The 115,343-nt window shown below is 62.4% G+C and carries 84 protein-coding genes, 1 tRNA gene and 2 riboswitches (1 of these 87 only partly in view); of the genes, 53 read left to right on the top strand and 32 right to left on the bottom strand.

Annotated elements, in window-relative coordinates:
• On the top strand, positions 1–1,889 hold the 3' portion of the coding sequence (locus E4631_RS09370; RefSeq protein WP_133656099.1) for a TonB-dependent receptor. It extends 154 nt beyond the left edge of the window; 1,889 of the gene's 2,043 nt are visible here — the last part of the coding sequence; the start codon falls outside the window, past its left edge; it ends in the stop codon at positions 1,887–1,889.
• 59 nt (positions 1,890–1,948) lie between these two features.
• The gene (locus E4631_RS09365) at positions 1,949–3,019 is read left to right on the top strand and encodes a YncE family protein (protein ID WP_133656100.1); all 1,071 of its coding nucleotides are present in this window, start codon (positions 1,949–1,951) and stop codon (positions 3,017–3,019) included.
• 177 nt (positions 3,020–3,196) lie between these two features.
• Here E4631_RS09365 and E4631_RS09360 read toward each other — a convergent pair whose 3' ends face one another.
• Positions 3,197–3,466, bottom strand: a complete 270-nt coding sequence (locus E4631_RS09360; protein ID WP_133656101.1) for a hypothetical protein — start codon at positions 3,464–3,466, stop codon at positions 3,197–3,199.
• A gap of 164 nt (positions 3,467–3,630) precedes the next feature.
• On the opposite strand from E4631_RS09360, the gene E4631_RS09355 reads away from it, so the two are divergent.
• Together E4631_RS09355 and E4631_RS09350 are read left to right on the top strand one after the other, a co-directional pair.
• The gene (locus E4631_RS09355; protein ID WP_133656102.1) at positions 3,631–3,984 is read left to right on the top strand and encodes a hypothetical protein; all 354 of its coding nucleotides are present in this window, start codon (positions 3,631–3,633) and stop codon (positions 3,982–3,984) included.
• Positions 3,985–3,992: 8 nt separating this feature from the next.
• The gene (locus E4631_RS09350) at positions 3,993–4,565 is read left to right on the top strand and encodes an AraC family transcriptional regulator (RefSeq protein ID WP_133656103.1); all 573 of its coding nucleotides are present in this window, start codon (positions 3,993–3,995) and stop codon (positions 4,563–4,565) included.
• A gap of 95 nt (positions 4,566–4,660) precedes the next feature.
• Here the strand turns inward: E4631_RS09350 and E4631_RS09345 are convergent, their stop codons facing one another.
• Positions 4,661–4,996 carry a four-helix bundle copper-binding protein gene (locus E4631_RS09345; RefSeq protein ID WP_133656104.1) on the bottom strand — a complete coding sequence of 112 codons (336 nt, stop codon included), beginning with the start codon at positions 4,994–4,996 and terminating at the stop codon, positions 4,661–4,663.
• A 221-nt stretch (positions 4,997–5,217) separates the two neighbouring features.
• Between E4631_RS09345 and E4631_RS09340 the strand changes: the two genes are divergently transcribed.
• The 3 genes from E4631_RS09340 (at position 5,218) to E4631_RS09330 (ending at position 11,436) form a co-directional block, all read left to right on the top strand.
• On the top strand, positions 5,218–6,636 hold the full coding sequence (locus tag E4631_RS09340) for a hypothetical protein (RefSeq protein WP_133656105.1): 1,419 nt from the start codon (positions 5,218–5,220) through the stop codon (positions 6,634–6,636).
• A 107-nt stretch (positions 6,637–6,743) separates the two neighbouring features.
• Positions 6,744–9,077, top strand: coding sequence for a DPP IV N-terminal domain-containing protein (locus E4631_RS09335; protein ID WP_133656106.1), 2,334 nt, complete (start codon positions 6,744–6,746; stop codon positions 9,075–9,077).
• 82 nt (positions 9,078–9,159) lie between these two features.
• Complete coding sequence (locus E4631_RS09330; RefSeq protein ID WP_133656107.1) at positions 9,160–11,436, top strand: S41 family peptidase; 2,277 nt, start codon at positions 9,160–9,162, stop codon at positions 11,434–11,436.
• A gap of 18 nt (positions 11,437–11,454) precedes the next feature.
• Here E4631_RS09330 and E4631_RS09325 read toward each other — a convergent pair whose 3' ends face one another.
• From E4631_RS09325 to E4631_RS09315, 3 genes are all read right to left on the bottom strand, one after another.
• A complete protein-coding gene (locus E4631_RS09325; RefSeq protein WP_133656108.1) occupies positions 11,455–11,658 on the bottom strand; it encodes a hypothetical protein in 204 nt (67 codons plus the stop codon).
• Between the two features lie 66 nt (positions 11,659–11,724).
• Positions 11,725–12,525 carry a DUF1353 domain-containing protein gene (locus E4631_RS09320; protein WP_166647957.1) on the bottom strand — a complete coding sequence of 267 codons (801 nt, stop codon included), beginning with the start codon at positions 12,523–12,525 and terminating at the stop codon, positions 11,725–11,727.
• A 297-nt stretch (positions 12,526–12,822) separates the two neighbouring features.
• Positions 12,823–13,815: an aspartate-semialdehyde dehydrogenase gene (locus tag E4631_RS09315; RefSeq protein ID WP_133656110.1), complete on the bottom strand. Its 993-nt coding sequence runs from the start codon at positions 13,813–13,815 to the stop codon at positions 12,823–12,825.
• 114 nt (positions 13,816–13,929) lie between these two features.
• Between E4631_RS09315 and E4631_RS09310 the strand changes: the two genes are divergently transcribed.
• Positions 13,930–16,551, top strand: a complete 2,622-nt coding sequence (locus tag E4631_RS09310; protein WP_166647958.1) for a lamin tail domain-containing protein — start codon at positions 13,930–13,932, stop codon at positions 16,549–16,551.
• A gap of 52 nt (positions 16,552–16,603) precedes the next feature.
• Here E4631_RS09310 and E4631_RS09305 read toward each other — a convergent pair whose 3' ends face one another.
• Entirely contained in the window at positions 16,604–17,857 is a 1,254-nt protein-coding gene (locus E4631_RS09305; RefSeq protein WP_133656112.1) for an aspartyl protease family protein, read from the bottom strand.
• Positions 17,858–18,116: 259 nt separating this feature from the next.
• On the opposite strand from E4631_RS09305, the gene E4631_RS09300 reads away from it, so the two are divergent.
• Together E4631_RS09300 and E4631_RS09295 are read left to right on the top strand one after the other, a co-directional pair.
• Positions 18,117–19,751 carry a DUF1800 family protein gene (locus E4631_RS09300; protein ID WP_135318601.1) on the top strand — a complete coding sequence of 545 codons (1,635 nt, stop codon included), beginning with the start codon at positions 18,117–18,119 and terminating at the stop codon, positions 19,749–19,751.
• Between the two features lie 148 nt (positions 19,752–19,899).
• On the top strand, positions 19,900–21,126 hold the full coding sequence (locus E4631_RS09295; protein ID WP_133656114.1) for a DUF1501 domain-containing protein: 1,227 nt from the start codon (positions 19,900–19,902) through the stop codon (positions 21,124–21,126).
• 128 nt (positions 21,127–21,254) lie between these two features.
• On the opposite strand, the gene E4631_RS09290 is transcribed toward E4631_RS09295, so the two are convergent.
• Positions 21,255–22,091 (bottom strand): hypothetical protein, encoded by an 837-nt coding sequence (locus E4631_RS09290; protein WP_240734783.1) that lies wholly within the window; start codon positions 22,089–22,091, stop codon positions 21,255–21,257.
• A gap of 200 nt (positions 22,092–22,291) precedes the next feature.
• Here E4631_RS09290 and E4631_RS09285 point away from each other — a divergent pair, with 200 nt between their 5' ends.
• Complete coding sequence (locus tag E4631_RS09285) at positions 22,292–22,798, top strand: hypothetical protein (protein WP_133656115.1); 507 nt, start codon at positions 22,292–22,294, stop codon at positions 22,796–22,798.
• A gap of 74 nt (positions 22,799–22,872) precedes the next feature.
• On the opposite strand, the gene E4631_RS09280 is transcribed toward E4631_RS09285, so the two are convergent.
• Positions 22,873–23,634 (bottom strand): alpha/beta fold hydrolase, encoded by a 762-nt coding sequence (locus E4631_RS09280; protein WP_133656116.1) that lies wholly within the window; start codon positions 23,632–23,634, stop codon positions 22,873–22,875.
• A 142-nt stretch (positions 23,635–23,776) separates the two neighbouring features.
• Here E4631_RS09280 and E4631_RS09275 point away from each other — a divergent pair, with 142 nt between their 5' ends.
• From E4631_RS09275 to E4631_RS09250, 6 genes are all read left to right on the top strand, one after another.
• Positions 23,777–25,063, top strand: a complete 1,287-nt coding sequence (locus E4631_RS09275; protein WP_133656117.1) for a sorbosone dehydrogenase family protein — start codon at positions 23,777–23,779, stop codon at positions 25,061–25,063.
• On the top strand, positions 25,063–25,524 hold the full coding sequence (locus E4631_RS09270; protein WP_133656118.1) for a cytochrome c: 462 nt from the start codon (positions 25,063–25,065) through the stop codon (positions 25,522–25,524). Before E4631_RS09275 ends, E4631_RS09270 begins: the two co-directional genes overlap by 1 nt.
• Before the next feature lie 83 nt (positions 25,525–25,607).
• Positions 25,608–26,774, top strand: coding sequence for an AAA family ATPase (locus tag E4631_RS09265; protein ID WP_133656119.1), 1,167 nt, complete (start codon positions 25,608–25,610; stop codon positions 26,772–26,774).
• Positions 26,771–27,355, top strand: a complete 585-nt coding sequence (locus tag E4631_RS09260) for a hypothetical protein (protein ID WP_133656120.1) — start codon at positions 26,771–26,773, stop codon at positions 27,353–27,355. The genes E4631_RS09265 and E4631_RS09260 overlap by 4 nt, the downstream gene beginning before the upstream one ends.
• Before the next feature lie 64 nt (positions 27,356–27,419).
• Positions 27,420–28,301: a pirin family protein gene (locus E4631_RS09255; RefSeq protein WP_133656121.1), complete on the top strand. Its 882-nt coding sequence runs from the start codon at positions 27,420–27,422 to the stop codon at positions 28,299–28,301.
• Positions 28,302–28,539: 238 nt separating this feature from the next.
• On the top strand, positions 28,540–29,706 hold the full coding sequence (locus tag E4631_RS09250; RefSeq protein ID WP_133656122.1) for a Gfo/Idh/MocA family protein: 1,167 nt from the start codon (positions 28,540–28,542) through the stop codon (positions 29,704–29,706).
• 82 nt (positions 29,707–29,788) lie between these two features.
• On the opposite strand, the gene E4631_RS09245 is transcribed toward E4631_RS09250, so the two are convergent.
• From E4631_RS09245 to dxs, 4 genes are all read right to left on the bottom strand, one after another.
• Positions 29,789–30,355 carry a DUF4136 domain-containing protein gene (locus tag E4631_RS09245; protein WP_133656123.1) on the bottom strand — a complete coding sequence of 189 codons (567 nt, stop codon included), beginning with the start codon at positions 30,353–30,355 and terminating at the stop codon, positions 29,789–29,791.
• Between the two features lie 93 nt (positions 30,356–30,448).
• A complete protein-coding gene (locus tag E4631_RS09240) occupies positions 30,449–31,306 on the bottom strand; it encodes an aldo/keto reductase (protein WP_133656124.1) in 858 nt (285 codons plus the stop codon).
• 81 nt (positions 31,307–31,387) lie between these two features.
• Positions 31,388–32,299, bottom strand: a complete 912-nt coding sequence (locus tag E4631_RS09235; RefSeq protein WP_133656125.1) for a mechanosensitive ion channel family protein — start codon at positions 32,297–32,299, stop codon at positions 31,388–31,390.
• Positions 32,300–32,426: 127 nt separating this feature from the next.
• The gene (gene dxs / locus E4631_RS09230) at positions 32,427–34,373 is read right to left on the bottom strand and encodes a 1-deoxy-D-xylulose-5-phosphate synthase (protein WP_133656126.1); all 1,947 of its coding nucleotides are present in this window, start codon (positions 34,371–34,373) and stop codon (positions 32,427–32,429) included.
• A gap of 261 nt (positions 34,374–34,634) precedes the next feature.
• On the opposite strand from dxs, the gene E4631_RS09225 reads away from it, so the two are divergent.
• Together E4631_RS09225 and E4631_RS09220 are read left to right on the top strand one after the other, a co-directional pair.
• On the top strand, positions 34,635–37,673 hold the full coding sequence (locus E4631_RS09225; RefSeq protein WP_166647959.1) for a TonB-dependent receptor: 3,039 nt from the start codon (positions 34,635–34,637) through the stop codon (positions 37,671–37,673).
• Positions 37,674–37,815: 142 nt separating this feature from the next.
• Positions 37,816–38,892 (top strand): lysylphosphatidylglycerol synthase transmembrane domain-containing protein, encoded by a 1,077-nt coding sequence (locus tag E4631_RS09220; RefSeq protein ID WP_133656128.1) that lies wholly within the window; start codon positions 37,816–37,818, stop codon positions 38,890–38,892.
• A gap of 71 nt (positions 38,893–38,963) precedes the next feature.
• Here the strand turns inward: E4631_RS09220 and E4631_RS09215 are convergent, their stop codons facing one another.
• The 3 genes from E4631_RS09215 to E4631_RS09205 form a co-directional block, all read right to left on the bottom strand.
• Complete coding sequence (locus tag E4631_RS09215; protein ID WP_133656129.1) at positions 38,964–40,199, bottom strand: M1 family aminopeptidase; 1,236 nt, start codon at positions 40,197–40,199, stop codon at positions 38,964–38,966.
• A 169-nt stretch (positions 40,200–40,368) separates the two neighbouring features.
• Positions 40,369–42,963, bottom strand: coding sequence for an erythromycin esterase family protein (locus E4631_RS09210; RefSeq protein WP_166647960.1), 2,595 nt, complete (start codon positions 42,961–42,963; stop codon positions 40,369–40,371).
• Positions 42,964–43,119: 156 nt separating this feature from the next.
• Positions 43,120–43,536, bottom strand: a complete 417-nt coding sequence (locus E4631_RS09205; protein ID WP_133656131.1) for a hypothetical protein — start codon at positions 43,534–43,536, stop codon at positions 43,120–43,122.
• A 175-nt stretch (positions 43,537–43,711) separates the two neighbouring features.
• Between E4631_RS09205 and E4631_RS09200 the strand changes: the two genes are divergently transcribed.
• The 4 genes from E4631_RS09200 to metX all read left to right on the top strand — a co-directional run bounded on the left by E4631_RS09200 (position 43,712) and on the right by metX (position 47,970).
• Positions 43,712–43,999, top strand: a complete 288-nt coding sequence (locus E4631_RS09200) for a LysM peptidoglycan-binding domain-containing protein (RefSeq protein WP_133656132.1) — start codon at positions 43,712–43,714, stop codon at positions 43,997–43,999.
• A 225-nt stretch (positions 44,000–44,224) separates the two neighbouring features.
• Positions 44,225–44,342: riboswitch (SAM riboswitch) on the top strand.
• Positions 44,343–44,714: 372 nt separating this feature from the next.
• Positions 44,715–45,398 carry a peroxiredoxin-like family protein gene (locus E4631_RS09195; RefSeq protein ID WP_133656133.1) on the top strand — a complete coding sequence of 228 codons (684 nt, stop codon included), beginning with the start codon at positions 44,715–44,717 and terminating at the stop codon, positions 45,396–45,398.
• Between the two features lie 61 nt (positions 45,399–45,459).
• Positions 45,460–46,845: an O-acetylhomoserine aminocarboxypropyltransferase/cysteine synthase family protein gene (locus E4631_RS09190; protein WP_133656134.1), complete on the top strand. Its 1,386-nt coding sequence runs from the start codon at positions 45,460–45,462 to the stop codon at positions 46,843–46,845.
• Positions 46,846–46,938: 93 nt separating this feature from the next.
• Entirely contained in the window at positions 46,939–47,970 is a 1,032-nt protein-coding gene (metX, locus tag E4631_RS09185; protein ID WP_133656135.1) for a homoserine O-acetyltransferase, read from the top strand.
• Between the two features lie 81 nt (positions 47,971–48,051).
• Here the strand turns inward: metX and E4631_RS09180 are convergent, their stop codons facing one another.
• From E4631_RS09180 to E4631_RS09165, 4 genes are all read right to left on the bottom strand, one after another.
• Entirely contained in the window at positions 48,052–48,651 is a 600-nt protein-coding gene (locus E4631_RS09180; protein ID WP_133656136.1) for a hypothetical protein, read from the bottom strand.
• A gap of 1 nt (position 48,652) precedes the next feature.
• Positions 48,653–50,164, bottom strand: a complete 1,512-nt coding sequence (locus tag E4631_RS09175; protein ID WP_167797031.1) for a SusD/RagB family nutrient-binding outer membrane lipoprotein — start codon at positions 50,162–50,164, stop codon at positions 48,653–48,655.
• A 21-nt stretch (positions 50,165–50,185) separates the two neighbouring features.
• The gene (locus tag E4631_RS09170) at positions 50,186–53,329 is read right to left on the bottom strand and encodes a SusC/RagA family TonB-linked outer membrane protein (RefSeq protein ID WP_133656138.1); all 3,144 of its coding nucleotides are present in this window, start codon (positions 53,327–53,329) and stop codon (positions 50,186–50,188) included.
• Between the two features lie 667 nt (positions 53,330–53,996).
• The gene (locus tag E4631_RS09165; RefSeq protein ID WP_133656139.1) at positions 53,997–55,238 is read right to left on the bottom strand and encodes an alpha/beta hydrolase; all 1,242 of its coding nucleotides are present in this window, start codon (positions 55,236–55,238) and stop codon (positions 53,997–53,999) included.
• A gap of 144 nt (positions 55,239–55,382) precedes the next feature.
• Between E4631_RS09165 and E4631_RS09160 the strand changes: the two genes are divergently transcribed.
• Positions 55,383–56,285 carry an LD-carboxypeptidase gene (locus tag E4631_RS09160; protein WP_133656140.1) on the top strand — a complete coding sequence of 301 codons (903 nt, stop codon included), beginning with the start codon at positions 55,383–55,385 and terminating at the stop codon, positions 56,283–56,285.
• 13 nt (positions 56,286–56,298) lie between these two features.
• On the opposite strand, the gene E4631_RS09155 is transcribed toward E4631_RS09160, so the two are convergent.
• Positions 56,299–56,742 (bottom strand): hypothetical protein, encoded by a 444-nt coding sequence (locus E4631_RS09155; RefSeq protein ID WP_133656141.1) that lies wholly within the window; start codon positions 56,740–56,742, stop codon positions 56,299–56,301.
• 132 nt (positions 56,743–56,874) lie between these two features.
• Between E4631_RS09155 and E4631_RS09150 the strand changes: the two genes are divergently transcribed.
• A tRNA-Thr gene (locus E4631_RS09150) sits at positions 56,875–56,947 on the top strand.
• 179 nt (positions 56,948–57,126) lie between these two features.
• On the opposite strand, the gene E4631_RS09145 is transcribed toward E4631_RS09150, so the two are convergent.
• The 4 genes from E4631_RS09145 to E4631_RS09130 all read right to left on the bottom strand — a co-directional run bounded on the left by E4631_RS09145 (position 57,127) and on the right by E4631_RS09130 (position 62,099).
• On the bottom strand, positions 57,127–57,321 hold the full coding sequence (locus tag E4631_RS09145; protein WP_133656142.1) for a hypothetical protein: 195 nt from the start codon (positions 57,319–57,321) through the stop codon (positions 57,127–57,129).
• Between the two features lie 62 nt (positions 57,322–57,383).
• Positions 57,384–59,075 carry a DUF5723 family protein gene (locus E4631_RS09140; protein WP_133656143.1) on the bottom strand — a complete coding sequence of 564 codons (1,692 nt, stop codon included), beginning with the start codon at positions 59,073–59,075 and terminating at the stop codon, positions 57,384–57,386.
• Positions 59,076–59,329: 254 nt separating this feature from the next.
• Positions 59,330–59,992 (bottom strand): response regulator transcription factor, encoded by a 663-nt coding sequence (locus E4631_RS09135; RefSeq protein ID WP_166647961.1) that lies wholly within the window; start codon positions 59,990–59,992, stop codon positions 59,330–59,332.
• Positions 59,993–60,152: 160 nt separating this feature from the next.
• Positions 60,153–62,099, bottom strand: a complete 1,947-nt coding sequence (locus tag E4631_RS09130) for a 7TM diverse intracellular signaling domain-containing protein (RefSeq protein WP_133656145.1) — start codon at positions 62,097–62,099, stop codon at positions 60,153–60,155.
• A gap of 239 nt (positions 62,100–62,338) precedes the next feature.
• On the opposite strand from E4631_RS09130, the gene E4631_RS09125 reads away from it, so the two are divergent.
• The 6 genes from E4631_RS09125 to E4631_RS09100 all read left to right on the top strand — a co-directional run bounded on the left by E4631_RS09125 (position 62,339) and on the right by E4631_RS09100 (position 68,799).
• Entirely contained in the window at positions 62,339–63,259 is a 921-nt protein-coding gene (locus tag E4631_RS09125) for a cation diffusion facilitator family transporter (RefSeq protein WP_133656146.1), read from the top strand.
• A gap of 60 nt (positions 63,260–63,319) precedes the next feature.
• Positions 63,320–64,522 carry an amine oxidase gene (locus tag E4631_RS09120; protein WP_133656147.1) on the top strand — a complete coding sequence of 401 codons (1,203 nt, stop codon included), beginning with the start codon at positions 63,320–63,322 and terminating at the stop codon, positions 64,520–64,522.
• A 110-nt stretch (positions 64,523–64,632) separates the two neighbouring features.
• Positions 64,633–65,019 (top strand): hypothetical protein, encoded by a 387-nt coding sequence (locus tag E4631_RS09115; RefSeq protein WP_133656148.1) that lies wholly within the window; start codon positions 64,633–64,635, stop codon positions 65,017–65,019.
• 220 nt (positions 65,020–65,239) lie between these two features.
• Positions 65,240–65,731 (top strand): methylated-DNA--[protein]-cysteine S-methyltransferase, encoded by a 492-nt coding sequence (locus tag E4631_RS26760; RefSeq protein WP_133656149.1) that lies wholly within the window; start codon positions 65,240–65,242, stop codon positions 65,729–65,731.
• A 186-nt stretch (positions 65,732–65,917) separates the two neighbouring features.
• A complete protein-coding gene (locus tag E4631_RS09105) occupies positions 65,918–68,047 on the top strand; it encodes a prolyl oligopeptidase family protein (RefSeq protein ID WP_133656150.1) in 2,130 nt (709 codons plus the stop codon).
• An 89-nt stretch (positions 68,048–68,136) separates the two neighbouring features.
• A complete protein-coding gene (locus tag E4631_RS09100; RefSeq protein WP_135318600.1) occupies positions 68,137–68,799 on the top strand; it encodes a DUF6624 domain-containing protein in 663 nt (220 codons plus the stop codon).
• 39 nt (positions 68,800–68,838) lie between these two features.
• Here the strand turns inward: E4631_RS09100 and E4631_RS09095 are convergent, their stop codons facing one another.
• Positions 68,839–69,717 (bottom strand): alpha/beta hydrolase, encoded by an 879-nt coding sequence (locus E4631_RS09095; protein WP_133656152.1) that lies wholly within the window; start codon positions 69,715–69,717, stop codon positions 68,839–68,841.
• A 159-nt stretch (positions 69,718–69,876) separates the two neighbouring features.
• Between E4631_RS09095 and E4631_RS09090 the strand changes: the two genes are divergently transcribed.
• A complete protein-coding gene (locus tag E4631_RS09090) occupies positions 69,877–70,188 on the top strand; it encodes an ASCH/PUA domain-containing protein (RefSeq protein ID WP_166647962.1) in 312 nt (103 codons plus the stop codon).
• 126 nt (positions 70,189–70,314) lie between these two features.
• Entirely contained in the window at positions 70,315–71,055 is a 741-nt protein-coding gene (locus E4631_RS09085; protein WP_166647963.1) for a lipopolysaccharide assembly protein LapB, read from the top strand.
• 133 nt (positions 71,056–71,188) lie between these two features.
• Here E4631_RS09085 and metF read toward each other — a convergent pair whose 3' ends face one another.
• The 4 genes from metF to E4631_RS09065 form a co-directional block, all read right to left on the bottom strand.
• Positions 71,189–72,166 carry a methylenetetrahydrofolate reductase [NAD(P)H] gene (metF, locus tag E4631_RS09080; RefSeq protein WP_133656155.1) on the bottom strand — a complete coding sequence of 326 codons (978 nt, stop codon included), beginning with the start codon at positions 72,164–72,166 and terminating at the stop codon, positions 71,189–71,191.
• A 170-nt stretch (positions 72,167–72,336) separates the two neighbouring features.
• Positions 72,337–76,062 (bottom strand): methionine synthase, encoded by a 3,726-nt coding sequence (gene metH / locus E4631_RS09075; protein WP_240734801.1) that lies wholly within the window; start codon positions 76,060–76,062, stop codon positions 72,337–72,339.
• 183 nt (positions 76,063–76,245) lie between these two features.
• Positions 76,246–76,354: riboswitch (SAM riboswitch) on the bottom strand.
• A gap of 214 nt (positions 76,355–76,568) precedes the next feature.
• Positions 76,569–77,939, bottom strand: coding sequence for an SGNH/GDSL hydrolase family protein (locus E4631_RS09070; RefSeq protein ID WP_133656157.1), 1,371 nt, complete (start codon positions 77,937–77,939; stop codon positions 76,569–76,571).
• A 21-nt stretch (positions 77,940–77,960) separates the two neighbouring features.
• Positions 77,961–79,229, bottom strand: coding sequence for an OmpP1/FadL family transporter (locus tag E4631_RS09065; RefSeq protein WP_133656158.1), 1,269 nt, complete (start codon positions 79,227–79,229; stop codon positions 77,961–77,963).
• Positions 79,230–79,905: 676 nt separating this feature from the next.
• Between E4631_RS09065 and E4631_RS09055 the strand changes: the two genes are divergently transcribed.
• Positions 79,906–83,238, top strand: a complete 3,333-nt coding sequence (locus E4631_RS09055; RefSeq protein WP_133656160.1) for an LpqB family beta-propeller domain-containing protein — start codon at positions 79,906–79,908, stop codon at positions 83,236–83,238.
• 132 nt (positions 83,239–83,370) lie between these two features.
• Here the strand turns inward: E4631_RS09055 and E4631_RS09050 are convergent, their stop codons facing one another.
• Positions 83,371–84,213, bottom strand: a complete 843-nt coding sequence (locus E4631_RS09050; protein ID WP_133656161.1) for a DUF5694 domain-containing protein — start codon at positions 84,211–84,213, stop codon at positions 83,371–83,373.
• A gap of 253 nt (positions 84,214–84,466) precedes the next feature.
• Between E4631_RS09050 and E4631_RS09045 the strand changes: the two genes are divergently transcribed.
• The 7 genes from E4631_RS09045 (at position 84,467) to E4631_RS09015 (ending at position 94,585) form a co-directional block, all read left to right on the top strand.
• A complete protein-coding gene (locus tag E4631_RS09045) occupies positions 84,467–85,537 on the top strand; it encodes a sensor histidine kinase (RefSeq protein ID WP_133656162.1) in 1,071 nt (356 codons plus the stop codon).
• An 82-nt stretch (positions 85,538–85,619) separates the two neighbouring features.
• The gene (locus E4631_RS09040; protein WP_133656163.1) at positions 85,620–86,357 is read left to right on the top strand and encodes a LytTR family DNA-binding domain-containing protein; all 738 of its coding nucleotides are present in this window, start codon (positions 85,620–85,622) and stop codon (positions 86,355–86,357) included.
• Positions 86,358–86,456: 99 nt separating this feature from the next.
• Positions 86,457–88,109, top strand: a complete 1,653-nt coding sequence (locus E4631_RS09035; protein ID WP_133656164.1) for a TldD/PmbA family protein — start codon at positions 86,457–86,459, stop codon at positions 88,107–88,109.
• A gap of 203 nt (positions 88,110–88,312) precedes the next feature.
• Complete coding sequence (locus tag E4631_RS09030; RefSeq protein WP_133656165.1) at positions 88,313–89,965, top strand: TldD/PmbA family protein; 1,653 nt, start codon at positions 88,313–88,315, stop codon at positions 89,963–89,965.
• 99 nt (positions 89,966–90,064) lie between these two features.
• Positions 90,065–91,399: a TldD/PmbA family protein gene (locus E4631_RS09025; RefSeq protein WP_133656166.1), complete on the top strand. Its 1,335-nt coding sequence runs from the start codon at positions 90,065–90,067 to the stop codon at positions 91,397–91,399.
• A gap of 181 nt (positions 91,400–91,580) precedes the next feature.
• Positions 91,581–93,230, top strand: a complete 1,650-nt coding sequence (locus E4631_RS09020; RefSeq protein ID WP_133656167.1) for a TldD/PmbA family protein — start codon at positions 91,581–91,583, stop codon at positions 93,228–93,230.
• Positions 93,231–93,259: 29 nt separating this feature from the next.
• Complete coding sequence (locus E4631_RS09015) at positions 93,260–94,585, top strand: TldD/PmbA family protein (RefSeq protein ID WP_133656168.1); 1,326 nt, start codon at positions 93,260–93,262, stop codon at positions 94,583–94,585.
• A 148-nt stretch (positions 94,586–94,733) separates the two neighbouring features.
• On the opposite strand, the gene E4631_RS09010 is transcribed toward E4631_RS09015, so the two are convergent.
• Positions 94,734–95,360, bottom strand: a complete 627-nt coding sequence (locus E4631_RS09010; protein WP_133656169.1) for a porin family protein — start codon at positions 95,358–95,360, stop codon at positions 94,734–94,736.
• A 202-nt stretch (positions 95,361–95,562) separates the two neighbouring features.
• Here E4631_RS09010 and E4631_RS09005 point away from each other — a divergent pair, with 202 nt between their 5' ends.
• The 9 genes from E4631_RS09005 to E4631_RS08965 all read left to right on the top strand — a co-directional run bounded on the left by E4631_RS09005 (position 95,563) and on the right by E4631_RS08965 (position 107,947).
• Complete coding sequence (locus tag E4631_RS09005; RefSeq protein WP_133656170.1) at positions 95,563–96,183, top strand: DUF4159 domain-containing protein; 621 nt, start codon at positions 95,563–95,565, stop codon at positions 96,181–96,183.
• Between the two features lie 173 nt (positions 96,184–96,356).
• A complete protein-coding gene (locus E4631_RS09000) occupies positions 96,357–97,334 on the top strand; it encodes a MoxR family ATPase (protein ID WP_133656171.1) in 978 nt (325 codons plus the stop codon).
• Positions 97,335–97,410: 76 nt separating this feature from the next.
• A complete protein-coding gene (locus tag E4631_RS08995) occupies positions 97,411–98,286 on the top strand; it encodes a DUF58 domain-containing protein (RefSeq protein WP_133656172.1) in 876 nt (291 codons plus the stop codon).
• Between the two features lie 138 nt (positions 98,287–98,424).
• The gene (locus E4631_RS08990; RefSeq protein ID WP_133656173.1) at positions 98,425–99,990 is read left to right on the top strand and encodes a BatA domain-containing protein; all 1,566 of its coding nucleotides are present in this window, start codon (positions 98,425–98,427) and stop codon (positions 99,988–99,990) included.
• The gene (locus E4631_RS08985) at positions 99,990–102,275 is read left to right on the top strand and encodes a DUF4175 family protein (protein ID WP_133656174.1); all 2,286 of its coding nucleotides are present in this window, start codon (positions 99,990–99,992) and stop codon (positions 102,273–102,275) included. The genes E4631_RS08990 and E4631_RS08985 overlap by 1 nt, the downstream gene beginning before the upstream one ends.
• A gap of 93 nt (positions 102,276–102,368) precedes the next feature.
• On the top strand, positions 102,369–104,147 hold the full coding sequence (locus E4631_RS08980; protein ID WP_133656175.1) for a hypothetical protein: 1,779 nt from the start codon (positions 102,369–102,371) through the stop codon (positions 104,145–104,147).
• A 146-nt stretch (positions 104,148–104,293) separates the two neighbouring features.
• A complete protein-coding gene (locus E4631_RS08975) occupies positions 104,294–104,866 on the top strand; it encodes an RNA polymerase sigma factor (RefSeq protein WP_133656176.1) in 573 nt (190 codons plus the stop codon).
• A gap of 8 nt (positions 104,867–104,874) precedes the next feature.
• Positions 104,875–106,569 (top strand): hypothetical protein, encoded by a 1,695-nt coding sequence (locus E4631_RS08970; RefSeq protein WP_133656177.1) that lies wholly within the window; start codon positions 104,875–104,877, stop codon positions 106,567–106,569.
• A 154-nt stretch (positions 106,570–106,723) separates the two neighbouring features.
• Positions 106,724–107,947, top strand: coding sequence for a DUF4394 domain-containing protein (locus E4631_RS08965; protein ID WP_133656178.1), 1,224 nt, complete (start codon positions 106,724–106,726; stop codon positions 107,945–107,947).
• Positions 107,948–108,081: 134 nt separating this feature from the next.
• Here E4631_RS08965 and proS read toward each other — a convergent pair whose 3' ends face one another.
• Entirely contained in the window at positions 108,082–109,557 is a 1,476-nt protein-coding gene (gene proS / locus E4631_RS08960; protein ID WP_133656179.1) for a proline--tRNA ligase, read from the bottom strand.
• Positions 109,558–109,820: 263 nt separating this feature from the next.
• On the opposite strand from proS, the gene E4631_RS08955 reads away from it, so the two are divergent.
• The 3 genes from E4631_RS08955 to E4631_RS25890 form a co-directional block, all read left to right on the top strand.
• Entirely contained in the window at positions 109,821–111,206 is a 1,386-nt protein-coding gene (locus E4631_RS08955; protein ID WP_133656180.1) for a hypothetical protein, read from the top strand.
• Between the two features lie 90 nt (positions 111,207–111,296).
• The gene (locus E4631_RS08950; RefSeq protein ID WP_133656181.1) at positions 111,297–112,955 is read left to right on the top strand and encodes an OmpP1/FadL family transporter; all 1,659 of its coding nucleotides are present in this window, start codon (positions 111,297–111,299) and stop codon (positions 112,953–112,955) included.
• A gap of 1,278 nt (positions 112,956–114,233) precedes the next feature.
• Positions 114,234–115,343 (top strand): hypothetical protein (locus E4631_RS25890; RefSeq protein ID WP_205704220.1); only part of this gene is annotated, 1,110 nt, incomplete at its 3' end.

The following is a 115,343-nucleotide window of genomic DNA, read 5'->3' as shown; positions in this document are numbered from 1 at the left end:
CCACCCGCGCCCACCGGCTGCCCGAGGCGCAGGTGCGCGCCGTGCGGCCCGAGCGCTTTGCCGTGGGCAGCCGCCGACTGGAGGTCGACTCGGCGGTGCTGGCGCAGTACCGCGGCGGCACCGCCACCGACGTGCTCGGCGGCCGGCTGGGGCTGTATATCAAGAACTACGGGCCGGGGCAGCTGGCTACTATCTCGCTGCGGGGCACGGCGGCGCAGCACACGGCCGTGCTCTGGAACGGCCTGAATATCATGCTGCCCACGCTGGGCCAGAATGACTTGTCGCTGCTACCCATCAGTGGCAATACGCAGCTGGCGGTGCAGCTGGGGCCGGCCGCCGCGCTCTACGGCAGCGGGGCCGTGGGCGGGGCCATTGTGCTGCGCACCGAGCCCGACTGGCGGCCCGGCCTGCGCGGCAGCGTGCAGGCCGATGCCGGCAGCTTTGGCCTGCGGGGCGGCAACGTGGAGGCCCGCGCGGCGAGCGCCACCCTGGCCGTGCGGGTGGCCGCCAGCTACCGCCAGGCCCAAAACGACTACCCCTACCTGGTGCGCGAGCCCGCCGGCCTGGTGCGCTACACCATGCAAAACGCGGCCCTGCGCCACCAGTGGAGCTTCAGCCCTGACCTGGCGTGGCGGGTGGGCGCGGCCGGCGAGCTCACCGCCTCGGTGTGGCTGACCGACGCCGACCGCGAGATTCAGCAGGGCACCAGCGTGGCCGGCTCCAACGCCCGCGAAATTGACCAGAGCCGCCGCCTAGTGCTGGGCTACCGGCGCACCACCAGCGGCGGCGGGCAGTGGTCGGTGCGCGGGGCGTGGTTTGAGGACATTATCAATTACTCCGACCAGGGCGCCATCAGCAACTCGCGGGTGCGCACCACCCAGAGCCAGGCCGACTACACGGCCCCGCTGGGCCCGCGCGGCAGCCTGCGCCTGGGCCTGGAGGCCCAGCACTTCGCGGCCCTGGTGGATGGCTACGGCGACGAGCCAATTGCCGAAAACCGGGCCGCTGCCTTTGCCCTGCTGCGCTACGACCCGCGCCCTACCCTGCGCCTGTCGGCCAACCTGCGCCAGGCAGCGCTACCGGCCGGCCTGGCGCCCCTCACGCCCACCGTGGGCCTGGAGTGGGATGTATATCAGCCGCTTAATTCGGCCTCTGATTCCCTACCCCCCGCTCAGCGGCCGGGCCTCACGCTCAAGGCCAGCGCGGCGCGCACCTACCGCGCCCCTACTCTTAATGAGCGCTACTGGCGGCCCGGCGGCAACCCCGACCTGCTGGCCGAGGCCGGCGGCGGCTACGAAGTGGGCCTGCGCCATCGCCTGGGCTCGGCCGCGCACCTGGCCCTCGAAACGGAGCTGACCGCTTTTTCTCAGCTCGTGGATAACTGGGTGCAGTGGCTGCCGCTGGGCGCGGGCGGCGCCTACTCGCCGCGCAACCTGCGCCAGGTGCGCAGCCAGGGCCTGGAGGCCAGCTCGGCGCTGCGTCTGCGCCAGGGTCGCTACCGAGGGGCGGCGCGGATTAGCTACGCCTTCACCTCGACCCAAAAAACCCAGGGCATCGCCGCTGATACCGACCCCGTGGGCGTGCAGCTGGCCTACGTGCCGCTGCACCGCGCCACCTTTAGCACCGACCACGCGTGGCGCGGCTGGCTGGCCAGCACGGCGTTCACCTTCAGCAGCTTTGCCTACACCGATGCGTCGGCCAGCAGCTTTTTGCCGGCGGTGGGGCTGCTGGGGGCCACGCTGGGCCGCACCGTGCCCCTACCCCACCACACCGGCCTCACCCTGCTCGTGCAAAGCACCAACCTGCTCAACCGCCGCTACGACAGCTACCCGGCCCGGCCCGCGCCGCCGCGGGCGTTCAGCGTCAGCCTGCGCTTCGATTATCAGTGATTTTCAATTTTTTACTTCTTCTTTTTTCAGCTGATTGACCTCAGCATTTTTCTTTCCCTATGAAAAAATCTCTGCTTGCTCTATTGCTAGGCGCCACGGTGCTGGTGGGCTGCGACCCCAAAAACGAGGACGCCGGGCCGTCAGTGCCGGCTTCGCCGGGCGTTTATATCCTGAGCGAAGGCCAGTTTGGCAAGGGCGACGGCACCATAAGTGCCTTCGGCACCGCCAGCAAGGCGCTGCTGACGGATGCTTTCGGCACGATTAACAACGGCTCAGCGCTCGGCGATGTGATACAGGATATGGGCATTGCGGGCACCCAGGGCTACATCTGCGTCAATGCTTCCAATAAAGTGGAAGTCGTAAGCGTGCCCGATTTCAAGTCCCTGGCCACCATCCGCAACATCCGGCAGCCGCGCTATTTTGCCGCTACCTCGGCCACGCGGGGCTACGTCACGTCGTGGCGCGGGCCCTACACCAGCTACCAGCCCGGCAAGGTGATGGTGCTGAACCTGACCACCAACACCGTTATCGACAGCATCACGGTGGGCCGCAACCCCGAGCAGCTCATCGCGCTCAACGGCCTACTGTATGTACCTAACAGCTATGATAATACGGTATCTATCATTGATGCGGCTACCAATAAGGTAACGTCTACCGTCACTGTCAGCGATGGCCCGCGCAACGTGGTGGCCGACCAGGCCGGCAACATCTGGGCGCTGTGCTCGGGCTTCACGGTTTACAATACAGTGTCGCCGTACAATGTTATCAGCAGCACGCCGGGTGCCCTGGTGCGCTTTGCGGCGGCCAGCCCGGCCACGCAGCTCAAGCTGGCTTTTGCCGGGGGTAGCCCCAGCCAGCTGCGCATCAGCCCCGACAAAACCCAACTTTATTATGGCTTCAACGGGGCCGAGTATAAGATGAGCACGACGGCCACGGCGCTGCCCACTACCCCCTTCATCCGCCGCAACTTCAACGGCTTTGGCATCGACCCGCGCGACAATACGCTCTACGCGGCCGTTTCGACCGGCTACACCACCAACGGCCGCTTTCTGCGCTACCCGGCCGCTGGAGGAGCCGTTATCGACTCATTCACGGTGAAAGTAGGGCCCAACGGCTTCGTGTTCTACTAAATCGCAGATTAAGCAGATGGCGCTGATTTCGCAGATTCGAACGGCGCTAAAATGCTCTTCTTAAACATAAAAAGGCCTCCCTTTCTTCGCGAAAGGGAGGCCTTTTTAGTAATAATGTAGGGGCGTGCGCGCCGTTCGAATCTGCGAAATCAGCGCCATCTGCTTAATCTGCGATTATTAGTCGGCTACGCCGTCGTGGTTCTTATCGGCCGAGCGGGCAGCATTGTTGTAGAGCTGCTTGCCCGTGGGGTGGCGGGCGGTATCCTGGCTGAGGCCGGCGGTGAGCGAATCACCGTTGGTGGTGCCCTGGCGCGGCAGCGCATACTCTCCTTTGTACGAGCTTTGCTCTACGTTGACGGACCCCACCTTCGGGTGGTCGCTGCAGGCGCTAAGAACAAGAGGAAGGGCAAAAGCTAGCCCGAGCAAGCGGAAAGTGCGGGTAGTCATGGAAATAGAAAAAAATAGCGGCCGCCCCCGGCGAGGGCAGGCAGTGAGGAAAACTGGCCGCAAGGTACTACCGCCGCCCCCAGCGAGGCCAGGGCGGCACCCAAAAAACAAGGCCGGCCACCCGGCCGCGGCGCAGTTGCGGCGGCGGCGGTAAATTTGCCCCAATGGCTCGCCCTACCCCCCCTACCCGCTCGCAAAGCCTGCGCCGCCGCCTGGCCGCCTATAATTGGCGCCGGGTGGGTGTGCTGGCCACCATCAGCTTTGTGCTGAGTGCCAGCCTGGTACTCTATCTATTTGGCTTCGGCGACCGGTTTGTGGGGCGGCTGGCGGGCGCATTTTTCATAGGTTTTTGTTTGCTATCCGTTACTTTTCTGGCCGTTATTCCGTTTATTGGGTGGGCCAGCACCCATTGGTTTGGTAAAAGCTGGCTGGGAGCCCCCACGCCGGCCCCGGCTCGCCGGGCCAGCCAGCCAACCCGCCAGTCGGCGGGGCCCCGTCGTTCACCTATTTTACCTTAATTCTATCCGTGAAAACCAATCTGTTGCACATCAAAAATATGGTTTGCCCGCGTTGCGTCGAGGCGGTTCAGAACTTGCTGGTGAAGGCTGGCTATGAGCCTACCAGCGTTACCCTCGGTACGGCTCAGCTCGCGCCGGGCACGCCCGTTGACCCCCGCGTGGTGGCCCCGCTGCTGCGCGAAGCCGGCTTCGACGTGCTGCTCGACCGCGCTGAGCAGCTGACCGAACAAATAAAGGGCGTGCTGCAAGAGTACCTGGAGCACCTGCGCACCGCGCCGGCGCCCCTCACGACTTCGGCTTTCCTGGCCGACCGCTTTGCCACTACCTACTCGCACCTGAGCAAAGTGTTTTCGCGCACCGCCAACCTCACCATCGAAAAGTACCTCATTCGCATGAAGATAGAGCGCGTGAAGGAGCTGCTCAGCTATGGCGAGATGACGCTGGTGCAGATTGCCGACCAACTGCGCTACAGCTCGGGCCAGCACCTGAGCAACCAGTTTCGGCAGGTGACGGGCCGCTCGGTGAGCGAGTTTCGGCGCCTCATGCAGCCCGAGCGCCTTTCGCTCGACGCGCTGGGGTAACGGTAAGTGAGTAGTTGAGTACATGAGTAAGGGCCACTGAGACGCGGGATAAAATCCTGTTTCAGTGGCCCTTACTCATGTACTCAACTACTCACTTACTGCTGGTAGCTTTTGCAGGCGTCGATGCAGGCTTTGCAGGCCTCGGCGCACTGCTGGCAGTGGTCGTGCTTGTGCTGCGAGCACTCATCGTAGCACTTCTGGCAAATTTCTATGCACTCCTTCATAATGTGGGGCGCGTGGGACGAGTTGCGGGCGATGAAAGCAGCCGTGACGCGGCAGATGTCGGCGCAGTCGCGGTCGGTGCGAATGCAGCCCACCATCATCTGGATATTGTCTTCCGAAAGGCAGGCATCGGCGCAGTATTCGCAGGCAGCTATGCAGCGGGCCAGGGCATCGAGGACGTTGCGGTATTCAACGGGAGCATTTTTCATACGGAAAAGGAAATAGGGAGCCGCAGTGGTGGGCTGGTTCTTTATACGGGAGGGGGTAGGCGGAGTCGGTGTAAAGTGCGGGCGTACAGCATACAAAATGCGGGGATAAGCTGCTGCTGCCCGGAATTATGTGCGCCCGCCGGCCGAACCTTACCGGCCCGGCGCGTGACCTTCGGGGAGCCGGATGCGTTAGATGAGCAGTTCATTAACTACTTCCCTGCATGCGCAAGTCTACTCTGCTTCCCCTGCTAGCCGCCGCCTTGGCTGCTACCCCCGCCCTGGCACAGCACGACCACCACGCCATGCCGGGTATGGCCATGCCCGCCGATACGGCCCACCACGACCTGAGCGGCATGGAGATGGGTAGCATGGGCGATATACCCATGAGCCACGCCTACTCGCGCAACCTGCCGATGTCGCGCAACGGCTCGGGCACGGCCTGGCAGCCCGACCAGACCGATATGTACATGTGGATGCAGCACAAAGGCCCCTGGATGCTGATGTACCACGGCGCGGCCTTCGGGCGCTACACCAGCCAGAATTTCAACCATAATGGCGCGCGCGGCCACGCCAACGCCGTGGATGGCCCCAACTGGTTTATGACCATGGCTCAGCGCCGGGTGGGCGAGCGCGGCCTACTGAACCTGAGCCTGATGATGAGCCTCGATGCACTGACCGAAACGCGCGGCGGCTACCCGCTCTTATTTCAAACCGGGGAATCTTACAAAGGCCAGCCGCTCATCGATAAGCAGCACCCGCACGACCTGTTTTCGGGGCTGAGCGTGGGCTACACCTACGCTTTTTCGAAGGATGTGGACCTGACCGCCTACCTGGGCTACCCCGGCGAGCCGGCCGTGGGGCCCACGGCGTTTATGCACCGGCTCTCGGCCATGCCCAACCCCGACGCGCCGCTCTCGCACCACTGGACCGACGCCACGCACATCACCTTCGGCGTAGCCACGCTGGGGCTGCGCTACAAGCAGTTTAAGCTGGAAGGCAGCAACTTCACGGGCCGTGAGCCCGACCAGTACCGCTTCGACTTTGACCGGCCGCGCGCTGACTCGTGGGCCACGCGCCTCAACTGGAACCCGGGTCCTACCCTGGCGCTGCAAGTCAGCCACGCCTATATTAAAAGCCCCGAGGACCTGCACCCCGACGAAAACGTGCACCGCACCACGGCCTCGGTGCTGCACAGCCGCAGCTGGGGCCAGCGCCACTACATTGCGTCGTCGCTGGTGTGGGGCATGAACAAAACTGTCGGCAAAGGCCCCGAGCACGCCGTGCTGGCCGAAACCAACCTCACGCTGGGCCGGCCCACGTTTTACGGCCGCTACGAGTTCGTGCAGAAGGACAGCGAGGAGCTGAATTTCTACATTGTCGGTCCTAATGATGGGTATGTAGCCACTGTTTTCAACGTCAATGCCTTGACGCTGGGCGCTAGCTATCGCCTTACCACGCTGGGCGGCCCGCGCGGCCCCGAGTTGAGCGTAGGCGGCCAACTCACGGGCTACGTTATCCCGGAGACACTCCAGGGAAACCGCTACGCGCCGGGCTCTTATTATGGGCCGGGCTACGGCCGCCTACCCCTCTCGGCCTCGGTGTACGTGCGCCTGAACGCGCCGTGGATGAAGGCGATGTAACGCTTGGCAGGGGGGTAGGGAGCCACCTGGGCGCGGCCCCGTCGGGCATTTGGTAATACCTTGCGCTGATAAAACGCCGGCTAATTGGCTGGTTTCCTACCCCTCTTATGCACACGTATTTTCCGGGTTTCCTGGCGGTGGCGCTCCTCGTTTCGGGAGCCGCTGCGGCCCAACAGCCTGCCCTCACGGCCGCCGACTACGCCCGCGCCGAGCGCTTTATGGGCTACAACACGCAGGCGCTGGTGGATGGCAGTATCGGCCAGCCCCACTGGCTGGCCAACGACCGGCTGTGGTACCGGGTGCTGACGGCGCGGGGCAGCGAGTTTATTGTGGTGGACCCGGCCCGCAAAACCCGCACCGTGGCCTTTGACCAGGCCAAGCTGGCGGCGGCGCTTTCTGCGGCCAGCGGCACCACGTATGAGGCGGGCCGGCTGCCGTTTCGCGACCTCGATTTTTCGGATGATGCCAAGGGCTTTGCCTTCGCGGCCGGCGGCAAAAGCTGGAACTACGACATCGTGAGCGGGAAAGTGAGCCCCGGCGCCAAGCCCGCCGCCGCGCTCAACGCCAACGTCGACAACGAGATAGATTCGCCCGACGGCCGGCTGGCCGCCTTCATCAAAGACGACAACCTGTGGGTGCGCGACACCCAGACCAACCAGCTCACCCAGCTGACCACCGACGGGGCCAAGGACTACGGCTACGCCACCGATAACGCCGGCTGGACGCACAGCGACAAGCCCGTGCTGCGCTGGTCGCCCGACTCGCGCAAAATCGCCACCTTCCGGCAAGACCAGCGCCGGGTGGGCGATATGTACCTGGTAACCACCAATGTGGGCACGCCCCAGCTCAAAACCTGGAAATACCCGCTGGCCGGCGACAAGGAAATTGCCACCATCGAGCGAGTTATTGTGGAGGTGAACCCGGCCAAGGTGGTGCGCCTGCAAGTGCCCCCCGACCCACACCGCGCCTCGCTCTCGGACGATATTTCGAGCAGCGGCACCTTCGACGACGTGGACTGGAGCGCCGACGGCCGGCAGCTGGCCTTCGTATCAACTTCGCGCGACCACAAGCGGGAAAAAATGCGGGTGGCTGACGCCGCTACTGGTGCCGTGCGCGAGGTGATGGAAGAAACAGTGCCCACGCAGTACGAGTCGGGCCAGGGCGCCATCAACTGGCGCTATTTGCCCAAAACCAAAGAAGCTATCTGGTATTCGGAGCGCGATAACTGGGGCCACCTCTACCTCTACGACGCCACCACTGGCAAGGTCAAGCACCAAATTACCAGGGGCAACTTCGTGGTGACCAAGCTGCTGCACGTAGACGAGCAGAAGCGCCAACTCTACTTCCTGGCCGATGGCCGCGAGCTGAACAACCCCTACTTTACCCAGCTCTACCGCATCGGGCTCGATGGCAAGGGCCTGACCCTGCTCACGCCGGAGGCCGGCAACCACCAGGTGGCGCTGTCGCCCTCGGGCCGCTACTTCGTGGACACCTACTCGCAGCCCGACAAGCCCGGAGCCACCGTGCTGCGCGCCGCCGACGGCAAGCTGCTGGCCACGCTGGAGAAAACCGACATCTCGCGCCTCACCGCCACCGGCTGGAAGGCCCCTACCCCCATTACGGTGAAAGCTGCCGATGGGCAGACCGATTTGTATGGGCTGCTGTTTGCGCCCACCACGCTGGAACCCGGCAAGAAGTACCCGATTATCAACTATATCTACCCCGGCCCGCAGGGCGGCGGCGTGGGCAGCTGGTCGTTTTCGGCCGGCCGCAGCGACCACCAGGCGCTGGCCGAACTGGGCTTTGTGGTGGTGGTAATTGAGGGCAGTTGCAACCCGCTGCGCTCGAAAAGCTACCACGATGGCTGCTACGGCAACATGTACGAGAACACGCTCCCCGACCAGGTGGCCGGCATGAAGCAGCTGGCCCAGAAATACCCCTACATCGACCTGGCGCGGGCCGGCATCTGGGGGCACTCGGGCGGCGGCTACGCGGCGGCGGCGGCCATGTTCCGCTACCCCGATTTCTTCAAAGTGGGCATCTCGGAATCGGGCAACCACGAAAACCGCAACTACGAGGACGACTGGGCTGAGCGCTACATCGGCCTGCTGAAGCAGAACCCCGACGGCACCACCAACTACGACAACCAGGCCAACGCCACCTTCGCCAAAAACCTGACGGGCAAGCTGATGCTGGCCCACGGCCTGATGGACGACAACGTGCCGCCCTACAACACGATGCTCGTAGTGGAAGCCCTCACCCGCGCCAACAAGAGCTATGATTTGGTGGTATTTCCGAATGCCCAGCACGGCTACGGCGCCTACTCGCCCTACATGACGCGCCGCCGCTGGGACTACTTCGTGCAGAACCTGGCCGGCGCTACCCCCCCGCCTAACTACCAGATGCAGCCCCGCCCCGACCTGCGCAACGCGGTGCAGTAGGCAGCCGCCGCGGCCTGGCAACCATTGCGCCGGGAAGAGGCTCTATCCAAGTATCTTGGTACATCCTTTTCCTCGCAATGCTATGAAAACTTGCTGGCTGATTTTGGCCGCTTTGCTCGTGCGCACCCCGCTGGCCGGCTGGGCCCAGGCGCCTACCCCCCCACTCAACCTGAGCTTTGAGCAGGTAGACCACCGCACGCACCTGCCCGCGGGGTGGTGGACCAGCCTGAGCGGCCCTACCCCGCCGGATGCCGCCAGCGGCTACCTGGCCGCCGCCGATTCGCTGACGCACCACGACGGCCGCTACGCGCTGCGGGTGCAGTCGGTGGGCGCCACCCGGCCAGCGGATGCGTTTGGCGTGGCCACGATGCGGCTGCCCGTCACGTTTGGGGGCAAGTCGGTGAAGCTGACGGGCTTTCTCAAAACGGACCAGGTGCAGAACGGCTACGCGGGCCTGTGGCTGCGCGTGGACGGCGAGCAGGGTATGCTGGCCTTTGACAACATGCAGAAGCGCCCGGTGCGGGGCACTACCGACTGGCAGCAGTACACCATCACCCTACCCCTCGCCAACGAGGCTAAGACCCTTTACTTCGGCACCCTGCTGCCCGCTACCGGCACGCTGTGGCTCGACCAGCTGACGCTAACCGTGGATGGCCGGCCGGTTGACCAGGCGCCAGCTAAGCCGGTGGTGCACTACAAAGCCGAGCAGGACACGGCTTTTCGGCGCGGCTCGGGCCTGACCCTCAGCAACCTGAGCAAACAGCAAATCGACAACCTAGCGGTGCTGGGGCGGATGTGGGGCTTTGTGAAATACTACCACCCCGCCGTGGCCCGCGGCGACTATAACTTTGATGCCGAGCTGCTGCGCGTGCTGCCCCGCGTGCTCAGCAGCAAGACCGAGCAGGCCCGCAGCGCGGTGCTGAGCGCATGGCTTACCAGCCTGGGGCCGGTGCCCGCCTGCGCCACCTGCCGCGAGCCCGCGCCCGCCGCCATGCGCCTGCAGCCCGACCTGGCCTGGCTCAGCGATAAGGCGCAGCTGAGCCCCGACCTGCGCGCGCAGTTGGACTACCTGCGCCGCAACCGCAACCAGGGCCCGCACTACTACGTGCGCGCTGCGCCGGGCGTGGGCAACCCCATTTTTGAGCACGAGGAAGCCTACGCCGCCACGCCTACCCCCGATGCCGGCCTGCGCCTGCTGGCGCTGTTTCGGTATTGGAACATGATAGACTACTACTTCCCCTACCGCTACGCCATCGGCGAAGACTGGCAGCGGGTGCTGCCCGAGTTCATTCCGCAGTTTGTGGCCGCGGGCACGGCCGAGCAGTACCGGCTCACGGCGCTGGCCCTCATCGCCCGCGTGCACGACACCCACGCCAACATCTTTAATGACAAGATATTAACTACCTACTGGGGCACTTATTACGCGGCGCTGTGGCTGCGCTTTGTGGAGGGCCAGGCCGTGGTGGCGGGCTATTACGATGCTGCCCTGGGGGCCGCCACTACCCTTAAGCCCGGCGATGTGGTGGTGCGGGTAGATGGCCGGCCGGTGGCGGAGCTGGTGCAGGCCCGCCAGCCCATCACGCCCGCATCTAACGAGCCCACCCAGCTGCGCAACATTGCCCGCGACCTGCTGCGTGGCCCTACCCCGCAAGTGGCCCTGGTGGTGCGCCGCGCCGGCCGCGAGTTTGCCGTTACCATCGACCGCGTGCCCGCCAGCCAGCTCAACCTGGCCGTGAACTATGGCACCCCCGACCCCAAAGCCCCCGCCTGGCGCCTGCTGCCGGGCAACATCGGCTACCTGGCCCTCGGCACTATCCACAACGCCGACCTGGCCGACATTATGGCTAAGGCTCAGAAGACCAAGGGACTAGTCATTGACATCCGCAATTATCCTTCTGATTTCGTGGTTTTTACGTTGGCCAAGTACTTACTCAGCAAGCCGGCTGAGTTTGTGCGCTTCAGCCGACTACAGGCTACCTACCCAGGCTTTTTTGCGCAAACCCTGGCTATAAAAGTAACGGCCGACCCCGGCCCGGCTTACCCCGGCAAGGTTGTTATTTTAGTGGATGAGATAACCCAAAGCAACGCCGAATACACCACCATGGCCCTGCGCAGCGCTCCCCGCGCCACCGTATTAGGCAGCACCACGGCCGGGGCCGACGGCAACGTGTCGGCCATCGTGCTGCCCGGCAATATCAACACCCGCATCAGCGGCATCGGCATCTACTACCCCGACGGCCGCGAAACCCAGCGCGTCGGCATCGTGCCCGATGTGGAGGCTAAGCCCACCATTCAGGGCATTACCGACGGCCGCGACGAGGTACTCGAAAAAGCCGTGCAGCTGATTGAGGCCAGCTAGCGCCCTGGGGTAATCATTTCAAAATGAGCCCCTACCCCCCTCCTGGCCCGGCATCTCAGCCCACAGCAGCAACGCTTCGGACAGCGGATTAACGCTCAGGTCAACCAGCCGCACGCCGTAGCGCAGCTCATTGTTTTCCACGATTTCATGGCTGCCCAGGCTGATGACGCGGCGCAGGCGTTGAGCGTTGCGGCTGTCGCCCAGGGCCACGTAGTGCGTCATTGTTGCGAACAATTTTCCTCATTAGCCATCCTACACTTTCATAATATAAAATAGCATTCAGCATCTCTATTGCCCTGGTAGCACTAACACATTTCCCGTTTTTAATCTCTGGCTAGCTGCTACTAATATAGAGTCAAGTCGCGGTAAAGTCAACGAATCAGCTTTGGCATAATCTACTACTTCTTTAATTTGCTGTATTTTCAGGGTAGCCGATACATCATTTACATCTAGTCGCTTTATCTCAACCTTCTGCGCAGATATAACAACTTGAGATGCTTGCATTTTAGCCAGGTTAGCAACTGCGCTTGATGTATTCTCGCTTAGCGTACTTCCTCCTGCTCGTGACAATGCCGCAAGGTATTCGGGGCTTGTATTATCTAAATAAGTCCACCGCTTATTAAATAACCAGACGGCACTATACATAGCGGCAGCTTTTGCCTGAGGGGTTCCGCCAGCTAGGCAAGCATTGTAAAACATTCTATTCACTTTCTGCCAAGTGGCTTTGTGGTAGGAATTTCCGCTACTATTTGCCTTTCCACAATACGCATCATGAAGTAACGATGCACCACGCCACCGTTCGTCACGCCGGTCACCCACGAATGAAAGGCATATAGTTGGTATGGAAGCCCCATCTGTAATCGTGCCGACTGGTGCCGTCCACTTGTAACCATTTGGGTCGATGTAGGAGCACGACCTAAAAGAAACGTCGTCGCTCCCGTTTGTGGCCGCATGAACAGGCAGGGGCCAAGGATTGAAGGCGGTAGGAGGTAGTAATGTTGCGTTAGTACCCAAGATGGAAGGTATTTGCGACGGCCACCAATTAGTTGCGCAAATGTAAATTAATGCGCTAGATAACAGTGTTTTCATAGTAAACCAAGAGGTGATTAGAGTGCCATCAAATGTATTATTTACTTTAGGGCAATACATCCGTGTCAGCACTGATTTTCGGTTACTACAGTTTGCCAATTGTCACTAGTGCTGTGTCAGGGAAATTAGTTACCTGACAGCCAAACGATGGTCTTTGAGTGAGCCTTTACTGCTTGATTAGCAGAAAAACGGTCATGAAAAAGCATCAGCTAATAAGCTGATGCTTTTTAGGTTTAACGCTGAGCAAATCTTATAAGGCCAGAGTTGCAGCATGCAATAATAGAGGCGATATGGCCTCTACACCAAGCCTTTAGCCATCAGATACTCAGCAATCTGCACCGCATTCGTGGCGGCGCCTTTGCGCAGGTTGTCGGCTACTACCCACATGTTGAGGGTATTGGGCTGGGTGTCGTCGCGGCGCAGGCGGCCTACCAGCACGGCGTCGCGGCCGTGGCTGTCCTTGGGCATGGGGTAGCGATTGTTCTGCACATCGTCTACCAGCTCCACGCCGTCGGTTTTGCTGAGGATGTCGCGCACCTCGGCCAGGTCAAAATCGTGGGCAAACTCGATGTTCACCGACTCGGAGTGGCCGCCCATTACGGGCACGCGCACGCAGGTGGCCGTGACGCGGATGCTGTCGTCGCCCATGATTTTCTTGGTCTCGTTCACCATTTTCAGCTCCTCCTTGGTGTAGCCGTTGGGCTGAAACACGTCGATGTGGGGCAGCACGTTCAGGTCGATGGGGTGGGCGTAGGCGGGGTTGCTGGCCTGCTGGCCGGCGCGCTCCTCCATGAGCTGGTCTACGGCTTTTTTGCCGGTGCCGGTTACGCTCTGGTAGGTGCTGATGACGAGGCGCTTGGCCTGGTACTTTTTGTGCAAGTCGTTGAGAGCCACCACCAGCTGAATGGTCGAGCAGTTGGGGTTGGCGATGATTTTATCGTCTTTGGTGAGCACGTCGGCGTTCACTTCGGGCACCACCAGCTTCTTGGTAGCGTCCATGCGCCAGGCCGACGAGTTGTCAACCACCACGGTGCCCACTTCGGCAAACTTAGGCGCGAACTCCAGCGACACGCCGCCGCCGGCCGAGAAAATGGCGATGGCCGGGCGCGCCGCAATGGCGTCTTCCATGCTCACCACGGGGTAGTCTTTGCCTTGAAAATGAACCAGCTGGCCCACCGATTTGGCCGAGGCCACGGGCAATAACTCAGTAACCGGAAACTGGCGCTCGGCCAGCACTTTCAGCATTTCGGTGCCCACCAGCCCGGTGGCACCCACAACGGCAATCTTCATGAGGGTAGCAGTTAATCAGCTTGTTAGGCGAACGGCTTCGCGCCGGCCGCTAGTGGGCAAATGTCGGCAGAAATTCGTTACTTGGAAGTTAAACTACATTTCAGCTATTCATTAATGAAGCAGTTATACTTTTTAGTAATTGCGTTCTATCTTCTGCTACCCCTGGCCAGCCGCGCCCAGCTCGCCGAAACATTTGCCGACGGTAATTTCACCCAAAACCCGGCCTGGACCGGCGATGTGGGCAGCTTCGTAGTAAGCAAAGAGGTGCTGCAAAGCGCCGGCCCAGCCACCACAGGCACCCAGCTGCAGCTCGTGACGCCCTGCCAGGCTAGCACCGGCACCACCTGGGAATTTTGGGCTAATATCAAGCTGGCAACCTCGGCCAGCAACCTGGCCGACGTGTGGCTGCTGGCCTCGCAGCCCGACCTCAAAAGCCCCAGCACCAAAGGCTACTTCGTGCGCCTGGGCGGCACCGACGACGAGGTGAGCCTCTTCCGCAAAGACTCGGCCCGCAGCCCGGTACTGGTGATTGATGGACTGAATGGCACGCTCGCTTCCAGCACCAACAATCTTGTGCGGGTGCGCGTAACGCGCTCGCTGCAAGGCCAGTGGATGCTGGCGCGCGACCTCACGGGCGGCCGCAATTTCGTGGCTGAGGCCGCTACCCCCCTCGACAATACCCACCAGCGCGGCAGCGTGGTGGGCGTGTCGCTGCTCTACTCGTCGGCCAATAGCAAGAACTTTTACTTCGACGACTTTCTGGTCACCGACGCCACCGCGCCGCTATTGCTGCGCGCCACGGCCGTGGACAGCCGCACGCTCGACGTGGTGTTTAATGAAGCCGTGGGCGCCGCCTCGGCCACCGACCCCGGCCGCTACCGGCTGGCCACGGGGGTAGGGCCGGCCACGGCCACCGTGTCGGCCCTGAACCCGGCGGTGGTACGGCTCACGTTTGCGCAGGATTTTGCCAATGTCAACACGCTGGAAGTGCGGCAGTTGGCCGACCTCTACGGCAATGTGGCGGTGGGGCCGCTCACGGCGGCATTTGGCGGGGTGCCGGTGGCGCCGCAGGTGGGCGAGCTGCTCATCACGGAGATTATGGCCGATGAAACGCCGGTGGTGGGCCTGCCGGCGTCGGAATTTATCGAGATTTTCAATAACACCGCCACTAAAACGCTGAGCCTGCGCGGCGTGCGCCTGCTGAAGCCGGGCAGCACCACCACCGCCGTGCTGCCCGACACGGCCAAGCTGCTGCCCGGCCAGTACGCCGTGGTGTGCGGCAGCACCCGCGCGGCACAGTTTGCGGCCTACGGTAAGGTGTACGGCGTCAGCAACTTCCCCTCGCTCACCAACGCCGCCGACCAGCTGGTGCTGCGCGGGCGCAGCGGCGCTACCCTCTTCGAAGTAGCCTACGCCGACACCTGGTACCGCGACCTACGCAAGCGAGACGGCGGCTGGACCCTCGAAATGCGCGACCCCGCCAGCTACTGCGGCGCCGCCGACAACTGGCAGGCCAGCCAGGACCCCAGCGGCGGCACGCCCGGCCGCCGCAACAGCGTGGCTGGCCCTAATCCCGACCGCACGCCGCCCACCCTGCTGCGCGCCGTAGCCCTCACGCCCAGCACCATCCGGCTGTATTTTGGGGAGAAATTGGACAGCGCGGCAGTAGCCAGCCCGGCGCTGTACGCGCTGCGCAGCAGCACCGGCCCTACCCCCACCGTGAGCCGCGCCGCGCCCGCAGCCCCCGATTTTCGAGTTGTGGACCTGACGGTGAGCCCGGCGCTGCTGCCCAGCCAGCCGCTGACCGTGACCGTGGCCCGCGCCACCGATTGCGCGGGCAATGCCAGCGGCGCGCTGGCCGCGGCCGGCGTGGCCCTGCCCGAAGCTGCCCAGCCCGGCGACGTGGTAATGAACGAGGTGCTGTTCAACCACACTTCGGGCGGCGTGTATTTCGTGGAAATCCTCAACCGCTCGCCACGCTACGTGAATCTGCAGGGCTATCAGCTAGGTATTCAGAAGGCTGGTGGCGGCGGCACGGCCGTGGTCAGCCCCGGCGCGCCCTACGTACTGGCACCCGGCCAGCTGGTGGCCCTGACTTCGGATGCGGGCACGTTGCAGGCGCAGTACCCCACCAGCAGCGACCCGGCGGCGCTGCTGGCCATGGCCAGCTTTCCGGCCCTGGATAATAGTGCCGGCTCGGTGTACCTCTACAGCTCAACCAGCACGGAGCTAGACCATTACGACTATAATAAAAGCCAGCAGTTGCCACTGCTGAGCACGCAGGCGGGAGTATCGCTGGAGCGAATTCGGGCACAGGGACCGAGCGCGGCCAGCAACTTCCACTCGGCGGCGGGCGCGGTGGGCTACGCCACGCCCGGCCGGCCCAACTCGCAGGAACAGGATGCAGTGGGCAACGGCCAGGAGCTGAGCATGGTGCCCGAGCTATTTACCCCCGACGACGATGGCCAGCAGGACTTTACGACCCTCAACTACCAACTCGACCAGCCTGGCTACGTGGGCTCCGTGACGGTATACGACGCCCTGGGCCAGCTCACGCGCCGCCTGCTGCGCAACGAGAGCCTGCCCACCACCGGCTTCGTGCAGTGGGATGGCCTCGACGAGCATGGCCGCAAGGCCGCCGTGGGCTACTATATTGTGCACGTGGAGCTGTTTCGGCCCAGCGGCGGCGAGCGCCGCGAGTACCGGAAAACAGTGGTGGTGGGCGCCCGGCTGTAGCAGAATAAAAGCGTTTGTCATGGCGAGCGCAGCGCTCGCCATGACAAACGCTTTACCACTCCCTGAATTCCAGTTGCTTATTGACGTAGTCGATGGTAGTGCGGTACTGGATAAGCAGGGGATAGCCCACCAAACCCTGCAAGTGGGCGCGGCGCGGGTTTTGGTTGAGGTGGGAGATATCGGCAAATACCGTTTCCTGGTGGCGAAACACCAAGGGACCGCCGGCCAGGCGCACGGCGCGCAGCTCGCCGCTGGCCACGGTGCGGCTGGCGGCATCGGCCCCGCTCACGCGGCTGGTAGCGGGCTGGCGCAGCTGCGGCGCCAGGGTAGCCGCATACTGCTGGTCGAGCAGGTTGGTTTGGGCACCGCAGTCCACGGCTACCTCGAAGGTCTGGCCGGCCACCGTGAGCGCCACCACGGGCAGGTGGCCGCTGAGCGTGAAGGGCACGCGCAGGAGCGGCGCAGGCGCGGCGGGCGCATCGGCGGCGGGCTGGCGCAGCAGCACCCGCCCGCCGCGGTAGTCGAGGGTAAGGGCATACTGGCTGAACACGTTGTAGCCGATGATACCCAGCAGCGGCGCGGCCCCCAGCCGGCCTTCGAGGCTGGCCAGGTCAAGGGTAGGCACTTCTTTATTGGTAAAGCTGATACCCTGCCAATTGAAGCTTTGGGTGAGGTGGTACGACGCGCCGGCCAGGCGCCCATTCACGCCCTGCCCACTGCTCGCGGCCGGCGGCGCTTCGGTGGCCGGGGCCGGAAACTCGCGCTGATTAAGCACCAGCGCCGGCGCGCCCGAATCGAGCAGAAACGCGCCGCGCCGGCCATCTACTTCGGCTTCGACCAGGATGAGGCCGTGCGCCAGCCGCATAGGAGCATCTGCGCTGGGCGGCGTAGTAAGGTCTTGCGGGCCAAGGGTATTACCCAGCTTCCGGACGCCGGGCGGCGCCAGGTTCAATTCGGCAAACTGGCCGGCGAGCGTCAGCACGAAGTCGCACGCCTGCTCGGCCCCGTGCTGGGCGATGGCGCATACGTAGCGCGTGTTGGCCCCGGCCGGCTCTTGGCGCACCACGCGCAAGCCCTCGACCGGCCCAAACTGCGGCACGAGTTGCGCCAGTATCCGCGCCGTGTAGGCCGGTGGCAGGCTACCCACGCGGGTTTCGGAGGTAAGGTAGGGTCGCACGGGTGCTACGGAGCCGCTATCGAGGGCTACTACCAGCTGGTCGAGAGCCGGGATGCCAGTGGCCGACTGCGCCTGGGTGGCTCCAGCGGCGGCCAGAAATAACAACACGATAGCTAAAAAACGACGCATAAGAATAACTGTAAAAGCATTGCCCTGGCCAGGTATCCACGCACACCTAGCGCGGTTTCAGGGTCAGTGGCTAGTAGCGCGAACTTTGTAGTTCGCGTCCCCGCACGGTTTGGTTGGCTTTAACGGCGCGGAGACGCGAATTACAAAGTTCGCGCTACTACCCGGCCTACAAACTGCCCTCGCAACCGCGTTAAAATAGTTGAAGGTCAACTGATACCTGCTGTAACGCGGCCATTGCGCCACTGCGCATTAAACCCCCGTGCCTTTTCGTCATCCAACGGCCATGAACGCACAGCAGCTCCAGCATTTGTATTGGCGGGCCGGCTTTGGGCCACGCCCGCAGGATGTGGCCGCCAACCTCAGCCCCAGCAAGGTCTTGCGCCAGCTTCTGCACGAGGCCCGCGCCTACGAGCCCATTCCCAGCTCTTCGCTGGCTGCTTTCCAAGACCCTATGGGGGCGGTGATGGCCGTGCCGGCCGGGGCGCCTACCCCCCCGCCGGGCGGCATGGCGGCGGGGCCGGCCGCCGCGCCGCCCGCGCCCGCCAGCTCGGCCCAGCCGGGCACTGCTAATCCGGCCGGCCCTACCCCCCCCTTGGCAGCCGTAGACGCGCTACGGCCGCGCTCCATGCTGGCCACCCGCCGCCAGGGCTTGCCACAGCTGCGCCGTGCCGACCTCACACCCGAGCAGCGCAAAATGCAGAATATGGGCATTCGGGACGCTTTTATTGGCATGAGCACGGCTTGGATGGCTAAAATGACCACCTCGCCCGGCCAGCTGCGCGAGAAGGTAGCGCTGTTTTGGCACGGGCACTTTGCCTGCCGCACGCGCCGGCCCGACGACTCGCTGGCGCTGCTCAACACCATTCGGGAGCACGCACTGGGCAAGTTTCCCGACCTGCTGCTGGCCGTGAGCCAAGAACCGGCCATGCTACAATTTCTGAATAACCAGCAAAACCGCAAGGAGCACCCCAACGAAAACTTCGCCCGCGAGGTGATGGAATTGTTCACGCTGGGCCGCGGCAACTACACCGAAACCGACGTGAAGGAAGCCGCCCGCGCCTTCACTGGGTGGGGCTACGATGGGCAGAGCCGCTTCGTATTTAAGGAGCGCCAGCACGATGCAGGTAGCAAAACCTTGCTGGGCCAGACCGGTAATTTTGGCGGGGCCGACGCGCTGCGCATCATTATGCAACAACCGGCGGCGAGTACGTTTTTGGTGACGAAGCTGTACCGCTTCTTCGTGAACGACGTGCCCGACCCGGCCCACATCGCGCCGCTGGCCGTGGCTTTCCGCCAGAGCGGTTACGACGTGAGCGACCTGCTGGAGCGCCTGTTTTCGGCCGACTGGTTCTACGCCCCGGCCAATATGGGCAGCCTCATCAAGTCGCCGGTGGCGCTGGTGGCGGGCCTGCGCCGCACGCTCAACCTGAAGGTAGACAACGACAAGCAGCTGCTGGGCTACCAGAAAGCGCTGGGCCAGACGCTGTTCATGCCGCCCAACGTGGCCGGCTGGCCGGGGGGTAGGGCCTGGATAGACTCGTCGTCGCTGCTGCTGCGCTTGCAGCTGCCGAGCATCTTGTTCAGAAACGCCGAGTTTGCGCTGCGCCTCAAAGACGACGAAAACGACATCACGCCCCAGACCACGGGTAAGGAGCGGCTGGTGAAGAATACCGAAACCACGCACCTGCCGCTGGGACCTATTCAGCAACTGCTGGGCGCCGCGCCGCCCGCGCAGCAACCGCAGCTGCTGGCTGGTTTTCTGCTGCAAAGCCCTTTGCGCCCCGAAAACCTGGCCCTGGTGCAGCAAGCCGCCGCCAAGGCCGCTACCCCCGAAGAGCGGCTAAAAAACACGCTGGTGAGCCTGTTGAGCTTGCCGGAATATCAGCTGGCGTAAAGACAGCTTAGCGCTTAGCCACGCCAGTTGTCCTTGCGAGCGCAGCGCGGCAATCGCCCCAGAACAAGTCGTTTGGGTATCGTTCGGGTGCGATTGCCGCGCTGCGCTCGCAAGGACAACCGTTTTAAAAACTATAATATCTTATCCTATGCAACGCCGCCAATTCATTCAGTCCTCCGCCCTGGCCAGCACCCTGTTGCTGGTGCCCAAGTTTTTGCACGCCCTCGACCGGCCCGAAAACCAGCTGGCGGCCCGCCTGCGCGACGCGCCCGGTGGGGCGGCCAAGCGCCTGATAGTGGTGCAGCTGGGCGGCGGCAACGACGGCCTCAATACCCTCGTGCCGTATCGCAACGACTTGTATTACAAGGCCCGGCCCACGCTGGCGCTCCGGGCGGCCGATGGCCTCCTACCCCTCGGCGATGAGCTGGCCCTACACCCGGCAATGAAGGGGCTGAAAGGCTTGTATGACCAGGGCCAAGTGGCGATTTGCAACGCCGTGGGTTACCCCAACCCCGACCGCTCGCACTTCCGCTCGATGGATATCTGGCAGACCGGTTCGGGCTCGGAGCAGCTGCTGAGCACCGGCTGGCTGGGCCGCTACCTCGACAGTACTTGCGCCGGCGGCGCCCCCGCCTACCAGGCCCTCGAAATCGACGACACGCTGAGCCTGGCCCTGAAAGGTGCCCAGCGCAATGGCCTGGCCCTCAAGAATCCCGGCAAGTTTCACCAGCTCACCCAGAGCCGCTACCTCAACGCCTTGAGCCAAGAGAAGTGGGTAGGGCCGGCCGGCTCGGAGCTGGACTACCTGTATAAGACGCTGGCCGAAACGGCGTCGTCGGCTGACTATCTCTACGAGAAATCGAAAATCTACACCAGCGCGGGCGCTTACCCGAACACCGACTTTGGGCACAACCTAAAAACCACCGCCGAGCTGATTACCTCGGGCGTCGAGTCGCGGGTGTACTACCTGGCCCTCAGTGGTTTCGATACCCATGTGCGGCAGCACGAGCAGCAGGGCCGCCTGCTCGGTGAGCTTTCGAATGGCCTCGCCGCGCTGGCCGCCGACCTGCAACAACACAACGAGTGGAACAACACGCTGGTGATGGTTTTCAGCGAGTTTGGCCGGCGCGTGGGCCAGAATGCCAGCAATGGCACCGACCACGGCACCGCCAACAACGTGTTCCTACTCAGCGGCGCGCTGCGCAAGCCCGGCCTGCTCAACCAGCCCGCCAGCCTCGCCGACCTCGACCAGGGCGACCTGCGCTACCAGCTCGACTTCCGCAGCCTCTACGCCAGCATCCTCACCGATTGGCTCGGGGCCGACGGCCAACTCGTGCTCGGGCCGGGGGTAGAGAAGCTAGCGGGATTGGTTTAGTCACGCCATTTGTCATTGCGAGCGCAACGAAGTGAAGCGCAGCAATCGCCCCGGAACGACTCTTTTGGGTATCGTTCTGGGGCGATTGCCGCGCTTCACTTCGTTGCGCTCGCAATGACAAACGAGTTTTACAACGGCACCATAAACCCGAACCCGTACAGCCACTGGGCCGAGCCGAACTGGTGCGTAACGCGGCCCAGGCGGTCGGCGCCGATGTAGCTGTTGGTGTAGCGGGCGTAGGCGCCCTGGAAGTCGGAGCTTAGGAAGAAGTACTTATACAGCTCCAGGCGCAGGCCGCCGCTGGCCCCGGCCACCCAGCCTTCGTAGTGAAACGGCCCCTCGGCGTGGCTGGTGAAGATGGACGAGATGGTGTATGAAATCATGGGCCCGCCACCCACCTTGCCGATGGCGCTGAGCGTGACGTGGCGGCCGGCGCGCAGCTGCCAGCGCTTCACCAAGTTGGCCATCAGGTAGTTGTTGCCGTTGGTGTGCTGCAAGTGCACGAAGTCGGGCGTTACCAGGGTGTCGCGGTCGAACTTGTAGCCCCGAATCTGGCCCGATACGCGCATGGTCTGGAAGTCATCGACCACGTACTTGAGGTGGTTCCAGCTAACCTCGATGCCCAGGTCGTGCTTGTCGTGGAACATGTAGCCCACCGTGAGGTCATACTGCGGCACGGTCAGGTTGTCCAGCTTCCAGAAGTCGCTCATGCTGGGGTGGTCGTGGGCTACCGCATCGTGAAAGGTGAAGTCGTAGTCATCCGACTTATCGTTCTTAAACCGAATATCCGATTTGGTGTACCAGTCGCGGTTATAGCTCCAGTTGAGGTACACGGCACCGTGGTCGCGGGGGGTAATCGGCACACCGGCTAGGGTAGTTGTGGGGGTAGTAACCGGCGGTGCCACCTGCGCCCGACTCACGCTAGCTAGACCCAATAGGCCCGCCAGCAATAAATAGTTCTTCATTATAAAATATAAAATCCCTACCCCCTTCAGGCTACGGGACTACGAAAATACTGCCCAGGTGACAATGCAGCCGAACTTCATCAAAAAGATAGGATAACAGGCTTTTTCTTTTCACAATTAGTTCATAGTTTTGCCTGTTCAATCTAAACTCATAAATATTTGAAATTTTAAACAACTTCTTTCTTTTTTACCTTTTTCTGATGAAAGCACTTTTACCTTCTTTTCTGGCAGCTAGCGGCCTGCTACTCAGCTCCTGCGCTTCCATTGTCAGCCACAGCAGCTGGCCCGTGGCCATTGCCAGCTCGCCCATCGGGGCCACCGTGAGCATTGTCAATAGCCACGGCCAGGAGGTGTTTACGGGCGTGACGCCCATTAATACCAGCCTCAAATCGGGGGCGGGCTTTTTTGCGGGCGAGCACTACACGGTCAATTTCTCGATGCCCGGCTACGACACCAAAACGGCGGCGCTCGGCACCAGCGTTAACGGCTGGTATTTCGGCAACATTCTCTTCGGCGGCATCATTGGGCTGCTCATCGTAGACCCCGCCACCGGCGCCATGTATCGCCTCGACCAGCAAGCCATGCAAGCCACCCTCACCCAATCGCGGGCAATGGTAGTACCCGAAGCTAACCCAAACAGCCTGCAAGTAGTCTCCATCGACCAGGTGCCCGAGAACCTGCGCGACAAGCTGGTGCTGGTGAAGTAAGCAGCAGCACGATTCACTAACTCACTGCATTTAACCACAAAAGGCCGGGCATGCCCGGCCTTTTTACGTACTGGTTACCCCCCAAAAACCGCGCTGGCCAGCGCCAGCACGGCCCGGCGCGTGGGCTCGGGCTGCTCCAGGTACGCCTGGTGGCCGCTGCCCTCCAGGAACAGCGCCGCGCCAAGGGGGGGTAGGGCGGCCTGGGCCACTGAGTCGGCCAGGGGCACGGCCACGTCGTGCTTGCCCGCCACCAGCAGTACCGGGAAGGGCGCGGCGCGCAGCACGGTGGTACGGTCGGGGCGGGCGGCCATGGCGCGCAGGGCACCCGCGATAGTGGCCTCGGGGGTGGCCCGGCCAATGTCTTCGAGCAGGGCCAGGGCCTCGGGCAGGCGGTCGCGGTTGGCGGGAGCAAAGAGCGGGCGCACGAAGCTGCCCATGAATTTTTCGAGGCCGTGGCGCTCGACAAAGCTGATGTTTTTTTCGCGGTTCTGGCGCTTCTCGTCGGTGTCGGGATAGGCCGTGGAGTTGAGGAGCACCAGGCCGGCCACGCGGTCGGGGTAGCGCTCGGCCAGGGCCAGGGCCACGTAGCCGCCCATGCTGTGGCCTACCACCAGCACGGGGCCGGCGCAGCCCTTTTGGTCGAGGTAGCTTACTACGAAGCGGGCCTGGGCCTCCATCGAAAAGTCGGGCGCGGCGGCGCGGTTGGTGCCGTGGCCCAGCAGGTTGGGCATGAGCAGGCGGTAGCCGGCCGGGAAGGGCCGGGTAAATTCCGTCCAGACCTCGCGGCTTTCGGCAAAGCCGTGGACGAAAAGAATGGTGGGGGTAGTTACTGACATAGCAGCAGCGAAGGACAACGCGCAAAAGTAGCGCCCTACCCCCCTCGGCCCAGCCAACGCTGCAACCTTCAGCCGACATTAGCAGTTGGGGAATTAGCTTGCTTTTAGCTTATTTCGCCTCGTCATTTTCCTATTTCCCTGTATGCTCTCCTTTTCTCCTCGCTTATTACTCGCCGTGCCCGCCCTGGCGGGTAGTCTGGCGCTAGTTGCCAGCCACCCCACCAGCGTGCGCGTCGCGCCCGACCCCAACAATGCCGGCCTCAAGCTACCCGCTGGCTTTGGCGCGCTGGTAGCCGCCGAAACCGGTGGCAAAGCCCGCCACATCGCCGTTACGCCCCAGGGCGTTATCTACGTAAAGCTCAACAAAGTAAAAGACGGCAAGGGCATTCTGGAGCTGCACAGCCAGCCCAACGGTAAGGCCACCATGACGGGCGGCTTTGGTGACTATGGCGGCACGGGCATGTACGAGAAAAACGGCTACCTCTACGCCTCCTCCGACCACGCGGTGTACCGCTACAAGCTCGACGGCAAGGGTGAAGTAACCGCCCCCACCAAACCCGAGCTGCTGGTGCGCGGCCTCAAAGTGGGCAGCCAGCACGAGTCAAAATCCATCGTGCTCGACAACGCCGACAACCTCTACGTGAACATCGGCGCCTACGCCAACGCCTGCCAGGAGCAGGACCGCACCCGCGGCAGCAAGGGCATCCCCAATTGCCCCATTCTGGACTCGGCGGGCGGCATCTGGCAGTTTAAGGCCAACCAGCTCAACCAGCGCTACCCCGACGGCACGCGCTACGCCACCGGCCTGCGCAACGTGGTGGGCCTCGACTGGAACCCCCAAGACAATCAGCTCTTTGTGATGCAACACGGCCGCGACCAGCTGCACGACAACTGGCCCGAGCTTTACGGCGAAAAGGAGTCGGCCGCGTTGCCCGCCGAGTGCCTGTACGCGCTCACCAAAGGCTCGAACGCCGGCTGGCCCTACATCTACTACGACCAGCAGAAGAAGGAGCTGATGAAAGGCCCCGAGTACGGCGGCGATGGCAAAACGCCTTCCACCGCCGACTACCTCAAGCCCGCCGCCGCCTACCCCGGCCACATGGCCCCCGATGGCCTGCTCTTCTACACTGGCACCATGTTCCCGGCCAAGTACCGCAACGGCGCCTTCATCGCCTTCCACGGCTCCTGGAACCGCGCTCCCGAGCCCCAGGCTGGTTATTTCGTGGTATTCCAGCCCTTTAAGAATGGCAAGCCTGATGGCCAGTGGGAGGTATTTGCCGACAACTTCGCTGGCTCGGCCGCCAAGGCCGCCAGTGGCCGCGCCGACCACCGCCCCTGCGGCCTCGCACAGGGCCCCGACGGCTCGCTCTACGTGAGCGACGACCAGAAGGGCACCATCTACCGCATCGTATATAACGCTAAGAAATAATGACTGTTAAGCAAGCTCTTTTGACCTTGGCGCTGGCCGGCGGCGCGCTGTCGCTGCACGCGCAGCACCGCCCTACCCCCGCCGCCAAGGCCAAAGCCCCCACCAAAGCCGACCCGGCCATGGCCGCGTCCATCACCCGCGGCGCGGTGGTGTATAAGAACGTGTGCATCACCTGCCACATGGCCGACGGTGGCGGCGTGCCCAACATGAACCCGCCGCTCATCAAAACCGAGTACGTACTCGGCGACAAGGCCCGCCTAGCCCACATCGTGCTGGCCGGCCTCGCCGAGCCCATCGAAATCGACGGCAACGACTACAAGCAGCACATGCCCGCCCAGAACTACCTAACCGACCAGCAGGTAGCCGATGTGCTCACCTACGTGCGTAATAAATTTGGCAACAAAGCCAGCGCCGTGCAGGTAGCCGAGGTAAAAGCCGTGCGCGCCACTTTACCCAAGTAATTGTCGCTCAATGCTTACGCGCGGCGGCTCCGGCAACGGGGCCGCCGCGTTGTAGTTTTATCCAAATTCTATTTCCCTACCCCATGAACGAGCAGCTGATTGTCAAGAACTTCGGACCCATTAAAGACGCTACGGTGGACTTTAAGCGGGTGACGGTTTTTATTGGGCCGACGGGTGGGGGTAAGAGTACGCTGGCGAAGCTGGCGGCGATTTCTAGAGATAAGGAATTGATGCATCCTGACCCTCTGTATATTTCAACGAGAAAGGAAAAGTTTACACACTACAACATACTATCTCACCTATCTGATGAATCTACTTTCAATTGGGTAACAGTCAAAAGTATAATTAATTATGGCAAAGGCGATTATGAATTGGAGTTAGATGAAAAATCTACTGAATACTTAGAAAAGCAAATTTCTACAATTTCTGATTTATTAAATTCAAAGTCTAAAAATAAATTGCATAATCTCTTATCTGCTAGTGAGTTACTAAAAAATTATGAAGAAAGTTTCAACCAAATAGTAGCTCCAACAACTCCAGTATATGTTCCTTCGGAAAGAATATTTGTTGCAGCGATAAATACTGCTTGGCCTGGTCTGATGAGTGAAAACATCGGATTACCAAAAACCCTAACGGCCTTTGCAAACCTTTATTTTCAGGCTCGTGAATCCATAGAATTTCTGCGAATACCCTTTTTAGGGATTGATTTTTTTCGCTTAAACCAACAAGACCTTATTGTCCTAGCAAATCAACTCCCGCTAAAAATTGCGGAAACCGCCAGCGGCGTTCAATCTGTCACCCCGTTGTTAGTGTTGCTAGAGCACCTGAGCCGCAACACCGAGCAGGCACAAAGCTTCATTATAGAAGAGCCGGAGCTGAACCTCTACCCCACCGCCCAGCAAGGGCTGCTGAACTGGCTGGTGGAGAAATGCACGAAGGGCGATAACGATCTGACCATCACCACACACAGTCCCTACATTCTCTCGCATCTCAACCTGCTGCTTTACGCTTACCAGGTGGCTGAGAAGCACCCCGACCGTAAAGAGGCTGTGGCGGCCATCGTGCCTGAAGCTAGCTGGATTAACCCCAAGGAATTTGCCTGCTACCAAGTGGAGAATGGCGGCGTGCAATCGCTGGTCGATGCTGAATTAGGATTGATTGACAATAATGAGCTGGACGGGCTTTCGGGCGATGCCGCCGATGCGTTTGATAATCTTATCCGCCTGTCGAAAGGATTTGCTATCAAATGATAGAGCGTATTCACGCGGCTTACCCGCCGAAGGAACAGGCGGTTTGCATTACGACACTTTTCCATCCGGTTTTTCACGTTTACGACCCACTGTCTTTAGCTGGCGACGAGGCAACTGAACGGCTGCCTTCTACTTATCGCCTGGGACCGGATAAGGAAGACCGCGAGCTGACCGTGCAAAACGAAACTGGCCAACCCGTTCACTTGGTGGCTATTGATTGTTGCTTGTTTACCTCCGACGACCCTAGTCGCTGCGACTGCGCGCTGGTACAGGACGCAACTATCCACTTTGTGGAATTTAAGCACGGTAATTACCGGCGTCGCACTGACCGCATTAAAGATTGTATTCCGCAGCTGGCCAATTCCATCAACGACTTTTACGCTAATGGTATCTTGGCAGCGCGCCAAGCGGTACTCGCCATTGCCTGCGTTGGGTTCACAGAGGAATTTCCACCGCGCACCGCTTCTTTGGAAGCCCATCAAGCACGCCTCAACCTACTGGTATCAGTTGATGTGTTAGTGGAGTTACGCGTAACGGATACTACACTTTTCGCCCCCTCAGCGGCAGCCGAGGCACAGTAACCCATAACCTTTTACCCCGCCCCGGCTTATAAAGACTGTACCTACACCGTTTCTATTCTCAGCGATGGCCACTCCCGAATTTCGCCGCGTTTTTCAGGTTATTGATGGCAACAAGAAGGCCGTGGGCGACGGCTTCGACGTGACCAGCCCCATGCCGGGGCCGCGTATCCGGCAATTGAGCCCCTACCTGCTCATCGACCACATCGGGCCAATGCAGATTGCGCCCACCGATACACCGCTGGGCTCGCCGCCGCACCCACACCGCGGCTTCGAAACCGTGACGGTGGTGTATGATGGCCACCTGGCCCACCGCGACACGGCCGGCCACGACGGCACCATCGGCCCCGGCGATGTGCAGTGGATGACCGCCGGCGCCGGCCTGCGCCACGCCGAAATGTATGACCGCGACTTTGCCCGGCGCGGCGGCACCCTGGAGCTATTGCAGCTCTGGGTGAATATGCCCAAGGCCGACAAGCTGGTGCCGCCCAAGTACCAGGAGCTGCGCGCCGCCGCCATCCCGAGCGTGCCGGTAGCGGGCGGCGGGGGTAGCATCCGCGTCATTGCGGGCAGCTACGGCGGGGCCACGGGGCCAGCCGACACGTTTTCGCCCCTCACCCTGCTCGATGTGAAGCTGACTAAGGGGGCTGATTTTGTGCTGTCCCTACCCCCTGCCTACAACGTGGGCCTCTACGTAGTGCGCGGCGAAGTGCTGGTGAACGGCGACCGGCCGGCCCGCACGCAGCAGCTCGTGGTGCTGGGCTGGAACTCGGCCGACGTGCAACTCACGGCTTCTGCCGACAGCCTCGTGCTTGTGCTGGCCGGCGCGCCCATTGAGGAGCCGCTGGCTACCTACGGGCCGTTTGTGATGAACACGAACGAGGAGTTGATGGCCGCCATCGCCGACTTTGAGAGCGGCAATATGGGCAAGTTTCCGGAGGACGAGTAGACTGTTTTTTCAGACTCAAACAAGAAAGAACGTCATGCTCATCTGGCGTCCGCTTGTCGAAGCATCTCTACCACGCCAGTAGGTTACTATTTCTAGCGGCGTGGTAGAGATGCTTCGACAAGCGGACGCCAGATGAGCATGACGTTCTTTCTTGTTTATCAGAACACCCCCAACCAAGCCCGGCGCAACCCACCGACCCCAACACCGGTATGCCCACCCTACCCTTTTCCTTTTCCTCATGACTGACTTGCTGACCCCTACCCCCTCTTCCCGGCGCGACTTCCTGCGCACGCTCTCGCTCGGTGCGGGGGCCACGCTGGCCGGCACCGCAGCGCTGGGCGCCCCTCTCGATTGGCTGGCGCCCGAGCGCAAGCTGGGCGTGGCGCTGGTGGGCCTGGGCAACTACAGCACCGGCCAGCTGGCGCCGGCCCTGCAGCAAACCAAGTACTGCCAGCTGGCGGGGGTAGTAACCGGCTCGCCCGAAAAAGCTGTGAAGTGGCAGCAGCAATACGGCATCGCGGCCAAGAACTGCTACGACTACAAGACTTTTGACCGGATGATGGACAACCCGGCCATCGATATTGTGTACGTGGTGCTGCCCAATGCCCTGCACGCCGAGTACGTGGTGCGGGCGGCGCAGGCGGGCAAGCACGTCATTTGCGAAAAGCCGATGGCGACCTCGGTGGCCGATGCCAAGCATATGATTGCGGCGATGGAGAAGGCTGGCAAGAAACTCAGTATCGGCTACCGACTGCACTTCGAGCCGCACAACCAGGAGATGATGCGCCTGGGCCAGTCGCAGGCCTACGGCAAAATCAACCACTTGGCGGCCGACAACGGCTTCAAGTTTGGCAGCGGCGGCACACCCTGGCGCGTGAACAAGAAGCTCAGCGGCGGCGGGCCACTCATGGATATGGGCATTTATTGCCTGCAGGGCTGCCTCTATACCAAGGGCCAGGTACCGGTGTCGGTCACGGCCAAGTTCGCGCCTAATTCCAACCCGGCGCTGTTCAAGGACGTGGAGGCGGGTATCAGCTGGCAGCTACGCTTTGCTGATGGTACGGTGGCCGACTGCCGCACCAGCTACACCGAAAACATGAGCCGCCTGCGTGCCGACGCTGCCCAGGGTTGGTTTGAGCTGGAGCCGGCCTTTGGCTACGGCGGCCTGGCGGGCAAAACCAGCAAAAACGACGGCAAGCTCAACCTGCCCAATATCAACCAGCAAGCCACCCAGATGGACGACTTCGCCCAGTGCGTGCTACTCAACAAGCCCACCCGCGTGCCCGGCGAAATGGGCCTGCGCGATGTGCAGCTGCTCGAAGCCATCTACCGCGCCGCCGAAACCGGCCAGTCGGTTTCGACCAAAGACGTGGTGCAGCTCATCGACCGCCGCAGCGCCCACTGAGTGTAAAACGGAGTGGCACTCCGTTTCCCGTTGAACGAGTCGTTCGCGCGGAAACGGAGTGCCACTCTATTTTACATTACACTTACCGTGCGGGCATGGGTAGGCGGGCAAACACGTCGGCTACCCCCTTGTCAATCTGCTGAGAGGCGCGGCTGGGCTTGCGCGACAGGATGGTGGATGTGACGCCCTGCCACAGCAGCTCCTTGCGGGCGGCATCAACCAGGTCGATGGTGGCGGTGCCCTCCTGGTACTCGCCCACCGGAATGTCGCTGGCCTGCCAGTGGTAGTTGCGCTGGCCGATGTAGTAGGGCGCGCCGTCGGTGAGGTAGTTGGCCTGGCGGGTTTGGGTGCGCTGCTCGGTCACGAGGCCGATGTTCACCCAGATGTCGGGCTGGGCGGCCAGCCGGAAGCCGCGGGCTTCCATCTCGTGCGTCACGGCGCGCTTGAGGTCGAAGATGTTGGAGCCGGTGTTAATGAAAGCCGAGTCGTTGCGGGCCAGCAGGTCCATGAAATTATAGGTCTTGTACCGGCTCAGGTTGAGGCCGGGGCGGCTATCGACCCGCGTGGTAGCTTGCTCCGACGAGCAGGCGGCCAGCCCGAGGGCCAGCGCCAGCAGCGGCTTGGTAAGAGCGGAAAGGAGGCGCGGCATGGGTTATATCGGAAGGGGTAGGGAGAAAAAGAAAAGCCGACCAGGCGGGCTGGTCGGCTTTTCTTAACGCGCTCGGTAGCAGTTGCGTTGCACCTACTTGATTTTGTCCAGGGTGGCCATGTCGTCGGCCGAGAGCTGAATATCAGCCGTTTTCATGTTCTCTTCCAGGTGCTTCACCTTCGACGTGCCGGGGATGAGCAGGATGTTGGGCGAGTGGTGCAGCAGCCAGCTCAGGGCAATCTGCTGCTGGGTGGCGCCGTGTTTTTTGGCTAGGCTATCGAGGGCCGCCAGGGCCTCCTTATTGCCGCCCGAGAGCGGGTACCATGGAATGAACGCCATGTTCTGCTCGCGGGTGTAGTCGAGCACCGACTCCCACTTGCGGTTATCGACCGAATACATATTCTGCACCGATACTACTTCGAAGAACTCCTGGGCCTTCTTAATCTGGTCTACCTCTACTTCCGAGAGGCCGATGTGCTTGATAAAGCCGTCCTGCTGGGCTTTTTGCAGGAATTTGAACGTGTCCTCCATCGGCACGTTGGGGTCGATGCGGTGCAGCTGGTAGAGGTCGATTTGCTCCACTTTCAGGCGCTTGAGGCTGCCGTGCAGCACTTCTTCGAGGTGCTTGGGGCTGGCATCGACGGGCCATTGGTTGGGGCCGGTGCGCAGCAGGCCGCCCTTGGTGGCAATCACGAGGCCCTGCTTGTAGGGGTGCAGCGCCTCAGCAATCAGTTCTTCCGATACGTTGGGGCCGTAGCTGTCGGCGGTGTCAATAAAATTGACGCCAAGCTCCACGGCGCGCTTCAGTACGCGAATAGACTCAGCATGGTCCTGGGGCGGGCCCCAAATACCCTCGCCGGTGATGCGCATGGCGCCGTAGCCGAGGCGGTTGACAGTGAGGTCGCCGCCGATGGTGAACGTGGCGGGGTAGGTGGCGGTGGTAGCAGCCATAGTGGAAAAGGTCTTAAGGGTGAACGCCTTCGAGGGGGTAGGCCCCGCCGACGGCGTTTAGATAAGACAGTTTCGGGCGGACTATTGTTTGGCCGGGGGTGGCTCAGGCAGAGGCTTGCCGCTGCGAATTAGCTCGATGGGCAGCGCTTTCTGGAAGCCAGGCAGGCGAATCTCAATAATATCGGGGGGTAGGGAGTAGCCGTTTTCGGCCAGCACTATTTTGGTACGGTCCATCACTTGGCTCAGCAGTTCGAGCACGCCGCGGCGGTAGTCGTCGCTCTCGGTCCAGAACATCACTTTCAGATTCACGGTGCTGGTGGCCAGCTCGTTGACAATCACCAGGGGCTCGTGGGGCGGGTTTTGCAGCACCTCGGGCAGCTGGCGCAGCTGCTCCAGAATGAGCTGGGTAGCCCCGGCCACGCTGTCATCAAAGTCAATGCCCACCACAAAGTCCTGCCGGATAAAGCCGTCGCGGGTGAAGTTAGTCACCTTCTCCTTGAGCACCGTGGCGTTCGGGATGTACACATCCTTGCCATCGAAGGTCTTGACGCGGGTGCTGCGAATGTTCAACTCGTGCACGCGCCCCATCACATCCTGAATGGAGATGGTGTCCATGAGGTTAAAGGGCCGGTTGAAGGCCAGAATGACGCCGGCCAGGAAGTTTTCGGCAATGTCTTTGAAGGCAAAGCCCACGATGAACGCCGACACGCCCGCGCCTGCCATCAACCCGCCCACCAGCTCCGAGAGGCCAACAATCCGCATGGCCACCAGCAGGCCCACCAACACCACAAGCCAGCGCCCCATCTGGGTCAGAAAGCTGGTCAGCAGCGGGTCATCAGAACGGGCCGACAGCTTGCGGTTGAGGTAGGGGCGCAGTCGCGCGGCGGCTATCCAAACGACCAGGAACAGCACCAAAGCCAGCACCAGCCGCGGCAGCAGCACCACAAACTGCTGCCAGTACGCGTGCAGCACTTCTTGTAAATCGTGGAGCATAGCAGCGAACGCGTGAGTAAGAAAATGAGCTAGCGGGACCAGTGGCAAGCCCAGCCGGCAAACTTACTACCAAGCTGATTACCAATTTTTCAGCAATGTCCTTTTGCCCACTCACCCCGCCAGGCCCCTACCCCAGCACCGTAGCGCGCACGGTGTCGCTCACTTTGGCGCTCAGCTCACGCACGGTTGTCGCAATGCCGACGGCGTCGAAGCCACACTCGTGGTAGAGCTGGTCTTGGGTGCCGTGCTCCACTACGCGGTCGGGGATGCCGAGGCGGCGCACGGGCAGGTGCAGGCCGTTATCGGCCAGAAACTCCAGCACGGCCGAGCCGAAGCCGCCGGGTAGGCAGCCGTCTTCCACCGTCACGATGGCGCGGTAGCGGCGGGCCACGGCCAGCAGCATTTCTTCATCGAGCGGCTTGCAGAAGCGCATGTCGTAGTGGCCCACGTCGAGGCCCTCGGCGGCCAGGGTGGCGGTGGCCTTCACGGCGTAGTTGCCGATGTGGCCAATGCTGAGGATGGCCACGCCGCCCGCCTCGCCCTCGTGCACCACGCGGCCCGTGCCAATGGCCACGCGCTGCAAGGGCGTGCGCCACTCGGGCATTACGCCCTCGCCGCGGGGGTAGCGAATGCTGAACGGACCCGCGTTTTCGGGCAGCGTGGCGGTGTACATCAGATTGCGCAGCTCCTGCTCGTTCATGGGCGCGCTCACCACGATATTGGGGATGCAGCGCATGTAGGCCAGGTCGTAGCTGCCGTGGTGGGTAGGGCCGTCGGCCCCGGCAAAGCCGGCGCGGTCGAGGCAGAACACCACGTGCAGGTTTTGCAAAGCCACGTCGTGCACCACCTGGTCGTAGCCGCGCTGCATAAACGACGAGTAGATATTGCAGAACGGCACCAGCCCCTGCGTAGCCAGGCCCGCCGAAAACGTAACGGCGTGCTGCTCGGCAATGCCCACATCGAAGGCGCGCTCGGGCATGGCCGCCATCATAATGTTCAAGGACGAGCCGCTGGGCATGGCGGGCGTCACGCCCATAATCTTATCGTTGGCCTGGGCCAGCTCCAGCAGCGTGTGGCCAAATACGTCCTGGTACTTGGGTGGCTGCGGCTTGTCGGGGATTTTCTTGTAAATCTCGCCCGTTATCTTGTCAAACAGGCCCGGCGCGTGCCACAGCGTCTGGTCTTTTTCGGCCAGCGCGTAGCCCTTGCCCTTCACGGTCACGCAGTGCAGCAGCTTGGGGCCCGGAATGCTTTTGAGGTCATTCAACACGGCTACCAGATGCTGCACATCGTGGCCATCGACGGGGCCGAAGTACCGGAAATTCAGCGCCTCAAACAAATTGCTCTGTTTGAGGAGGGTAGCCTTCATGGCGGCCTCCACCTTGCGGGCAATCTGCTGCGGGTTGGGGCCGAATTTGCTCAGCTTGCCCAGCACGTTCCACAGCTCGTCGCGCACTTTGTTGTAGGTGCGCGAAGTGGTGATGTCGGTGAGGTATTCCTTGAGCGCGCCCACGTTGGGGTCGATGCTCATGCAGTTGTCGTTGAGCACGACAATCATGTTGTTGCGAATGTCGCCGGCGTGGTTGAGCGCCTCAAAGCTCATGCCCGCCGTCATGGCCCCATCGCCGATTACGGCAATGTGCTGGCGGTCAAACTCTTTTTTGTAGTCCGACGCCACGGCCATGCCCAGCGCCGCCCCGATACTGGTGCTACTGTGACCCACGCCAAAGGCGTCGTACTTGCTCTCCGACATCTTCGGGAAGCCCGACATGCCGCCGTAGCGGCGGTTGGTGGGGAAGCGGTCGCGCCTACCTGTTAATATTTTATGGCCATAAGCCTGGTGCCCAACATCCCAGACCAATTGGTCGTAAGGCGTATTGAAAACATAGTGCAGGGCCACCGTTAGCTCCACTACCCCCAACGAAGCGCCGAAGTGCCCCCCATAGATGCTCACCGTGTCGATAATGAACTCGCGCAATTCGGTGCTCACTTGCACTAGTTGCTCGGGAGCGAGTTTTTTAAGATCGTCGGGCGAGGATATCGCCGCCAGGAGCGGGCCGGGTTCAATAATCATCGGGGGCAGCAGGAAATGGGGCGCGGCTAAGCAACCGCGGGGCGGGCTAAAAGATTGGCCGGCCGACTTCAAAGGTACGACAAGCCACGGTGGGCGGTTGTGAAAGGCTGGCCCCAGAAGCCAACTAAGCCGGCCGGCACAACCGGTAGTATGGCTGGCTTAGTCGGCAGAAGAAAGCTCTCGGCCGACCATTTACTAAAAACGTAGGCTGGCAGTGCAACTATTGTGCGCCGTTTGCGCACTTTGGCCGTTATGATTTTTATGAAAAAGACTACGCTACCTGTGGCGGGATTATTGGCCGCCGCTTTTTTTGCCAGTCCGCACCTGGGCTACGGCCAGGCGGGCGGCCGCCCGGCGGCCGCGCCTGCGGCCCCTACCCGGTCGGCGGGTCGCCTTAGCGGCACCATCACGGAGGCAGCCACCGGCAAGCCAGTGTCATACGCCACGGTCAACGTCATCAATCCCAGCACCAACAGCCCCGTGAACGGCGGCGTGGCCGGCGACGATGGCAAGTTTGTACTGCCCGGTATTCCGGCCGGCACGTACCGGGTCGAGGTCAGCTTTATTGGCTACACCACGCAGTCGCGCACCATCACGGTGCCCGATGCCGGCGGCAACGTAGCACTGGGCACCATCGCGCTGGCCGCGGCGGCCCAAAAGCTGGGCGAGGTAATAGTAACCGGCAAAAAGCCCCTCATTGAGGAGCGCGTAGACCGCACTGTGTACAATGCTGACGTGGACAAAACGACGGCCGGCGGCGATGCCACCGACGTGCTCAAGCGCGTGCCGCTGCTGAGCGTGGACCTGGACGGCAACGTGAGCCTGCGCGGCAGCCAGAACATTAAAGTGCTGATTAACAATAAGCCCAGCACCATCGCGGCCAGCAGCGTGGCCGACGCCCTCAAGCAGATTCCGGCTGAGCAGATTCAAACCGTGGAGGTAATTACTTCGCCCTCGGCCAAGTACGACGCGGAAGGCTCGGGCGGTATTATCAACATCATTACCAAGCAGAACAACCTGCGCGGGGCCTCGCTGAACGTGAACGCCAGCGCCGGCACCCGGGGCAGCAACCTGGGCCTGAACGGCAACGTGAGCAACGGCAAGTTTGGGGCTTCGCTGGGCGGCTTTGGGCGGGCGCAGTACAACACGCCGGGCAGCTTCGAGAACGTGCAAACCAGCACCAACCTGCAAAACGGCCAGCGCACCACCGTGGAGCAAAGCGCCGCTACCCGGCAAACCAACGCTTTCGGGCGCTACACGCTGGGCCTGACCTACGATTTTGACAAGCAAAACTCGCTGGCCGGCTCGGTGGCCTACGGCATTCGCAACGGCAAAAACTACCAGGACCAGCTCATCAGCAATACGCTGGCGGGCATTACGCCGGGCATCTCGTCGGTGCGCGACGTGGTTTCGACCAGCAACTCGGGCACCGTGGATGCGAGCCTCAACTACACGCACCTCTACGAGGTGAAGCAGCGCGAGCTGAGCGTGCTGACTTTATTTAGCCAGAACAACCAGACCAGCGACTTCACTAACAACGTGTTCGCGCCCGGCGACCGGTCGTATCTGGGCCAGCTGGGCAACAACAACCAGAGCCGCAACCAGGAAATAACCGGGCAGATAGACTACCAGTCGCCCACCGCCAAGGACCAGCTGCTGGAATTGGGCGTGAAAAACATCGCGCGGCGCGTAACCAGCGACTACAGCAACTTCTACGGCCCCGGCCTGGCCCCGGCTAACCCGCCGGCCCCCAACTCCTTCCTGTACCAGCAGAACGTGGCCGCCGGCTACGCCGCCTACACCCTGGGCCTACCCAAGGGCTTTGCCCTGAAGCCGGGCGTGCGCTTCGAGTACACGACCATCCAGGCCAGCTTCAGCAACCCGAAGGGGGTGCTCACCGATACCAATATTCCCGACTACCTCAAGGTGCTGCCGAGCGTGAACCTGTCGCGCAAGTTCGACAACGGCAACGTGCTCAAGCTGGCCTACAACATTCGGATTCAGCGCCCCTCGCTGCAATTCCTGAACCCGAACGTGCAGGCCTCCAACCCCCTGAATGCCTCGGCCGGCAATCCTACCCTGCGCCCGGAAAACACCCAGAACTACGAGCTGGGCTACAGCACACTGATTAAGCAGAAGGTGAATCTGAACATCTCGACCTTCGTGCGCAGCACCAACAATGCCATCCAGACCGTGCGGGTGCCGCTGGCCGACTCGCTCAACCCGACCAGGGCGGTGGGCGCGCTGCTCTCGACGTACCGCAACGCGGGTACCGAGCGGGCCTACGGCACCAACCTGTTTGTGGGTATCAACAACACCAAGCTGAGCCTTAACGGCAGCATGGATTTGTTTTACAACGTACTACGCAACAACGACCAGAACAGCATCTACAATTCCAGCAACCAGGGCTTCGTGGTGAACGGGCGGATTTTTGGCTCATACAACCTGAGCAAGGAATGGGCGTTGCAGGCCTTCGCCTTCGTGCGGGGCCAGCAGGTGCAGCTGCAGGGCTACCAGTCGGGCTTTGGGGTGTACAGCCTGAGCTTGCAGCGCAACTTCGCTGAGAAGCGGGGCAGCTTCGGCTTTGGGGCCGAGAATTTTTTCAGCAACCAGATTACCATTCGCAACTCGGTGAGCACGCCCTACGTGGATAGCTACAATGGCGTGGCAATCAACGGCCCGGTGCTGACGCAGAACAGCGCCAACGTTCTCAACCGCCTGAGCCTCAAGGTTAACTTCAGCTATCGCATCGGTAAGCTGACGGTGGACCAGCGGCCCCGCAACCGCAAAGGCGTAAGCAATGACGACCTGAAAGAAGGCGGCGACGCGGGCGGCGGCGGCGGCGGCGGCGGCGGCTTAGAAGGCGGAGCCGGTAGTGGCGCGGGCGGGGCTGGTGGCGGTGCCCCAGCGGGCGCTGGCCGCCCAGCTGGCGCCGGCGGCGCTCGCCCCGGCGGCTACCCAGGCGCTGGCCGCCCAGCCGGTGCCGGCAGCCCAGCCAGCGCTACCGACTCGACGCGCCGCGCTATTCCGGCCGACTCGCTCCAGGGCCTGCGCAACCAGGCCGGCAGCCCCGACAGCGCCGCTGGCCGCCCGGCTACGATGCCCGCCGTGGGCTCGCCGGCTACCACCACGCCCGGCGTGGCTGTGCCCACTACCTCCCCCGATAGCACCACGACCAAGCCAACTCCCTCACCGGCTGTGAAGCCCAACTCGCCTACTTCGCCGGTGGGTGCGCCCTCGCCGGGCACTACTTCGCCGGGCGGCATCACGCCGGCGGGCCAGACTGGCGGGCGGCCCTAGCTTGCGCCGTTTTTAGAGTAAGTGCTTACGTGAGAGAAGGTCCGGTCGCAGGTGTTGCGGCCGGACCTTTTTGCGTTCCTACCCCCCCCGCCCGCCCCGAGCTGGTGGGCCGCCGTATTTTTGCCGCACCTTTACTGTGCCTATGCCTTCAGCCCCCCCTACCCCCCCGCCAGCCCCGAACAGCCTCGATGCCGACCTGCTGCGGCAACTGCGGCCGTCGCGCATTGTGCTGCCAGCACTGATTGGGTTGAGCGTGGTGGGGTTTCTGTTCTGGCGCTCGTACAAGCCCGGCGACCTGGCCCCGCTACTCGATGCCAAGTGGGAGTGGCTGGTAATCACGCTGTTGGTGCTGTGGGCACGCGACCTGGGCTACATCTACCGCATTCGCTACATCGCGGAGCGGGCCCTGAGCTGGCGGCAGGCGTTTGGGGTAATTGTGGTGTGGGAATTCGCCTCGTGCGTGCTGCCCTCGGCGGCGGGTGGCACGGCGGCGGCCCCGGTCATTCTCACCCGCGAGGGCATTCCGCTGGGCAAATCCATTGCTTACACCATCGTTACGGCTTTTCTCGACAACCTGTACTACGTGCTGATGGTACCGCTGGTGGTGTGGCTGGCGGGCGATGGCCTCTACCCCCACGGCTTGCAGTCGGCCTTTGTCCAGACGCTACGGGCCATTTTTATCTTCAGCTACGTGGCCGTATCGGCCTATTCGGCACTGCTGCTTTATGCCCTATTTATCAACCCGCGCTCGGTACGGCGGCTGCTGGTGCGGCTGGCCTCGACGCGGCTACTGCGCAGGTTTCGGCGGCAAGCCTATCGCCAGGGCCAGGAAATGGTGCTGGCCTCGGAGCACCTGCAAGGTGCGGGCGCAGCCTACTGGTGGCGCGCCAGCCTGAGCACCGTGTTTGTGTGGACGGCCCGCTACGCGATTATTGGCTGTCTTATTGCGGCCTTCACGCCCATGACGACGAGCACGTTCCTGTTCATCTTCGCCCGCAACATCACTTACAAAGTGGTGCTGCTGCTGGCCATCACGCCGGGCGGCGCGGGCATTGCGGAGGGCGCGTTTCCCACGTTTTTCGGCCGCTTTATGGGCACGGCGGCCATGACGAGCTTCCTGGTGCTGCTCTACCGCATCGTGACCTATTATTTCTACCTGGCGCTGGGCGTGGCGTATTTGCCCGGTTGGGTCACGCGCACGTTTCGGGCGGGTAGGTAGCGGGTGTTTACGGGGTGATTTACCTGGCCACAACCGGCCGGCAACGGGAATAATTTGCTAGCGAGTGGCCGCTAGTGGCGCAGCTCTGCGCCCAGCCACTGGCGGGTGGCCGGGCCGCTCACCTGCGCAACTACTGCCAGGAAGCCGGCCGTTGTACTGACTTTTTCGGCGGCAGTTTTTGCCAGGATAGCGCACATTTTTTCTGTCCCGACGCGAGCATGGAGAGCGGCCAGAACCACGGTTCCCTTATCGTAAATAACGCGGCGAAATAGGGGGTAGGGCGCTTGCTCGCGGTCAAACCCACTGATGGCCGGGGCTCCCGCAGCCGATTTCACCCGCTTGGCCAGCTCGGTTCGATAGCCCGCTGAGTCGCCGCTGGCCCGCAGGTAGAGCAGGCTGGCGTACGTGGCAAAGGCTTCGTTGAGCCACTCGGTTTCGTCATGCACGGAGCCGTAGCCCCACCACTTGTGGCTGATTTCGTGCGCCAGAATCAGCAGCTCGTCCTTTTTCGACACATCGAAGTCAGAATAAGTAATAACGGTAGCGTTATCGAGCAGGCCAAACGCATCGCGGTTGGTGCCAGGCAGCAAGACGCTAAACCGCGTGATGGGGTCCTGGGCACCCAGGGAGCGGTTGTAAAACGCAATAATATCCTCGGCCTTGTGCAGCAGCAGGGTATCACGGGCCAGCAGCGGCGGCGCGGCCTTAATCACCAGAATACGCGGCCCTTTGGCAGAAGCCACTTGCTGAAACTGGGGTGCCACCAGCGCCGTAATTTCCACGGCGCTGCCCGTTCCCCGAAAGGTCCACTGCCCGTGCTCGTGCTGACCCGGCGTGGCACTACGCACCTGGTAGGCCGGGGGTACGCTCACCACCAGGGAGTAGGCAATCACCTCATATTCAAGCAGCGGCCGAAAGGGCAGCCAGTTAGAATGCCCGCTAAACTCCATCACCTGGGCCGTGCGCAGGTTCTTATCCAGCGTGCCCGAGTAGGTGAATGTCAGCTGCCTGGCCCGCCGCAAGTGAGCCAGAAAACGCACTTCCACCTGCTGCATGGTATCGGCAAAGTAGGGGTAATAGCGCCGAACGACGCGCTGCCGAATAGCCTGGGAGCTGGTAAGATGCTGAATGGAAAACTGCCGGTTCAGATTCAGCCGCACTACGGAGGCCGTGTCGGTAGCTGGCAGGCTAAAGGTGTACTCGCAGGCAAATGAGTGCGTGGCCGGCGCTACTTGCAGACGCACCTGCACGGTGGGCGTGGCAAAGCTGCTACCCCAGCCGCCACAAAAGAACCAAAGAAGCGCCAAAAAACGCGCTGGCAAACGGGTCATAAATATTTTACTTAAAGCAGTTTGGGGTCAGTGTAGAAGCTGGGCAGTAGCGCGAACTTTGTAGTTCGCGTCCCCGCGCCGTTCGCTCGATTTTAGCGGCGCGGGGACGCGAACTACAAGGTTCGCGCTACTGAGTCCTACTCCCCTACGGCTGCCCGACCGGCGTAGCCAGCGCGCCGCCCGGCCGCTGGTAGCCATTCCAAAATTCGGGGCGGTAAGGCACCGGGGGGGGCGACACGGGCGGGCTACCCTTGAGCGGCTTGGGCGCCACTGGGGCCGGGCCGGCATCGGGTAGCGGCTTGAAGAATAACTCGCTCTGACTTTGATAGTAGAAGGGCTGCCCGGTTTTGAGCACGCGGCCGGCGCTCGCGGACTGGGCCAGGCTGCGGCGGGCGTAGTAGCGGTTGTCGGCGCCCTGGGTGTAATCGACTACATGGGTGGTACGGGTGGCCGTGAACACCTGGCGGTAGAGTTGCGCTACCAGGCTGTTTTTCAAGTAATTTTTACGCGCTACCCCGTTGTAGTAGGCCGTATCGAGCTGCCAGAGTGCCTCGTAGCGCAGCACGGCGTAGTCGCGCTGGCGCACCAGCAGCTTACCCTGGTACACGCCTTCGAGGTAAGCGCCAGTGCTGCGGTGGTTAGCATTCTTGGCCGCGAAGCTCAGCACGTACAGCGTTTCGGCGCCGCGCTGGCGCACGCTGTCGAGCTTCAGGGTGAATTTGCGGCGGTTGCGGTCTTCAAAAAGGGGCGAAATCCGCATCGGGTCAACCACGCTGCCCGCCGGACCAGCAATAGCTTCGGCCACGGAGCTGCGCGGCAGGCTGGCGGCGCCTACCAGGACATGGCGCTGCTCCACCTGCCGCGTCGGGCCACCTTCCAGCATCAAAAAGCCGCCGGCAAAGTGCCGGTAGCCGGCCGGCACCCACACCCGGCTCACGGTTTCGGCCTCGTAGCGCAGGGTGTCGAAGTTGCTGAGGCGGCGGTGCTCATACACCTCGCTGGCATAGTCCTGCTGCACATAATTGGTGGGGATACTCTTGATGATGTTCTTCAGAATAGTCGGCGGGTCGGGCGGGGCGCTGGCTACGCGCACCTCGTCGAGGGCATAGTTAGCGGGCGTCAGCACCACGGTCAGCTCCTCGGTGCCGCGCGGCGACTGCACCGTGGCCGCGTTGTAGCCCAGGCTGCTCACCAGCAGGGAAGTAGGGCCGGGCAGCGCCAGCGCAAAGCGGCCGTTGGCATCGGCCACGGTGCCCCTACCCTGCCCGGCCAGCTCCACCGAGGCATACGGCACCGGCGCGCGGCGCTGGTCGAGCACCACACCCCGCACCGTACGCAGGCCCGACACGTCGGCGGCCGCTACTACGCGCCGCACGGTAGCCCCGGTGCGGCTGGGCACGGGGTTCAGCGAGCCGGGCAGGGGTAGGGCCGCCACGGGCACGGCGGCGCTATCGGCGGGCGCGGCGGCCGTGGTGCTATCGGCGGGCACTAGGTGCGGCGGCTCTACCTCGCGCAAAAAAAGGAAGCCATCGACCACCTCGCTCCAGGGGCCGGCCAGCGGCTGGTAGTCAAAGGCATAGGTAGTAAGCTGGCGGCCCGGCGCGTCGTGCCGCAGGCTCACGAAGGCAACCGGCGAGTCGAGGGCCAGCAGACTGGCCTCCAGGGTGCCTGGCGCGGGCGGCGGCACGGGCACGCCCGCCGTGCCCGGCAGGCCGTGGCTGCCGCCGCCCGCCAGCGTACCCAGAATGTAAACTTGGCCCGCTGGCAGCGCCGCCCGCACGGCTTGGCCCATCGGCTGAAAGCTGCGCAGCTCCTCGCTGTTGAGGACGCTCACGCGGCCCGCGAAGTGGGGTAGGGCGCCCCAGCAGATGACTTTTTCGGCGGGGTGCTGGCGCAGGTACCACAGCAGGTTGTCGGCCATTTGGGCGTCGCGCGGGTTGCTGTCGGCGGCCACGAAGGTGGCGGCGGTTTTGGCGCCGGGGTCGTGGGCGGCGTAGTCGCGGGCCAGCGCCAGCAGGCTGCGCACGCACTGCTGCCAGAAGGCGGCCTCGGCGCGGCGGGCCGGGCTAGCGGCGGCGGCGGCCCGGCGCAACAGCGGCTCCGTCTTGGCTAGCTCGGCCTCGAAGGCGGCCAGCGGCTGGGTGGGCGGAAAGGCGTAGTGCTCCGCCATAAAGGCAACGGCATCGTCGAGCAGGTCAAAATTTAGGGTTTTGTCGCTGGCCTTGCCCTCATCCAGAAAATCTTCCAGGTCATCTACCAGGTCGTCGCTGTAATCGCCGCTCAGCTGCGGGTCGAAGCCCGTGACGCGCAGGCCATCGGGCCCCACCAGCGGCACCACGGCCTGAAACTCCTGAGTGCGCATCCAGACGGGGAAAATACTGCTCCTCAGGTTTTTAGCAACCGACTTGCCGGCCGCTATCTCGCGTTGCGCCTTGTTGAGCTCAAAAAAACCGCTTTCCATGGCCAGCGTCGTAAAGCCCAGGCGCTGCTGCAAGTAGGCCACCAGCCGCGCCTTGGCGGCCAGCACGTTGCCCTCACCGTGAGTAGGCTCACCCAGAAAAACCACCCGCGCCCCACCAATTTCCGACCGCAGAAATTCCAGCTCGGCAAACGTGGTATCGGCCGGGCTCAGGCTGCGCAGGCGGTGCGCGGGCACCTCGCCAGCAGCGACCTGCGCCCGCGCGGCCGGCATTATCCCTACGCTACCCACCCACAGCAACAGCCGGCAAAACCACTTCATTTTCTGGTCAAGGTTCAAGTTAAACATCTTATTACCCAAATTTTCAACGCAAAGGACCGCTTTTTAACGCCACTCCCGGCCCTTTGCGCATAAAAAAACCCCGCGCCCGTTACGGCGCAGGGTTTGGGTTGGGCATAGGCCCATTAAAATCTACTACTACTTAGTCTTCAGCATCAGCTTCGAATCGGGGCTGTTGGGGTTCACGAGCGTCAGCTTGTCATCGGTCAGGGTTTCGATGTTGAACGTGCTGCTGGTGGTGCTGCCTTCGGGGGTCATCACGATGGTTTTGGCGGCCTGGTCAAATACGTACTTGCCGCTCTGCGTGCCTGAGTAGGTGCCGTTCGAGGCAAAGCTGATTTCCTGGTCCTGGGCTGCGGCGTCCTGCTTCACTTTGTCGCCGGCCGCGTCGGTCTGCTTGTCGGTCACCCACGCCTTGCTGCTTGAGCCATACAGCTTGTTAACTTCCTCTACCTTACCCTTATCGCTGCCGCACGAAGACATGATGAACAAGAGCGCCACCACGCTAAGCAAGGAGGTGAAGTAGGACCGGAAGGATACGTGTGAAAGATTCATGGGGGAAAGAAAAAAGAAGGTGAAAGGAAAAGCGCTGGTGAATACGGCTCTGCTTACGCACTGCTTTTTTTTTAGTTATGCGTAGTAACCTTGCCCCCCTACCCCCGTAAAAGGCTCAAAGCCACCCAGCACCGCTGTGGCAGCTATTCTTTCTCACACTAACCGCACTAGTCACATGGGCTTGCTCGATTTTTTGAATAATGAAGGTGATAAAAAGCCCGTTGCTCCGGCTACTACGGGTACTGGCACCGACTTTTTCGGCAACAGCGCCCAACCTGCTGATGCGGCTGCCGCTGGTACTTCCTACACCGTAGTGAGCGGCGACTCGCTTTCCAAGATTGCTAAAAACCACTACGGCGACGCCGCTAAGTGGCACCAGATATACGAGGCCAACAAGGCCATCATCGGCAGTAACCCCGACCACATTGAAGTGGGTCAGGAGTTAACCCTACCTAGTATCTAGGTACTTTTTGCAGAAAAAAGGTGAGAAAAGCCACTCCAGCATTGGGGTGGCCTTTTTGTTTATAGTGTAGGGTAAGCTTTAGCTTGCCGTCGGTGAGAAGAATTATGGCAAGCTAAAGCTTACCTTACATTTTTTTCTTGGTTTTCTTGCATAAGTAAACGCACTGCTTATATTTGCCCTCACCAATCCGGTACTCCCCCGCAGCAGGCGGGGCAGTTTTAGTAAGTTTTATACAGAAGCGGCGAGAGATTAGGCTCCGTGACCCGCTGGCAACCTTCACCCGCTGAAAGGTGCCAATTCCTACCCCAGTAGCTGCTCGCCGCAGCCTGGGGGGCTATAAACCGAGTACCATGGCACACGCATCCTTTTTCGCTGCTCCTTCCTACCCTGCCGCTTCGGTGCGCAGCCTGGGAAACTCTCTGCAATCGGCCGTAGCTGGCCCGGCTTCCGCAGCCGGGCGAATGCGAATGTGCTGTTGTTGCCAAGGCTAACGCCTCTGGCGCTATTCGCTCCGCTTCTTTTGTGGGTATTGCTTCCGCCGGCTGGCTTGGCCCCGGCGCCTGCCGCTTGATATAGTCACTGCAAAGTCAACTTATTAGCTAGCAAGTATTTAGCAATCTAATTGCTTGCCTACCCCCACCCGAAGCCGCGAACCAGCCAACAGCACGGAGTTTGACAAAAACTTTTTTCTCGCAGCTACTTCCCGTTACTTGTCATGTCTACCCTCGTTTCCGCTACCGCCTTTCAGCAAGCCCTTACGGCCACGGCCCAGCACCTGGCCACCGCCCTACCCCCCACCGCCGCCCGCAGCATCGACGGCGGTATTGCCCGCACTGAAGCCGCTGGTATTGTCCGCCACGCCCTTGCCGCCGGCCAATCGGCCCCCAACTTCAGCCTGCCCGACGCGGCCGGCCAGCCCCAAACCCTGGCTGCGCTGCTGGAGCAAGGCCCGGTGGTGCTCACGTTTTACCGCGGCAACTGGTGCCCCTACTGCAACGTGCAGCTGCGCGCCTACCAGCAAATCTTACCCGAGCTTGCCCAATACGATGCCACGCTGGTAGCCATATCGCCCCAAACCCCCGACTTTACTAGCTTGACGGCCAGCGAGAAAGAACTAACCTTTCCGGTGCTGAGCGACGCCGGCAACGCCGTGGCCCGGCAGTACGGCCTGGCCTATGGGGTAGGCGCCGAGGTGGCCGAGACGCTGCGTAGCGTGGGCATTGACCTGGCCGCCTATAACGGGACCACCGACGACGAGCTGCCGCTCACGGCCACCTTCCTCATCGGCACCGACGGCGTAATTGCCTGGGCGCAGGTGGAGGCCAACTTCAAGCACCGGCCCGACCCGGCGACCTTGCTGGCCGCGCTGGCGCAACTGCCGGTGGCTATTCCGGCTTAGGTAGCCGCCGCCGCTTTTTTTACTTGATTTTCAACTTCAACAGTCTTTATTTTTTAGCATCATGGCCACCCAAAACCAGCACTTCGAGACGCTTCAACTACACGCCGGGCAGCAGCCCGACCCCACCACCGGCTCGCGCGCGGTGCCCATTTACCAAACCAGCAGCTACGTGTTTAAGAACGCGGAGCACGGCGCTAACCTGTTTGCGCTGAAGGAGTTTGGCAATATCTACACCCGCCTGATGAACCCCACCACCGACGTATTCGAGCAGCGCATTGCGGCGCTCGAAGGCGGCGTAGCGGCGCTGGCCGTGGGCTCGGGCCAGGCGGCGCAGTTCATTGCCCTAAACAACATCTTGCAGCCCGGCGACAACCTGGTGAGCAGCTCGTACCTCTACGGCGGCACCTATAACCAGTTTAAGGTGGCGTTCAAGCGCATTGGCATTGAGGCGCGCTTTGCCCAGGGCGACGACGCCGACAGCATCGAGTCGCTGATTGACGACCGCACCCGTGCCATCTACGTCGAGTCGATTGGCAACGGCAGCTTTAGCGTACCCGACTTTGAGCGCGTGGCAGCGGTGGCTAAAAAGCACGATATTCCGCTGGTGGTAGACAATACCTTCGGCGCGGGCGGCTACCTGTTCCGTCCCCTGGAGCACGGCGCCAACATCGTGGTGGAGTCGGCTACCAAATGGATTGGCGGCCACGGCACCACCATCGGCGGCGTGATTGTGGACGGCGGCACCTACGACTTTGGCAACGGCAAGTACCCGCAGTTCACGGAGCCCAGCGAGGGCTACCACGGCCTGGTTTTCAACGATGTATTTGGCAAAGGTGGGCCGTTTGGCAACATCGCCTTCATCATCCGGGCCCGCGTGGAAGGCCTGCGCGACTTCGGCCCGTCGCAGAGCCCGTTCAACTCGTTCCTGCTGCTACAAGGTGTCGAAACCCTGAGCCTGCGCGTGGAGCGCACCGTCGAAAACGCCCTGAAGGTGGCGCAGTGGCTGGAGCAGCACCCGCAGGTGGCCAGCGTTAATTACCCCGGCCTGGCCAGCAGCCCGCACCACAAAAATGCCGCGAAGTACCTGAAGCGCGGCTTCGGCGGCGTGCTGTCGTTTGTGCTGCACGGCAGCAAGGAAACCGCCACGGCCCTCATTGATAGCCTCAAGCTCATCAGCCACCTGGCTAATGTGGGCGATGCCAAAACGCTTATCATTCAGCCGGCGGCTACTACCCACCAGCAGCTGAGTGAAACCGAGCAGAAAGCCTCGGGCGTAACGCCCACGCTGCTGCGCCTGTCGGTAGGCATCGAGCATTTTGAGGACATCATCGCCGACCTGGAGCAGGCTATTGCCGCCGCCATTACGGCCGTGCCCAAGGGCAAGGACGAGGCCGTGGACACGATTCCGGAGCCCGAGCCGGAGCATGCCCAGCCGCTCGAAGTATAAGTTATCAAGCTCTTAGCAATGGTGCCACTGCCTCTGGGCGGTGGCACCATTTTGCGTTGTAGTGCCTTTGCTCTTTCTAGTCTATCCGCCGCTATGCCCGATTTATCTTTCCCCCTCCCTACCCCCTTTCCGCTCGAGAGTGGGGCCACGCTGGCTGGCGGCCAGGTGGCCTACCGCACCTGGGGCCAGCTCAACGCCGCGCGCGACAACGTGGTGTGGGTGTGCCACGCCCTCACGGCCAATGCCGATGTGCTGGACTGGTGGGCGGGCTTGTTTGGGCCGGGCTGCTTTTTTGACCCGGCCGACTGGTACATCGTGTGCGCCAACGTGCTGGGGTCGTGCTACGGCAGCACCAGCCCGCTCGATATAGACCCGGCCACCGGCGCCCCGCGCTACGAGGAGTTTCCGCTGCTCACCATCCGGGACCTGGCGGCCGCGCATGAGGCGCTGCGGCAGCACCTGGGGCTGGCCCGCATTCATACCATTATCGGTGGCTCCCTGGGCGGGCAGCAGGCGCTGGAGTGGGCCTTGGCGCAGCCGCAGCTCATTCAGCACCTGGTAGTTATTGCTACCAATGCCCGGCACTCGGCCTGGGGCATTGCCTTTAACGAGGCGCAGCGGCTGGCCATTGAGGCCGACCCCACCTACCACGCCCACGCGCCGGAGGGGGGTAGCGCGGGCCTGCGCGCCGCCCGCGCCGTAGCCCTGCTCAGCTACCGCGGCTACGAGGCTTATAACACCACCCAGACCGACGACGAGGCCGACCCGCGCCTGCGCGACTACCGCGCCAGCAGCTACCAGCGCTACCAGGGCAATAAGCTCGTGGCCCGCTTCAACGCCTACAGCTACGTGACCCTGAGCCGGGCCATGGACACTCACCACCTGGGGCGCGGCCGGGGGGGGGTAGGGCCGGCGCTGGCCCGCATTCGGGCGCGCACGCTGGTGCTGGGCATCACCTCCGACGTGCTCTTTCCGCTGGCCGAGCAGCGCGAGCTGGCGCAGGGCATCGCGGGCGCTATCTACGGCGAGCTGGAGTCGGGCTACGGGCACGATGGCTTTTTGCTGGAAATCAAGCAGATAATGCAGCAGCTTGAGGTGTTTTACGCCGCCGCCCTGGCCGCGTAGGTCCCTACCCCCCAGTTTGCAACAAAAGAGCCCCGGCAATACTGCCGGGGCTCTTTTCGTATGCTGCAGTTGCGGGCCGTTTTACAGCAGGCGCACGTCTACTTCAGTGGTGATAAGCTGCGTACCGTCTTCCAGGGTGATGAGGAAGAAGAAGCGTAGCTGATTGGGCGTCTGGGCGTTGGCGTTGGGCGTGAGGGTACCCGCGCCGCCGGTCGAGGTGCCGGTGAAGGCAAAGGCTGCCGTTTTGGTAGAGCCAGCGGGCAGAGTCGGGAACACCGCGTTGAGGCGCGTCACGTAGCTGCGTACCGCGTTTAGGTCCGAACTGAAAGTGATAGTATTCGTGCCGTTGCCGGCTACCGGGGTAAGCAGGTAGTTGGGGTACAGGTTGCTCTGCAGGTATTCGACGCCGCTGTTGCCAGTCGCTACCTTGGTGATTTCCTTGATTTTACCCTTGTCGGCCGGAATGCTGAAGGCAATCGAGAAGGTACCGTTGCCATCGGCGCCCACGGTGGTGGTGACGACGGGGAAGCGCTCGAAATACACTTGGTTGGTAACGGTGACCGGAATGGCCGCAATACTGTCCTGCAACGGGGCCAGGTGATTGCCGTAGTCCTTCTTACAAGCCGAAAAACCGACGGCCAGCACGAGCAGCAACGCGAGCTGAGTAGCTATTTTTTTCATCTTAATTGGCATAATAAAGCGGATTGGGAGTGCTGGTCCACCACACGGGGGTAGCGATGGTTACCGTCGGCATGTTGTCGCCGTTGGCGGCCACCTCGGAGGGGGGGTAGAGCAGGCGCTGCGGGATATTGGGCGTAAACGACACGTTGAGTGCGGGCTGCAGTCGGGGGTAGCCCGTGCGGCGGTAGTCGTTCCAGGCCTCGTAGCCATTGCCGACCCAGGCCGTCCATTTCTGGCGGATAATCTGGTTGACTTTATGGGCATCGGTGCCGCTGAGGGTCACGATGGCCGGATTGGCCTTGAAGTAACTATTGATATCTCCTTGGCTAAGACCGGTTTCCTGCATCGACGCGCGAATACCCTGCTTGTAGAGCGAGTCGGCAATGCCCGGCGTTTTGAGCGTGATAACGGCCTCGGCCAAGATAAAGCACCGCTGGAAATTGGTGAGCAGGCGCACCGGCGCCTCACCGGCGTTGCCCAGCACGTAGGTGTTGTAGAGCGAGCGGTTGGCCCGCACCGGAGCGGTGGCGTTGCTACCGTTCTCAATACCTGTAAACTTGCCAAAAACCGTAGTTTCGGTCGGGGCCGTGTTAGCGGGAGTAGTGGTAAAGTACTTCGGCATCCGGGGGTCCTTGTACGCCGCCAGCGAGTCCAGGAAGCGCGTGCTGGCCATCTGGTCGTTGGGGCGGTTCGTGACGTTGTACGAGTAGAACGGGTTGGTATTGCCCACCGCCGTGCCGAAGGGCACCGCGAAGTCATCGGCATTGGCATAGATGGCCGCGGTACCGTCGGCCCCCTTTGTCAGCACTTCGTTTATCACCTTGGCGGCCAGTACCGGGTCTTTCTTGCTGACGGTATTAGCAAACTTTAGCAGCAGCATATTACCCATCTTTTTCCACTTGGTGAGGTCACCTTTATACACAGCGTCGTCGGCGCCCGGCGCCAGCGTGCCGGGCTTGTCGAGGTCGGCCAGGCCTTCACGCACCAAGTCAAACAGGCTCTGAATGCCGGTAGCGCCTTCGTAGATATCCTGCTGCTTGTCGAATGCCGGGTGGATAACCGTAAGGCCTTGCAGGGCCTGCGAGTAGGGCACATCGCCCCACATATCCGTCACCATCGCAAAGTTGTAGGCCTTGAGGAGCTTGGCAATGCCCGAGTAGGCGGGGCTGGTACCCTGCGTGTTGGCAATGAGCGTCTGGGCGCCGTTCAGGTTGTTGCCGTACAGGTCGCCGCGCCACTCGTTGTCGTAGTTGCCGCTAATAGCGTATTTATCCTCCGTAAAGGGCTGGTTGGCAATGCCGGCAAAGTGCTGGATGAACAGGTCACCATCGCGGCCCAGCGTGTTGCCAGCTACGAAAGCGGTGCCAATAGTAATGGTGGGCAGCTGCACGCTGGGCTGCACAGTGATGGGGTTGTTAGGACTGACGTTGACGTCCAGGAACTTGGAGCAGCTAGCAGCAGCCAGGGCCGTAGCAGCTAGCGCAGCGTACCGGAAGCAGGTAATATTCTTCATAAATACGTTCATGATAGCCGATTAGAAAGTGAACCGCAGGTAGGCGCCATAGCTGCGCACGCTGGGCGGGCCCTGCAGGTCGAGGCTGCGGATGTTGCCGGCGCCCTGGGTGTTCACTTCGGGGAAGAAGTTGGCGTTGGGGGCGTAGTAAAAGAGGTTGCGGCCCGATAGCGTGAAGGAAGCGCTGCCGAAAGGCGTGTGGGTCAGCAGGCCGGTGGGCAGGTTGTAGCCCAGCGATACTTCACGCATGGTGAAGTGCGTACCGTCGAAGACATTGAGGTCGCTTTGCAGGCCCTGGTTGCTCCAGTAGCTTTGGGCGTCAACCTGGATGTTGTTCTGGCGGTAGGTACCGTCGGCATTCTGAATTACGCCCGGAATAATGCGCGGCTGGTCGCGGGATACGCCGGTTTCGGCCAGCATACCGGCCGACTTGTACGCCGCTTGGGTAAAGGACAGAATGTCGCCGCCCACGATGGCATCAACCAGGAAGGAGAGCGTAATCCCCTTGTAAGCCAGAGTGTTGGTGATGCCACCCTGCCAGTCGGCGTTGGGGTTGGCAGTTACCTGCGAGCTAAGCTCCGTTGCCCAGAGGCCAGTGCGGGGGTTGATGAGGTACTGGCCGTCGGGAGCGGTAGCCTTCTTCTGACCCAGAATAACGCCGTAGGGCTGGCCCACCACGTAGGAAGGCACCGAGCCGATGAACGAGCTGCCCGGAATGGTAGAGCTGGTAACGCCCGGATAAATCGACACTACCATGTTGCGAATGCGGGTGTAGTTGGCCGAGATATCCCAGGTGAAGCCCGAGGTAGCGCGTACCGCCGAGAGGGTAGCCAGCAGCTCGATGCCTTTGTTGTCGAGCTGGCCGGCGTTGGTGTAGAAGCTGGTGTAGCCGGTGGTGCCGGGCAGCGTCACGGGCAGAATCTGGTTCGAGCTAACCGTTTTGAAGTAGGTAGCGTCCAGGGTCAGGCGGTTGTTAAAGAAGCCCAGGTTCAGGCCCACTTCGGCCGACTTGGTAAACTCCGGCTTCAGCGTTTGGCCGCCGCCGATGGTGGCGCTGGGCCGGAAGCCTACCACCCCGTTGAAGGGGAAAGTAACGTTGGCCACGTTGTTGCCCTGGCCGCCCGATACATAGTACGTGTCGAGCACGTAGGGGTCCGCGTCGCGGCCTACCCGCGCCACGTTGCCCCGAATCTTACCATAAGAGAAGAAATCCGAGTCGATGTTAAAGGCATCGGTAAACACGAAGCCGGCCGACACCGAGGGGTAGAGGTAGGTGTTGTTGGTGGTGGGCAGGGTCGAGGAGCGGTCAACGCGCGCCGTACCTTCTAGGAACAGGTAGTTGTTGTAGGCCAGCGACAGGTCGGCGTAGTAGCCCAGCAGGCGGCGCGTGTAGTTGGTTTCGCCGCTACCCGTAAAGTTGGCCGCGTTGATGGTGTTGTAGAAGCCGGGCTGCGAAAGCGTAGCCGCCGACACGTACTGCTCGTTGCGCTTGCGCTGGTTGGTTTGCTGGCCCACGAGCAGGGTAGCGTTCAGCTTATCCAAGAAGATATTCTCCTTCTTGGCCGTAATCAGCAGGTCACCGGTAAACTCGGCGTACTGGATATTATCCTGGAAAATCAGGCCCGTTGGGTTACGCGACGACGTGATGGCGGCAATCTGCTTGCGGCGGTCGGTGTAGGTATCGAGGCCGGCCCGGTACGTTACGCTCAGCCACGGAAAGAAGTCGTAGCCAATGCTGGCCACGTTGATGAAGCGCGTGACGTTGCTGGACGTATTGTTATTCTGCAGATTCCAGTTGGGATTATCGAGGCCTGAGAAAAACAAGTTGCCTCCGGTGGCCGTCTGGTAGGGCTGGCCCTGCAGGTCGAAGCTGCGCGGTACTGACGAGAGCGTGCCGAAGGCGCTACCCCCGTTGCCGGTCTGCGGCGCCAGCTGGTCGGTTTGCGAGAAGTTGACCGAGCCCGTGAGGCGGATTTTATTCTGCAGCGTGGTGCCGCCGCCCAGCTGCACGTTGGTGCGCTGCAGGTTCGACGATTCTACGATGCCCTTCTGGGTCGTGCTGTTGATGTTGAGCGAGAAGTTCGACGTACCGTTGTTGCCGGCCAGCTGCACGCCATTGGTCCAGAGGCTACCCGTCTTGTAGAAGTTCTTGATATTATCTGGGTAGGCCTGGTAGGGCAACGTGCTATTATCGGCCAGCAGCAAGCCGTTGGCGCGAGTGGGGGTAGTGCCGAAGCGCGGGCCCCACGAGTTGGTGCTACCCGTCAGGATATTACCGGCGCCGCTGGCAGTGGTATTGGTGCCACCCGTGCCCTGGCCATAGTCATTTTGAAAATCAGGCAAGCCCATCACGCTTTGGAAGTTATAGCCGGTAGTTATTACTACCTCCAGCTTCTTGTTCACGTTGGCGCCCGACTTGGTCGTAATCAGGATGGCGCCCGACGAGGCGCGCGAGCCGTAGAGCGCGGCAGCGGCCGGGCCCTTCAGGATGCTGATATTGGCGATGTTGTTGGGGTCGATGTCGGCCGCGCGGTTGGCGGTTTGGGCACCGTAGAGCGTGCCGGCCGCGCCGCCGTTGGTGCGGTCAGTGTCGTTACTCACCGGAATGCCATCCACCACGAACAGCGGCTGGTTGCTGCCCGTGAGCGAGGTAATGCCCCGGATGTTGATGTTGGTAGACGTGCCGGCTAGGCCGCTGGCCCCGGTGATGTTCACGCCCGATACCTTGCCCTGCAGGGCGTTCAGCACGTTGGGCTCCGACTTCTGGGCCACTGCGCCGCCCTGAATTTCCTGGGTAGCGTAGCCCAGCGTGCGCTTGTCCTTCTCAATGCCGAGGGCCGTCACCACTACCTCGCTCAGCTCGCGCGAGTTCTGGCTCATCGCCACTTTAAAGGTCGTTTCGCTGCCCACGGGCCGCTCCACGCTGTTCATACCTATGGAGGAGAATATCAGCGTAGCCCCGGCCTGGGGCACGGCCAACGTAAACGAGCCGTCAGCGTCGGTAGAAGTACCATTCGTAGTGCCCTTCACGAGCACCGTAACTCCCGGTAGACCTTCGCCGGTTTTCTGGTCCGTAACCCGGCCCGACACCGCCCGTGTTTGGGCTAGTGCCACCTGCAGCAACGTGGCCAGCAGCAGCCAGGTCAGAAGTAATTTTCTTTTCATGCAAATGTGAGTTGGTGAAAATGAATGAAGTATGGGTAAAGCGAAAGCCCTAAAGTAGAAGGGCCCCTTGTTCCTTTCTCATCCATGCTGCACATTTTTTTCTTAAATTTTCCTTAATTGTTACTAATAAAATATCATTTCACCTTATAGCTTAACGCTTTCTTACTACAAAGTCTTGACTGGCAGCAAACTATCCATAATGGCGATTTTCTACGATTTGGTACTGTAAATCTTACTTTTAGGCTCCGAGTTGCTGTGTCCTACCCCCTTCGGCCAGCACCTACTCATGCCCAATTGGTTACGACGGCTGTTTCATTGCAGAACGCAATAGTCACTATACCGCCGCATCTGTTAGCAGCTAGAGATTATTCTGACTAATAGCTCACTACTGACTGCCGCATGGCGGTTGGCGCCCCTTGCATGGCGGCCGTTATCTGCTGGTAGTGCTCGGCCGGGCGTTCACTAAAGCTCAGAGCCTTTCACGGAATAGTTAAACAACCAGCAAGTTTACAGGGGTTACATCCTGAAGGAAAAAAAAGGCAATAAAGCCAAAAAAACGCGACTGCCCGCAGGCTTATGCAAGCCTACGGGCAGTCGCGTCGTCGTTTATCCAGCTTAAAATCAAGCTAATACTACATTAGCCTAATGCAGCGCCTCCCCCCCTTGCTTACTCAAATACAACGCGCACCGGCGCCTGCCCGGCGAAGCGCAGCGAGTAGATGCCGGCCGCCAGCGCCCCGCGCGGCACCTGCCAGCTTTGGGCGGTAGGCGCGAGGCGGCGCACCACGCGGCCCGTCATATCGAGCAGGTCGGCGGGGCCCAGCTCGCGCCAGGTGGGGGGTAGGGCCAGCTGCACGTAGTCGCGGGCCGGCAGGGGGTAGGCTTGGGCAATGGGCGCGGCTGCGCTGGCTGGGCGCGCCGCCAGCGCGGTGCCGGTGAGCCGTAAAATCGGCCGCAAAAAATCGCGGATGGTCCAAAAGGTAGTGTCGGCGTAGCTGGCGTTGCTTTCAAACGGGATGTGGCCGGCGCCCTTGAACGTGCGCAGCGTGTTGCGAATGCCCACGGCCGTGGCGCGGGGATTGAGGCGGCCGCTGCCGTACACGTACTTGGGGGGTAGGAGCGAGCCGATTTTGCCTTGCAGATAGGGCACCGTGGCGTCAAAGGTGCCGTGCACGCTGCACAGCGGCGCGTTACCGGCCTCGATGATACTGGGGTTTTCGGTGGCGCCACTCAGGTTGAGCACGGCGGCCACGGCGCTGCTGTAAGCGGCATTGCCGCCATTGCCCTCGATACCGCCCAGCGCGGCCAGGCCCACGTAGGCGGGCACTTCGCTGGCTTTGTCGAGGTAGCCGGTTTCGAGCGCGGCAAAGGCCCCGGCCGACGAGCCGCCCACCACAATGTAGCTGCTGTGCACGCGGTAGGCTTTGGCGGTGGCCGCATCTTGGCGGAAGAAGCGCACGGCGGCGCGCATATCCTGCATGGCCCGGATGGCCGCCTGCGCTACCCCCACCGTATCGGCGGGCCGGGCTATGCCGGTGAGCGGAAAGCCCAGCCGGTACTCGATGCTGGCCGCAACGTAGCCCAGGCGGGCCATGCGTGTGCAGATACTGACCATATAATCATCAATGCGCGAGCCGGTTACGAAACCGCCCTGGTGCGCAAAAATGATGAGCGGCCGGCGCTTCACCGTGTCGCCGGTGGGTTGGTAGAGGTCGAGCAGCAGCTGCTGGGTAGTGCCCAGGTAGGTGGTTGCCGCGCCGTAGGCCACATCTTTCGTGACCGTGACCGCGGCAAAAACCGGGCGGTAGTAGCGCCCGCCGGTGGTGTCGATGGGCGCCAACTGCGCCGAGGCCAGGCTCGGAGCCGCCAGTAAAAGCAGGGTGGCCAGGATGCGGAAAAGTGGTTTCATAGGTAGTCAGCTTTAGCGTACAGATGGACTGGCACCCGGCACGCGCCCCAACGTGGCAACGGCGGCCGGCAGTGTAAGTTAGTGCCTGGGCAGTGGTTTCTTTGTGAAAAATCGACCAATCACGGCCGCTGGCCGGCCTACCGTATGGCTACCCTTGCTCCTCCTTTTCTCCGGCCCGGCCAGCGCGTGGCGCTGGTAGCCCCAGCCCGCAAAATCAGCGCCGCCGAAGTGGAGCTGGCCGTGGCCACGCTGCGCGGCTGGGGCCTCGACGTGGTGCTGGGCGAAAGCATCGACGCGGCGCACCACCAGTTTGCCGGTACCGATGAGCTGCGGCGGCGCGACTTTCAGCGCCAGCTCGACGACCCGACCATTCGGGCCATTTTGTGCGCGCGGGGCGGCTACGGCACCGCCCGCCTGGTCGATGCGCTCGACTTTCGTCACTTTGCCGAGCATCCCAAGTGGGTGGCCGGCTTTTCGGATATCACCGTGCTCAACAGCCACTTGCTGCGCCTGGGCTACCAAAGCATTCATGGCGTGATGCCGGTGCTATACGGGCAGGCCGGCGGCGAGGCAGCCGTAGAAAGCCTACGCCGGGCGCTGTTTGGCCAGTCGCTGGACTGCCAGGCGGCGCCCTACCCCCTCAACCGGCCCGGCACGGCCACCGGCGAGCTGGTGGGCGGCAACCTGAGCCTGCTGCACACCAGCACCGGCACCGCCTCGCAGGCCAGCTTCGCGGGCCGCATCCTGTTTCTAGAAGACCTCGACGAATACCTCTACCACCTCGACCGGATGCTGCTGCACCTGCACCGCAGCGAGCAGCTAACCGGGCTGGCCGGGCTGGTAGTGGGTCATTTTTCGGATATGAAAGACAACGCCGTGCCCTTCGGCCAAACGGCCTACGAGGTAATCGACCACTACGCTCAGCGCTACAGCTTTCCGGTGGGCTACGGCTTTCCGGTGGGCCACGAGGCTGATAACCAGGCGCTGGTAGTAGGCCGCGTGGCTACGCTCATCGTGGAGGCGGGGGGTAGCCGGCTCAGCCAGTAGCGGGCGGCACGGGCTATTTGCGGCGCTGGCGCAGGGCCTGGGCCACCAGGCCGGCTACCAGGCCACCCACGGTGTACCAGGCCACTGTCATGGCCTGCGTTTGGGGCGTGCGGTTGCTGGGCGCGGTGCCCAGGCCCATGGAGCCGGGCAGCACTACCCCCCCTACTCCAGCCAGCGCGCCCAGCACGGCGCCCCGGCCCAGGCTATGCTTGCCACTACCTACCAGCGTGTAATACAAGCCATTGCTAAGCACATCGCCGAGCATAGTAGCCGAATAGAGGGTGCCGTGGTCGGGCTGGGGCAGGTCTTCGAGCCGCAGGATTTTGCGCAGGCCGCGCTCGCCAAGCACGTCCATACGGGGCGCATCCTGGGGGCGCAGGCGGCGAACCGTTTCGTGCAGCGTGGTGAGGACAACGGCCCCGGCAAAGCCAGCGGCGAGGGAAGGAAGAAGTTTCATGGGTGCTTGAATAAGAGCAGCGGTTATCCGCTCTCAGACGCAGTTGGCCCGGTGGGGTTGCGCAAAATGTTGCGCGAAGTGGCGCGGCATAGTATATTTGCAGCCCCAACGACACCAGGCGTTGGGAAGAATGCCGATTTAGCTCAGCTGGTAGAGCAGCTCATTCGTAATGAGCAGGTCGTTGGTTCGAGTCCAATAATCGGCTCATACTTCCCTAACCGGAGCACCCGGAAAACCGCTTCTCACGTCGTGAAAGCAGTTTTCCGGGTTTTTTGCGTCTGGGGGAATCGGTGGCTACCAGTGTGCAACCGAAGAATGCGCGCAAACGCAGCACTATGGCCGGCGCAGAAGCAACGCCTGGCATACCAAGGCCAGCTGTAAATACTACTGCTGGGCAGCGACCAGCATGCGGCCGCTCTGGTGGTTACTCAGGGCGTTGCCGTCCTCTGAGGGGGGTAGGCCGGCGTAGCTAGCCGGCACCGTGGGCTGGGCCGCACTTTCACGGCTGGTGGTTTGGGTCGAAAAGCGCAGGATGACTAGCAGCAGACCCAGAAAAACGAGGGTTAGAAATTTGTTCATAACAAAAGACGGAAAGAGTGTGAGTAGCGGAAAGGCAGCGTAGTAGTAGTAGTAGTAGTCAGCTAATTGGGGTTGGATGCGGGGGTAGGCGGCGCGGCGGCGGGCGCTGCCGGCGCGGGCGGCGTTTCGCTGGGCGCTGGCGCGGCTTCGGGCAGCGGCGGGGGGGTAGGCGGCCCAGCCTCGGCCGGCGCGCTGGGCGGCGGGGGCACGGGGCAGCCGTAGGTGGCCCAGGTACCTTTTTCCTTGGGGCACTTGTCGTAGCGGTTGCTCACGCCATCGCCGTCTTTATCGGGGCGGCGGTGGCGGCGCAGGGCCAGCGCCAGCCCAAAATACACATCGGCCCCGGTGGCCGACGACAAGCCCAGCAGGCCGCCCAAGTTATCGGAGCCCAGCACCAGCGGGCCCAGCCGCACCATGGCGCCCACTTGCAGCTGCCGGTAGCCATTGGCCCACACCAGCGGCAGGGCCAGCTCGGCCCGGCTGAATTCGAGGCGCGGCGTGAGGGCCAGCAGGCTGGGCGTGTGGCTGCCCAGGGTGCGCGTCGGTAGCAGGCTCTGCGTCCAGAGCAGGCTGGCGTAGAGGTGGCCGGCCACTTGGTAGTCGGCGGTGAGGCGCAGGGCTGCTGGCAGGTAGGTCGTGAACTCGCGGCTCGTGCTGCTGAGGCCCACCAGGCGCTGGGCCGTATTCTCCACCGACTGCAAGGTGTTGAAGGTGAGCGTATCGAGCTGACTTAGGCGCACCGTGGCCGTATTGGCCAGCTGGCCCTGGCGCACGCGCTGGCTGTTGTTGTAGGCCAGGGCCCCGAGGTCGGTGAGGGCCAGGCCCAGGCGCAGGCGGTACTTGTTCTGGCTGTCGTCGGGGCGGTCCTGCCCGTCCATGCGGTAGTTGTAGCGCTGGTAGTTGGGCCGCCACTCGTAGGTCAGGCCCAGGTCGGCGCCGTAGCCGCGGCCCAGCTGCTGCCCGCCGTAGAGCGAGCCCAGCGTGAAGTCATTTTGCCCATACAGCCGGAAGTCGGTGAGGCCGTAGCTAAGCTGGCGGCTTTGCAGCTCAATACTGTTATCATTCAGCACCTTAAACTGTGTGCCGTCGTTGCGCACGTAGCCGCCGCCCAGCCCCACCAGGTATTTCAGCGTGAGGCCGCCCTTGAAGAAGTGGGTAGTATTGGGGGTGAACGTGCGGGCATAGGTGAGGGCAAACTCATGGTAGGCGCTGGTTTCCAGGTTGAAGCTGTTGTCGGTGAGCAGCTGGTTGGCCAGGCCCAGCTGGTCGGCCTCGCCCAGGCCGTAGCGCGCCAGCCGGGCCAGGTTGTAGCTCACGCCGCTGGCCTGCACAAAGCCCCGCACCCGGCTGCTAAAGGCCACGGCCGAGCGCGGCCCCAGCGCCAGCATCAGGGAGGGTAGGCGCACCTCGGCGGTAGCGCTGGCGTGCTGCGGGCCGCCGCTGCCCTCCTGCTCCGTAAGATACTCTTTCTGAAAAGAGAAACCCGCCTCCCAAGGCTTCTGGGGCAGGTTTAGCTGCAGGTAAGTATTGTAGAAACTGGCGCCGGCGCCGCCCAGGTTCAGGTAGGCGCTTAGGCGCGAGTCGGCCAAGGCGCTGGGGTTGAGGTAGGCGCTGTTGGTGCCGCCGTAGTTGCTCTGGGCCAGGCCCAGCCAACCCTGCGCCGCCGCTGGCTGCACGGCGCCCAGCACAAGCCAAAGGCCGGGTAGCAGGCACGCCGCTACCCAGCCCCGGCAAGGGGTACTGCTTGTTTTCATAGTTCAGGAAAGAGAGCGTAGGTGGGGGCTGGCTAGGTGATAGCCTGACCTCCACTACAAAGCTCTCTCACTTCTCAACTAGTTACAATACCCAGTTTTAGGTAATTTCATTCTTGCTATTATCCCATATAAAAGAGAGGAATCAAGCGGCTGGCCCACCTGTTTGTTAGAGTACAGGAAGTCGGTAGGCTCGTCACAGCGTTCTTTTTGCGCAGGCTATTTCGCGAAGAAACAGAACTTGCGGCTGCCCGTACTCACAGCCCGTGCTCGTGGGCAAAGCGCACTAGCTCGGCTAGGCCGTGCACGCCCAGCTTCTGCATCAGGTTGCGGCGGTGGGTGCTCACCGTGAACTCGGCCAAGGACAGCCGGGCGGCGATGGCGCGGGTCGAGAGGCCTTCGCGCACCAGGCCAATTATTTCGCGCTCGCGGGCCGAAAGCTGGCGCAGGCGCAGCAGCGCCTCGGCATCTATCTGCCCCGGCTCGGCGGGCGGGCCAGATACCGGCGCGTGCACCCGCACCCGCGCCGGAAACACCAGCTGCCCCGTATGCACGGCCCGAATGGCGGCCAGCAGCGCCCCCGCCTCGGCCGACTTATCCAGAAAGCCCTGCGCGCCCGCCGCCGCCACCTGCGCCACCAGCATGGGCGAGGTAGCGCTGCTAAACACCAGCACCCGCAGCCCCGGCCACTGGCGGCGCAGCTGCGGCAGCAGGCTCAGGCCGTCGTGGGGTGGGGGCAGGTGCAGGTCGAGCAGCAGCAGGTTGGCGGGGGGGGTAGGGCTGGCCTCCAGGTGCCCCAGCAGCGCCTCGCCATTGGCAAACTGCCCGCACACCTCCAGGTCGGGCTCCTGGCTGAAAAGCGCGGCCAGCCCCCGCGTAAGGGCCGGGTGGTCATCGACGAGTAGTAGGCGGCACGGCATAAGTAATGAGCAGTGAGCAGTGAGCAGTGAGCAGTGAGCAGTGAGCAGTGAGCAGTGAGCAGTGAGCAGTGAGCAGTGAGCAGTGAGCAGTGAGCAAGTTGTCATTGCGAGCGCAGCGCGGCAATGACAACTTGCTCCTTACGCAGTGAAAAAACCTGTTTCAAACTGGCAACTCGACCGTGATGCTGGTGCCCTGGCCGGGCTGGCTGCGCACCTGCACCTGGCCGCGCAGGTAGCCCGTGCGGGCCTGCACCCCGCGCAGCCCCAGCCCGCCGCGGGGGGGTAGGGGCGCCAGCGGGTCGAAGCCCCGGCCATCGTCTTCCACCGTGAGGCGCAGGGTGGTGGGTAGGCGGCGCACGGCCACCTGCACGTGGCGGGCCTGGGCGTGGCGCAGGGCATTGTGCAGCAGCTCGGCCACAATGCGGTAGGCGGCCTGCTGCACGGGCAGGGGTAGGGCGGCGGCGGCGGCATCGCAGTGGCTGGTCACGAGCGGGCCCTCGTCGGGCAGGCTCAGGGTTTCGGCCAGCAGCGTTACGGCGTCGGGCAGGGGTAGGGGCGCGCCGGGGGGGGTAGGCAGCAGCGCGTGGCTGAGGGTGCGCACGTCGTAGCGCAGCTGGCGCAGCAGGGCCGCGCTGTGGGCGTGAGCCTCGGCGAGGGCGGGCGGGCCGTGGGCCAGTGCTTCACGCACGGCCCGGCCCTGCCAGGCCAGGTGCAGGGCCGTGAGGCCGGGGGCCAGCGCGTCGTGCAGCTCGCGGGCCAGGGCCTCGCGCTCCTCATCCTGGGCCCCGATGAGGTGCTGGCCGGCGGTGGCCCGCTCGTGCAGGCGGCGCAGGCGCTGGTCGGCATTCTGGCGCTGCGCCTGCCGGAAGCGGGCCGTGAGCAGCACACTCAGCAGCACCAGCTCCAGGGCCAGGCCCCAGGCCAGGGCGTTGGGGTTCATGAGGTGAATGTTGACCATGCCCGAGCGATTGAGCAGAAAATTGAGGCTGCCCAGAAAAAAGCATGCGTAGGGGAAGCCGTAGTAGGCTGCCAGCCGCCGCTGCACCCGGCGGCCCCGCCAGCCCACGGCCAGCAGCAGCAGGCCGCCGCCCACCAGCACCAGCCACAGTATGACTTCACGGCTGCCGTTGAGGGCTGGTAGCAAGCCGCCGCCGGCCCGCCGGGCGCGCTCGGCCAGCAGCCCGTAGGTCAGCGCGGCCAGGGCAGCCAGGCCACTCAGGCCCCAGCTGAGGCGGTGCAGGCGCGGCCAGCCCTGGCACAGGCGCATAAACCGGCTCAGCACCCGCAGCTGGCAGGCCAGCGCCAGCAGCAGCAGGCTATATTGCCCCAGCCGCCAGCCCAGCGTATAGAGCGGCTGCGGCAGCAGCCAGGCATCGAGGCCGTCCTCCATCAACAAAAACCAGGTACCGAACAGGATATACGCCCCGTACCACAGGTGCAGGCGGTCGCGCAGAAACGCGAACAGCACCAGGTTGAGCAGGCCGCTACCCAGGTACAGGCCCAGCAGCCAGGTCCATCTTTTAGTAAAGAAAAACGCCTGCTCGTAGGCCAGAAAGTCTTCGACCGTGGTGAGGTCGGTGGGCAGGTAGGTGGCACCGGTGTGGTTTTCGACGGCCAGGTACACCACGGCCTGGGCGTGGGCCTCCAGCCAGAACGGCAGGCAGCTGGCCCGCGCCGGAAAGCCCCGCGCCGCCGCCACCACCCGGCCGCTGGTGCCCACCTCGAAGCGCGCCGGCCCCCGCCCGCCGGGCTGCACAAACAGCGCCGCGCTGTCTACAAACGCATACAGGCTCCACACGAAGCGCGTGCGCTGGGGCAGCGTGTTCACCACCGTGGCGCGCAGCCACAGCCGGTCGCGGGTGAAGCCCGCCTGAAACACCCGCCCCGGCGGCATCGGCCGGAAGCGCCCAGCCGCCCACAGCGCCGCCGCCCGGCCGCCGCGCAAGGGCTGCGCGCCGGGGTCAAAGCAGTAGGCGAAGTAGGGACTCCAGGGGCCGTCGTTGCTGGCTTGCAGCCGCAGCGTGTCGGGCGGGGGGGTAGGCGGCCGGGCCCGCGCGGCCCCCAGTGGCAGCAGCCAGAGCCAACCAAAAAGCAGGAGGTAGCGCATGGGGCAGGGCGTGAGGTGAGGCCAACGGCTGGGCTATTCGTCTTTAAAAACAACCCGCTAATCCTCAAATTCTTACCATGCGCCAGGATTAGCTTGTTGCGCAGCGCTTCAGCAAAAGTCCATCCGGGCAGGTCCGCCAGGCAATACCTAATTCTAGGTAGATTTTGGGTGCCCCTACCCCACCCGCTGGCAGCGCTTAGCCAACCCCACCCGGCCGGGCGCGTAAACCCTAGCTTCCTATGTCAGCATCCTCTTCCAAACTCGCGCTCTACGGTGGCATGGCGGCCAACGTGGCCATTGCCATCAGCAAATTCGTGGCGGCTTATTTTACCGGCTCGTCGGCCATGCTCTCCGAGGGCATTCACTCGCTGGTCGATACCGGCAACGGGGGGCTGCTGCTCTACGGCATGCACCGCAGCCAGCGCCCCGCCGACGACCAGCACCCCTTTGGCCACGGCAAAGAGCTGTATTTCTGGGCCTTGATTGTGGCCGTGCTGGTGTTTGCCATCGGCGGCGGCATGTCCTTTTACGAGGGCATCAAGCACATGCAGCATCCCGAGCCGCTCACCGACCCACTCTGGAACTACGTGGTGCTGGGGCTGTCCATCGTGTTTGAGGGGGCCTCGGCCTGGGTGGCCGTGAAGGCGCTGCTAGAGCGGCAGATGCCGGGCCACAGCTTCTGGCGCACGCTACGCACCAGCCGCGACCCGGCCATCTTCGCCTCCGTGTTTGAGAACGGGGCCGCCGTGGCGGGCCTGTTTATCGCGCTGATAGGTGTTTTTCTGGGTCATTGGCTCGCCAATCCGTACCTCGATGGGGCGGCGTCCATTCTCATTGGGCTGCTACTAACGGCGGTGGCCATTCTCCTCGTCATGCGCACCAAGGCGCTGATAGTGGGCGAAGGCGTGAGCGATATCACCCTTAAAGAGCTGAAGCACGCCGCCCGCCTCACGCCGGGCGTGGTACAGGTGCGCCAGCCGCTGACCATGTACCTTGGCCCCGACGACGTTATCCTGGCCCTCGATGTAGACTTTGAAGACCACCTCACGGCCACCGAGGTCGAGCAGGCCGTGGTGGCCGTGCAGGATGCCGTGCGCGCCAGCCACCCCGAGTTTAAGCGCATTTTTATCGAGGCCAAGTCTTTGACCGGCAGGGTATAAGCTTTCTGGCTTCTGGTTTGAGCGACAACTGGAAACCAGGAACTCTAAAGTATGAAAACTATGAAAAACACACTAACTGAAACGCCGTTCGACTCCTTTTGGTGGGGCGGCTACGAATGCACCGACCAGCTCAATGCCTTTGGCAACCGGGTCGATTTCCTACCCCTCACCGGCCACCTGCAGCTGCTCGATGCCGACTACCGCGACCTGGGGCAGTTCAACGTGAAGACCGTGCGCGAAGGCATTCGGTGGGCCATGATTGAGAAAACGCCCTACCACTACGATTTCAGCACCGTGAAAACGATGCTCAAAGCCGGCGAGCGCCACGGCATTCAGCAGGTGTGGGACTTGTGCCACTTTGGCTACCCCGACGACCTCACGCCGCTGCACCCCATGTTTGCCCGGCGCTTTGCCGCGCTCTGCCGCGCCTTTGTGGATTTTTACCGTTCCGAGCGGCCCGAGGGCACACTTATCGTCACGCCCATTAACGAGGTCAGCTTTATGTCGTGGCTCGGCGGCGACGCCCGCGGCACCTCGCCCTACTGCGTGGGCCAGGGCTGGGAAGTGAAATTGGGGCTGATGCGCGCCTACATCGAGGGCAGCTGGGCCCTGCGCGAGGCCGACCCCAGCATCCGCTTTCTCAGCACCGAGCCGCTCATCAACATCGTAGCGCCACCCAACCCCTGGGAAAGCCACCGGCGCGAAGCGCGCCGGGCGCACATCAATCAGTTTCAGGCCACCGACATTCTTGCGGGCCGGATGTGCCCCGAGCTGGGCGGCCACGAAAGCCTGCTCGACATTGTGGGCTTCAACTACTACTACGACAACCAGTGGCAGCTGCACCCCCACCGCCACCTGGGCTGGAACGACCCGGTGCTGGACCCCCGCTGGGTACCCCTGAGCGAGCTGCTGGCCCAGGCGCACAAGCGCTACAAACGCCCCTTCGTAGTTACCGAAACCAGCCACCCCGGCGTAGACCGCCCTCTGTGGTGGGACATGATTGGCCGCGAGTGCGCTCAGGCGCTGCGCGCCGGCCTGCCGCTGCTGGGCGTGTGCCTCTACCCCATCATCGACCGCCCCGACTGGGACCACCTCGACCAGTGGCACCGCTCGGGCCTCTGGGATGCCGAGCTTATCCCCGACGGCCCGCCCCGCCGCCACCTGCACCACGCCAGCGCCGAGGCCCTGCTGCGTGCGCAGGCCCTAGTGCAGGCAGCGCAGCCCCCAGCCCGGCCGCGCCAGCAGCCACTACTGGCTTATTAAAGTAGTTTCCTATGCCTGAGGCTGGCTACTGGCATTTGCTTGCGAGAGCCAGCGGCAGTTGCACGGCTGGGAGCTACTGCCAGAATAGCGCCGAGTAGTTACTTTCACGCATGCTTTCTACTTATGTTGTTTCCTGCTTAAGAGTCCTTGCTCACCTGCTTGCCGCGGCTACCCCGGCTGCTTCCGGCTTAGCCAGCACCCAGCACCCGGCCCAACAGCGGCCGATTAAGGCGCGCATTCAGCTGGGCCGGTGCGACCAGCAGGTGGTTTACAACCTGCCCGCCCAGCGCTTCGACAAGACGGCTTATGCCATCGCTCATGCCACGGGCTGCTACATCCGCAACCCCGACCGGTCGCTGATGAACGTGCCCGTGCAGGCGGTGCGCGGACGGCTCACGCGGCGGCAGGCGCTGCGGGTGGCCTTGCGCGGCACTGCTCTGCGCATCGTGCGCGAAACGCCCGACTTGATGGAGGTCGCGCGCATCCCGGTCCGCTAGCGCACCCGCTGGCCTGGCCCGCCCCGCCACCCCGGGCCAGCACCAAAGCGCGTGTGCAAGTAGCTCTACCCCAGGCCGGGCCGCAGGCCCAGCGCCAGGTTTTTTTGATGGGGTAGGGCAATAATCGAAAAAAAAGAGCGTCAGAATGTGCCCCGCGCAGCCTGACGCTCTTTTTTTTCTGCCCTTCTTACCTTGCGGGTCGTCGCCCTACCCCTGCCCTATGCTAGCAACTGCCCATCTCTACTCACCCATTGGCATGCTGGCCCTGCACGGCTCCGATGCCGGGCTGCACGCCGTGCAGTTCATCGACCACGAGGCGCCTACCCCCACCGCGCCGGCCGACCTGGCCGAGTGCCTCCAAGAGCCTTACCGCCAACTCAAAGCCTACTTTAACCGCGAGCTGCGCGACTTCGACCTGGCCTGCGCGCCCCTCACGGGCACCGCGTTTCAGCGGCAGGTGTGGGCGGCGCTGGCGGGCATTGGGCACGGCCGCACGGCCTCGTACCTCGACGTGGCCCAGCTCCTCAACAACCCGAAATCGGTGCGGGCCGTGGGCGCCGCCAATGGCCAGAACCCGCTGACTATTGTGTGGCCCTGCCACCGCGTGGTGGGTGCCGACGGCTCGCTCACGGGCTACGCGGGTGGGCTGCTGCGCAAGCGCTGGCTGCTGGCCTTTGAGCAACCCGAGCAGCAGGGCGCCCTCTTTGGGTAGCGGTAAGCAGGCTTTCAATAATAAGAGAACGTCAGGCTGAGCTTGTCGAAGCATCTCTACCGCGCCGCTGGGATTTGTAATCCAACGCAGCGGCAGAGATGCTTCGACAAGTTCAGCCTGACGTTCTTTTTTGTTTCCTATCACGGACAACGTGCTTACTTTGCGAACCTTATCCTTCCTTTTCTCATGAAAAATCTACCTATACTCCTAGCTGCACTGCTGGCGGCGGGCCCAGCGATGGCGCAGACAGTGGCCGCCATCAAGCCCCTACCCTACCCCCAGACGCGGAAGGTGGACACTACCACCAACTACTTTGGCACCAAGGTGGCTGACCCCTACCGCTGGCTCGAAAACGACCAGGCCGCCGATACCAAGGACTGGGTGCAGGCCGAAAACAAGGTAACGCAGGACTACCTGGGCAAGATTCCGTACCGCGAGGCCATCCGCGAGCGCCTCACCAAGCTCTGGAACTACGAGAAATACACCGCCCCGCAGAAGGAGGGCAAGTACACGTATTTCTCCAAAAATACCGGCCTGCAAAGCCAGTACGTGATGTACCGGCAGCTGGGCACGGCCGCGCCGGAAGTGTTTCTGGACCCCAATACTTTCTCGAAGGACGGCACGACTTCGCTGGCGGGCATCGATTTTACCCACGACGGCAGCCTGGCGGCCTACCAGATTTCGGAGGGCGGCTCGGACTGGCGCAAGGTGATTGTGCTGAAAACGGCCGATAAGTCCATCGTGGGCGACACGCTCAAGGATGTAAAGTTTTCGGGCCTGGCCTGGAAGGGCAACGCGGGCTTCTACTACAGCAGCTACGACAAGCCCAAGGCCGGCAGCCAGCTGGCGGGTAAAACCCAGATTCACAAGCTCTACTACCACAAGCTGGGCACGCCGCAAAGCACCGATAAGCTCATCTTTGGCGGCGAGAAGCAGCCCTATCGCTACGTGCGCGCTTACCTGACGGAGGACGAGCGATTTCTGGTCGTTTCGGCGGCCAATACTACCACCGGCAACGAGCTTTACCTGCAAGACCTGAGCAAGCCCGGCAGCGCCATCGTGAACGTGGTGCCCGACGATAAAAGCATCAACCAGGTGGTGGACAACGTGGGTAGCAAGCTTTACCTGCAAACCAACTACAAGGCCCCCAACTACCGGCTCGTGACCGTGGACGCTACCGCGCCCAAACAAGCTAATTGGAAGGACCTCATCCCGGAAACCAAGAACGTGCTGGATATCAGCACGGTGGGCGGCAAGATTTTCGCCACCTACCTCAAAGACGCCACCTCCTTGGTGGAAGAATATGACCTGATGGGCAAGAAGCTGCGCACCATTCAGCTGCCGGGGGTAGGCGCGGCCAGCGGCTTTGGCGGCAAAAAGCTCGACAAGGAGACGTACTACACGTTCACCTCCTACACCTACCCGCCCACCATTTTCAAGTACGACCTGGCCAGCAGCACCTCCACGGTGTACAAGAAGGCCGGCGTACAGTTCGACCCCAGCAAGTACGAGTCGAAGCAAGTATTTTACACCTCCAAGGACGGCACGCGCATCCCGATGCTCATCACCTACAAGAAGGGTATGGTGCTGAACGGCAAGAACCCTACCCTGCTCTACGCCTACGGTGGCTTCAACGCCAGCATGACGCCGGGCTTCAGCACCAGCAACATCATTTTGCTGGAGAATGGCGGCATTTACGCCGTGCCCAACCTGCGCGGCGGCGGCGAGTACGGCGAAAGCTGGCACAATGCCGGCATCAAGCTCAAGAAGCAAAACGTGTTCGACGATTTCATCGCCGCCGCCGAGTACCTCAAGAGCAATAAGTACACCGACACCAACCACCTTGCCATTTCGGGCGCCTCCAACGGCGGCCTGCTCATCGGGGCTACCATGAGCCAGCGGCCCGACCTCTGCCAGGTGGCCTTCCCGGCCGTGGGCGTGATGGACATGCTGCGCTACAACCAGTTTACGGCCGGTGCGGGCTGGGCCTACGACTACGGCACCGCCCAGGACTCGCCCGAGATGTTTCAGTACCTCTACAAGTACTCGCCCTACCACGCCCTGAAGCCGGCCGCCTACCCCGCCACGCTCATCACCACCGCCGACCACGACGACCGCGTGGTGCCGGCGCACTCCTTCAAGTTTGCTTCGCGCCTGCAGGAAGACCAGCAGGGCCCGGCCCCGGTGCTCATCCGCATCGAAACCAAGGCCGGCCACGGCGCGGGCCGCAGCACCGCCCAGGTCATTGCCGAGCAGACCGATAAGTGGGCCTTCATGTTCGCGAACATGGGCGTGACGTACCCAATGGCCCAGTAAGCCAGTCTTTTACATGAAGCAACGGGTGCCGGACTGCCAACAGGCGGTTCGGCACCTTTTTTATAGGCATGCTTATCTATATTGCGCGCATGAAGCACTTCATTTGTATAGCGGCAATCAGCTCGTTAGCCCTACCAGCGGCGGCTCAAACGAAACTCAACTTTCGACTTAAGCACGAGCTTGACAGCCTTTACGAAGTAGACCAGCGCTACAGGGCTATGCTTTTTGATCCACGGATTAATCGCAACCCTGATTCCTTGGCAACCGCGCTGGGCGTTCCAAAATCGGAGCTTAATGCCGCCATCATGCGCCAGATGCAGCGTACTGACTTAATCAATCTGGCACGCGTGGAAGTCATCTTGCAGCGGTATGGCTACCCTGGCAAGTCGCTAGTGGGCGAGCCGACCAACCAAGCTGCGTGGAGCGTTATTCAGCACGCCCCTAGAGTTATCTCCCACTACTTGCCGCTAATGCAGCGGGCCGCAGAGAAGGGCGAGCTGCCGTTTACTCGCTACGCCACCATGCTGGACCGCCAGCTGCGGACCGAGGGCAAAGAACAGCTTTACGGCACGCAGGCCGTCAATTTCAACAATCAGCCCCCCTTTATCTGGCCCATTCAGAACCCCACGCAGGTAAATCAGCGCCGCAAGCAGGCCGGATTTAGTACAACGGTCGAGGAAAATGCCGTCTTGTTGGGTGTTACCTACCAACTACTGACCTTGGAGGAAGTAGCAAAAATGAATAAGCAGTAATGGCCAGCTCCACCTGTTAGCAAGGCCCAGGATTCTGCCTCACTCAGCCAGCCGGTGCAGCTCCTTGTACAGCATGTTACTACTCCAAAAAAGCTGCAACACCATCGGAATGTGCTTCTTGCCGGGCTCTACCACGTACTTCGGCTCCTGACCCAGCTGCTTCATGCGCTGCCGAAATTTCTCGCTGCTGCTCTTGATGCTGGGGTAAGTGTCGCCGCCGATGTAGAGGCTAAACGGCGGCGCGCCGGCGCGCATGTGGTACAGGGCCGAGGCCTGCCGCCACACCGCCGGGTCTTTGCTGAAGGGCACGAGATACTGCGCGTCGTTGGGATATTCCATCTTGGTGAGGTAGTCGAGCATGTCGAGGCCGGCGGGGTCGTCGAGCAGCACGGCGTGGGGTAGGGCGTGGCGGGCCAGCAGCGTATCGGAGCCGGTGGCCAGCAGCGCGGCCAGCCCGCCGCCCGCCGAGTGGCCCATGAGCACAATACGCGCCGGGTCGCCGCCGTAGTCCTTGATGTGCGCCACCGTCCAGGCCAGGGCGCGGGCGCAGTCGCCGGCCTGCTGAGGCACCAGCACCTGCGGCGCCAGTCGGTAGCTAATCACTACCCCCACAAAACCCTGCTTAGCCAAGCGGCGCCCGATGGTTTTGTACAGAATGTCGTCTTTGCTACCGCTGTTCCAGTTGCCACCGTGGATGAATAGCACCACCGGGCGCGGCGCGGCCTCCTTTTTGGGCTGATAGATGTCGAGCAGGTGGCGCTTGGCGTCAAAATCGGGGGCGGAAGCGGTCACGTAGGGCACGTCGGCAATGCGGTGGCTGGCGCGGGCCATAGCCCATTCATTGGCCAGCAGCACGACAATGGCGGCCAGCAAAAGGCCCAGCGGGGGTAGAGCCAGCCGGCGAAAAGTATACTTCATAAGGAGGAGGTAAGCAGCCCCGCGCCTACGCTGGCGCGGGCCGTGGGGTTGAGGCAGAGCGGCACGGAAATGGAGACTGTCGCGTTTTCTTCGTAAATTACAGTATTCGGCCACTTTTAACCGGCCCATTTCCCTATGCAACGCTACTCCACTTCCCCCATGTCAACCGTTACCACTGCCCGCACCCGCACCCATGAGCTGCAACTCTGGACGCCCTGCTTCACGGCCGTAGCGGCCGGCACCAAACCCTTCGACGTGCGCGAAAACGACCATGATTTCCAGGTCGGCGACGCGCTCTTAATCCGGGAATACGACCCGGATACCAGTACTTACAGCGGCCAGACGCTGCTGCGCTGGGCGAGCTACGTGATGCCCGGCGGCGCGTTTGGCGTCAGCGAAGGCTGGTGCGTGCTTGGCCTGGGCACCATGCCCCCGCTGCCGCCCGGCATCACCGATACCCGCCTTTGGTAGGCAGTGCTTCGGTTACTAGTTGGTTAGGAAATCATTACCCCGGCATTTTGCCGAGGCAGGGTTATTTTTGCCCAAACCTGACTTGGTCGCTTTTTCTTTCACCGAACTTTTCAACTCCTTCGCAGCGTGTTTTTTTGGCTAACTCCCCGCGTTCGGCGCGGCGCGTTTCTTGTTTTGCTGGGCGCTACGCTTGGCCTGCCCGTCCAGGCTCAGAAGAGCCGCCGGGGTGCCCCTACCCCCCCGGCCAGCGGCCCGCAGCGGCTGCAGCCGCTGTTTGGCGGTGTGTCGGCGGCGCAGGCGCAGCAGCTGGTAGGCCCCGCCGTGCTGGCCGACGTGGACCGCAGCTTCCCTTCGCGGCCCGAGGCCAGCAAGTTTTTCAGCAAGAAGGGCTACGAGTACCTGAATGAAAACCAGCCCGATACGGCCATCGTGCGCTTCAACCTGGCCTGGGTGCTCGACCCTGCCAACCCCGAGCCCTACCAGGGCCTGGCCGTGCTACTGAGCCGCCGCCCCGACAGTTCGCCCGAGGCCGTGCAGCAGTTGGTATTGCAAGGCCTGGCCGTGGCGCCCACCAACGCCCCGCTGCTCATCGACGCCGCCAACACCGTGCTGGGCCACTACGAGCAAACCAAAAAGAAAAAGAACCTCACCCAGGCCAACGAGTATGTGCAGCGCGCCCTTCTCGCCGACCCCAACAGCGCCAGCGCTTGGCAAACCCAGGCCCGCATTCGCTACTTCCAGGAGGACTACCCCGCCGCCTGGCAGGCCGTGCACAAAGGTCAGAGCCTCAGCCTCACCAGCCTCGATTTCGCCTTCCTCACCGAGCTCATGGCCAAGCTCCCCGACCCCGAAGGGAAATTTCATTAATCGGTTGTCCTTGCGAGCGCAACGAAGTGGAGCGCGGCAATCCTTCCTTCACGTCAGGGTTACTACCTCAACGATTAGGAAAGATTGCCGCGCTCCACTTCGTTGCGCTCGCAAGGACAACCGAACTTTAGCCTTAGAATAGCCCCGCCGCCACGCGGCGAATGGCTTCCGACTTGCCCATGCTGTAGTAGTGCAGGCAGGGCACGCCGTGGGCCATCAGCTCGCGGCTTTGATTGAGGCACCACTCAATGCCGACCTCGCGGGCGGCGGCGTTGTCTTTGGCCTGGTGAATAGCCTCGGCCAGTGCCTCGGGAATGTTGAGGAAGAATGCACGGGGTAGTCCCGTGAGCTGACTCTTGGTAGTCAAGGGCTTGAGGCCCGGGATGATAGGCACCGTGATGCCCGCCTCGCGGCAGCGCTTCTCAAACTTGAAGAACTCCTCGTTGTCGAAGAACATCTGGGTCACGATGTAGTCGGCGCCGCGGTCAATTTTATCCTTTAGAAAGCGGATATCGGAGCCCATGTTGGGGGCTTCGAAGTGCTTTTCGGGGTAGCCGGCGGTGCCGATGCAGAAATCGGTGCACAGCACGGGCTCGGCGCCGGCGGGCTGGTACTGCTCGTCGTGGTCGTGGTAGCGGCCGTGGTTGAGGTCTGCCACCTGCCCGATGAGGTCGCAGGCGTAGGTGTGGCCGTCGGGGTGCGGCTGGAAGTGGCCCTCGCTCTTGATGGGGTCGCCGCGCAGGGCCAGCACGTTGTCAATGCCCAGGAAGTGCAAGTCAATCAGCGCGTTCTCCGTTTCCTCCTTGGCAAAGCCCCCGCAGATGAGGTGCGGCACGGTGTCCACATCGAAGCGGTTTTTAATGGCCGCGCAAATGCCCACCGTGCCCGGCCGCTTGCGCACGGCCTTGCGCTGCAGCAGTCCGCCCGGCCGCTCGCGCAGCACAAACTCCTCGCGGTGGTAGGTCACGTCGATAAACGGCGGCTTGAACTCCATCAGCGGCTCAATATTCGAGAACAGCGTGTGAATATTCTCGCCCTTGCGGGGGGGTAGGACTTCGAAGGAGAAGAGCGTGCGACCCTCGGCGCGGCGCAGGTGTTCGGTTACTTTCATGGAAGTAGCGCGGACTCTGAGAGTTCGCGCGTGGAGTCGTAACAGGTATATATTAATCTTTTGTCATTGCGAGCCTGCGAAGCAATCGCATCAGAACAAAATCGTTCGGGTATCGTGCTGGTGCGATTGCTTCGCAGGCTCGCAATGACAGATGGCGCGAGTGAGTGGGGTTACGCCGGGTCATAATTCAGATTTGGCATCAGCCACCGCTCCAGCTCGGGCAGCGGCATGTGCTTGCGCTCGGCGATATCGGCCACTTGGTCGGCGCCGATTTTGCCCAGGCCAAAATACCGGGCGGCCGGGTGGGCGTAGTACATGCCGCTGACGGCGGCGGTGGGGTACATAGCTAGGTTTTCGGTGAGGATGATACCCGTCTGCTTTTCCGCGTCCAGCAGCTTGAAAAGCGTGATTTTCTCGGTGTGGTCGGGGCAGCCAGGGTAGCCCGGCGCGGGTCGGATGCCGCGGTACTCCTCCTTAATCAACTCCTCACCACTTAGGTTCTCGTTGGGCGAATAGCCCCAGAACTCCTCGCGCACGCGCTGGTGCAGGCGCTCGGCGAAGGCCTCGGCCAGGCGGTCGGCCAGCGCCTTTATCATGATGCTGGAGTAGTCGTCGTGGTCGGCCTCATACTTTTCAATCAGCTTTTCGATGCCCAGGCCGGCCGTTACAGCGAAGCCGCCGAGGTAGTCGGCGCGGCCGGTTTCCTTGGGCGCGAGGTAGTCCGAAAACGCCACGTTATGCACGCCGGGGCCTTTTTCGCCCTGCTGCCGCAGCGTAAAGAACTCGTCACGCACCTGCTGGCGGGAGTCGTCCTCGTAGATTTCGATGGTGTCATAGTCCTTGGTATTGGCGGGCCAGAAGCCCAGCACGGCGCGGGCCGTGAGGCTCTTGTCGGCAATGACTTCGGCCAGCATTTTCTGGGCATCCTCGAAGAGGCGGCGGGCGGCCTCGCCGAGGTTGTCATCCTCCAGAATGCGGGGGTAGCGGCCCTTCAACTCCCAGGTGTGGAAGAAGGGCGTCCAGTCGATGTAACGCGCCAACTCGTCGAGCGGGTAGTTGTCGAGCACCTGCGTGCCCAGGAAGCTGGGCTTGGTAATGGGCGTAGTTTCCCAGTCGGCGTGGTAGCCGTTGGCGCGGGCCGCCTTGATACTGAGGTAGTTCTTGTCGCGCTGGCGGCTAGCGTGGTCCTCGCGCATAGCCGCGTACTCGTCCTTGATGGTCTGGGTGTAGGTATCCTTGCCCGAGCCGAGCAGGCTGGCGGCCACGCCCACCGAGCGCGAGGCATCGTTCACGTAAACCGCTGACCCCGAGTAGGAAGGCGCGATTTTTACGGCCGTATGCAGGCGCGAGGTAGTGGCGCCGCCGATGAGCAGGGGGGTAGTGAGCTTGCGCTTTTCCATCTCGCGGGCCACGTACACCATCTCGTCGAGCGAGGGCGTGATGAGGCCACTGAGGCCAATAATGTCGGCGCCCTGCTTCTGGGCCTCGTCCAAAATTCGTTCGAGCGGCACCATCACGCCGAGGTCCACAATCTCGAAGTTGTTGCAGGCCAGCACCACGCCCACGATGTTCTTGCCGATATCGTGCACGTCGCCTTTCACGGTGGCCAGCAGAATTTTACCGGCCGTTTGGCGGGCCGCGCCTTCCTTCTCGGCTTCCAAATAGGGCTGCAAATAAGCCACGGCTTTCTTCATCACGCGGGCCGACTTCACCACCTGGGGTAGGAACATCTTGCCGGCCCCGAAGAGGTCGCCCACCACGTTCATGCCCGACATCAGCGGGCCCTCAATCACATCGAGCGGGCGGCCCACTTGCTGGCGCACCTCTTCGGTGTCCTGGTCGATAAACTCGGTGATGCCGCGCACCAGGGCGTGCTGCAGGCGCTCGGCCACCGGCAGGCTGCGCCAGGCGTCGGCCACTACCTCGACCTTGCCTTTCTGCTTCACTGTTTCAGCAAAGTCCACGAGGCGCTCGGTGGCGTCGGCGCGGCGGTTAAGCAGCACGTCCTCACATAGTTCGAGCAGGTCTTTCGAAATTTCATCGTACACCGCCAGCTGGCCGGCGTTCACGATGCCCATGTCCAGGCCCGCCCGAATGGCGTGGTAGAGGAAGGCCGCGTGCATGGCCTCGCGCACCACGTCGTTGCCCCGAAACGAGAACGAGATGTTCGACACGCCGCCGCTGGTGCGCACGCCGGGCAGGTTCTCCTTTATCCACTTCACGGCCGCGATAAAGTCGAGCGCGTAGTTGCGGTGCTCCTCCAGGCCGGTGCCCACGGTGAGGATGTTGGGGTCGAAGATGATGTCATCGGCCGGGAAGCCAACTTCCTTGTTCAGAATATCATACGAGCGCTGGCAGATGGCAATGCGCCGCTCGTAGCTGTCGGCCTGGCCGTTTTCGTCGAAGGCCATTACCACCACGGCGGCGCCGTACTGGCGCACCAGCCGGGCGTGCCGGCGGAAGGCATCCTCGCCTTCTTTCAAGGAAATCGAGTTGACGATGCTCTTGCCCTGCACGCACTTGAGGCCGGCTTCGAGCACGCTCCACTTGCTGGAGTCAATCATCAGGGGTAGACGCGCAATGTCGGGCTCCGAGGCGATGAGGTGCAGGAAGGTCGTCATCACGGCTTCCGAGTCGAGCATACCCTCGTCCATGTTGACGTCGAGTACCTGGGCGCCGTTTTCGGCCTGGGCGCGGGCCACGGCCAGGGCCGCCTCGTAGTCGCCCGACCGGATGAGCCGCGCAAAGGCCCGCGAGCCCGTCACGTTGCACCGCTCGCCGATGTTGACAAATAGGCTCTCGGGCGTGATGTTAAACGGCTCCAAGCCAGCGAGGTGGGTAGTACCTTTCGCCAGCCGCGCCCCGCCGCCACCCAGCGCCAGCGACGATACCGAGGCCGCCTCGTCGTCCACCATCTTGTCATCCTGGGCCGCGGGCGCGTCGGGGTGCTGCTGGCCGGCGTGCACGGCGCGCGGGCCGTAGGTATCGGCCAGCTTCTTGAGTTCGGCGATGTGCTGGGGGGTAGTGCCGCAGCAGCCGCCCACCACGTTCAGCAGGCCTTCCTTGAGGTAATCCTCCACCAGCGCCGCAAATTCCTGGGCGCTCTCGTCGTAGCCGCCAAAGGCGTTGGGCAGGCCGGCGTTGGGGTAGGCCGACACGGGCACATCGGCGAGGCGGGCCAGCTCGCGCACGTAGGTGCGGAGCTGGTCGGCGCCGAGGGCGCAGTTGAGGCCCACGCTCAGCAGGGGCAAGTGCTTGATGCTGTGCCAAAACGCCTCCACCGTTTGCCCGCTCAGGGTGCGGCCCGAGGCGTCGGTGATGGTGCCCGAAATCATGACGGGCACTTCCCTACCCCCCTCGTTGAAGAATTGCTGCACCGCGAAGAGCGCGGCCTTGGCGTTGAGGGTGTCGAAGATGGTTTCGATGAGCAGCGTGTCTACGCCGCCGTCTACGAGGCCACGGGTTTGCTCCAGGTAGGCGGTGGCCAGCTCATCAAAGGTCACGGCGCGGTAGCCGGGGCGGTTCACGTCGGGCGAGAGCGAGGCCGTGCGGTTGGTGGGGCCGATGGCGCCGGCCACGAAGCGCGGCTGCTCGGGGGTTTTCGCTGAGTACTCATCGGCCACCTCGCGGGCCAGCCTCGCCGACTCATAGTTAAGCTCATACACCACGTGCTCCAGGGCGTAGTCGGCCTGCGCAATGGTGGTGCCGCTGAAGGTGTTGGTTTCGACCATGTCGGCCCCGGCCTCGAAATACTCGGCGTGAATGGCCCGGATGATGTCGGGCCGCGTGAGGCTCAGCAGGTCGTTGTTGCCGCGCAGCGGGCGCGGGTGGTCGGCAAAGCGGGTGCCGCGAAAGTCTTCTTCTTCCAGCGGGTAGCGCTGAATCATGGTGCCCATGGCGCCGTCCAGGATGAGCAGGCGCTGGCGCATGAGCGCGGGCAGCGGCGAGCTGTGCGGGGCTTCGGCGGTGGCAGGGGGGGTAGGGAGCGTGGCGGCAGCGGACATATTCTTTCGGGACAAAAGCAGGAGCGGAAAGCACCTATCCAGAAAGAAAGCCGCGCCAAGCGGCGCAGGTTCCGGCTGATATCTTCTTCGGCCCACGAGGGTGGCCGAACAGGAGTTGGCACCTACTCGGGGTAGGTTGCCAAGACGTCATCGGGCCTGGTCCCTCGGTCTTTCTGGATAGCAGCAGGTACGAAGATACACCACGCGCCCCAGTGTAGGGTAAGCTTTAGCTTGCCGGCCTATCACCCAAGAGAATTAAACGCTAAAAACCAGTACGCACATTGTTTTTCAGGTCCTGCTTACTCCTGGCGACAAGCTAAAGCTACCCCTACGTTTTTCGCCAAAAAAAGCGCCTCCCATTCGGAAGGCGCTTTTTTTGGCGAAAGCAAGGCGCTACCCTACGGCAGGAGCACGCCGCGGTAGTCGTTGGCATTCACGCCCGGCACCGAGGCACCGTAGTAGGCGTTGATAACCCGAATCCACTCGTTGGCGATAATGGCGTAGCCGCGGGGGGTAGGGTGCACGCCATCGAGGCCGAAGAAGTTGCCACTGGCAAACGTAGCGGTGTTGTTTACGCCGTTGGTGTAAATGCCGCTGGCGGCTACGCCCGTCAGGAAGCTATTGGCATCGACCACAGGCACCTTGAAGCGCTGGGCCGTTTTGGCAATAATGGCATTGAGCTGCGTGGTGCGGCTAGTAACCTCTGCTTGCTCAATGGGGTCAAGCACGTAATCGCTGGGAATAGGATTAGCCGACGAAGTGCCTTTTCCAAGATTAGCGGCAATGTAGGCCTGGGTCGTGAGCGTCAGCAGGTCGGTGGCGGTAGCCACGCGGGCGGCGGTGGTGGCTGTGGTAGCAGCCGTACGAGCCGTAACATAAATAGCCGTAATAGGTATCCCAGCCGCCTTATACGAGGCCAGCACTGCCGCCACCGTAACGGTATTGAAGTAAGGCAAGCTGGTCACGTTCGGGATGTTGGCCGCGGCACCTTTCACCGTTCCATTCTTGCTGATGGTGCCCAGAATGGCACGGTAGCCGATGCCAAAGCGCGTGGTGTCGGTAAGGCCGCCGAAGGGATTGGTGGCCGCTACTACCCCCCCGTTGCTGGCATAAGTCAGCACGTCGTTGTTGCCCATCCAGCAGGTGAAGAAGGTAGGCGTTTTCTGGCCGATATAGGTGACGTAGTCCTTGGTGGGCTTCTCGGCTGCCGTTAGCAGGCGCTCGTAAAACTGGTTGATGAGGCCATAGGGAGCCAGGCCGCCCGTGAGCGACGAAACGCTGCTGAGCACCGAGATGCCCGGCACGCCCAGGTTGTCGGGTTGCGGGCCGGAATAGGCTTCGAGCTGGCCGCCGCCGGGCAGGGTAGTGCCCGTGTAGGCGACCTGCTCACCCAGGAAGTTATTGGCCGCCGAGGGGACTACTGGCGCCAGGGCGCCGTTCACGATTTGCAGCTTAACGTAGCCCGAGCCGTCCTTTTTGGCCGTTGAAAAGGCGGGCTGCACGAAGGTGGCCGGGCCCTTGCCGGTTTTGGCGAACTGCTGGGCCAGCAGCGCGGGAAACGAGGTGGCCTGCCCCTCGTTGAAGAGGCCGCCATCGGTGTAGCCCGAGGTGAGCGAGTTGCCCACGGCCACGTAGCTGGTGAAGTCGAGCGAGCCTGGCGAAGCCGTTGGCCCGTCGATATTGGTCTGGCAGCCAGCCAGTCCGAGGCCCAGGCCCAGCACCGCTAGCGCCGGGCGACCTACCTTATGAAAAGCGAAGGAAGTAGTCATTTGGATGGGATAAAGGCAGGCTTAGAATTTCACGTACAGCTGCACGCCGGGCACGGCGATGGTCGTTTTGTAGGTGCCGGCCACGCGGTCGGCGGTGCCGTTGCTGATGAGGTCGTCCTGGCTCTGACTACGCTTCATGAAGTCTTCGAACAGAAACGAGCCGTCGATACCGAAACGCTCGGTAACGGCGTAGGTGAAGCCCGCCGTGACGCCAATGCGGTCGGCATCGGGCGTTTCGGGCGTCACGAAGCCATCGCGCACCGCGCTGAAGTCGTAGAACGTGCCGGCCCGCAGCGCAAACTTATCCGTGACCTTGTACTGGCCGCCCAGGCGAAACGCCAGCGCATCCTGGTACTGACGCTTGGAAGTGGAGGCCGCAGCCCCGCCCAGCACGCCGCCCGAGTAGGTGAAGTCGAGCGACTGGTAGCGACTCCAGCCCACCAGGTTGGCATCGAACGCAATGAGCAGCTTGTCGCTGGGGCTCACCCCGATGCCGAAGCTGTACACGTCGGGCAGGGGTAGGGTCACGTCAAAATTCTTGGCCGTGAAGCTACCGGCCGCCGAGGCGGGCAGGTTGGTCAGGGTAATGTCGCCGCTGCTCACGTGGGCATCAATGGCCGAGCGGTAGCTCAGGCCCACGCTCAGCTTGTCGCTGGGCTTAAACATAATGCCCAGGTTATAGCCCAGCTTGTGGTCGGCCTTGCCGGTGAGCTGCGCGTGCAGCGGGGCAGTGTTGCCCTGGCCCTGCACGGGCACGTCACGTTGCAGGTCTACGTCGCCCAAGGCCAGCATTACCAGGCCCGCGCCCACGGCCAGCTGCGGCGTAATGGCGTAAGCGGCGGTAGCCTGCACGAATACCGAGCGCAGGTTAATATCGGTGAGGGAGTAGCGCCCTTCCCAGCCCTGCGCATAGTGCAGCTCGCTGCCGAAGGGCGTGTACACGCCCGCGCCCAGCCGCCACTTGCCATCCTTGGGCCCGAAGCCAACAAAGCCGCTAAACGGAAATACGTTGGTATTCTGCAAATTACGCTGACCCTGGTCACCGGTAGCAGGCCGGAACGAAATGCGCGGAATAGCCATATTGACCCCACCCTGAAAGCCAGTAGGGGCAAATGCGAACGCACCCGGATTGAAGAACTGCGAGGCTTGGTCGAGGTAGAGGCCAGTGCCAGTACCGCCCATGCCGACGTTTTTGGCGCCGGTCAGGCCTACCTGAAAGCCACTGGCCGAAGCTCCCGACGAGGCTGCCAGGAGCACCCCGCCCGCGAGGAGTAGAGAGTTGACTTGCATAAATGCAAAAAAGTTAGGTGGGGATAATGAGGGGCTAAATGTACCACTTGTTTTCAAATAATTAGTCGGCGTGCCGACTAATTATTTGACGCTGTGTCTAAAAGCATCTGGCCCTTTCTGGCGGATGCCAACTGAGCAGCCGGCTAAACGACCTCATTCAGAAACATTAAGGCAGCATGAAGGCAAGTCTTAAACTGTTATTTTTATCTTATACCCTACCTGTGTCTTTCGCTTTTCCGGCTCCCTGCTTTTTCGCGCAAAAAGACTATTAGCCTATTTATCAGCGGGTTTGCTGCTGGCTGCATTGGGTATGCGCGGCCAGGCAACGCTCGACACCAGCCCAATACTGAAAATCTTGAAGAGCGCTTCGGAAGACCTAAAATCCAAGCTCGACACGGGCCACGCACAGCACCTTCAGCAGCAACGTAGCCAACGGCCTTTGCGTGATGCGCGCAGTAGTCGCGCAGCAGACCTGCGTGAGCGTTTCCAAAAGCTGTAAGTGTCGCAGAACAAGCTATTTGCGAGGCAATACGGCCGATTAGCAAGGGCATTTTTTTGTCTTGGCAAACACGTCGAGCAGCTCGCTGGGGGTAGAGCGGCTAAGTACCGTGCAACAAATAGTCAACTTCATCCTACTTTGTGGCGGTCATTCTGTTTTACTCCTTTGCCGCCGCGTATGCCCCTCTTTACTACTGGAAAAAATTGCCGCCTGGTCGGCCTCAGTTACGTGCTGCTGGCCGCCGGGCCCGCGCTGGCCGCGCCGCCCGCCGCCCTACCCTCCTTCTCGGAGCCGGGCGTGTCGCCCGACCACCAGGAAATCGCCTTCGTGTCGGGCGGCGACATCTGGACGGTGCCGGTGGCCGGCGGCGAGGCCCGGCTGCTGGTGGCCCACCCCGCCACCGAGAGCCGCCCGCTCTACGCACCCGATGGCAAGTCGCTGGCCTTCATCTCCACGCGCAGCGGCAACGGCGATATTTACCTGCTAAATTTTGCCAGCGGCGAGCTGAAAAGGCTGACGTTTGACGACGGCCTGGACCAGCTCGACGGGTGGTCGGCCGATGGCAAGTACCTCTATTATTCGAGCACGAGCCGCGACATCGCGGGCATGAACGACATCTACCGCGTGCCGGTGGGCGGCGGCACGCCCACGCCCGTGAGCGCCGACCGCTACGCCAACGAGTTCTTTGCCGCGCCCAGCCCCGACGGCCAGACGCTGGCCTTCGCGGCGCGCGGCATCGCCGCCAACCAGTGGTGGCGCCACGGCCACAGCCACCTGGATGAGTCCGAAATCTGGCTGCGCCGCGCGGGCAAAACCGCGCCTGTGTACACCGGCCTCACGCAGGGGGGTAGCAAGGCGCTGTGGCCCATGTGGGGGCCGGGCGGCCAGAAGCTGTTTTTCACCTCCGACCAGGGCGGGCCCGAGAACATCTGGACCGTGGCGCTGGCCGGCGGCGCGCCGCAGCAGGTCACCAATTTCAAGGAGGGTAGGGTGCTGTGGCCCAGTGCCTCGGCCGATGGTAAGCTCATTGTATTTGAGCGCGATTTTGGGATTTGGACGTTGAACACCGAGAACGGACAAACCCAGCCGGTGCGCATTCAGCGGCGGGGCGCGCCGGCCAGCCCGGGCGTGGAGCGGCAGCGCTTCACCGACCGCCTGCAGGAGCTGGCGCTCTCGCCCGATGGCAAAAAAGTGGCCTTTATCGTGCACGGCGAGGTGTTTGCCGCCTCCTCGGCCGATGGTGGCGACGCTACCCGCCTCACCACTACCACGGCCGCCGAAAGTGACCTCACCTGGTCCCCCGATAGCCGCCGGCTTATCTACGCCTCGGCCCGCGATGGGGCCAAGCACCTCTACAGCTACACCTTCGCCACCGGCCAGGAAACCCGCCTCACCAACGCGGCCGTGAGCGACGCGCAGCCGCGCTTTTCGCCCGATGGCAAGCTGCTAGCCTTCGAGCGCGACGCTAAGGAGCTGCGCATTCTGGACCTGGCCAGCAAGCAGGAGCGCGTGGCGGGCACCGGCCGCTTTGGCCGGCCTCCCTTGAGCGCCGAGCGCTCGTTTGTGTGGTCGCCAGATGGGCGCTGGCTGGCGTTTTCGCCCAGCGGCGCGCGCGGATTTACGAATGTGCAGGTGGTGCCCGCGGCGGGCAGCGCGGCGCGGCCGGTTAGCTTCCTAGCCAACTCCAACAGCAATACGCTGAGCTGGAGCCCCGACGGCAAGTACCTGCTCTTCGACACCGGCCAGCGCACCGAGGATGCCCAGGTGGCGCGCATCGATTTGCAGCTGCGCACGCCGCGCTTCCGCGAGGACCAGTTCCGCGACTTGTTTAAGGAGACGGTGCCGGGGCCGATTTCGCCCGATAAAAACCAGAACCCGCCCCAAGCCCCGGCCAAGCCTGCCACCCCTACCCCCCTCCCGCTGGCCAAAGCCGACTCGGTTCGTGCCAAGGGCATTTCTTCCAAAAAGAAGGGCAAAAAGGGCGCCGCCACGGCCAGCGCGGCGCCCGCTAAGCCACCGGTGAATATTAACTTCGATGACATTCGGCGACGGCTGAGTTTGGTGCCGGTGGGCGTGGACGTGCGCAGCCAGGCCATCAGCCCCGATGGCAAGTGGCTGCTGCTCACGGCCACCGTTTCGACGCAGACCAACCTCTACGTGTACCCGCTCGATGAGCTGGGCAAGGAGCCCGCCACGGCCCGCCAGCTCACGTCCACGGCGGGGGCCAAGCGCGAGGCGCAGTTTTCGCCCGACAGCCGGGAGGTTTATTTTCTGGACCAGGGCCGCATTCAGGTGGTGCCCGTGGAGGCCAAAGGCCCGGCGGCCCGCGCCGTGGCCGTAACCGCCGAGCTGGACGTGGACTTTGAGCAGGAGAAGCTGGTGGTCTTTGATGAGGCCTGGAGCTACCTGCGCGATTTCTTCAACGATGCCACGTTCAACGGCACCGACTGGCCGGCCCAGCGCGAGAAGTTCGCGCCCTACATTGCCGGCGCCCGCACCCCCGACGAGGTGCGCCGCCTGGTGAATTTGATGATTGGCGAGCTCAACGCCTCGCACTCGGGCATGGGCCCGGCCGCGCCGCCCACCGGCACCGTGGCGCCCGCCACCGGCCGCCTGGGCGTGCGCTTCGACGCCGCTGAATACGAGCAGAATGGTCGCCTGCGCCTCACCTCGGTGCTGCCGCTGGGCGCGGGCGCGCTGGCCAACCTCAAGCCCGGCGACGTGCTGCTGGCCGTGAACGGCCGCCCGCTGTCGGGCACTACCAACCTCGACGAAGTGCTGCAATACCAGGTGGGCCGCCGCACTACCCTCCGCGTTTCGGCCGATGGCAAGGAGCGCGACGTGGTGGTACGCCCCCTCAGCCGCGACACCGAGAAGGCCCTCGACTACCGCCAGTGGGTGGAGGAGCGCCGCGCCTACGTGGCCCAGGCCAGCGGCGGCCGGCTCGGCTACGTGCACATGTTTGACATGAGCGCTGGCGCGCTGGCCCAGCTCTACCTCGACCTCGACGCTGAAAACATGACCCGCGACGGCGTGGTGGTGGACGTGCGCAACAACAACGGCGGCTTCGTGAACGTGTACGCCATCGACGTGCTGGCCCGCCGCAGCTACCTCAGCATGGTGAGCCGGGGCATGGCCGCCCCCGTGCCGGCCCGCAGCGCCCTAGGCCAGCGCAGCCTGGAGCTACCCACGGTGCTCGTCACCAACCAGCACTCGTTGTCTGACGCCGAAGACTTTAGCGAGGGCTACCGGGCCTCGAAGCTGGGCAAAATAGTGGGCGAGCCCACCGGCGGCTGGATTATCTTCACTTCCGGCACGGCGTTGCTCGACGGCTCCAGCCTGCGCCTGCCCACCAGCACCATCCGCTCAACCCGCGACGGCCAGGTGATGGAAATGAACCCGCGCCCGGTCGATATCCCCGTCGTGCGGCCCATCGGCGAGAGCTATACCCCGCGCGACGCGCAGCTGGATGCGGCCGTGAAGGAGCTGATGAGTGAGGTTAGGAAGTAATCGCCCTCCGCGCCTGACCCCACCCCCTACCCCTCCCCTTCGGGAGAGGGGAGCCGGTTATGCGCGGCACCAATTCGTCAGGCTCCCCTTTCCCAAAGGGGAGGGGTAGGGGGTGGGGTCAGGCGCGGAGAGCTACTTCGTCTCCAGCAGCGGCAGCACCTCGGCCACCTCAAAGAGGGAGTTGTAGCGTAGAATACTTTTCAGCAGTGAGGCGTGCCCGACCCCGATGATGAGCACGATGGCTTTGTCGCGCTGCACATCTACTTGCCGCAGTAGGTTAGTGTAAATGCGCACGTTGCGCTTGAAGTAGTCGCCGGCCACGTCGGCCCCCATGTAGTTGCTGCCGCCCCCGATGCGGGCTATGGTTAATAGGTAGCCGTCCATATTGGCCCGGTCATAGGCCGCCGAATTAGCAACTTTAAACTGCTCTAGGAGCGTGGCGCCCGGAAATACGCCCCCGGCCGGTAGCGCTACGTGGCGCAGCCGGTTACGCGCCGCCAGCAGATGGCCCATGCTGTCGCCGGGCTGCACCTGCATAAAGCCATTGAGGATGGGCTCTTGCCCGTGCTGCTTCGCGTAGGCCTGCGCGCCATCAAAGTCTAGACCTAGCCGGGCATCGGCGCAGTACACTCGGCCTAGGTTCAGTTTGTCGGCCAGGCGGTAGCCGAGCTGATATATCTCGTTGTTACCGGCTTTGTACCGCTTTTGGCGATATAGGGCGTAGGTGCTGTCCACGCGCGGCTGGTCTTGCAACTGGTACTCTACGAATACTTTATCGGCCTGCGTTTTCTGAAGCTTGCTTACTAGCTCGTCTAGTTCGCGCTGCTTTTGGGGGGTGCGCATATCCACGGCTTTGCCGTGGATTAGGTCGGCCGCCGAGGCATCGAAGTGAAACGTGCCCACGATGTAGACCTTTATTTTGGCGGTGGGCAGGGCCGGTGTTTGGGCCGCGCTGCGCTGGGCAAAGCTTAGCAAAGCTAGGGCGAGAAAAGAGCGGAAGCAGGCGGAAAGAGTCATGGCCGACGGGCATTTGAAAGTGATGCAGCAAAGGTGTCGGCGCCCTACCTGGCCCGGAATTTTATTATCCCAGCCCGTCAAATCATTATTCCAACCTGACGCTACCTCGCTCCTGGCCGGGTCGTCCGGCCTAGGTGGGCGTTAGCGGCACCTAGGGCCAGGTTGGGATAATAGAGTAGGCTCAGGCCACCTAGGCCGGTACTTTTAGGCCATGAACCGCTACCGCATCACGCTGTACCAAGTGCTGGGCTGGGCCCTAGTTATCGGCTACGACCTGCTAGGCTACGATATGCTAGGCCTCATGCACGGTATGCGCCGCCACATTGCCGCGGCCGATTTGCCCAAGGCACACCTGCTGAATCTTACGTTCTGGCTGAGTTTGATAAGCTTGTTTTACTACTGCTTTCTGGTAGTTTTTCCGCAGGGCTTGCGGCGGGGGCGCTGGCCGACGCTGGTGTTGGGACTGCTCGGCACGCCGCTGGTGTTTGCGGGCACCCGCTACGGGTTGGAGGAAGTGCTGACGCCGCTGCTGTTCGGTTTTCGCAACTATTCGCCGGGCGTTAAGCTCACTTTTTATTTACAGGACAACCTGTATTTTCTGCTACCCACCATCGTGATGGCTGGGGCGGCGGTAGCCGTGCGCGACGCCTTTGTGCGCGAAAAAGCCCGCGAAAGCCAGCTGCAGATTCAGCTGCTGAAGCAGGCCAAAATCCAGGCCGAGTTGGCCTTTCTGCGCACCCAGATAAACCCGCACTTCCTCTACAATACCCTCAACTACCTCTACGCCACGGCTTACGAGGTGTCGGAGCCGCTGGCCGAGGCGGTGCTGCGCCTCTCCGACCTCATGCGCTACCTGCTGCACGACAGCCCCGACGGCCAGGTGGAGCTTCGCCAGGAAGTGGAGTACGTGGAGAATTACCTGGCCCTGCACCGGCTGCGGTTCGAGGAGAAGTTCTTCGTGAATTTTGAGCAGGCCGGCCTACCCCCCGGCGGGCAGCGGGTGGCCACGCTACTGCTCATCCCGTTCGTGGAAAACGCGCTGAAGCACGGCGTGGTCAACCAGGCGGCGCATCCGGTTGATATTCAGCTCACGCTGCCCGCGCCGGGGCAGTTGGCGTTTCGGGTGCGCAACCGCATCAATCAGCACCAGAAGGACGCCACCACCGGCGTGGGCCTGCCCAATATCCGGCGGCGGCTGGCGCTGCTTTATCCCGGCCGCCACGCGCTGCGCGTGCACGATGATGGGATTACCTATACCGCTGAGTTGGAACTGAGCTTGTAAAACGGAGCGGCACTCCGTTTTTTGCCTGCGCGACTTGTTCAACGACAAACGGAGTACCACTCCGTTTTACTTTCTACCCCCCATGCTGCGCTGTATTGCTGTTGATGATGAAGCTTTTGCGACCCGGCTGCTGGCCAGCTACATCCAGAAGCTGCCGGGCCTGGTGCTGGCCGGCACCACCACCAACCCGCTCGAAGCCCTGCAATGGGTGCAAGAAGGCCGCGCCGACCTGGTGTTTCTCGACATCCAGATGCCCGAGCTCACGGGGTTGCAGTTTCTGAAAATCTGCGGCCACCGCTGCAAGGTCATCCTCACCACCGCCTACCCCGAGTACGCGCTGGAGGGCTACGAGCACGACGTGGTGGACTACCTACTCAAGCCCATTGCCTTCGACCGCTTTGTGCGGGCCGTGCAAAAGGCGCAGGCGCTGCTGCCGGCCGCCGCGCCGGTGGCCCTACCCCCCGTGCCCGCGCCGAGCGCACCGGTGGCGGCCCCTACCCCCGATTATTTATTCGTGAAGGGCGACAGCAAGAACAAGTACCTCAAGCTTAACTACGCTGATATTCTGTACATTCAGGGGCTGAAGAACTACGTGTCCATCGTGGTGCCGGGCCAGCGCATCATCACCTACCTCACGCTACGCGAACTGGCCGAGCAGTTGCCGCAGCCGCCTTTTGTGCGGGTGCACAAGTCGTACATCATCTCGCTCGACCACCTGCGGCTGGTCGATGGCCACTCGCTCTACATTGGTCAGGAGGAAATAACGGTAGGCGAAACCTACCGCGACGAGTTTTTTAAGCTGATTCGGGAGAAAGGCTAGGCCGGCGCTGCAACGCCGGAGGTGGGTCGTGGTCTTTTTTCAGGAAAAAGCTGCATCTTGCCGGCTGATTTTTGCCCGCTGCTTTAATTTTCTTCGGTTTTGAACAGACGTAATTTTGTGGGCCTCACCGGCCTGGCGACCGGAGCCCTGCTCCTACCCCACTTCCCCGGCATGGGCGGCACCCTCGTGGACCCCGCCCGCCTGCTGGAGCCGGGCCTCGACGTGGCCGCCAAAAAACGCCTCGCCGACGCGGCCCTGAACGCCGCCAAGAGCGCCGGCGCCAGCTACGCCGATGTGCGCATCGGCCGCTACCTCAACCAGAGCATTTTCACCCGCGAAAAACAGGTGCAGAACATTGCCAGCGGCGAGAGCTTCGGGGCCGGTGTGCGGGTCATTGCCAACGGTAGCTGGGGCTTTGGGGCCACCAACAACGTGAGCGACGCCGGCCTGGCGCAGGCCGCGAAGCTGGCCGTAGCCATGGCCAAGGCCAACGCCAAAACCCAGAAGGAGTCCGTGAACCTGGCCCCCCAAAAGGGCTACGGCGAGGTGAGCTGGAAGACGCCCATCAAGCAAAATGCCTTTGAGGTGCCCGTGGCCCAGAAGGCCGAGCTGCTGCTGGCCGCCAACGCGGCGGCGCTCGCCAACGGCGCCAACTTCGTCAATTCCAGTCTGTTTCAGGTGAACGAGCAGAAGTACTTTGCCAGCACCGACGGCTCGTACATCGACCAGGATATCCACCGCATCTGGCCCACGTTTTCGGTTACGGCCATCGACCGGGCCAGCGGCAAGTTCAAGACCCGCGACGCGCTGAGCTCGCCCATGGGCCTGGGCTACGAGTACCTTACCCCCCTCGCCGCCGACAAAGTGGCCGGCCCCGCCGGTACCGGCCTCATCGGCTACCGCAACAGCTACGACATCCTGGAAGACGCCGCCCTGGCCGCCCGCCAGGCCAAGGCCAAGCTCACCGCCACTTCGGTGCTGGCCGGTAAATACGACCTCGTGCTGGACCCTAACCACCTCGGCCTCACCATTCACGAGAGCATCGGCCACCCGCTGGAGCTGGACCGCGTGCTGGGCTACGAGGCCAACTACGCCGGCACCAGCTTCGCGACGCTGGAGTGGCGCAAAAAGAACATTCCGTACGGCTCGAAGCAGATAACCATCGTGGCCGACAAGCTGCAGCCCGGCTCGCTGGGCGCGGTGGGCTACGACGACGAGGGCGTGAAAACCAAGGAGTGGACGCTCATCGACCAGGGCAAACTCATTGACTACGAGAAGATTCGCGACCAGGCGCACATCGTGGGCCAGACGGCCTCCGACGGCTGCTGCTACGCCGACTCCTGGGACTCGGTGCAGTTTCAGCGCATGCCCAACGTGAGCCTGCGCCCCGGCACCGCCAAAATGAGCGTGGACGACATGATAAGCGGCGTGGACAAGGGCATCTACATTGCCGGCCGCGGCTCGTACTCCATTGACCAGCAGCGCTATAACTTTCAGTTTGGCGGCCAGGTATTCTACGCCATCGAGAAGGGCAAAATCACTGGCATGCTCGACGACGTGGCTTACCAGGCTAACACCCAGGAATTCTGGAACTCGTGCGTGGCCGTGTGCGACCAAAGCGACTACCGGCTATTCGGCTCGTTCTTCGACGGCAAAGGGCAGCCCTCGCAGGTGTCGGCGGTGAGCCACGGCTCGGCTACTTCGCGGTTTAACGCGGTCAACGTGATTAATACGGGTCGCAAGATTGGGTAAACCAGCTTATTACCGTTTGTCATTGCGAGCGAAGCAACGCGGAGTGCGGCAATCTTTCCTGGTCGTTCGCTTCACTGGGTTAGTAACGCTGGTGTGAAGGAAGGATTGCCGCGCTCCACTTCGTTACGCTCGCAATGACAACAGATTTTGTTACCGACTACCTTAAAATTTCAATATTCTCTATCACGTAAAACCCTACCCCCTTGAACAGACGCGACTTTACTACCCTCACCGGCCTGGCCGCCGGGGCCCTGTGGCTCCCGAGCTTCCCGAGCCTGGCCGGCAACCTTGTGGACCCGGCCCAACTGCTGGAGCCCGGCCTCGACGTGGCCCAGAAAAAGCGCCTCGCCGACGTGGCCCTGAACGCGGCCAAGAGCGCCGGCGCGAGCTACGCCGACGTGCGTATTCAGCGCACGCTCAACCAGGGCATCTTCACCCGTGAGAAGCAGGTGCAGAACATTGCCAGCGGCGAGAGCTTTGGGGTGGGTATTCGGGTAATTGCCAACGGTACCTGGGGCTTTGCCTCGACCAACAACGTGACCGATGCGGGCCTGGCCAAAACGGCCCAGCAGGCCGTGGCCATTGCCAAAGCCAACTCCAAAGTGCAGAAGGAGCCCGTGAAGCTGGCCCCGCAAAAGGGCTACGGCGAGGTGAGCTGGAAGGCGCCGATTGAGAAAAACGCCTTTGAGGTGCCCATCAAGGAAAAGGTGGATTTGCTGCTGGCCGCCAACGGCATGGCGCTCGACAACGGCGCATCGTTCGTGAACTCGGCGCTGTTCCAAGTGAATGAGCAGAAGTACTTTGCCAGCACCGACGGCTCGTACATCGACCAGGATATTCACCGCATCTGGCCCACGTTTGGCGTCACGGTGGTGGACAAGGCCAGCGGTAAATTCCGCTCGCGGCAGGCACTGAGCGTGCCGATGGGCATGGGCTACGAGTACCTCACGCCCAAGGCCGCCGACAAGATGGCCGGCCCCACCGGCTCGGACGTGATTGGCTACAAAAACAGCTACGATATTCTGGAAGATGCCGCCCGCGCTGCCAAGCAAACCAAGCTTAAGGTTACGGCCAAGTCGGTGACGCCGGGCAAGTACGACCTCGTGCTCGACCCGCACCACCTGGGCCTCACCATCCACGAATCGGTGGGCCACCCGCTGGAACTGGACCGCGTGCTGGGCTACGAGGCCAACTTTGCGGGCACCAGCTTCGCTACCCTGGAGTGGCGCAAGAAGGGCGTTCCGTACGGCTCGAAGCAGGTGAATATCGTGGCCGACAAGCTGCAAGCCAATTCGCTGGGCGCGGTGGGCTGGGACGATGAGGGCGTGAAATGCAAGGAGTGGAACCTCATTGAGCAGGGCAAACTGGTGGACTACCAGAAAATCCGCGACCAGGCCGCCATCGTGGGCCAGATGGCTTCCGATGGCTGCTGCTACTCGCAGTCGTGGCGCGACGTGCAGTTTCAGCGCATGGCCAACATCAGCCTCAAGCCCAGCCCCACCAAAATGAGCGTGGATGAGCTGGTGAGCAAGGTGGATAAGGGTATTTACATCGCCGGCAACGGCTCGTTTTCGATTGACCAGCAGCGCTATAACTCGCAGTTTGGCGGCCAGGTGTTTTACGCCATCGAGAAGGGCAAAATCACGGAGATGCTCGAAGACGTGGCCTACCAGACCAACACGCTCGAATTTTGGGGCGCCTGCGCTGGCTCGTGCGATGCCTCAGACTACCGCTTCGCGGGCTTCTTCAACGACGGCAAGGGCCAGCCTTCGCAAAGCTCGGCTGTGAGCCACGGCTCGGCCACCTCGCGGTTCAACGGGGTCAATATCATCAACACGGCCCGCAAGATTGGGTAATTTTTTAAGCTGTTAGCTTCTAGCCGTTAGCTTCTTTCGAGCGGCGCGGCCAACACAGAAAGCTAATAGCCAACAGCTCTAAGCTAATAGCTACATAAAATGGCAATTCTCTCCCAAACCGAAGCCCAGGACATTCTCAAGAAGGTCCTCAGTTTCAGCACCGCCGACGAGTGCGAGGCCAACCTCAACGGTAGCCTCGAAGGCAACGTGCGCTCGGCGCGCAACTCCATCAGCACGGCCGGGGCCGTGGACAACGTATCGCTGGCCGTGACGTCGTATTTCGGCAAGCGCTCGGGCACGGCTACCTGCAACCAGTTTGACGAGGCTACCCTGCGCCGCTGCGTGCAGCGCGCCGAGGAAATTGCCCGGCTGGCCCCCGAAAGCCCCGAGCACATGCCGCTGCTGGGGCCACAAACCTACCTGTCGTCGCCGCTCTCGTTTGCGGCCAATACGGCGGCCATTACGCCCGACTACCGCGCCCGCCAGATGGCGGCCAGCATGCAGTACTGCGACACCAAGAAGCTGTCGTCGGCGGGCTTCTTGAACGACTCGGCGGGCTTCGTGGCCAAGCGCAACTCGAAGGGCCTGGAGGCCTACCAGCGCGTGTCGAACCTCGATTTCAGCATCACGGTGCGCACGCCCGACGGCATGGGCTCGGGCTACGCGGCCACCGATTTTACGGACGTGTCGAAGTTTGACGCGGCGCGCCTCACGGCGGTGGCGGCCGGCAAGGCGTCTTCTTCGCTGGGGGCCAAGGCCATTGAGCCGGGCAAGTACACCGTTATTCTGGAGCCAAATGCGCTGGTTTCGGGCTCCGATGCCTCGCTGCTGGGCGCGCTCATGCGCTCGTTTGACGCCCGCTCGGCCGACGAGGGGCGCAGCTTCTTGAGCAAGAAGGGCGGCGGCAATCGCAAGGGCGAAAAGATGTTTGACGAGCGGGTTACGATTTATTCGGACCCTACTAACGCCGAAGTGCCCGACCTGACTTTTTCGGGCGATGGCCGGCCGCAGCAGCGCACGACGTGGATTGAGAAGGGGGTAGTAAAAAACCTCTACACCTCGCGCTTCTGGGCCCAGAAATCAGGTATTCCTGACCTGCCCAACCCCGGCGGTTTCATCATGGAAGGCGGCACGCAGAGCACTGCCGACCTCATCAAAGGCACCAAAAAAGGCATCTTGGTGACGCGCCTGTGGTACATCCGCCCCGTGGACCCGCAAACGCTGCTCTACACCGGCCTCACCCGCGACGGTACGTTCTACATCGAGAACGGCGCTATCAAGTTCCCGGTCAAGAACTTCCGCTTCAATGAGAGCCCCATTATCATGCTCAACAACCTGGAGGCCATCGGCCGCCCGGTGCGCCTGGCCGGCAACCTGGTGCCGCCGCTCAAAATCCGCGACTTCACCTTCACCAGCCTGTCGGACGCGGTGTAACGTTTGGGGCGGGGCGGCGGTACCCGGCAGTGCCCGGCCCGCCCTACCCCCCTGTTGCGGAGCGAAGTAGCTCCAGCGCGCAAAAAAAGCGGCCGGGCAACCAGGCCGCTTTTTTTCGCATCTGCGGCGAGTAGCTTCGCGGCAACCTTTTCCTAACCAGCCACTTTCACTTTTTTCTGCTATGAATAGACGCGACTTTGTGGGCCTCACCGGCCTGGGCGCCACGGCCCTGCTGCTACCTTCACTGCCGGGCTTCGGGGCCAAGCTCGTGGACCCCAGCCGCTTGCTGGAGCCGGGCGCCGACACCATTCTTAAAAAGCGCCTGGCCGATGCGGCCTTGAACGCGGCCAAGAGCGCGGGCGCGAGCTACGCCGACGTGCGCATCGGGCGCTCGCTCAACCAGTACGTGTTTGCCCGCGAGAAGCAGGTGCAGAACATCGTGAGCACCGAGAGCTACGGCGTGGGCATTCGGGTGCTGGTGAATGGCTGCTGGGGCTTCGCCTCTACGAGCGTGGTGACCGAGGCCAGCCTGGCCGCCACCGCCCGCCTGGCCGCCGAGATTGCCAAGGCCGACGCCAAGGTGCAGAAGGAGCCCGTGCAGCTGGCCGCGCAAAAAGGCTACGGCGAGGTGAACTGGAAAACCCCCATTCAGCAGAGCGCCTTCGAGGTGCCGGTGAAGCAGAAGGCCGACCTGCTGCTGGCCGCCAACGCGGCGGCGATGGACGCGGGCGCCAACTACATCAACTCGGCGCTTTTCCAAGTCAATGAGCAGAAGTACTTTGCCAGCACCGACGGCTCGTACATCGACCAGGACGTGCACCGCCTATGGCCCACGTTCAACGTGACGGCCGTGGATACCAAGTCGGGCAAGTTTCGCTCGCGCGAGGCGCTGAGCGCGCCGGTCGGGCTGGGCTACGAGTACCTCACGCCGAGCGCTGCCGAGCAGGTGCGCGGCCCGCAGGGTACTGATACCGTGGGCTATAAGCTGCGCTACGACATCCTGGCCGATGCCGCGCTGGCCGGCAAGCAGGCCAAGGCCAAGCTGGGCATGAAATCGGTGACGCCGGGCAAGTACGACCTCGTGCTCGACCCCGGCCACCTGGGCCTCACCATCCACGAGAGCGTGGGCCACCCCACCGAGCTGGACCGCGTGCTGGGCTACGAGGCCAACTACGCCGGCACCAGCTTCGCTACCCTCGAATGGAAGGCCAAAGGCTTGCCCTACGGCTCTAAAGAGGTCAATATCGTGGCCGATAAGCTGCAAACCGGCTCGGTGGGCAACGTGGGCTACGACGACGAGGGCGTGAAAACCAAGGAGTGGGACATCATCAAGGCCGGCAAGCTGGTGGACTACCAGAAAATCCGGGACCAGGCGCACATCGTGGGCCAGAAGGAGTCGGATGGCTGCTGCTACGCGCAGTCGTGGGAGGACGTGCAGTTTCAGCGCATGGCCAATATCAGCCTCAAGCCCGGCCCTACCCCCCTCAGCGTGGACGAGATGGTGAGCAAGGTGGACAAGGGCATCTACATTGCCGGCGCGGGCTCGTTCAGCATTGACCAGCAGCGCTTTAATTTTCAATTTGGTGGGCAATTATTCTTCGCCATTGAGAAGGGAAAAATCACGGAGCCGCTCGAAGACGTGGCGTACCAGTCGAATACCCAGGAGTTTTGGGGTGCCTGCGCCGGCTCGTGCGACGAGCGCGACTACCGCCTGTTCGGCACCTTCTTCGATGGCAAGGGCCAGCCGGCGCAGGTGTCGTCGGTGAGCCACGGCTCGGCCACCACGCGCTTCAACGGCGTGAACGTCATCAACACCGCGCGGAAAGTTTAGTCCCTACCCCCCTTTAGCATCTTGTTATCATGGCTATTCTCTCCAAAGACGACGCCCAGGCTATTCTGAAGAAAGTGCTGAGCTACAGCACCGCCGACGCGTGCACGGTCGGGCTCAGCGGGCGCACGGCCGGCAACATTCGCTACGCCCGCAACAGCGTGAGCACGGCCGGCGCCCAAGACACCGTGTCGCTCACCGTGGAGTCGAGCTTCGGCAAGCGCTCGGGCATTGCCACGTGCAATGAGTTTGACGACGCCACGCTGCGCCGCTGCGTGCAGCGGGCCGAGGAAATCGCGCACCTCGCCCCCGAAAGCCCCGAGTACATGCCGCCGCTCGGCCCGCAAACGTATCTCAACCCACCCTCGGCCGCCACTACCCCCCTCACGCCGGCCGGCCGCGCCCAGGCCGCCGCCGATAGCATGACGCTGTGCGCGGCCAAAAACCTGGCCGCCGCCGGCTTTCTGGATGGCGGCACGCGCTTCACGGCGCTGCGCAATTCGAAGGGCCTGGAGGCGTATCAGCAATCGACTAATACCGACTTTTCGGTGACGGTGCGCACGCCCGACGGGCGCGGCTCGGGCTACGCCATTGCCGACGTCACGGACGTTAGCAAACTCAATACCAAGGCTTTGACGCAGCGCGCCGCCGACAAGGCCACCGGCTCGCTCAACGCCAAGGCTATCGAGCCGGGCAAGTACACGGTGATACTGGAGCCGGCCGCGCTCATGGCCGGCGACGACCTGTCGCTGCTCGGCGGGCTCATGTATGGCCTCGATGCGCGCTCGGCCGACGAGGGCCGCAGCTTTATGACCAAGAAGGGCGGCGGCAACCGCAAGGGCGAAAAGCTCTTCGATGAGCGCATCAACATCTACTCCGACCCCATGAATGCCGAGGTACCGGGTCAGGCTTTCGACGGCGATGGCCTACCCGCGCGACGCATGAATTGGGTGGAAAAGGGCGTGGTCAAAAACCTGTATTACTCGCGCTTCTGGGCCGAGAAAAACAAGGTGGCCCCTACCCCCTTCCCCAGCGGCTTCATCATGGCAGGCGGCACGCAGAGCACCGCCGAGTTGATAAAAGGCACCGCCAAGGGTATTCTGGTGACGCGCCTGTGGTACATCCGCGAGGTAGACCCGCAGACGCTGCTCTACACCGGCCTTACCCGCGACGGCACATTTTACATTGAAAACGGGGCCATCAAATTCCCCATCAAAAACCTGCGCTTCAACGAGAGCCCGATTATTATGCTCAATAATATCGAGGCCATCGGCCGGCCGGTGCGCCTGGCGGGCTGCCTGGTACCACCGCTGAAAATCAGGGACTTCACGTTTACGAGCCTGTCGGACGCCATTTAGGAAGGAGGTAGTACCTCACTAAAAAAGAACGTCATGCTGAGCTTGCGAAGCATCTCTACCACGCCGTTAAACTACTAACTCTAACGGCGTGGTAGAGATGCTTCGACAAGCTCAGCATGACGTTCTTTTTTTGCCTGCTTTGCGCTGCTTAAAGCTTAGGTAGCTGGAAGGCGGCGTAGAACTGGAACACGCGGTTTTGGAGGCGGGCATCGTTCACGCCTACTAGGTACTGCACGTCGTTGATGTCGTTGAGGCCCGCCACGAAGCGGCCGCCCACGCGCACCACTTTCCCCAGGTTGAGCCCTACCCCCGCGCAAAGGGCGAAGTCGCCGCGCTTGTAGTTGCCGGTTGCCGCCTGGTCCACGTTGCCAAACAGCACGTTGCCGCTGCTGCCACGCACCTGCACGTTGCCCTGCTCATTGGCCGATATGAGGTAGCCAAACTGCGGCCCGGCCTCAACATAAACCGGCCCGAAGGTGAGCTTAGCCAGGATGGGCACGGCAATGTAATTGAGCCGCGTGGTGTAGTTAGTGGTGGTGGTGGCGCCCTTCAGCTGCGAGCCTTGCAGCGAATACAACGCCTCGGGCTGGATGGACAGCGGCCCGATAATATGGGCCTGATAAAAAATTCCGGCGTGGAAATAAGTCTTGTAGGTAGCATCTTCGCCGACGCGGCCCGTGAGCACGGCCTCGTTGATACCGCCTTTGATACCGAATTGGGCGTGGGCCTGGCTGGCCAGCAGGAGCAGCAGAGCTGCGAATACGAACTGTTTCATGTGTATTGGTAATGAGCGTTTTAGGATATAATGAACTAGCTGTGGGCCCGCCAGCGGCAGCGGGCCACAGCTGGGTAACGCATAGAAAGAGGCTTTCGGGGTGCACAAAGGTTGCAGAAACAACTTTGCGAAGGCCGGCGTGAATGGCCCGTGAACCCACGCAGTGCAACCCTACCCCCCGTTTTTTCGCCTATTTCCCCCGATGCCTACCCCCTTCACCTTCGTGCGCCTCAGCTACCACTCCGGCGACTGGGATGCCGTGGACGAGCGCATGCCCGCCAACCTGCTGCACTCGCTGGTGCAGTACACCACGGTGCCCGTGGCGCCCCAGGAAAAGGTGGTGGCCCTGGATAGCCCTGACTTGTTTGGCTACCCCTTTTGCTACCTAAGCGGGCACCGGCTGGTGCAGTTTTCGGCGGCGGAGAAGAAGAACTTCACGCAGTACGTGCGCAACGGCGGCTTCGTGTTTGTGGACGACTGCAACCACGACATCGACGGCCTGTTTGCCCGCTCCTTTGAGGAGCAGATGCGGGTGTGCTTCGGGGCCAACGCCTTACAGAAAATTCCCAAGACCCACCCGATTTATACCCAGTTTTTCAAGTTCAAGGACGGCCCGCCCAACACGGGCTTCGAGCTCAACGGCTGGGGCGACGACCTGGTGCACGACTACCTCAAGGGCGTCACCATCAATAACCGCCTGGGCGTGCTGTATTCCAACAAAGACTACGGCTGCGAGTGGGACTATGACTTTCGAAACAAGCGCTTTCTGGCCGAGGACAACACCAAGTTTGGGGTCAATATTCTGCTGTATGCGCTGAGTTGACAGGTACTAGAACTGCGCCGCCTGTCATTGCGAGCGCAACGAAGTGGAGCGCGGCAATCCTTCCTTGCCGCTTGTTTTCACTTGATTACTAACCCATTGTGAAGAAAAGATTGCCGCGCTCCACTTCGTTGCGCTCGCAATGACAGACGTTTATCCGCTTGCCAAAACTCTACATGACCGAACAAGACGTAAAAACGCTTCTCGCCAAGCTCCCTACCCTCAAAGCCGAAATCGGCAAGGTCATAGTGGGCCAGTCGGCTGTGCTCGACGAGGTATTGGTGGCGCTGCTGGCCGGCGGCCACGCCCTGCTGGAAGGCGTGCCGGGCCTGGCCAAAACGCTGCTCGTGCGCACCCTGGCCTCGGCCACCGACTTGCCGTTTCGCCGCATCCAGTTCACGCCCGACCTCATGCCGACCGATATTCTCGGCACCGAGGTACTGGAGGAAGACCACGGCACCGGGCACCGCTCGTTCAAGTTCAACCCCGGCCCCATTTTCGCCAGCCTGGTGCTGGCCGATGAGATAAACCGCACGCCGCCCAAAACCCAGGCCGCGCTGCTGGAAGCCATGCAGGAAGGCCACGTGACCTACGCCGGCCAGGAGCACGCGCTGCCTAAGCCGTTCTTCCTGCTGGCTACGCAAAACCCTATTGAGCAGAGTGGTACCTACCCCCTGCCCGAGGCGCAGCTCGACCGCTTTTTGCTGTACGTGCGCATCGGCTACCCCACCGAGCAGGAGGAAATGGCGGTGCTCAGCGGCACCACCGGCACGGCGCGGCCCGAGGTGCAGCCCATTTTGGGCGGCGACGACATCCGGCAGCTCCAGCAGTTGGTGCGGCAGGTGAGCCTCAGCCCCGAGCTGCTGAGCTTCGTGAACCGGCTGGTGCGCGCCACTCGCCCGGCCACCTCGGAAGTCAAGTTTATCAAGGACTACGGCCGCTGGGGCGCGGGCCCGCGCGCCGGGCAGGCGCTTATCCTCTGCGCCAAGGCGCGGGCGCTGCTGCAAGGCCGCTTCGCCGCCACGCTCGATGATATTCGGGCGCTGGCGCCGCCGGTTTTGCGCCACCGCGTGCTGCTGAATTTTAATGCCGAGGCGGAGAACCTGACGCCCGATGATGCCGTGGCGGAATTGCTGAAAGCGGTGGCGGTGTAGCGCGGACTTTCAGTCCGCGAGTACATCATTCGCTTGTAAACTATCGAACTCGCGGACTAAAAGTCCGCGCTACTGCATGTTAACCCCCGAACTCCTCTACGCCCTGCGCAACCTGCCGCTGGCTGCCCGCCAGGCGGCCGAGGGCTTTCTGGCCGGCGCGCACGCCAGCCGGCGGCACGGCGCGGGCATGGAGTTCAGCCAGTACCGGCCCTACCAGCCCGGCGACGACCTGCGCCGCCTCGACTGGCGCCTGGCCGCGCGCTCGGACCGGTACTATTTGCGCGAGTCGGAAGTCGATACTAGCCTGACGGTGAACCTGGTGCTGGACGCCAGCGCCAGCATGAACCACCGCGACGATAACGGCCTCACCAAGCTCGACTACGCCCGGCTGCTGCTAGCCGCGCTGGCTTACCTGGCTCAGAAGCAGGGAGATGCAGTGGGCCTGACCATCTTGCGGCCCGGTGCCTTGCAGCACTACCCCGCCCGTAGCGACACGCGCCAGCTGCCGCGCCTCTACCACGCCCTCGAAACGGCCGAGGCCACCGGCACCTTCCCCGACACCGCCACGCTGGCCCCGCTCACGGCCCGGCGGCAGCGCGCCCTCACGGTGTGCGTGAGCGATTTATATGAGGAAGCCGGCGAGATAAACCGCCTGCTGGGCCGCCTGCGCGCCGTGAGCGGCGACGTGCTGCTGCTGCACCTGGTGGCGGGCAATGAGCTGAATTTTAGCTACAAAGGCTGTGTTACGTTCCGCGACCTCGAAACCGGGCAGACCTTGCAGCTCGATGCCGACCAGCAGCGCACCGGCTACCAGGCGCAGCTGCGCCAGTGGCTGCGCGACACCGCCCAGGCCGCCCGCCAGCAGGGCATCGACTACCACCAGCTAAGCACTGCCGACCCGCTGGACGGCGCGCTGCGCGAGTTTTTGAAACGAAGGCAGGCTATGAATTAGTTTTTTACCGCGGAAGACGCGGAAGATTTACGCGGAGGGCCGCGGAAGAACAGCCTCCGCGGCCCTCCGCGTAAATCTTCCGCGTCTTCCGCGGTAAAAAAATCCTGACACTCACTTAATTAGCATTTTTTAGCTCGCTTGCTGACTTTTACCAACCCTTCTGTATTGCCGCTGCTGGGCCTGCTCGTGCCGCTGGCCATCCACCTCTGGAACCGGCGGCCGGGCCGCGAGGTGGCGGTGGGTAGCCTGCGCTGGCTGGCCGCCGGGGCCAACCGCCGCCTGCGCAACCTGCGCCTGGAGCAACTATGGCTGCTGCTGCTGCGGGCCGCGCTGCTGGCGGTGCTGGCCATGGCGCTGGCTGGTCCGGCGTGGCGGCAGGTGCGGCCTGCGGCCCAGGGCCAGGTGTTGGTGAGCCCCGCACTGGCCGATGGCAGCAGCCTGGCGGCCGTGCGCCCCACCCTCGACTCGCTGCGGCGGCACGGCTACCGGCTGCGCTGGCTGGCGCCCGGCCTACCCCCCATCACGGCCGCCGAGTGGCAGCGCGACTCGCTGGGCCGCCCGGCCACCAAGCCGCGGGGCGACAACTTTTATTGGGCGCGTCTGCAGCAGGCGGCCGACTCATTTCCGGGCCAGCCGCTGTGCGCCGTGACGCCGGCCGCGCTGCGCGGCTTCGGCGGCGCGCACCCGACGCTACCGGCCAACCTGACCTGGCAAACCGTGCCCACGCGCACCGCCACCGACTGGCTGCAAGCGGCCGGCGCCAGCACTGATAGCCTACGCCTGCTGCTGGGCCACAGCGACGAAAAGCAGACGACTTTCCGCACTGTGCGCGTGGCCCTACCCCAGTCGGGCGCGGCGATTACCGTGGCGGGCCTACCCCCCTTGCGCTACGAAACCACGGCGGGCGGCGCACAGCTCCGGCCCGCAGCGGCCGACTCGGGCCGGGCGCCGGCAGCGGTACCCGTGCTGGCCGGCCCGCTGCGCGTGTACCTCTACGCCACGGCCAGCTACGCCGATGATGCGCGCTACCTGCGGGCGGCGCTGCGGGCGGCGGCCGTGGGCCTGGCGCGACCACTGGCCCTCACCGCCGGCCCTACCCCCCCCGACCCAGCCCAAGCTGCCGACTGGCTTTTCTGGTTAAGCGATAGCCCGGTACCGGCCGCCTGGCGCGCCCGCGTGCCGCGCGGCCTGCGCTTGTGGCAAGAAGCCGCTGGGCCGGGCGTGGCCGATACCGCCACCCTGGCCACCACCGAAACAGCTGACGCCGCGCCCATTCGCATCTTGCGGCGCAGTAAGCCGCCAGTAGCTGGTCAAGCCCGATGGGCTGATAGCCGGGGCCGGGCCGTTCTTACGGCGGCACCACAGGCACAAGGTGTTACCTATCAATTGGCTACGCGTCTCAACCAGGCCTGGAGCAAGCTAGGCGACAGCCCGGAATTGCCGGCGCTGCTGCTGAATTTATTGGCTCCCGAAACCCAACTGGGGATTGATTCGACCTTAACCGCGCACGACCAGCGCCGCCTCGACCCGGCGCAGCTGCCGGCCCAGCCGGTGCGCGTAGCCAGCCGAGCGGCCGCGCCACCCGTGGCTTATCGCTTCACCGATTTGCGGTCCTGGCTGGTAGTGCTGGCGGCAGCACTCTTTGGCCTGGAGCGCTGGCTGGCGCAGCGGCGCGCGGCTTCCACTCCTTCTCTTTCAGCATAATGCAGGTAGCTTCTCAGATAGCAACGGACTTGGGCGCCGCCCGGCAGCACCTGCGGGCGGCGGGGCGCAGCTACGCGGGGCGGCGGCTGGCGGCAGTGGCGCTGCCTACGCTGGCGGGCCTGCTGCTGCTGGGTGTGCTGGCGGCGCGCTGGCCGGCCGGCCGGCCGGGGCTGCTGGTGGCCGCGCTGGCGGTGCTGGCCGTAGCCGCCTGGCAGCTGTGGCCGTTGCGGCGGCTAGGCCCAGTTGCCGTGGCCCGGCAACTGGACCGGCTATTTCCGGAGCTGGAAGACAGCGCTGGCCTGCTGCTGCACGAGGCGGCGCAGCTACCGTTTCTGGGGCAGCTGCAGCAGCAGCGCGTGGGCCAGCGGCTCGATGAGTTGGCGGCTACGCAGGCGCCGCTGCTGCCGGTTTCTTTCAAAAATTCTCTACTAATCAGTGGCTTACTGCTGGCTGGCAGCGTGGTGGCGTGGTGGCTGCCAGCGCGGCAATCGGCGGTAGCTACCACGCCGGCCACGGTGGCGCTGCGCTTCACGCCTGACGCGGGCCGGGCGGTGCCGGTGACTGCGCCGCGTATTACCAAAGTTGAGCTGCTGGTGACGCCACCGGCCTACACGCGGCGGGCGGCGTTTGTGCCGGCGGCGGCTTCGTTTCAATGCCCGCAGGGGTCGCGGGTGCGCTGGCTGGTGCGGGTGAATAAGGGGGCCGGCGCCGCGCCGGTGCTGGAGCTAGGTAGCCAGAAGCTGACCTTGCGGCCGGTGGCGGGGCAGCCCACGCAGTTCGCGGCCGAGCAGGTGCTGAGCGCTTCGGCGCTGTACCGGCTGCGCTTCGCAGGGCAAACTTCGGATGACTACGCCATCGACGTGCGGCCCGACCAGCTGCCGACTATTCGCATTCAAACCCCTAAGCCATACACGCTTATCGCGGCGATAGGCACCCGGCCCGAGGTGCCGATAAAGGCCACGCTGCGCGACGACTACGGCCTGACCCGCGCCGAGCTGGTCATTACCGTGGCGCAGGGCCAGGGCGAGGCCGTGAAGTTTCACGAGGTACGCCGCGACCTGAGCGCCGGGCTGGGCGGCCAGCCGGGCGAGGCCACTGTGAGCAGTTTGCTGAACTTGCCCAAGCTGGGGCTGACTTACGGCGATGAGTTGTATTTCTACCTGCAGGCCCGCGACAACAATGGCCACGCGGCACGCTCCGACGCCTTTTTGGTGCAGTGGCAGGACACGGCCGCCGCCACCAGCGCCATCGATATGGGCATGGGCGTGAATACCGCGCCGGCCTACTTTCGCAGTGAGCGTCAGATTATTATCGACACCGAAAAGCTGATTGCGGAGAAGCCCAAGCTCACGGCGGCCGAGTTTACGAACCGCGCCAATGCGCTGGGCTTCGACCAGCAGTCGCTGCGCCTGCGCTACGGCAAGTTTTTGGGCGAGGAAGCCGAGAAGGGCTTGGGCGTGACGGCCGGTCCGCCCACCGCCGACGAGCCCGCCGCCCCCACGGCCGATGCCCCGACCGCCGACGCACCGGCCGAAGCAAAAGCCCCTACCCCCCCAGCCGAGGCCGACGACGACCACGACCACCACCCCGAAGCGCCGGCCGGCCGCAACTCCTCGCCCACCGCCGCCACCGACGCGCTGATGGACCCTTACATGCACAAGCACGACGACGCCGAAACCGCCGATTTTCTAGAGCCCGCCGTGAAGGCCAAGCTCCACGCCGTGCTCGACGAGATGTGGGCCGCCGAGCTGCGCCTGCGCACCGGCCAGCCCGCCGCGGCCCGGCCCTTTGAGTACCGCGCGCTGCGCCTGCTCAAACAGGTGCAGCAGCAAACCCGCGCCTACGTCAAGAAGGCCGGCTTTACCCCTACCCCCCTGCCCGAGGCCACCCTGCGCCTCACCGGCGAGCTGAAGGGCGCCGCCGCCCCGCAGCTTCGGGAAACCGTGGCGGCCCCGGCCACCCAGCCCACCGTGCGCGCCGCTTTGCGCTGGCTGGCTACGCAGCACGGCCAGCCCGCCCGCCCCACCGAAGCTGCCGCGCTGGAGCAAGCCGGCGCCGCGCTGGCCCAGGCGGCTTTGCAAAAGCCCGGCCTATACCTGCCGGCTTTGCGCGCTTTGCGCCAATTGGCCACCAATGCCCGCGCCGGCCGGGTACCCTGCGCCACCTGCCTCGCCCCCGCCCAGCGCGCCCTCGCCGACCTATTGCCACCGCCCGTACCCACCGCCGCCCCCGCCGCCACGCCCGACCGCCTGGCCCGGCGCTACTTCCAGGAGTTGGGGCGGTAAGTTATTTTTAGCTGACTATCAATTCGTTTAATCAGCCTGCTTTCTGCGAAATACTGCGTTTTAACACCGCGAAACACTGCGCGAAAAATCTCCTTGCCAACTGCTCCTTCCTCACTGCTTATAGCCGCCCTCTGCGGACTAGTAGCCCTGGCTCTGGCCTGGGCGGCCGTCCGGCGCGCCGACCGCCGCCGGCTGGCGCTGCGGCTGCTGGCCAGCCTGGCGGCCCCGCTGGCGCTGTATTTCACGGCCTACCCCCCCCAGCAGCAAGTAGCGGCCGCCCGCGCCGAAGCCATCGTACTCACGCCTGGCTACCAGCCCGATACGCTGCGCCAGCTGCTGCGCCGCCTGGGCCGGGGCACGCCAGTGTGGGCCTACAGCACGCCGCCGCCTACCCGTGCCAAGTCATTGGGCAGCCTGCTGGCCCTGGCCGAGCAGCGCCCCGCCCTGCGCCGCCTGCACCTGCTGGGCGAAGGCCTACCCACCGCCGAATTACCGGCGCTGGGCGCAGTGCCCGTGGTGCGCCACGTCGGGCCGACCTACGCCGGCTTTACGGCCGCCAACTGGACGCAGCAGCTCACCCTGGGTCAGCGTTTTGAGGTAGAAGGCATGGTAGCGGGCGACAGCCCCGCCTGGGTGAGCCTGCAAGCCGAAGGTACCGGCCGCGACTCGGTGCGGCTGGCGGCAGGTGGCAGCTTTCACCTCAGCTACCAACCCAAAGTGGCCGGCTTGGCGCGCTACGCCGTGGTGCTGCGCCGCGCGGGCAGCGTAGCTACCGAGCCGCTGCCGCTGGAAATCACCACTATGCCCAAGCCCGCCGTGCTGCTGCTGGCCGCCGTGCCGGGCTTCGAATTTAAGTTTTTGAAAAATGGCCTGGCCGCTCAGGGCCGGGCGGTGGCCCTGCGCACCACCGTGAGCCGCGGCCTGGTGCAGACGGAGTTTGTGAACCAGTCGCCGCAGCCGCTCGACCACCTCACGCCAGCGCTGCTGGCCCGCTACGCCGTAGTAGTGGCCGATGCCGCGACCTTAGCCGCCCTACCCCCCGGCGAAAGCCAGACGCTGCGCGCCGCCATCAACCAAGGCCGCTTGGGCCTGGTACTGCTGGCCGACCCTACCCCCCTGCCGGCAGCCGTGCCCGCCCGCGCCGACTTTGTGGTGCAGCCGCTACCGGTGGCTGGCACTGTGGCCCAGCTCCTAACCTGGCCTAATGCCCCGGCGCCGGTGCGGGCGCTGCTACCGGCGCGCCTGCGGCCGGGGGCGGCGTTGCGGCCACTCATCACCGGGCCCGGCGGGGCCCTGGTGGCGGCCGGGCGGCGCTACGGCCTGGGCGCGGTAGTGGTGTCGGTAGTGCCCGAAACCTTCCGCTGGGCCTTGCAGGGGCAGGCGGCGGCCTACGCCTCGTTCTGGAGCCAGCTGCTGACGGCCGCCGCGCCGCCGCCCACACCCAGCGCCACGTGGCTGGCTTTGGAACGCTGGCCACACCCGCGCCAGCCCCTCACGCTGCGGCTGGCGGGGCCGCGCCCTACCCCCCTGCCCACCGCGCAAGCCCTGGCGGGCGGCCCGGCCGTGGCGCTAGCCCTAGCCCAGGACACCCGCCTACTCGAGTGGAGCACCGCCGAGTACTGGCCCAGCGCCGCGGGCTGGCACCAAGTGCGCGGGCCGGGGCGCACGGTGCACAGCTTCTACGTGTACGACTCAGCGGCTTGGCGCGGGCCGTCCCTGCACGCGGGCGAGCAGGCACTGGCCGCCCGCGCGGCACGCGCAAGCCAGGGCCCGCCGGCCACAACTACCGTGCGGCAGCCGTGGCCGGCGGGCTGGTTTTTCGGACTGTTTTTGCTAGCGGCGGGCTTGCTATGGCTGGAAGAGAAGCTATAAAGCAACAGACAATATTGTGACTTTATACCGACGACTTATAGTGAGTCGTCGGTATTTTTTTAGGGCCTGCGCAACCGTTACGGGGCGCCGCCGGTCAAGCCCCCGAACGCCGCTGCTACCGGGGCAGTCGTCGATTAGTATTGCGTATGGCTGCTGCTCCTGCTGTTGTTTCTGAAGCCCTGCTAACGGCGTGTCGCCGGGGCGAAGAAGCAGCGCAGCTACGGCTCTACAACCAGCTGGCCTACGGGCTAATGGGCATATGCCTGCGCTACTGCCCCAGCCGGGCCGAGGCGGAGGATGCGCTGCAAAACACGTTTGTCAAAATCTTTACCCGCCTCGACCAGTACCGGGGTGATGGCCCGTTTGAAGCCTGGGCGCGGCGCATTGCTGTGCACACTTCCTTGCACGCCGTAGAGCAGCACCGCCTGCGCCACCCCACCAGCACCGGCGCCGCCAACCTGGACGAACATGCGGCGAACCTGCCCAGCCCCGACCCATCGGCCCTCGACCAACTCGCTGCGGCCGACTTGCTTCAGCACCTCACGGCGCTGCCGCACGGCTACCGTACGGTGCTCAACCTCTACGCCATCGAGGGCTACTCGCACCCCGAAATAGCACAGCTGCTGGGCATTTCGGAGGGTACCAGCAAGTCGCAGCTGGCCCGCGCCCGCCAGCTACTGGCCCACCGCCTACGCCTGGCCAAACCTACGCTCTGCTAATCCTCCTCATGAACGAAAGCCCTGACTCTATTCGCCCCGAAGATGACGCCAGCGACCCGTTGCTGACCGCGTTGCGGCAGCGCCTGGGCGACTACGGCGAGGCCCCTCCGCCGGAAGCCTGGGCTGGCATCCGGCAGCGCCTACCGGCGGCGGGGTCGCCTTGGTGGCGCCGGCCGCGCCGGTTACTGCCGCTGCTGGCCCTGCTCCTGGGGCTGGTAGCCGCTGGGCTGCTCACGCGCCGGGCGGCCCGGCCCGCAGGCAGCTTGGCGACTAGTGAACCAGCAGCTGCTCAATTGACTACAAAGCAGTCACCTACTAGCACCCTTAAGCAGCCCGACGCATCAATTTTAACACCTAACAATCAGAATTTTAAATCAAAATCCAACTCGTATGCTGCGGCCAATCCCCTACCCCCGGCGGCAGAACTGAAGCCCACGCTGCCTGCTTCGCGGCTCAATAGCCAAGCCATCTACAATGCTGAGAGGCCCCACGAAACCGGACGCCGCCTTGCGGCCGCGCCTGCGCTCAACCAATCGGCGCGGCGGATACCACTCGCGCTTGCAACTACTCCTGAGAGGCATGCCCTACCCCCTGCTATTTCGCGCAACGCATTGCCGGCAGCCGCTGGCAGCAAGTTCCGCCGCCCGGCCGAAGGTGCGCTCGCTAACAGCAGTGCGACGCCAGGCGACTCGCGACGCACGAAGCTGAGTGCCGCAGCAACTGCCGCAAGGCAGCCCCGCGCGGTAGGCCAGCTAATTGCGGCAGCTAGCAGCCAGGCAGCGCGGCAGTCCGGTTTTGCCGCCGGCAAAATAGCACCAGATGACGGCCACTCGCTGCCACGACACCACCCCGCAGCCGCTAAGCCTGGTGCCCGTAGTGCTGACTGGGTTGTAGCTAACCGCCAGCGTCCACGAGCAACAAGCATGGATAAATCATCAGCTAATTTTTCAGCTCTACCCATTGATTCATCTAACTTCATAACCGCTCGCTTGCCAATAGTGCCGCTGGCCAGCCTGCCAGTACCGCTGGTGGCGCGGCCCGACTCGCTGCGGCCGCCCTACCCCCCGGTGCGCCGCTGGGCCTTGCTGGCCCTGGCCGGGCCTACGCTCAGCTACCGCACCATTGGCCCCGCGCCGGCTACTACCGGCTACCCAGACTTTGCACACCTGGAGCGGCCGGCCGCGGGCCTGGGTGCGCAGGTGCAGATACGGCGGGTGCTGTCGGGCCGCTGGGCGCTGGCCGTGGGGGTAGGCTACCAGGAATATGCTACCCGGCTGGCGTTGCAGCTGGCCGACTCTGGCGGGGCGCGCATTCGGCAGCGCGATACCTACCGGCTCCTCACCCTGCCCGTGCAGCTGAGCTACGCCCTGGGCGCGCCGCGCGGCCGGCTGGCCAAGGCGCTGCTGCTGGGGGCCGAAGCGGGCTGGTACCAGGGTGGCCGTAGCACCGAAGGCAGCGACTACGGCGGCCACCAGCGGACCTACACCGCCACCGACAGCCTCTACGCGGCTAAGACCCTGGCCCTGACCCTGGGCCTGGACCTACGCTACCGCCTTGGGCGCCCGGACTCGCGCTGGCAGTGGCTGGTGCAGCCCACGGCACGCTACGTGCTCACGCCTTTTGTGCAGACTAACACGGCGTTTTCGCCGCGCCAGCCTTTCAGCTTGGGGCTGTTTATGGGTTTTTCCTGGGATATCCGCTAGGGTTCAAATCTGGCCGGCCGCTTTGCTCTACGCTATGCCCATCTTTTCCACTGCATTCGTCTTTTCGATATGACTCGCTATGTGACTTTGCCCGGCGCGACTGGACTGCTGCTGGCGGCCTACCGTGAATTTCTTACTTACTAATTGCCTTTCTATGCAACGATTTACTCGCATTGTTACGGTTGCTGTGTTGTTTGCGGCCCTAGTGGCCGCTCGGCCAGCCGCTGCGCAACTAGTATATGGCCTCGAAGCCTATGCAGACAATCCTAAGTTGGTTTCTTTTTCGGCAACCAGTTCCAGCATTATACGCTCGCGGATGCCTATTACGGGCCTCGCTACCAACCAAGAATGCGTAGGGCTTGATTTTCGGCCGGCAACCGGTGAGTTGTTTGCATTGGGTTATGATTTTAGTAATCAGACAGGTCAGATGTACACGCTCAATTTGACTACGGCAGTGGCTACCCCACGCGGCAGCCGCGCATTAGCGCTGCCGCTAGGGTCACATCAGGTTTGGATACAAACCCAGTCCTACACCGAAATCGGTTTTGATTTCGACCCGGTGGCCGACCGTATTCGCGTTACCAGCGGCATTACCCAGGCCAACCTGACCCTTGACCCGGTTAGCGGCAGCATATCCGCTGTCGATGCTCCATTAGCCTATGCGCTGGGCGACGTAAATGCGGGCTCGGCACCTAACATCGCCACGGTGGCCTATGCCAATTCCAGGGGTAGTACCACGGCTTATGTACTCGATGAAGCCCAAAATCGACTGGCTACGTTGCAGCCCGCCGCCTCGGGCCAGTTGCACACAATAGCCCAAACCAATAGAAGCATACGGGAATTTTTTTATAAATACAGCATGGCTGACCTCGACATTTACACCGCCTCTGCTACCAGCCCTGGCGTCGGTTATTTTTCTGTGAGTGGCCTCGACCCAGCGGATTTTTACTCCAGGTTTGGTACTATCGACCTGGCTACCGGGCAGATAACCCTTTTAGATGGCCGTATTGGCCACGACCCAACGTTGCCTAGCAGCCCACTAAATGATGGCGCTTGGGTAACGGACATTGCCGTGCAACCAGCAGCTTTTGCCTTGTTTGCCCATCCGGCCGAACTGCTTACTAACCTCACACTATTTCCTAATCCTATAGTCAGCACCACCCAGCTACAGTGTGAGCTACCTCGTGCTGCCCATGTCGAGCTAACGGTAACTGATATGCTAGGGCGCATCATCGACCATGTCTATGCCGGGCAGCTACCGGCTGGCTCACAAGTTATTAGCTGGAAGCGTAAAGGCCAGGCTGCTGGCAGTTACTTTTTTCACCTGCGTTTTGATGGGCAACCAGCCGGTAGCTGTCGCGGCATACTTGTTCAGTAGCGCCTCTATTGGGCCGAGGTCAAGCGCTTTAGTTAGCAGCATCAGCTTTAGTAGCAGCAAGCCCCACAAAAAGGCCCCCGTGCGTCACGGGGGCCTTTTTGCTGGTCAAAAAAATCGAGCTTCTGCGTAGGCGGCTAATAGGCCCTAGCAAACCAGGCGCGGCGCTGGCTGGGCCGGCCGGTCACGATGCACACGCCGTCCTCGTCGGCTTCGTTGAGGGGTAGGCAGCGCACAGTGGCTTTGGTTTCTTCCTTGATGCGGTCCTCGGTTTCGGAAGTGCCGTCGTAGTGGGCTACTACGAAGCCGCCCTTGGTATCGAGCACCTCCTTAAACTCGTCGTAGGTTTCGACGCGGGTGGTGTGGCTATCGCGGTAGGCCTTGGCCTTGTTGTAGATGTTGAGCTGGATGTCGTTCAGCAGCTTATCTACGCTGTCAACTACGTCGGCCAGGGGCAGCTGGAGCTTCTGCTTGGTGTCGCGGCGGGCGGCTTCGACAGTGCCGGCGTCGAGGTCGCGGGCGCCGATGGCCAGGCGCACGGGCACGCCCTTCAGCTCCCACTCGGCAAATTTGGCACCGGGGCGCTCGGTGTCACGGCTGTCCACTTTCACCGAAATACCGCGCGCAATCAGCCCCTGCTGAATGGGCCGAATACGCTCCAGCAGCGCATCCATCTCACCGGTCTTATAAATGGGTACGATAACCACCTGAATGGGCGCCAGCTTGGGGGGTAGCACCAGGCCGTCGTCGTCGGAGTGGGCCATGATGAGCGCGCCCATCAGGCGGGTGCTCACGCCCCAGCTCGTGCCCCACACGTACTCCAGCCCGCCCTCTTTGTTGGCAAACTGCACATCGAAAGCCTTAGCAAAATTCTGGCCCAGGAAGTGGCTGGTGCCGGCTTGCAGCGCCTTGCCATCCTGCATCAACGCCTCGATGCAGTAGGTGTCTTCAGCACCAGCAAAGCGCTCATTGGGCGTCTTCACGCCTTTGATGACGGGTAGGGCAATGTGCTCCTCCGCAAACTCAGCGTACACGTCGAGCATCTGGCGGGTTTCGGCCACGGCTTCGCTCGAAGTGGCGTGGGCCGTGTGGCCTTCCTGCCACAAAAACTCGGCCGTGCGCAGGAAGAGGCGGGTGCGCATTTCCCAGCGTACCACGTTGGCCCACTGGTTGATGAGCAACGGCAGGTCACGGTAACTCTGCACCCAGCCTTTGTAGGTGCTCCAGATAATAGCCTCCGAGGTGGGGCGCACGATGAGTTCCTCTTCGAGTTTGGCGTTGGGGTCTACGCGCAGCTTGCCGGGGCGGTCGGGGTCGCTTTGGAGGCGGTAGTGGGTCACCACGGCGCACTCTTTGGCAAAACCTTCAGCGTTTTTTTCCTCGGCCTCAAACAAGCTCTTGGGCACGAACAGCGGGAAGTAGGCATTTTCGTGCCCGGTGCGCTTAAACATGTCGTCGAGCTGGCGCTGCATCTTCTCCCAGATGGCGTAGCCATAGGGCTTAATAACCATGCAGCCGCGCACGGCGGAGTTTTCGGCGAGGCCGGCCCGCTTGACCAGCTCGTTGTACCAGGCCGAATAATCTTCCTGGCGGGTAGGCAACTTTTTGCTCATAGTAGCATCTAAAAACCGGCCGGCCAACGCGGTAATAGCGGGGGGTAGGGCTGGTATAAGTTTTGTATCAGTAACTTTATTAAAAAGGCACCGTTTTGGGGCGAAATTACGTTATAGTAAGGGGCGTCAATGCAGAAGGTACTAGGTTAAGCAGTTCTTTTTGGGCCGGGCCGTGGGGTCTGGACTTTACATAGCCTCCATTTGCCACGCGTTTCTTTTACTAACTCACTCAGCAACTCGCTGACTACTCACCTTTTTCAGTCATGAAAAACCTGCTCACTGCCACTTTGCCGGCTCTGGCGCTGCTCGCTTTGGGCGGGTGCGCCAGCACCGGGGCGCTGACAACCTCTACGGAGACTGACGGCGTTTATTATTCTTCTAAAGACCACACCACGGCTGTTGGTTCGCCGGCCGGCGTATACAGCGGCAATGGCTCATACGGCAGCAACAGCGGCACTATCCCCGCCAGAGCGCTCGACGACACTACGCCCGCTACCGTCGCCACTACCGAAGATGCTAACCCCGATTACCAGGGTGGCACCGCCACGCAGGCCGCGGTGGGTAGCGACTACTACAGCAATGGCTACTCGTCTTACAATGCCAGCGGCTTTGGCCAGCCCTACGATGGGCCCGGCGTTAGCTCGTTTAATTACACGCCCAGCGCCAACTACGCGGTGTCGCCGTCGTACTACGGCTCGCCCTATGGCTACGCCAGTGCGTTTGGCTACGGCTACTCGCCCTTTAGCTACGGCTACGGAATGGGCGGCTTTGGCTACCCTTACGGTGGTTTTTATGACCCCTATTATTCGTCGTTCTATTCTCCCTTTGGCTATGGCTACGGCTCAGGCCTGAGCATTGGCTTTGGTGGGTTCGGTGGCTTCGGCTACCCCTACGGTGGTTATGGATTTAGTCGCTTTGGGTCCCCGTATGGCTACGGCTATGGTGGAGGCTACGGCTATGGCGGGGGGTACGGTGGGGGCTATGGCCGCGGCTATTACGATGCAGGCTATGCCCGGCCGGTTATTTATACCCGCGGGGGTGGTGTTAGCTCGCCTGGCACCGGGGCTGTGCTCTACGGCTCACGCTCCAATCGCGGCGGGGCTGTGCTCAATGCCAACAACGCTGTCGGCAACCCCAATTCGGTAAACATTGGCAACGGCCGAGGCTCTTACACCGGCAACGCCGTGGCACTACCCAACAATGCAGTAGGAAATCCCAGCACAGTCAACTCGATGCCTACGGGCCGGGGCGGCCGGGGCGTCAGTTTCGGCGGCGCTACGGGCCAGCCTACCTACTCTGCTCCGGCAGGCCAAGCCGCTAACGCGGTTCCAAACGCTTCTCCCCGGCGCGGATTTTTCAGCGGTTTCTTTGGCAATGGCAGCGGGGGCACCCCCACGGCCGGCCAGCCCACTACCGGCCAGCCAGCCGGTGGCTACGGCAACCGCCAGCGCAATGCTAACTACGGCCAGAATCAGCCTCAGATGCAGCGTAGCTACAGCCAGCCCCAGCAGCAACAGCGCAGCTATAGCCAGCCTACCTATAGCCAGCCCAGCCGCTCATACGGTGGCAGCTTTGGGGGTGGCGGCGGCGGCGGTGGTAGCGTCGGCGGTGGAGGAGGTGGCGGAGGCGGTGGCCGGGGTCGTCGCTAAGCATTTGATGCCTGCTCGCAACCCATTTACCGCTTGATTTTACCCGAGCCGGCCTACGGGGCCGGCTCTTTTTTGCCCATACTTTTTCTTATGAAACACAAATTTTGGGGCCTGGCTGCTATGCTGGGCAGCTTTTTGACTTTTAGCCGCGCGGCTTACGCGCAGGGTGGCCTCGCCGGCGATGCCCTACTCTACATGCGCCAAAACCCCAGTGGCACGGCGCGCTCCCTGGGCCTGGCGGGGGCCAATGTGTCGCTGGGGGCCGACTTTGGCAACCTCACCAGCAATCCGGCTGGCTTGGGCTTATTCACTAAGTCTGAAGTGAGCTTTACGCCGGGCGTGGGCTTCGGCACTACTAATGCTGCACAGGCGGCCAACTCCGCTGCCGTGGGCACCGGCTCGCCTTCGCTGTCGCAAACGGCCAATAGCTTTCACATTGCCAGCGCGGGAATAGTGTTTGCTAACCGCCGCCCCGACAATGACAACACCAGCGACTGGCGCGGTGGCGCCTTCGCCTTGGGCTTTACCCGGCTGGCCGACTTCAACCAAGGCCTCCGATACCAAAACTCCACCGACGATAACCACTCGTTCTTTCAGCGCCTACGCGAGCCTTATAACAACGGCAACTACACTAGCGCTGATTATCAAAACAACATTAGCGACATAAATAATCAGTATAATACTGGAAACTACCAGGATATCGATGGACTAGCTTATGGTACTGGGCTGGTTGACCACGTAGCGGTGCCTAATCCTAACCCTAACCCTCGGCCCGACCAAGCGCAGGGCCAAACTATTTCTCGCGCAGGCACCCCGGCTCCGCTCGACCCTACCTCCCCTGATTACGCTAATGCTCCGGCGGCCCTGAAAGCCGCCCGCAAAGGGGCTATTACCCAAACGGAAACCATTCAAACGACGGGGTCACTCTCACAGTTTGACCTGGGCTACGGCGGCAACTACCGCGACCGGGTATACATTGGGGGGGGGGTAGGCATTGTATCGCTCAATCGTACCCGCAACAGCACATTCAGCGAAAGCTCGGGCGGCGACCAGGATTTTGTGTCGACTGATTACCTCAAAACCACCGGCACCGGCATCAACGCCAGGCTGGGCGTCATTGTGCGGGCGGCCGACGCGCTGCGCCTTGGGGCTTCTATCCAGACGCCCACTTACATCCGTCTCACCGAGCAGTACAGCACCTCCCTCACGGCCAATGCCAAGTATGCCACCACCGGCACTGTTAATACGCTTTCCACTGCGCCGGGCACGTTCGATTACAGCATCACTACGCCCTTCCGGGCCAATGGCGGCGCCACGGTGCTGCTAGGCAAAGCCGGCTTCCTTACCGGCGACATTGAGTACGTAGGCTATTCGCAGGCGAAGTTCAACACGCTGGATGGCTCCAGCGACCGGGGCTTGAACGATGGTAATTACAGCATTGCCAATAACTACCGCAACGTAGTCAACTTCCGCTTTGGGGCCGAAGCCCGCCTCGATGTTTTCCGCGTGCGCGCCGGCTACGCCTACTACGCCGACCCTTACAAGAGCAGCGACTTCAGCCGCAACCAACAGTACTACACCCTCGGCGCGGGCATACGAACCAAAACCTTCTTCGTAGATGTGGCGGGCGTGTACCTCAATAACAAAGACCAGTACCAGCCCTACTCGCTGGCCTATGTAGCCTCGCCCACGGTTAACCAAACTATCAATCGCTTCACGGCGAGCCTGACTGGCGGCCTTATCTTCTAGCTATAAGCAGGTTACCTGCTTTATAAGCAGGCCATAGCTCACTACTGCAGTGAGCTATGGCCTGCTTTTTTAGTGGGCAATCCAATAAAGACCGCTAGTAGGGCGTTTGTGCCCGCAATAACAATTGTGCCACGCTACCGCTTAAGTAGCGCGCAGCCTAAGCAGTTGATTACAAACGTGACGCGCTACCAGCCAGCCATAAGCGCTGTCGAAAACTATGCCAGGAACAGCAAAGACAAGGTTGCCTTATGACTTCATCTTGCCTTCATACATGAAAGCCTACTTAGCATGAGCAAGTAGCTATTTCTTGGGAACAAAGCAGGCGAGCCCTACCCCTTACTATGCAAGATATAACCAACTATACTACTTTGACAATTTAATTAGTATCAGATAAATTATTACCAGCGCCACCTAAAAATCAAGTTTTCCTCAAATTTATAACATTGCTACTTATCTTAATAATAATCAGTCATTTATAATTTACCTACTGTTGGCTTCAGACAGGGCCTTTTGTAATTTATTTTCAAAGAAAGCAAACGGAAAAGTTTTATTTTCAAAATCTGTAGACTATTTTTGGGCAACCTAACTACAATTGTATCTTGCCGATATAGTAAATTGACTAGAAAATTAATTTCTTCAACTTAAAATTGCTTTTTCTTGAGACAGGCACTTATTTTATTAGCACTATTCATCACACAGTCTGTTTTTTATGCTCACGGCCAAGCGCCTGCGCAAACAGCCGATGACTATATTCGCCCTTACACTGAAGATTTTCAGTATGGCAGTAATATTGGATATTACAATAACGGATGGGATGATGAATCGCTGGCTGGTATAGCAAAAAATGCTGGCGCACATTCGATTCGTCCAACTTTACCCGAATCGTTTCTGGAGCAGTACGGGTACGACATTCGAGCCAGTACCTTTGCTAAGTATACTGGCACGCTGGGTATGAAAGAGCTGACGTGCTTCGTGGAGGGCCCGTCGAAAGCTCACCGCGACCCGACGGTTTATCCCGGCTGCAGTGGTTCATCTAAGCTATTTGCCCACCTGTATGAGCCCATTTGGAATAGCGACGGCAGCGTAAATGCCAATAATTATTATGCTATCTACCTGTACAAGACGCTGCAGGTATATGGCGATAAAGTGCGTTTCTGGGAAATAGTCAATGAGCCGGACTTCACTACGAGTAGTGCAGACATAGACTCCTGGGTTAAAAAAGCACCAAACCCTAATGAACTGGCAAATATCCAGGCGCCGCTTTACAATTACATTCGCATGCTGCGCATCAGCTACGAAGTGATTAAGAAGTACCGCCCTGATGCGTACATCACCACGGGAGGGGTAGGCTACTCGCAGTTTTTGGATGCGCTGCTGCGCTACACCGATAACCCGGTTGACGGCAGTGTGACGGCGGCCTACCCCCGCACCGCAGGCGCTTACCTAGATGCTTTGTGCTTTCACAGCTACCCTTCTTATTCACTGCATTACTGGGACACGCCGGCGGGCGCCTTCAAATACACCCGCAATTCGGACTTTGCCGCCGCACAGGTAATGACGGACCGGCAGGCCATGGCCGATGTGCTGACCAAGTACGGCTACACCGGCACGCAGCACCCAGCCAAGTACCTACTGCTGTCCGAAACCAACATTGCCCGTCGCACTTCGGAAGACCGCACTGGGTCGGATGAGATGCAGCGCAGCTTTGGAATTAAGACCCTGGTGCTAGCCCAGAAAAACAATATTCGGCAGCTCTATTTCTACAGCCTGGGGGAAACGGTGAATGCCCCCGCAGTTGGCCAATCGGTATCGGGAGAAGACGAGATTGCGCTGATGGGTTTATACGAAAACCTGACGCGGGATGCCCCTGGCTCACAAAAGACGACCCTGCTAGGTCAAGCCTTTGCCACGACCTCGAATCTACTGTATGGGTATAGCTACGATGCGGCCCGTACGACGGCCCTAGCCCTACCCACCTCCATAGAAGGGGCGGCCTTCACCAAAAGCGGCGTTACCCGCTATGTGCTGTGGGCCAAGGCATTGACGGACAATTCGGAATATGCTGGCGCAACCTACTCTTTCCCAACCAGCTTGGGCGTAAGCACCGTGCAGCGGCGCGAGTGGAACTACGCAAGCTCGAATACGACCACCAGCCAATCGGCGCAGGGTATTGCCCTAACGGCTACCCCGTCGTTTTTTGAAGCAACTACTACCGTAGCGACAACAACGCCCACGCCGACGCCTACCCCCACGCCTACCCCCACAACCCCAGTGGTAAGCAGTGGGTGCGCGGGCACGGGCAGCCTGCTGCGCGAGCAGTGGGACAACGTCAGCGGCACGAGCGTGGCCACCATTCCCCTCACCACTACCCCCTCCAGCTCGGCCACC

The organism is Hymenobacter sp. UV11, assembly GCF_004684095.1.
Taxonomy (GTDB): Bacteria; Bacteroidota; Bacteroidia; order Cytophagales; family Hymenobacteraceae; genus Hymenobacter.
Note: the sequence above shows the minus strand (reverse complement) of the source record. Positions and strands in the feature narration are given on the sequence as shown.

Coding starts and splice junctions, on each gene's coding strand:
- E4631_RS09365 (WP_133656100.1), top strand. CDS start 1,949: ATGAAAAAATCTCTGCTTGCTCTATTGCTAGGCGCCACGGTGCTGGTG.
- E4631_RS09360 (WP_133656101.1), bottom strand. CDS start 3,466: ATGACTACCCGCACTTTCCGCTTGCTCGGGCTAGCTTTTGCCCTTCCT.
- E4631_RS09355 (WP_133656102.1), top strand. CDS start 3,631: ATGGCTCGCCCTACCCCCCCTACCCGCTCGCAAAGCCTGCGCCGCCGC.
- E4631_RS09345 (WP_133656104.1), bottom strand. CDS start 4,996: ATGAAAAATGCTCCCGTTGAATACCGCAACGTCCTCGATGCCCTGGCC.
- E4631_RS09340 (WP_133656105.1), top strand. CDS start 5,218: ATGCGCAAGTCTACTCTGCTTCCCCTGCTAGCCGCCGCCTTGGCTGCT.
- E4631_RS09335 (WP_133656106.1), top strand. CDS start 6,744: ATGCACACGTATTTTCCGGGTTTCCTGGCGGTGGCGCTCCTCGTTTCG.
- E4631_RS09330 (WP_133656107.1), top strand. CDS start 9,160: ATGAAAACTTGCTGGCTGATTTTGGCCGCTTTGCTCGTGCGCACCCCG.
- E4631_RS09325 (WP_133656108.1), bottom strand. CDS start 11,658: ATGACGCACTACGTGGCCCTGGGCGACAGCCGCAACGCTCAACGCCTG.
- E4631_RS09320 (WP_166647957.1), bottom strand. CDS start 12,525: ATGAAAACACTGTTATCTAGCGCATTAATTTACATTTGCGCAACTAAT.
- E4631_RS09315 (WP_133656110.1), bottom strand. CDS start 13,815: ATGAAGATTGCCGTTGTGGGTGCCACCGGGCTGGTGGGCACCGAAATG.
- E4631_RS09310 (WP_166647958.1), top strand. CDS start 13,930: ATGAAGCAGTTATACTTTTTAGTAATTGCGTTCTATCTTCTGCTACCC.
- E4631_RS09305 (WP_133656112.1), bottom strand. CDS start 17,857: ATGCGTCGTTTTTTAGCTATCGTGTTGTTATTTCTGGCCGCCGCTGGA.
- E4631_RS09295 (WP_133656114.1), top strand. CDS start 19,900: ATGCAACGCCGCCAATTCATTCAGTCCTCCGCCCTGGCCAGCACCCTG.
- E4631_RS09290 (WP_240734783.1), bottom strand. CDS start 22,091: ATGAAGAACTATTTATTGCTGGCGGGCCTATTGGGTCTAGCTAGCGTG.
- E4631_RS09285 (WP_133656115.1), top strand. CDS start 22,292: ATGAAAGCACTTTTACCTTCTTTTCTGGCAGCTAGCGGCCTGCTACTC.
- E4631_RS09280 (WP_133656116.1), bottom strand. CDS start 23,634: ATGTCAGTAACTACCCCCACCATTCTTTTCGTCCACGGCTTTGCCGAA.
- E4631_RS09275 (WP_133656117.1), top strand. CDS start 23,777: ATGCTCTCCTTTTCTCCTCGCTTATTACTCGCCGTGCCCGCCCTGGCG.
- E4631_RS09270 (WP_133656118.1), top strand. CDS start 25,063: ATGACTGTTAAGCAAGCTCTTTTGACCTTGGCGCTGGCCGGCGGCGCG.
- E4631_RS09265 (WP_133656119.1), top strand. CDS start 25,608: ATGAACGAGCAGCTGATTGTCAAGAACTTCGGACCCATTAAAGACGCT.
- E4631_RS09260 (WP_133656120.1), top strand. CDS start 26,771: ATGATAGAGCGTATTCACGCGGCTTACCCGCCGAAGGAACAGGCGGTT.
- E4631_RS09255 (WP_133656121.1), top strand. CDS start 27,420: ATGGCCACTCCCGAATTTCGCCGCGTTTTTCAGGTTATTGATGGCAAC.
- E4631_RS09250 (WP_133656122.1), top strand. CDS start 28,540: ATGACTGACTTGCTGACCCCTACCCCCTCTTCCCGGCGCGACTTCCTG.
- E4631_RS09245 (WP_133656123.1), bottom strand. CDS start 30,355: ATGCCGCGCCTCCTTTCCGCTCTTACCAAGCCGCTGCTGGCGCTGGCC.
- E4631_RS09240 (WP_133656124.1), bottom strand. CDS start 31,306: ATGGCTGCTACCACCGCCACCTACCCCGCCACGTTCACCATCGGCGGC.
- E4631_RS09235 (WP_133656125.1), bottom strand. CDS start 32,299: ATGCTCCACGATTTACAAGAAGTGCTGCACGCGTACTGGCAGCAGTTT.
- dxs (WP_133656126.1), bottom strand. CDS start 34,373: ATGATTATTGAACCCGGCCCGCTCCTGGCGGCGATATCCTCGCCCGAC.
- E4631_RS09225 (WP_166647959.1), top strand. CDS start 34,635: ATGAAAAAGACTACGCTACCTGTGGCGGGATTATTGGCCGCCGCTTTT.
- E4631_RS09220 (WP_133656128.1), top strand. CDS start 37,816: ATGCCTTCAGCCCCCCCTACCCCCCCGCCAGCCCCGAACAGCCTCGAT.
- E4631_RS09210 (WP_166647960.1), bottom strand. CDS start 42,963: ATGAAGTGGTTTTGCCGGCTGTTGCTGTGGGTGGGTAGCGTAGGGATA.
- E4631_RS09205 (WP_133656131.1), bottom strand. CDS start 43,536: ATGAATCTTTCACACGTATCCTTCCGGTCCTACTTCACCTCCTTGCTT.
- E4631_RS09200 (WP_133656132.1), top strand. CDS start 43,712: ATGGGCTTGCTCGATTTTTTGAATAATGAAGGTGATAAAAAGCCCGTT.
- E4631_RS09195 (WP_133656133.1), top strand. CDS start 44,715: ATGTCTACCCTCGTTTCCGCTACCGCCTTTCAGCAAGCCCTTACGGCC.
- E4631_RS09190 (WP_133656134.1), top strand. CDS start 45,460: ATGGCCACCCAAAACCAGCACTTCGAGACGCTTCAACTACACGCCGGG.
- metX (WP_133656135.1), top strand. CDS start 46,939: ATGCCCGATTTATCTTTCCCCCTCCCTACCCCCTTTCCGCTCGAGAGT.
- E4631_RS09180 (WP_133656136.1), bottom strand. CDS start 48,651: ATGAAAAAAATAGCTACTCAGCTCGCGTTGCTGCTCGTGCTGGCCGTC.
- E4631_RS09175 (WP_167797031.1), bottom strand. CDS start 50,164: ATGAAGAATATTACCTGCTTCCGGTACGCTGCGCTAGCTGCTACGGCC.
- E4631_RS09170 (WP_133656138.1), bottom strand. CDS start 53,329: ATGAAAAGAAAATTACTTCTGACCTGGCTGCTGCTGGCCACGTTGCTG.
- E4631_RS09165 (WP_133656139.1), bottom strand. CDS start 55,238: ATGAAACCACTTTTCCGCATCCTGGCCACCCTGCTTTTACTGGCGGCT.
- E4631_RS09160 (WP_133656140.1), top strand. CDS start 55,383: ATGGCTACCCTTGCTCCTCCTTTTCTCCGGCCCGGCCAGCGCGTGGCG.
- E4631_RS09155 (WP_133656141.1), bottom strand. CDS start 56,742: ATGAAACTTCTTCCTTCCCTCGCCGCTGGCTTTGCCGGGGCCGTTGTC.
- E4631_RS09145 (WP_133656142.1), bottom strand. CDS start 57,321: ATGAACAAATTTCTAACCCTCGTTTTTCTGGGTCTGCTGCTAGTCATC.
- E4631_RS09140 (WP_133656143.1), bottom strand. CDS start 59,075: ATGAAAACAAGCAGTACCCCTTGCCGGGGCTGGGTAGCGGCGTGCCTG.
- E4631_RS09135 (WP_166647961.1), bottom strand. CDS start 59,992: ATGCCGTGCCGCCTACTACTCGTCGATGACCACCCGGCCCTTACGCGG.
- E4631_RS09130 (WP_133656145.1), bottom strand. CDS start 62,099: ATGCGCTACCTCCTGCTTTTTGGTTGGCTCTGGCTGCTGCCACTGGGG.
- E4631_RS09125 (WP_133656146.1), top strand. CDS start 62,339: ATGTCAGCATCCTCTTCCAAACTCGCGCTCTACGGTGGCATGGCGGCC.
- E4631_RS09120 (WP_133656147.1), top strand. CDS start 63,320: ATGAAAAACACACTAACTGAAACGCCGTTCGACTCCTTTTGGTGGGGC.
- E4631_RS09115 (WP_133656148.1), top strand. CDS start 64,633: ATGCTTTCTACTTATGTTGTTTCCTGCTTAAGAGTCCTTGCTCACCTG.
- E4631_RS26760 (WP_133656149.1), top strand. CDS start 65,240: ATGCTAGCAACTGCCCATCTCTACTCACCCATTGGCATGCTGGCCCTG.
- E4631_RS09105 (WP_133656150.1), top strand. CDS start 65,918: ATGAAAAATCTACCTATACTCCTAGCTGCACTGCTGGCGGCGGGCCCA.
- E4631_RS09100 (WP_135318600.1), top strand. CDS start 68,137: ATGAAGCACTTCATTTGTATAGCGGCAATCAGCTCGTTAGCCCTACCA.
- E4631_RS09095 (WP_133656152.1), bottom strand. CDS start 69,717: ATGAAGTATACTTTTCGCCGGCTGGCTCTACCCCCGCTGGGCCTTTTG.
- E4631_RS09090 (WP_166647962.1), top strand. CDS start 69,877: ATGTCAACCGTTACCACTGCCCGCACCCGCACCCATGAGCTGCAACTC.
- metF (WP_133656155.1), bottom strand. CDS start 72,166: ATGAAAGTAACCGAACACCTGCGCCGCGCCGAGGGTCGCACGCTCTTC.
- metH (WP_240734801.1), bottom strand. CDS start 76,062: ATGGGCACCATGATTCAGCGCTACCCGCTGGAAGAAGAAGACTTTCGC.
- E4631_RS09070 (WP_133656157.1), bottom strand. CDS start 77,939: ATGACTACTTCCTTCGCTTTTCATAAGGTAGGTCGCCCGGCGCTAGCG.
- E4631_RS09065 (WP_133656158.1), bottom strand. CDS start 79,229: ATGCAAGTCAACTCTCTACTCCTCGCGGGCGGGGTGCTCCTGGCAGCC.
- E4631_RS09055 (WP_133656160.1), top strand. CDS start 79,906: ATGCCCCTCTTTACTACTGGAAAAAATTGCCGCCTGGTCGGCCTCAGT.
- E4631_RS09045 (WP_133656162.1), top strand. CDS start 84,467: ATGAACCGCTACCGCATCACGCTGTACCAAGTGCTGGGCTGGGCCCTA.
- E4631_RS09040 (WP_133656163.1), top strand. CDS start 85,620: ATGCTGCGCTGTATTGCTGTTGATGATGAAGCTTTTGCGACCCGGCTG.
- E4631_RS09025 (WP_133656166.1), top strand. CDS start 90,065: ATGGCAATTCTCTCCCAAACCGAAGCCCAGGACATTCTCAAGAAGGTC.
- E4631_RS09020 (WP_133656167.1), top strand. CDS start 91,581: ATGAATAGACGCGACTTTGTGGGCCTCACCGGCCTGGGCGCCACGGCC.
- E4631_RS09015 (WP_133656168.1), top strand. CDS start 93,260: ATGGCTATTCTCTCCAAAGACGACGCCCAGGCTATTCTGAAGAAAGTG.
- E4631_RS09010 (WP_133656169.1), bottom strand. CDS start 95,360: ATGAAACAGTTCGTATTCGCAGCTCTGCTGCTCCTGCTGGCCAGCCAG.
- E4631_RS09005 (WP_133656170.1), top strand. CDS start 95,563: ATGCCTACCCCCTTCACCTTCGTGCGCCTCAGCTACCACTCCGGCGAC.
- E4631_RS09000 (WP_133656171.1), top strand. CDS start 96,357: ATGACCGAACAAGACGTAAAAACGCTTCTCGCCAAGCTCCCTACCCTC.
- E4631_RS08995 (WP_133656172.1), top strand. CDS start 97,411: ATGTTAACCCCCGAACTCCTCTACGCCCTGCGCAACCTGCCGCTGGCT.
- E4631_RS08985 (WP_133656174.1), top strand. CDS start 99,990: ATGCAGGTAGCTTCTCAGATAGCAACGGACTTGGGCGCCGCCCGGCAG.
- E4631_RS08975 (WP_133656176.1), top strand. CDS start 104,294: ATGGCTGCTGCTCCTGCTGTTGTTTCTGAAGCCCTGCTAACGGCGTGT.
- E4631_RS08970 (WP_133656177.1), top strand. CDS start 104,875: ATGAACGAAAGCCCTGACTCTATTCGCCCCGAAGATGACGCCAGCGAC.
- E4631_RS08965 (WP_133656178.1), top strand. CDS start 106,724: ATGCAACGATTTACTCGCATTGTTACGGTTGCTGTGTTGTTTGCGGCC.
- proS (WP_133656179.1), bottom strand. CDS start 109,557: ATGAGCAAAAAGTTGCCTACCCGCCAGGAAGATTATTCGGCCTGGTAC.
- E4631_RS08955 (WP_133656180.1), top strand. CDS start 109,821: ATGAAAAACCTGCTCACTGCCACTTTGCCGGCTCTGGCGCTGCTCGCT.
- E4631_RS08950 (WP_133656181.1), top strand. CDS start 111,297: ATGAAACACAAATTTTGGGGCCTGGCTGCTATGCTGGGCAGCTTTTTG.